108 protein-coding genes, 1 tRNA gene and 2 riboswitches are annotated in these 114317 nt (G+C 68.3%); of the genes, 68 read left to right on the top strand and 41 right to left on the bottom strand.

The features are described from left to right. The first annotated feature begins 34 nt into the window (after positions 1 to 34). From ACH413_RS13025 to ACH413_RS13010, 4 genes are all read left to right on the top strand, one after another. Positions 35 to 1297: an extracellular solute-binding protein gene (locus tag ACH413_RS13025; protein ID WP_360041446.1), complete on the top strand. Its 1263-nt coding sequence runs from the start codon at positions 35 to 37 to the stop codon at positions 1295 to 1297. A gap of 74 nt (positions 1298 to 1371) precedes the next feature. Then, positions 1372 to 2271 carry a sugar ABC transporter permease gene (locus tag ACH413_RS13020; RefSeq protein ID WP_360041757.1) on the top strand — a complete coding sequence of 300 codons (900 nt, stop codon included), beginning with the start codon at positions 1372 to 1374 and terminating at the stop codon, positions 2269 to 2271. Between the two features lie 4 nt (positions 2272 to 2275). After that, positions 2276 to 3100, top strand: coding sequence for a carbohydrate ABC transporter permease (locus ACH413_RS13015; RefSeq protein WP_360041443.1), 825 nt, complete (start codon positions 2276 to 2278; stop codon positions 3098 to 3100). 2 nt (positions 3101 to 3102) lie between these two features. Beyond that, on the top strand, positions 3103 to 4524 hold the full coding sequence (locus ACH413_RS13010; protein ID WP_360041441.1) for a GH1 family beta-glucosidase: 1422 nt from the start codon (positions 3103 to 3105) through the stop codon (positions 4522 to 4524). Between the two features lie 78 nt (positions 4525 to 4602). Here ACH413_RS13010 and ACH413_RS13005 read toward each other — a convergent pair whose 3' ends face one another. Further along, positions 4603 to 5802, bottom strand: coding sequence for an esterase-like activity of phytase family protein (locus tag ACH413_RS13005; protein ID WP_360041438.1), 1200 nt, complete (start codon positions 5800 to 5802; stop codon positions 4603 to 4605). Between the two features lie 72 nt (positions 5803 to 5874). Here ACH413_RS13005 and ACH413_RS13000 point away from each other — a divergent pair, with 72 nt between their 5' ends. The 4 genes from ACH413_RS13000 (at position 5875) to ACH413_RS12985 (ending at position 8512) form a co-directional block, all read left to right on the top strand. Next, on the top strand, positions 5875 to 6897 hold the full coding sequence (locus ACH413_RS13000) for a GNAT family N-acetyltransferase (protein ID WP_360041435.1): 1023 nt from the start codon (positions 5875 to 5877) through the stop codon (positions 6895 to 6897). Between the two features lie 75 nt (positions 6898 to 6972). After that, positions 6973 to 8001: a LacI family DNA-binding transcriptional regulator gene (locus ACH413_RS12995; RefSeq protein WP_396425007.1), complete on the top strand. Its 1029-nt coding sequence runs from the start codon at positions 6973 to 6975 to the stop codon at positions 7999 to 8001. Between the two features lie 70 nt (positions 8002 to 8071). Then, on the top strand, positions 8072 to 8215 hold the full coding sequence (locus ACH413_RS12990; RefSeq protein ID WP_360041429.1) for a hypothetical protein: 144 nt from the start codon (positions 8072 to 8074) through the stop codon (positions 8213 to 8215). Further along, positions 8216 to 8512: a hypothetical protein gene (locus ACH413_RS12985; protein WP_360041426.1), complete on the top strand. Its 297-nt coding sequence runs from the start codon at positions 8216 to 8218 to the stop codon at positions 8510 to 8512. A 70-nt stretch (positions 8513 to 8582) separates the two neighbouring features. On the opposite strand, the gene ACH413_RS12980 is transcribed toward ACH413_RS12985, so the two are convergent. Next, positions 8583 to 8933: a hypothetical protein gene (locus ACH413_RS12980; protein WP_319977219.1), complete on the bottom strand. Its 351-nt coding sequence runs from the start codon at positions 8931 to 8933 to the stop codon at positions 8583 to 8585. Between the two features lie 89 nt (positions 8934 to 9022). Here ACH413_RS12980 and ACH413_RS12975 point away from each other — a divergent pair, with 89 nt between their 5' ends. After that, entirely contained in the window at positions 9023 to 9532 is a 510-nt protein-coding gene (locus tag ACH413_RS12975; protein ID WP_360041422.1) for a DM13 domain-containing protein, read from the top strand. 217 nt (positions 9533 to 9749) lie between these two features. Then, positions 9750 to 10700: an AraC family transcriptional regulator gene (locus ACH413_RS12970; RefSeq protein WP_360041419.1), complete on the top strand. Its 951-nt coding sequence runs from the start codon at positions 9750 to 9752 to the stop codon at positions 10698 to 10700. 1 nt (position 10701) lies between these two features. On the opposite strand, the gene ACH413_RS12965 is transcribed toward ACH413_RS12970, so the two are convergent. The 4 genes from ACH413_RS12965 to ACH413_RS12950 all read right to left on the bottom strand — a co-directional run bounded on the left by ACH413_RS12965 (position 10702) and on the right by ACH413_RS12950 (position 14633). Then, complete coding sequence (locus ACH413_RS12965) at positions 10702 to 10833, bottom strand: hypothetical protein (RefSeq protein WP_360041416.1); 132 nt, start codon at positions 10831 to 10833, stop codon at positions 10702 to 10704. Between the two features lie 60 nt (positions 10834 to 10893). After that, positions 10894 to 12873, bottom strand: coding sequence for a 3-hydroxyacyl-CoA dehydrogenase NAD-binding domain-containing protein (locus ACH413_RS12960; protein ID WP_360041754.1), 1980 nt, complete (start codon positions 12871 to 12873; stop codon positions 10894 to 10896). A 67-nt stretch (positions 12874 to 12940) separates the two neighbouring features. Beyond that, on the bottom strand, positions 12941 to 14143 hold the full coding sequence (locus ACH413_RS12955; protein WP_319977214.1) for an acetyl-CoA C-acetyltransferase: 1203 nt from the start codon (positions 14141 to 14143) through the stop codon (positions 12941 to 12943). A 55-nt stretch (positions 14144 to 14198) separates the two neighbouring features. Then, a complete protein-coding gene (locus ACH413_RS12950; protein ID WP_360041413.1) occupies positions 14199 to 14633 on the bottom strand; it encodes a GNAT family N-acetyltransferase in 435 nt (144 codons plus the stop codon). A 106-nt stretch (positions 14634 to 14739) separates the two neighbouring features. On the opposite strand from ACH413_RS12950, the gene ACH413_RS12945 reads away from it, so the two are divergent. The 8 genes from ACH413_RS12945 to glyA all read left to right on the top strand — a co-directional run bounded on the left by ACH413_RS12945 (position 14740) and on the right by glyA (position 21725). Then, positions 14740 to 15876, top strand: coding sequence for an acyl-CoA dehydrogenase family protein (locus ACH413_RS12945; RefSeq protein ID WP_360041410.1), 1137 nt, complete (start codon positions 14740 to 14742; stop codon positions 15874 to 15876). Next, a complete protein-coding gene (locus ACH413_RS12940) occupies positions 15873 to 16997 on the top strand; it encodes a CaiB/BaiF CoA-transferase family protein (protein WP_360041407.1) in 1125 nt (374 codons plus the stop codon). Before ACH413_RS12945 ends, ACH413_RS12940 begins: the two co-directional genes overlap by 4 nt. A 336-nt stretch (positions 16998 to 17333) precedes the next feature. Continuing rightward, on the top strand, positions 17334 to 17513 hold the full coding sequence (locus ACH413_RS12935) for a hypothetical protein (RefSeq protein ID WP_030476968.1): 180 nt from the start codon (positions 17334 to 17336) through the stop codon (positions 17511 to 17513). Between the two features lie 164 nt (positions 17514 to 17677). Next, complete coding sequence (locus ACH413_RS12930; RefSeq protein WP_090012227.1) at positions 17678 to 18169, top strand: transcriptional regulator; 492 nt, start codon at positions 17678 to 17680, stop codon at positions 18167 to 18169. 172 nt (positions 18170 to 18341) lie between these two features. Next, positions 18342 to 18710 carry a hypothetical protein gene (locus ACH413_RS12925; protein ID WP_360041402.1) on the top strand — a complete coding sequence of 123 codons (369 nt, stop codon included), beginning with the start codon at positions 18342 to 18344 and terminating at the stop codon, positions 18708 to 18710. 14 nt (positions 18711 to 18724) lie between these two features. Next, on the top strand, positions 18725 to 19027 hold the full coding sequence (locus ACH413_RS12920) for a DUF3817 domain-containing protein (RefSeq protein WP_093597120.1): 303 nt from the start codon (positions 18725 to 18727) through the stop codon (positions 19025 to 19027). Positions 19028 to 19072: 45 nt separating this feature from the next. Continuing rightward, positions 19073 to 19163: riboswitch (glycine riboswitch) on the top strand. After that, positions 19164 to 19255: riboswitch (glycine riboswitch) on the top strand. It begins immediately after the preceding riboswitch. Between the two features lie 96 nt (positions 19256 to 19351). After that, positions 19352 to 20446 (top strand): glycine cleavage system aminomethyltransferase GcvT, encoded by a 1095-nt coding sequence (gcvT, locus tag ACH413_RS12915; protein ID WP_360041399.1) that lies wholly within the window; start codon positions 19352 to 19354, stop codon positions 20444 to 20446. Between the two features lie 13 nt (positions 20447 to 20459). Continuing rightward, positions 20460 to 21725 carry a serine hydroxymethyltransferase gene (gene glyA, locus ACH413_RS12910; RefSeq protein WP_360041396.1) on the top strand — a complete coding sequence of 422 codons (1266 nt, stop codon included), beginning with the start codon at positions 20460 to 20462 and terminating at the stop codon, positions 21723 to 21725. A 166-nt stretch (positions 21726 to 21891) separates the two neighbouring features. On the opposite strand, the gene ACH413_RS12905 is transcribed toward glyA, so the two are convergent. Then, positions 21892 to 22569, bottom strand: a complete 678-nt coding sequence (locus ACH413_RS12905; protein ID WP_360041393.1) for a hypothetical protein — start codon at positions 22567 to 22569, stop codon at positions 21892 to 21894. 154 nt (positions 22570 to 22723) lie between these two features. On the opposite strand from ACH413_RS12905, the gene ACH413_RS12900 reads away from it, so the two are divergent. From ACH413_RS12900 to ACH413_RS12885, 4 genes are all read left to right on the top strand, one after another. Continuing rightward, positions 22724 to 23950 carry a cyclopropane-fatty-acyl-phospholipid synthase family protein gene (locus ACH413_RS12900; RefSeq protein ID WP_360041751.1) on the top strand — a complete coding sequence of 409 codons (1227 nt, stop codon included), beginning with the start codon at positions 22724 to 22726 and terminating at the stop codon, positions 23948 to 23950. Further along, positions 23947 to 24717: a DUF1295 domain-containing protein gene (locus tag ACH413_RS12895; RefSeq protein WP_360041390.1), complete on the top strand. Its 771-nt coding sequence runs from the start codon at positions 23947 to 23949 to the stop codon at positions 24715 to 24717. Before ACH413_RS12900 ends, ACH413_RS12895 begins: the two co-directional genes overlap by 4 nt. A 316-nt stretch (positions 24718 to 25033) precedes the next feature. Further along, positions 25034 to 27082 carry a prolyl oligopeptidase family serine peptidase gene (locus tag ACH413_RS12890; protein ID WP_360041387.1) on the top strand — a complete coding sequence of 683 codons (2049 nt, stop codon included), beginning with the start codon at positions 25034 to 25036 and terminating at the stop codon, positions 27080 to 27082. Positions 27083 to 27153: 71 nt separating this feature from the next. Continuing rightward, complete coding sequence (locus ACH413_RS12885) at positions 27154 to 27393, top strand: hypothetical protein (RefSeq protein WP_360041384.1); 240 nt, start codon at positions 27154 to 27156, stop codon at positions 27391 to 27393. 76 nt (positions 27394 to 27469) lie between these two features. Here the strand turns inward: ACH413_RS12885 and ACH413_RS12880 are convergent, their stop codons facing one another. The 4 genes from ACH413_RS12880 to ACH413_RS12865 all read right to left on the bottom strand — a co-directional run bounded on the left by ACH413_RS12880 (position 27470) and on the right by ACH413_RS12865 (position 31198). Then, positions 27470 to 28285, bottom strand: a complete 816-nt coding sequence (locus ACH413_RS12880) for a spermidine synthase (protein WP_360041748.1) — start codon at positions 28283 to 28285, stop codon at positions 27470 to 27472. Between the two features lie 29 nt (positions 28286 to 28314). Then, positions 28315 to 28710: an adenosylmethionine decarboxylase gene (speD, locus tag ACH413_RS12875; protein WP_319977204.1), complete on the bottom strand. Its 396-nt coding sequence runs from the start codon at positions 28708 to 28710 to the stop codon at positions 28315 to 28317. A 34-nt stretch (positions 28711 to 28744) separates the two neighbouring features. After that, positions 28745 to 29911: a type III PLP-dependent enzyme gene (locus ACH413_RS12870; protein ID WP_360041380.1), complete on the bottom strand. Its 1167-nt coding sequence runs from the start codon at positions 29909 to 29911 to the stop codon at positions 28745 to 28747. A 108-nt stretch (positions 29912 to 30019) separates the two neighbouring features. Then, positions 30020 to 31198, bottom strand: coding sequence for a metallophosphoesterase (locus ACH413_RS12865; RefSeq protein ID WP_360041377.1), 1179 nt, complete (start codon positions 31196 to 31198; stop codon positions 30020 to 30022). A gap of 90 nt (positions 31199 to 31288) precedes the next feature. Between ACH413_RS12865 and ACH413_RS12860 the strand changes: the two genes are divergently transcribed. From ACH413_RS12860 to pabB, 3 genes are all read left to right on the top strand, one after another. Further along, positions 31289 to 31786: a SigE family RNA polymerase sigma factor gene (locus tag ACH413_RS12860; RefSeq protein ID WP_360041374.1), complete on the top strand. Its 498-nt coding sequence runs from the start codon at positions 31289 to 31291 to the stop codon at positions 31784 to 31786. Next, entirely contained in the window at positions 31783 to 32634 is an 852-nt protein-coding gene (locus ACH413_RS12855) for a hypothetical protein (protein WP_360041371.1), read from the top strand. Before ACH413_RS12860 ends, ACH413_RS12855 begins: the two co-directional genes overlap by 4 nt. Before the next feature lie 94 nt (positions 32635 to 32728). After that, a complete protein-coding gene (pabB, locus tag ACH413_RS12850; RefSeq protein ID WP_360041368.1) occupies positions 32729 to 34714 on the top strand; it encodes an aminodeoxychorismate synthase component I in 1986 nt (661 codons plus the stop codon). Positions 34715 to 34823: 109 nt separating this feature from the next. On the opposite strand, the gene ACH413_RS12845 is transcribed toward pabB, so the two are convergent. Next, positions 34824 to 35165, bottom strand: a complete 342-nt coding sequence (locus ACH413_RS12845) for an Lsr2 family protein (protein WP_030476951.1) — start codon at positions 35163 to 35165, stop codon at positions 34824 to 34826. A 324-nt stretch (positions 35166 to 35489) separates the two neighbouring features. On the opposite strand from ACH413_RS12845, the gene ACH413_RS12840 reads away from it, so the two are divergent. The 6 genes from ACH413_RS12840 (at position 35490) to ACH413_RS12815 (ending at position 39882) form a co-directional block, all read left to right on the top strand. Further along, positions 35490 to 35771, top strand: a complete 282-nt coding sequence (locus ACH413_RS12840; protein WP_319977198.1) for a metal-sensitive transcriptional regulator — start codon at positions 35490 to 35492, stop codon at positions 35769 to 35771. Between the two features lie 52 nt (positions 35772 to 35823). Continuing rightward, positions 35824 to 35900, top strand: a tRNA-Leu gene (locus tag ACH413_RS12835). Positions 35901 to 36100: 200 nt separating this feature from the next. After that, complete coding sequence (locus ACH413_RS12830; protein ID WP_360041365.1) at positions 36101 to 36577, top strand: PTS sugar transporter subunit IIB; 477 nt, start codon at positions 36101 to 36103, stop codon at positions 36575 to 36577. Between the two features lie 6 nt (positions 36578 to 36583). After that, on the top strand, positions 36584 to 38191 hold the full coding sequence (locus ACH413_RS12825) for a PTS system mannose/fructose/sorbose family transporter subunit IID (protein ID WP_360041362.1): 1608 nt from the start codon (positions 36584 to 36586) through the stop codon (positions 38189 to 38191). A 9-nt stretch (positions 38192 to 38200) separates the two neighbouring features. Continuing rightward, positions 38201 to 38587 carry a PTS sugar transporter subunit IIA gene (locus tag ACH413_RS12820; protein WP_360041359.1) on the top strand — a complete coding sequence of 129 codons (387 nt, stop codon included), beginning with the start codon at positions 38201 to 38203 and terminating at the stop codon, positions 38585 to 38587. Next, a complete protein-coding gene (locus ACH413_RS12815) occupies positions 38584 to 39882 on the top strand; it encodes a hypothetical protein (RefSeq protein ID WP_360041356.1) in 1299 nt (432 codons plus the stop codon). Before ACH413_RS12820 ends, ACH413_RS12815 begins: the two co-directional genes overlap by 4 nt. Here the strand turns inward: ACH413_RS12815 and ACH413_RS12810 are convergent. Beyond that, positions 39846 to 40628: a GntR family transcriptional regulator gene (locus ACH413_RS12810; protein WP_360041353.1), complete on the bottom strand. Its 783-nt coding sequence runs from the start codon at positions 40626 to 40628 to the stop codon at positions 39846 to 39848. The two genes, ACH413_RS12815 and ACH413_RS12810, sit on opposite strands and share 37 nt — an antisense overlap. Before the next feature lie 142 nt (positions 40629 to 40770). Between ACH413_RS12810 and ACH413_RS12805 the strand changes: the two genes are divergently transcribed. From ACH413_RS12805 to ACH413_RS12785, 5 genes are all read left to right on the top strand, one after another. Further along, complete coding sequence (locus ACH413_RS12805) at positions 40771 to 41673, top strand: cellulose-binding domain-containing protein (protein ID WP_360041350.1); 903 nt, start codon at positions 40771 to 40773, stop codon at positions 41671 to 41673. Positions 41674 to 41748: 75 nt separating this feature from the next. Then, complete coding sequence (locus ACH413_RS12800; protein WP_360041347.1) at positions 41749 to 42516, top strand: hypothetical protein; 768 nt, start codon at positions 41749 to 41751, stop codon at positions 42514 to 42516. After that, positions 42513 to 43418, top strand: a complete 906-nt coding sequence (locus tag ACH413_RS12795; RefSeq protein ID WP_360041344.1) for a sugar kinase — start codon at positions 42513 to 42515, stop codon at positions 43416 to 43418. Before ACH413_RS12800 ends, ACH413_RS12795 begins: the two co-directional genes overlap by 4 nt. Next, entirely contained in the window at positions 43415 to 44242 is an 828-nt protein-coding gene (locus tag ACH413_RS12790) for an SMP-30/gluconolactonase/LRE family protein (RefSeq protein ID WP_360041341.1), read from the top strand. Before ACH413_RS12795 ends, ACH413_RS12790 begins: the two co-directional genes overlap by 4 nt. Positions 44243 to 44460: 218 nt before the next feature. After that, on the top strand, positions 44461 to 46542 hold the full coding sequence (locus ACH413_RS12785; protein ID WP_360041338.1) for an NB-ARC domain-containing protein: 2082 nt from the start codon (positions 44461 to 44463) through the stop codon (positions 46540 to 46542). Here the strand turns inward: ACH413_RS12785 and ACH413_RS12780 are convergent. Beyond that, entirely contained in the window at positions 46539 to 48098 is a 1560-nt protein-coding gene (locus ACH413_RS12780) for a hypothetical protein (RefSeq protein ID WP_360041335.1), read from the bottom strand. The two genes, ACH413_RS12785 and ACH413_RS12780, sit on opposite strands and share 4 nt — an antisense overlap. Positions 48099 to 48433: 335 nt before the next feature. Then, complete coding sequence (locus ACH413_RS12775) at positions 48434 to 49645, bottom strand: ROK family transcriptional regulator (RefSeq protein WP_360041745.1); 1212 nt, start codon at positions 49643 to 49645, stop codon at positions 48434 to 48436. A 289-nt stretch (positions 49646 to 49934) separates the two neighbouring features. On the opposite strand from ACH413_RS12775, the gene ACH413_RS12770 reads away from it, so the two are divergent. The 5 genes from ACH413_RS12770 (at position 49935) to ACH413_RS12750 (ending at position 53775) form a co-directional block, all read left to right on the top strand. Further along, entirely contained in the window at positions 49935 to 50093 is a 159-nt protein-coding gene (locus ACH413_RS12770; protein ID WP_360041332.1) for a lasso RiPP family leader peptide-containing protein, read from the top strand. Continuing rightward, complete coding sequence (locus tag ACH413_RS12765; RefSeq protein ID WP_360041742.1) at positions 50090 to 51802, top strand: albusnodin/ikarugamycin family macrolactam cyclase; 1713 nt, start codon at positions 50090 to 50092, stop codon at positions 51800 to 51802. Before ACH413_RS12770 ends, ACH413_RS12765 begins: the two co-directional genes overlap by 4 nt. Continuing rightward, positions 51795 to 52499 (top strand): lasso peptide biosynthesis B2 protein, encoded by a 705-nt coding sequence (locus tag ACH413_RS12760; protein WP_360041329.1) that lies wholly within the window; start codon positions 51795 to 51797, stop codon positions 52497 to 52499. The genes ACH413_RS12765 and ACH413_RS12760 overlap by 8 nt, the downstream gene beginning before the upstream one ends. 74 nt (positions 52500 to 52573) lie before the next feature. Then, positions 52574 to 53188 (top strand): ATP-dependent Clp protease proteolytic subunit, encoded by a 615-nt coding sequence (locus ACH413_RS12755; protein ID WP_360041326.1) that lies wholly within the window; start codon positions 52574 to 52576, stop codon positions 53186 to 53188. After that, positions 53185 to 53775, top strand: a complete 591-nt coding sequence (locus ACH413_RS12750; protein ID WP_089917037.1) for a ClpP family protease — start codon at positions 53185 to 53187, stop codon at positions 53773 to 53775. The genes ACH413_RS12755 and ACH413_RS12750 overlap by 4 nt, the downstream gene beginning before the upstream one ends. Here the strand turns inward: ACH413_RS12750 and ACH413_RS12745 are convergent. Next, positions 53772 to 54128: a helix-turn-helix transcriptional regulator gene (locus tag ACH413_RS12745; protein WP_330273428.1), complete on the bottom strand. Its 357-nt coding sequence runs from the start codon at positions 54126 to 54128 to the stop codon at positions 53772 to 53774. The two genes, ACH413_RS12750 and ACH413_RS12745, sit on opposite strands and share 4 nt — an antisense overlap. Positions 54129 to 54270: 142 nt before the next feature. Here ACH413_RS12745 and ACH413_RS12740 point away from each other — a divergent pair, with 142 nt between their 5' ends. Further along, the gene (locus ACH413_RS12740; protein ID WP_360041322.1) at positions 54271 to 55074 is read left to right on the top strand and encodes a hypothetical protein; all 804 of its coding nucleotides are present in this window, start codon (positions 54271 to 54273) and stop codon (positions 55072 to 55074) included. 89 nt (positions 55075 to 55163) lie between these two features. After that, positions 55164 to 55895, top strand: a complete 732-nt coding sequence (locus ACH413_RS12735; RefSeq protein WP_360041319.1) for a hypothetical protein — start codon at positions 55164 to 55166, stop codon at positions 55893 to 55895. On the opposite strand, the gene ACH413_RS12730 is transcribed toward ACH413_RS12735, so the two are convergent. Next, on the bottom strand, positions 55867 to 58689 hold the full coding sequence (locus ACH413_RS12730; protein ID WP_360041316.1) for a BTAD domain-containing putative transcriptional regulator: 2823 nt from the start codon (positions 58687 to 58689) through the stop codon (positions 55867 to 55869). The genes ACH413_RS12735 and ACH413_RS12730 overlap by 29 nt on opposite strands. Positions 58690 to 58960: 271 nt before the next feature. Between ACH413_RS12730 and ACH413_RS12725 the strand changes: the two genes are divergently transcribed. Continuing rightward, entirely contained in the window at positions 58961 to 59752 is a 792-nt protein-coding gene (locus ACH413_RS12725; protein ID WP_360041313.1) for an SDR family oxidoreductase, read from the top strand. Between the two features lie 10 nt (positions 59753 to 59762). Next, positions 59763 to 60353, top strand: coding sequence for a TetR family transcriptional regulator (locus tag ACH413_RS12720; RefSeq protein ID WP_360041310.1), 591 nt, complete (start codon positions 59763 to 59765; stop codon positions 60351 to 60353). On the opposite strand, the gene ACH413_RS12715 is transcribed toward ACH413_RS12720, so the two are convergent. The 3 genes from ACH413_RS12715 to ACH413_RS12705 are packed head-to-tail and all read right to left on the bottom strand — an operon-like array spanning position 60350 to position 63277. Further along, complete coding sequence (locus tag ACH413_RS12715) at positions 60350 to 61846, bottom strand: tripartite tricarboxylate transporter permease (RefSeq protein WP_360041307.1); 1497 nt, start codon at positions 61844 to 61846, stop codon at positions 60350 to 60352. The genes ACH413_RS12720 and ACH413_RS12715 overlap by 4 nt on opposite strands. Beyond that, entirely contained in the window at positions 61839 to 62330 is a 492-nt protein-coding gene (locus ACH413_RS12710) for a tripartite tricarboxylate transporter TctB family protein (protein WP_360041305.1), read from the bottom strand. The genes ACH413_RS12715 and ACH413_RS12710 overlap by 8 nt, the downstream gene beginning before the upstream one ends. Beyond that, positions 62327 to 63277, bottom strand: a complete 951-nt coding sequence (locus ACH413_RS12705) for a tripartite tricarboxylate transporter substrate binding protein (RefSeq protein ID WP_360041303.1) — start codon at positions 63275 to 63277, stop codon at positions 62327 to 62329. Before ACH413_RS12705 ends, ACH413_RS12710 begins: the two co-directional genes overlap by 4 nt. A gap of 229 nt (positions 63278 to 63506) precedes the next feature. On the opposite strand from ACH413_RS12705, the gene ACH413_RS12700 reads away from it, so the two are divergent. Next, a complete protein-coding gene (locus ACH413_RS12700) occupies positions 63507 to 65015 on the top strand; it encodes a sensor histidine kinase (RefSeq protein WP_360041739.1) in 1509 nt (502 codons plus the stop codon). After that, the gene (locus tag ACH413_RS12695) at positions 65012 to 65683 is read left to right on the top strand and encodes a response regulator (protein WP_360041302.1); all 672 of its coding nucleotides are present in this window, start codon (positions 65012 to 65014) and stop codon (positions 65681 to 65683) included. The genes ACH413_RS12700 and ACH413_RS12695 overlap by 4 nt, the downstream gene beginning before the upstream one ends. Here ACH413_RS12695 and ACH413_RS12690 read toward each other — a convergent pair. Both ACH413_RS12690 and ACH413_RS12685 read right to left on the bottom strand, forming a co-directional pair. Then, positions 65668 to 66810, bottom strand: coding sequence for an NAD(P)/FAD-dependent oxidoreductase (locus ACH413_RS12690; protein ID WP_360041299.1), 1143 nt, complete (start codon positions 66808 to 66810; stop codon positions 65668 to 65670). The genes ACH413_RS12695 and ACH413_RS12690 overlap by 16 nt on opposite strands. Beyond that, entirely contained in the window at positions 66810 to 67397 is a 588-nt protein-coding gene (locus ACH413_RS12685) for a PadR family transcriptional regulator (RefSeq protein ID WP_360041296.1), read from the bottom strand. The genes ACH413_RS12690 and ACH413_RS12685 overlap by 1 nt, the downstream gene beginning before the upstream one ends. 146 nt (positions 67398 to 67543) lie before the next feature. Here ACH413_RS12685 and ACH413_RS12680 point away from each other — a divergent pair, with 146 nt between their 5' ends. The 5 genes from ACH413_RS12680 (at position 67544) to ACH413_RS12660 (ending at position 72277) form a co-directional block, all read left to right on the top strand. Then, positions 67544 to 69889, top strand: a complete 2346-nt coding sequence (locus ACH413_RS12680; protein WP_360041293.1) for a chitinase C-terminal domain-containing protein — start codon at positions 67544 to 67546, stop codon at positions 69887 to 69889. Between the two features lie 92 nt (positions 69890 to 69981). Continuing rightward, a complete protein-coding gene (locus ACH413_RS12675; RefSeq protein ID WP_360041290.1) occupies positions 69982 to 70512 on the top strand; it encodes a DUF4232 domain-containing protein in 531 nt (176 codons plus the stop codon). Continuing rightward, positions 70509 to 70982, top strand: coding sequence for a GNAT family N-acetyltransferase (locus tag ACH413_RS12670; RefSeq protein ID WP_360041287.1), 474 nt, complete (start codon positions 70509 to 70511; stop codon positions 70980 to 70982). Before ACH413_RS12675 ends, ACH413_RS12670 begins: the two co-directional genes overlap by 4 nt. A gap of 58 nt (positions 70983 to 71040) precedes the next feature. After that, entirely contained in the window at positions 71041 to 71649 is a 609-nt protein-coding gene (locus ACH413_RS12665; protein WP_360041284.1) for a LysE family translocator, read from the top strand. A gap of 19 nt (positions 71650 to 71668) precedes the next feature. Then, positions 71669 to 72277: a LysE family translocator gene (locus ACH413_RS12660; protein ID WP_360041281.1), complete on the top strand. Its 609-nt coding sequence runs from the start codon at positions 71669 to 71671 to the stop codon at positions 72275 to 72277. Here ACH413_RS12660 and ACH413_RS12655 read toward each other — a convergent pair. The 4 genes from ACH413_RS12655 to ACH413_RS12640 form a co-directional block, all read right to left on the bottom strand. After that, positions 72274 to 74439, bottom strand: coding sequence for a LuxR C-terminal-related transcriptional regulator (locus tag ACH413_RS12655; protein WP_360041278.1), 2166 nt, complete (start codon positions 74437 to 74439; stop codon positions 72274 to 72276). The two genes, ACH413_RS12660 and ACH413_RS12655, sit on opposite strands and share 4 nt — an antisense overlap. A 64-nt stretch (positions 74440 to 74503) precedes the next feature. Continuing rightward, a complete protein-coding gene (locus ACH413_RS12650) occupies positions 74504 to 76954 on the bottom strand; it encodes a DUF2156 domain-containing protein (RefSeq protein ID WP_360041275.1) in 2451 nt (816 codons plus the stop codon). Continuing rightward, a complete protein-coding gene (locus ACH413_RS12645) occupies positions 76951 to 78243 on the bottom strand; it encodes an alpha/beta hydrolase-fold protein (RefSeq protein ID WP_360041272.1) in 1293 nt (430 codons plus the stop codon). Before ACH413_RS12645 ends, ACH413_RS12650 begins: the two co-directional genes overlap by 4 nt. 91 nt (positions 78244 to 78334) lie before the next feature. Then, positions 78335 to 79273, bottom strand: a complete 939-nt coding sequence (locus tag ACH413_RS12640) for a maleylacetate reductase (protein WP_360041269.1) — start codon at positions 79271 to 79273, stop codon at positions 78335 to 78337. 101 nt (positions 79274 to 79374) lie between these two features. On the opposite strand from ACH413_RS12640, the gene ACH413_RS12635 reads away from it, so the two are divergent. Beyond that, positions 79375 to 81225: a Xaa-Pro dipeptidyl-peptidase gene (locus ACH413_RS12635; RefSeq protein ID WP_360041266.1), complete on the top strand. Its 1851-nt coding sequence runs from the start codon at positions 79375 to 79377 to the stop codon at positions 81223 to 81225. A 39-nt stretch (positions 81226 to 81264) separates the two neighbouring features. After that, positions 81265 to 83256 carry a DNA helicase RecQ gene (gene recQ / locus ACH413_RS12630; protein WP_360041263.1) on the top strand — a complete coding sequence of 664 codons (1992 nt, stop codon included), beginning with the start codon at positions 81265 to 81267 and terminating at the stop codon, positions 83254 to 83256. Between the two features lie 5 nt (positions 83257 to 83261). Here recQ and ACH413_RS12625 read toward each other — a convergent pair whose 3' ends face one another. The 5 genes from ACH413_RS12625 to ACH413_RS12605 form a co-directional block, all read right to left on the bottom strand. Continuing rightward, on the bottom strand, positions 83262 to 83960 hold the full coding sequence (locus tag ACH413_RS12625) for a hypothetical protein (RefSeq protein ID WP_360041260.1): 699 nt from the start codon (positions 83958 to 83960) through the stop codon (positions 83262 to 83264). A gap of 52 nt (positions 83961 to 84012) precedes the next feature. After that, positions 84013 to 86043: an NACHT domain-containing protein gene (locus ACH413_RS12620; protein ID WP_360041257.1), complete on the bottom strand. Its 2031-nt coding sequence runs from the start codon at positions 86041 to 86043 to the stop codon at positions 84013 to 84015. Positions 86044 to 86147: 104 nt separating this feature from the next. Further along, positions 86148 to 86348, bottom strand: coding sequence for an antitoxin (locus ACH413_RS12615; protein WP_093596979.1), 201 nt, complete (start codon positions 86346 to 86348; stop codon positions 86148 to 86150). Positions 86349 to 86402: 54 nt separating this feature from the next. Continuing rightward, the gene (locus ACH413_RS12610) at positions 86403 to 88178 is read right to left on the bottom strand and encodes an FtsX-like permease family protein (RefSeq protein WP_360041253.1); all 1776 of its coding nucleotides are present in this window, start codon (positions 88176 to 88178) and stop codon (positions 86403 to 86405) included. Continuing rightward, positions 88175 to 88858: an ABC transporter ATP-binding protein gene (locus ACH413_RS12605; RefSeq protein ID WP_360041250.1), complete on the bottom strand. Its 684-nt coding sequence runs from the start codon at positions 88856 to 88858 to the stop codon at positions 88175 to 88177. The genes ACH413_RS12610 and ACH413_RS12605 overlap by 4 nt, the downstream gene beginning before the upstream one ends. Positions 88859 to 88966: 108 nt before the next feature. On the opposite strand from ACH413_RS12605, the gene ACH413_RS12600 reads away from it, so the two are divergent. The 4 genes from ACH413_RS12600 to ACH413_RS12585 are packed head-to-tail and all read left to right on the top strand — an operon-like array spanning position 88967 to position 91811. Next, on the top strand, positions 88967 to 90040 hold the full coding sequence (locus ACH413_RS12600) for a histidine kinase (RefSeq protein WP_360041247.1): 1074 nt from the start codon (positions 88967 to 88969) through the stop codon (positions 90038 to 90040). Then, positions 90037 to 90663 carry a response regulator transcription factor gene (locus tag ACH413_RS12595; protein WP_360041244.1) on the top strand — a complete coding sequence of 209 codons (627 nt, stop codon included), beginning with the start codon at positions 90037 to 90039 and terminating at the stop codon, positions 90661 to 90663. The genes ACH413_RS12600 and ACH413_RS12595 overlap by 4 nt, the downstream gene beginning before the upstream one ends. A 60-nt stretch (positions 90664 to 90723) precedes the next feature. Then, on the top strand, positions 90724 to 91056 hold the full coding sequence (locus ACH413_RS12590; protein ID WP_360041240.1) for a lipoprotein: 333 nt from the start codon (positions 90724 to 90726) through the stop codon (positions 91054 to 91056). A gap of 59 nt (positions 91057 to 91115) precedes the next feature. Further along, on the top strand, positions 91116 to 91811 hold the full coding sequence (locus ACH413_RS12585) for a peptidylprolyl isomerase (RefSeq protein WP_360041237.1): 696 nt from the start codon (positions 91116 to 91118) through the stop codon (positions 91809 to 91811). Positions 91812 to 91970: 159 nt separating this feature from the next. Here the strand turns inward: ACH413_RS12585 and ACH413_RS12580 are convergent, their stop codons facing one another. From ACH413_RS12580 to ACH413_RS12555, 6 genes are all read right to left on the bottom strand, one after another. Next, positions 91971 to 92513 carry a helix-turn-helix domain-containing protein gene (locus ACH413_RS12580; RefSeq protein ID WP_360041234.1) on the bottom strand — a complete coding sequence of 181 codons (543 nt, stop codon included), beginning with the start codon at positions 92511 to 92513 and terminating at the stop codon, positions 91971 to 91973. A 103-nt stretch (positions 92514 to 92616) separates the two neighbouring features. Further along, a complete protein-coding gene (locus ACH413_RS12575; protein WP_360041231.1) occupies positions 92617 to 93777 on the bottom strand; it encodes an acyl-CoA dehydrogenase family protein in 1161 nt (386 codons plus the stop codon). A gap of 1 nt (position 93778) precedes the next feature. Next, complete coding sequence (locus ACH413_RS12570; RefSeq protein WP_360041228.1) at positions 93779 to 94864, bottom strand: CoA transferase; 1086 nt, start codon at positions 94862 to 94864, stop codon at positions 93779 to 93781. Continuing rightward, on the bottom strand, positions 94861 to 95979 hold the full coding sequence (locus ACH413_RS12565) for a Glu/Leu/Phe/Val dehydrogenase dimerization domain-containing protein (RefSeq protein WP_360041225.1): 1119 nt from the start codon (positions 95977 to 95979) through the stop codon (positions 94861 to 94863). Before ACH413_RS12565 ends, ACH413_RS12570 begins: the two co-directional genes overlap by 4 nt. An 8-nt stretch (positions 95980 to 95987) precedes the next feature. Next, positions 95988 to 97085, bottom strand: coding sequence for an NAD(P)/FAD-dependent oxidoreductase (locus ACH413_RS12560; protein WP_396425006.1), 1098 nt, complete (start codon positions 97083 to 97085; stop codon positions 95988 to 95990). Between the two features lie 43 nt (positions 97086 to 97128). Continuing rightward, complete coding sequence (locus tag ACH413_RS12555) at positions 97129 to 98613, bottom strand: aldehyde dehydrogenase family protein (protein ID WP_360041219.1); 1485 nt, start codon at positions 98611 to 98613, stop codon at positions 97129 to 97131. Between the two features lie 82 nt (positions 98614 to 98695). On the opposite strand from ACH413_RS12555, the gene ACH413_RS12550 reads away from it, so the two are divergent. Then, positions 98696 to 99613 (top strand): LysR family transcriptional regulator, encoded by a 918-nt coding sequence (locus ACH413_RS12550; RefSeq protein WP_360041216.1) that lies wholly within the window; start codon positions 98696 to 98698, stop codon positions 99611 to 99613. A 16-nt stretch (positions 99614 to 99629) separates the two neighbouring features. Here the strand turns inward: ACH413_RS12550 and ACH413_RS12545 are convergent, their stop codons facing one another. From ACH413_RS12545 to ACH413_RS12535, 3 genes are read right to left on the bottom strand one after another with little or no spacing between them, the layout of a single operon-like run. Then, positions 99630 to 100115: a DUF664 domain-containing protein gene (locus ACH413_RS12545; protein WP_360041213.1), complete on the bottom strand. Its 486-nt coding sequence runs from the start codon at positions 100113 to 100115 to the stop codon at positions 99630 to 99632. 17 nt (positions 100116 to 100132) lie between these two features. Next, entirely contained in the window at positions 100133 to 101512 is a 1380-nt protein-coding gene (locus ACH413_RS12540) for a glycosyltransferase family 39 protein (RefSeq protein ID WP_360041210.1), read from the bottom strand. Between the two features lie 29 nt (positions 101513 to 101541). After that, positions 101542 to 103128, bottom strand: coding sequence for a thiamine pyrophosphate-binding protein (locus tag ACH413_RS12535; protein ID WP_360041207.1), 1587 nt, complete (start codon positions 103126 to 103128; stop codon positions 101542 to 101544). Between the two features lie 484 nt (positions 103129 to 103612). Here ACH413_RS12535 and ACH413_RS12530 point away from each other — a divergent pair, with 484 nt between their 5' ends. The 4 genes from ACH413_RS12530 (at position 103613) to ACH413_RS12515 (ending at position 106248) form a co-directional block, all read left to right on the top strand. Then, positions 103613 to 103969, top strand: coding sequence for a PLDc N-terminal domain-containing protein (locus ACH413_RS12530; protein WP_360041736.1), 357 nt, complete (start codon positions 103613 to 103615; stop codon positions 103967 to 103969). A gap of 56 nt (positions 103970 to 104025) precedes the next feature. Next, positions 104026 to 104568, top strand: a complete 543-nt coding sequence (locus tag ACH413_RS12525) for a hypothetical protein (protein ID WP_360041204.1) — start codon at positions 104026 to 104028, stop codon at positions 104566 to 104568. A 204-nt stretch (positions 104569 to 104772) separates the two neighbouring features. Continuing rightward, positions 104773 to 105594, top strand: coding sequence for a hypothetical protein (locus ACH413_RS12520; protein WP_360041201.1), 822 nt, complete (start codon positions 104773 to 104775; stop codon positions 105592 to 105594). A 42-nt stretch (positions 105595 to 105636) separates the two neighbouring features. Next, complete coding sequence (locus tag ACH413_RS12515) at positions 105637 to 106248, top strand: ANTAR domain-containing response regulator (RefSeq protein ID WP_093596918.1); 612 nt, start codon at positions 105637 to 105639, stop codon at positions 106246 to 106248. Here ACH413_RS12515 and ACH413_RS12510 read toward each other — a convergent pair whose 3' ends face one another. After that, on the bottom strand, positions 106249 to 107880 hold the full coding sequence (locus ACH413_RS12510; protein WP_360041198.1) for a hypothetical protein: 1632 nt from the start codon (positions 107878 to 107880) through the stop codon (positions 106249 to 106251). Positions 107881 to 108105: 225 nt separating this feature from the next. Here ACH413_RS12510 and ACH413_RS12505 point away from each other — a divergent pair, with 225 nt between their 5' ends. The 5 genes from ACH413_RS12505 (at position 108106) to ACH413_RS12485 (ending at position 113564) form a co-directional block, all read left to right on the top strand. Then, the gene (locus tag ACH413_RS12505) at positions 108106 to 109332 is read left to right on the top strand and encodes a branched-chain amino acid ABC transporter substrate-binding protein (RefSeq protein WP_360041195.1); all 1227 of its coding nucleotides are present in this window, start codon (positions 108106 to 108108) and stop codon (positions 109330 to 109332) included. 77 nt (positions 109333 to 109409) lie between these two features. Beyond that, positions 109410 to 110324: a branched-chain amino acid ABC transporter permease gene (locus tag ACH413_RS12500; protein WP_360041192.1), complete on the top strand. Its 915-nt coding sequence runs from the start codon at positions 109410 to 109412 to the stop codon at positions 110322 to 110324. Then, positions 110321 to 112033 (top strand): hypothetical protein, encoded by a 1713-nt coding sequence (locus ACH413_RS12495; RefSeq protein ID WP_360041189.1) that lies wholly within the window; start codon positions 110321 to 110323, stop codon positions 112031 to 112033. Before ACH413_RS12500 ends, ACH413_RS12495 begins: the two co-directional genes overlap by 4 nt. Next, positions 112030 to 112851 (top strand): ABC transporter ATP-binding protein, encoded by an 822-nt coding sequence (locus ACH413_RS12490; RefSeq protein WP_360041186.1) that lies wholly within the window; start codon positions 112030 to 112032, stop codon positions 112849 to 112851. The genes ACH413_RS12495 and ACH413_RS12490 overlap by 4 nt, the downstream gene beginning before the upstream one ends. Further along, on the top strand, positions 112848 to 113564 hold the full coding sequence (locus ACH413_RS12485) for an ABC transporter ATP-binding protein (RefSeq protein WP_360041183.1): 717 nt from the start codon (positions 112848 to 112850) through the stop codon (positions 113562 to 113564). Before ACH413_RS12490 ends, ACH413_RS12485 begins: the two co-directional genes overlap by 4 nt. The last annotated feature ends 753 nt before the right edge of the window (positions 113565 to 114317 follow it).

Below are 114317 nucleotides of genomic sequence, written 5' to 3'. Positions count from 1 at the left end.
TAAGCGCCGCTCACGGCGTCGTCGAGGAGGACGGATGAGCACAAGACTGGTCGGCAGCGTCGCTGCGACCCTCGCGATGGTTCTGGTCGCAGGATGCGGCGGGAGTTCCGGGGCCGACGGCAAGATCGAGCTGTCGCTGGGTCTGTTCTCCGACTTCGGGTACGACAAGCTCATCGAGGAGTACCAGGCCTCGCACTCGAACATCAAGATCGAGCAGCGCAAGGTCAAGATGGAGCAGCACAACACGCAGCTCGCGACTCAGCTCGCGGGTGGCCGTGGTGCCGCGGACATCGTTGCCCTCGAGGAGGGCGTGGTCTCGCAGTTCCGCGCCTCCAAGGACAAGTTCGTGAACCTGGCGGAGTACGGGGCCAAGGATCTGAAGGACCAGTGGGCCGGGTGGAAGTGGAACCAGGGCACCGCTGACGGCGGTGAGTTCGTGCTGGGGCTGGGCACGGACATGGGCAGCCTGGGGCTTTGCTACCGCAGCGACCTGTTCGCGGCGGCCGGTCTGCCCACCGACAGGGCCGAGGTCGCCAAGTTGTGGCCGACGTGGGCCGACTACGCGAAGGCCGCGGACACGTTCACGGCCAAGACGCCGAACGTGAAGTTCGTCGACACCGGCCGCAACGTCTACAAGGCGATCCTCGACCAGACCGAGGAGGGCTACTTCGCGAAGGACGACTCGTACATCGCGGAGAAGAACGACAAGGTCAAGACGGCGTTCGACACGGCGGCGGCGCTCGGCACCAAGCAGCAGACCGGTGCCCTGGAGCCGTTCAGCCAGGACTGGAACGTCGCGCTGAAGCAGGGTTCGTTCGCCACGACCACGTGCCCGGCCTGGGCGCTCGCGCTGATCAAGGCGGGTGCCGGCGACGCGGCCGCCGGGAAGTGGGACGTGACGACGGCGCCCGGCGGTGGCGGCAACTGGGGTGGTTCGTTCCTCGCGATCCCGAAGCAGGGCAAGCACCCCAAGGAGGCCTACGAGCTGGCCAAGTGGCTGACGGCCCCCGAGCAGCAGAAGCGGATCTTCAAGGAGACCGGCAACCTGCCGAGCCAGCCGAAGGTCTACCAGGACGCCGAGGTGCAGGCGACGGTCAACGACTACTTCAACAAGGCTCCGGTCGGTCAGATCTTCGCGACCTCCGCCGAGTCGTTGAAGCCGACCTACCGCGGCACGAAGGACTCGAAGGTCGGACCGGTGTTCGGCACCGCGCTGACCCGCGTCGAGCAGGGCAAGCAGTCCGCGGCTGACGCGTGGACGCAGGCCTTGAAGGAAGCGACGGACGCCGCCAAGTGACGGTGACGCGTCAAGAGACCGAGACGGCCCCGGCCGTCTCGGTTTCGCCTTCCAAGGAGCCGAACCGCTTCCGGCTGAGCCACTGGGACGCCAGGTACACGCCGTACCTGATCATCGCACCGTTCTTCCTGGTGTTCGGGATCTTCGGGCTCTACCCGTTGATCTACACGGCGTGGGTGTCGCTGCACGACTGGCAGCTGATCGACGGCAACCAGGGATTCGTCGGTCTCGCCAACTACGTCGAGCTGTTCGGCGACTCCAAGTTCTGGAACGCGCTGTTCAACACGCTGAGCTTGTTCGTGCTCTCGACCGTGCCGCAGCTGCTGGCCGCGCTGGGGCTGGCCGCGCTGCTGGACCGGGGCCTGCGCGGCAGTGCGTTCTGGCGGGCGGGCGTGCTGCTGCCCAACGTCATCTCGGTCGCCGCGGTGGCGCTGGTGTTCGCGCAGTTCTTCGGCCGCGACTTCGGCATCGTGAACTTCCTGCTGGGCTTCGTCGGCATCGACCCGATCGACTGGCGCGCCGAGACGTGGGCCTCGCACCTCGCGGTGTCCACAATGGTCATGTGGCGCTGGACCGGCTACAACGCGCTGCTGTACCTGGCGGCGATGCAGTCGGTGCCCAAGGACATGTACGAGTCGGCCACTTTGGACGGTGCCGGGCGCTGGCGGATGTTCTGGTCGATCACCGTGCCGTCGATCCGGCCGACGATCCTGTTCACCGTCGTCACCTCGACGATCGGCGGTCTGCAGCTGTTCGCCGAGCCCGCTCTGTTCGACCCCGGGTTCGCCGCCAACAACTCCACCGGCGGTTCCGACCGGCAGTTCCAGACGCTGGTGCTCTACATGTACGAGAAGGGCTTCCGGTTGTTCGACGCGGGCTACGCGGCCACCATCGCGTGGATGCTGTTCGTGGTCGTCCTCCTGGTCGCGGTCGTCAACTTCACGCTGACGCGGCGCATCGCGGGCAAGGAGTGATCGCATGAAGAACGCCAAGGCAGGACCACTGCTCTACGGGTTCCTGGTCGCCGTGCTCGCGGCCTCGATCTTCCCGCTGTACTACTCGTTCATCGTCGCGTCGAAGGACAACTCCGTCCTCGGCGAGAAGGTCCCGCCGCTGATCCCGGGCGGCAACCTGGTCGAGAACATCACCCGCGTCTTCGACACCGTCGACTTCTGGCTCGCCATGCAGAACTCGTTCATCGTGGCGGCGACCGTGGCGATCTCGAACGTCGTGCTGGGCACGCTGGCCGGGTTCGCGTTCTCGCGGCTGCGGTTCAAGGGCCGCGACTCGCTGTTCCTCGTCGTGCTCGGCACCGCGATGGTGCCGACGCAGCTCGGCGTGATCCCGCTGTACATGCTGATGTCCGACCTCGACTGGTACGGGACGCTGCAGGCGGTCATCGTGCCGGTGCTGATCGGGTCGTTCGCCGTGTTCTGGATGCGCCAGGCGTGCGAGGAGACCGTGCCGTACGAGCTGATCGAGGCCGCGCGCGTCGACGGCTGCTCGGTGCTGCGGACGTTCTGGCACGTGGGGTTCCCCGCGGTGCGGCCACAGGCGGCGGTGCTGGGCATGTTCACGTTCATGACGGCGTGGAACGACTTCTTCTGGCCGTTGATCGTGCTGGACCCCAACGACAGCCCGACGGTGCAGGTCGCCCTGTCGACGCTGGCCAGCGGGTACTACACCGACTACTCGTTGATGCTCGCCGGCGCCTCCATCGCGGTGCTGCCGGTGATCGCGATCTTCGTCCTGCTGTCGCGCCAGATCGTCGGCGGAATCATGCAGGGCGCGGTGAAGGGATGAGAATGACGACCGACTCGGACGTCGAGGTCGGGCGGGAGGTGCTGACCTTCCCGCCGGACTTCCTCTGGGGAGCGGCGACCGCGGCGTTCCAGATCGAGGGCGCGACCACCGCAGACGGTCGCGGCGCCTCGATCTGGGACACGTTCGCCGCGACGCCCGGCAAGGTGCTGGCCGGCGACACGGGAGACCCGGCCTGCGATCACTACCACCGCTATCAGTCCGATGTGGACCTGATGGAGTCCCTCGGACTGGCCTCCTACCGGTTCTCCGTCGCGTGGCCGCGGATCCAGCCCAGCGGCAGCGGCAAGGTCGAGGAGCGCGGGCTCGCGTTCTACGACCGGCTGGTGGACTCGTTGCTGGAGAAGAACATCCAGCCGCTCGCGACGCTGTACCACTGGGACCTTCCTCAGGTCCTGGAGGACTTCGGCGGCTGGCGCAACCGCGACACCGCCTACCGCTTCGCCGAGTACGCGGCCATCGTGCACGAACGACTTGGCGACCGGGTGCAGGCCTGGACGACGCTGAACGAGCCGTGGGTCTCGGCGTTCCTGGGCTACGGCAACGGAATCCACGCGCCGGGCATCACCGACGCGACGGCGTCCCTGGAGGCGGCGCACCACCTGCTGCTGGCCCACGGGCTCGCCACGCAGGCGTTGCGCGCGCAGGCACCCGACTCGCACCGGCTCTCGATCGTGCTGAACTTCAGCACCATCTGGGGCGACAGCGACTCGGAGGCGTCGAAGGAGGCCGTGCGCAAGGTCGACGGCCTGCAGAACCGCATCCTGCTCGACCCGGTCCTCGGCCGCGGCTACCCGCTCGACGTCCTGCAGGACACGTCGTGGCTGGGCGACTGGACGAACGTGGTGCGCGACGGGGACATGGAGACCATCGCGACCCCGATCGACTGGATCGGCGTCAACTACTACAACCCCACCCGCGTCGCGCCCGCCGACCCGGACTTCGTGCCGGCCGGTCCGCACGCGGGACTGCGCGGCGTGGCGTTGCAGCCGCCGCAGGGCGAGCTCACGGGGTTCGGGTGGGAGCAGAACGCCGACGCGTTCACCGAGCTCCTGGTCCGGTTGTCGCGTGACACCGACGGAGTGCCGCTGGTGGTGACGGAGAACGGGTCCGCGTTCCCGGACGTCGTCGACCCCGCGGGCCGGGTGCACGACGTCCAGCGGACGAAGTACCTGGTGGACCACGTTCGCGCGGTGCACAGGGCGATCTCCGAGGGCGCCGACATCCGGGGCTACCTCGCGTGGTCGCTGCTCGACAACTTCGAGTGGGCGGCCGGATATTCGCAGCGGTTCGGCATCGTGCACGTCGACTTCGAGACGCAGCAGCGAACCGTGAAGGAGAGCGCGGCCGCGTTGTCCCGGATCATCGGGCAGAACGGGCTTCCCGCGCACGGCTACACCGTTTAGCCGACAGGACGGGCCGAGGGGGCCTTCAGCGCTCTCACCTGCGGATACTCGTGTCCGCAGGTGAGAGCGCTCTCTTGTTCAGCGCCTGCGCAGGACCCTGGGGTCGGCGTGCAGGTTCTCACCCAGCCTGATGGTGATGAACTCGTTGTCGTCCGGCTTGCCCGGCGTGCGACCCGACGACGACGGGAAGTTGTTGTCGTTGAGCACCGCGATCGTCCGGTCGTCGAGGATGGTGACGTCCTCGATCGTGACGAACGGGAACTTGAACGGGTCCGCCTGCCCGCCGACGTGCTTCGGGTTGGCGAGGTTCAGCAGGTCGGCGACCAAGGTCTTGTCCAGCTCGCCGTCCTTGTTCCGGTCGCGCTTGTCGGCGAGGTAGACGCGCTTGACGATCGCGTCGGCGCCCTGCGCGCTGTCCCGTTCGATGATCAGCAGCCGGTTGGCGTCGACCGCGATGGCGTCGCCGATGGCGAAGTTCGGGTCTTCCAGCTGGTACTTCCACGTCGTGCCGGTGAAGGCGCCGGACGCGAGGTCGAACTCGTTGAGGCGCAACGTGCCTGGCGTGTCACCGGCGACGGTGCCCTCCAGCAGCGCGTTGATCCTCTTGCCGTCCGGGGAGAGCGTGATGCCCTCGAATCCCTTGCTGCCGCCCAGGTTCGGGTTGCCGGCGGGGTTCTCCGGAGCCCGCACGCCCGGCAGCGGCGCCGGTGGGGCGAGCAGGCGGCCCGCGCGGTCGAAGTGCAGCAGGTACGGGCCGAACTCGTCGCCCATCCAGTAGCTGCCGTCGGCGCCCCTGGTGACCGACTCGATGTCGATGTCGGCGCCGGTGATCACCCGGTCGGGCCTGGTCAGCGGGAACGGGATGTGGCCTTCCGGGTCGGTCAGCGTGATGCCGCCGACGACGTCGACCCTGCCCGTCCTGAAGTCCGGCGCGATGCGGTTGATGCGCAGGAGCCAGTCCGCGCTGTTGGCCTTCGTGCCGTAGCCGTTGTCGGAAATGGCGTCGAACGTGCCGTCGCTGTTGCGGACGAGGCCGCTGAAGCCCTGGATCGGCTGGTCCGCGAACGGCGGCGTGACCCCGTTGATCGGGGCCGTCCCCAGCGCCGCGCCGCTCGGTTCGCTGCCGGGCAGGAAGGTCAGCGCCGGGAGGAACGCGAAGTTCGTCAGCGTGGCCTGCTTCGGGGCCTTCTGGCCGGCCGTCGCGGGAGCGGCGCTGATGGGCGTGGCCAGTGCCGTGACGGTGAGCAAAGTGAGGCCTACGGCCAGTGTTCTCCTCATGCGGCGACCCTATGAGAATCGTTTTACCCGTGGTTCGCCTCGCGGCAACAACTTCCATGAACTCTTGACGTCATGACGACGACCTGGCGCCTGCGCTTCGAACTCAGCGACAGCCCCGGCGCGCTCGCGCGTGTCACCGTCCGGCTGGCCGCCGCCGACTGCAACGTCCTCGCGCTGCACGTGATCCCCGTTCCCGGCGGAGTGCTGGACGAGATCGTCGTGCGGGCGGGGCAGGGCGTGCTCCCCGCGGACCTCATCGAGGCCGTGCGCAGCGAGGGCGCCAAGTGCGTCGGGATCACCAGTGCCGACATCCGCGATCTCGTCGACGAACCGACGGCCGTGCTGCGCGCGGCGCGGATGGCGTTGACCGACCCGGACCAGACCGGGGAGGCACTCCGCCAGGTGCTGGCCGCCGACTCCGTCACGGTCGGCGAGGCCGGTGACGGCCAGGTCCAGTTGGGAGAGTGGGCGGCCCGGCGCGGCTGGGCCCGGTTCACCCAGGTCGAACTCACGCGCGCCCAGGCGTTGCTCGACCTCGTGGACGCACCGGCGCCCTCGATGCGAGCACTGCTCACCGATGACGGCGCGGCGCTGGTGCTGCGGCCCGGTTCCGCCGCCGACGAGGACGCCGTCGCCGGCCTGCACTCCCGCAGTTCCATGCGGACGATGTTCAACCGCTACCACTCCGGCATGCGCACCGTGCCCCGCCGCTGGCTGCACCGCCTGCTCAGCCCGCCCCGCGGCACCACGATCGTCGGCCAGTGCGGCGACCAGGTCGTGGCGCTCGGTCAGCTCATCCACACCGGCACACCGGACTGCGCCGAGGTCTCGCTGTTGGTCGAGGACGCCTGGCAACGCCGGGGCGTGGGCGCGGCCCTGCTCGACGCCCTGGCGGCGGACGCCCGTGCCGCCGGATTTTCGGAGCTCGTCGCGTGGTGCCTGCCCTCGGAGACCGCCCTCGTCCGGACGGCCGCCCGCGCCGGTCTCGAGGCCACGACACGCCGGGAGGACGGTCTGCTGAGGGTGTCGATCACGCCACGCGCGCGTGCTCTGAAGACGCCGATCACGACGGACGTCCCCGAAAAAACACGTTGATCAGCGCGGAGACCCTCCTCGGAGATCGCTTGGGGCTAAGCTGCTTAGCGACTCAAAGGTTTTCATCGAGGAGTGGTGGTGCTCGTGTCCAACCACGCGCGTCCGACGTTGGAAGACGTTGCCGCGAGGGCAGGGGTTTCCCGCGCCACGGCGTCTCGAGTGCTGAACGCGTCGCCGCGGGTCAGCCCGGAAGCGCTGGAGGCGGTCAACGCGGCCGTGTCGGCACTGGGCTACCAGCCGAACCGCGCCGCGAGGGCGTTGGTCACCCGCCGCACCGGCGCCGTGGCCGTGCTGTTCTCCGAGCCCGAGCCCAAGATCTTCGATGACCCGCACTTCGCGCGCCTGATCCGCGCCGGCGCGCGTGCGCTGGCCGACGTCGACGTGCAGATGGTGCTGATGCTGGTGCACTCGCCGGACGATCAGGCCCGCGCGCACCGCTTCCTGGCCGGCGGTCACGTCGACGGTGCCCTGGTGTTCGCACCGCACCGCAACGACGAGGTCGTCTCCGTGGTGAAGAAGCTGCCGCTGCCGGTGGTGTACGCCGGCAAGCCCTGGGGGTCGTTGCGGGGGATGCACCTCGTCGACAACGACAACGAGGGCGGCGCAGTGCTCGCCACCGAGCACCTGAAGTCGCTGGGGCGCAAGAAGATCGTGCACGTCTCCGGGCCGCTGGACGAGCTGTCCGCCATAGACCGTCTGAACGGCTTCAAGTCCGCCATGTCGCTGGACGACAAGGGCGTCGCCCGGCTCACCGAGGACGGCGGGTTCACGCGCGAGGGTGGACGCAAGGCCATGTCCTCGTTGCTGGCCAGGGTTCCCGCGCTGGACGCCGTGTTCGTGGCCTCCGACCTCATGGCGGCCGGAGCGCTGGAGTCGTTGCACGAGGCCGGTAAGCGCGTTCCCGAGGACGTCGCCGTCGTCGGGTTCGACGATCACGTGGCCATCGCCGAGCACACCTCGCCGCCGCTGACCTCGGTGCGGCAGGACTCGGACGAGCAGGTCAAGCACATGGTCGAGCACCTGATGAAGCTGCTGCGGGACGAGACCGTGAAGCGCAAGCAGCAGATGCTGCCCACCGTGCTGGTGCGGCGCGAGTCCGCCTGAAGGTCCTGACTCCCCGTCGCGCACGATCGGTGTGCGCGACGGAGTGGGCGGCTAGCCCAGGTTCTTGCAGGTGGGCGGCGGCAGCGGGTTCAGCGGGCTGCACGGCCAGCCGGACGAGGACGGGGGCGCCGTCGTCGTCTGCGCGGGTGGGGGCGGGGCCTCTGCCGGGTTCGTCGCGGCCGGGGGTGGCGTGGTCTTCTTCGGCGTCTGCTGAGTGCTCGGGGTCGAGCTGCTCGGGCTCGATGACGCGCTGCTGCTGTTCGCGGTCGAGCTCTCCGTTGAGCTCGGCGGGGTGCCGGGGGTGGACGAGATCCAGGTGGACGCGGGCGTTCTGCTCGGCGGTTCTTCGCCGCCCGCCCCGTGGATCGCCATGCCTACCAGCACGCCGAGCAACGCTGACCCGAGCACAGCGGAACCACCTGCGGCCCACAGTGCGCGCACAGCAGTCCTCCTCGTCAATGCTCACGGTGTGAAGTCGGGCGATCACGCTCTTCGGCAGATTACCGGCTAGCCCGGTCGCAGGAGAACGCTCGCCTGGATGCCTTATCGGCTCCTTGATGGCCCCGGTTGAGTGATCGTCGTCACTGATCTGTGATCCGGGCGAGCACCAAACTGGCCCCGGCAAGGCCTGCCACCAGCACGGTTCCGGTCAGATGCCACGTTGGAGCGTCACCCGAGCAGGTGAACACCTCGGTGAAGCGTTCCGAGGAGCAGGTGACGAACGGGACCGACGAGAGGGCGATCGAAGAGGCAGCCACCCCGCCCAGCAGTGCGGAGCCAAACGTGCGCATCAACGGGAACGCGGCGTTGGCCGTGCCCACCGCCGCGATGGCGAAGAGGAGCGGTACGGGTCTCGGGAACAGGCCTGTCAGCGCGCAGCCGACCATCAGGACGCCGAGCACGGCCTGGCCGATCCTCGCCTGTGTCGCCACGGCTAGGGACCCTAACAACTCCGTAAGCTCTTTTCGGTCCGATTTGGGCCAGTATTTTCGGTATGCGTCATCGCCGATTCCTGATCCCCGTGTCAGTTTTGCTCGTCGTCGCGCTCGGGGTCGGGTTGTACCTGTTCCAGCCGTGGAGGCTGCTCACGGTTCGCGAAACGCACGACGCCTTGCTCGTGCCCGCCGCGCCGACTTCCGCGTCCGTCTCCGCGCCTGTCTCCACGTCCGTCCCGGTGCCCGCCGAAACGGCGAAAGAGGTCGCGGCGGGAGAGTGGCGCTCTCTTGAGCACGCTACGACGGGTAAGGCGAGCCTCATCAGGCTGCCGGGTGGTGGGCATTCGGTCCAGTTCGCCTCACTGGACACGAGCGATGGCCCTGACCTGTACGTTTACCTCTCTCCGCACGCGTCGAGCTCGTCGGAGAAGACGTTCGGCCAGGGATTCACGAGCCTCGGCAAGCTGAAGGGAAATCGTGGCGACCAGGTGTACGAAATTCCTTCCGGCGTGGATGTTTCCGGCATTCGGAGTGTCGTGATCTGGTGCCAGCGGTTCAGCGCGGGCTTCGCTGTCGCACCACTGGAACAAGCCTGAAACATCGGGCTTCCGGCTGCTCTCTTCGCACTATTGACTTTCTTGGTCTAGACCACATAGCGTTAACGTCAACGGACACAACAACGTCCCTTGCCGACGGGCGTGCGGAAGCCCCGTTGGCAAGGAGCACGGCTCACTGGGTGGGCCCACTGCGGCGGTGACGCGGCTCCAACTCTCCCCGGAGCCGCGTCGCCGCCGGTGGCGTTTACTGTGGTTCGTGCACACCAGGACCGTGGCGATCCACTACGTGCGTGCGGCGCTCCGCGCGTGCCCGGAGCCATCCGCCGTCCTGCACGGCGCGGGCATCCCCCCAAGCCTTCTCGCGGACGACCGTGCGCGCGTGACTCCCGCGCAGTACACGAAGTTCATCCAGACGCTCTGGGAAGTCCTCGACGACGAGTTCATGGGCTTCGGACCACGACCGTCCAAACGCGGCACGTTCGCCATGATGTGCCTGCTCGCCGTGCACTGCCCGGACCTCGAGTCGGCGCTGCGGCGCGGGCTCGCCTTCTACGCGCTCTTCGACGACCCGCTGGAGCTGTCCCTCGACGACGGCCGCTTCACGCTGCACATCCCCGGCGACCCCGACCACTTCCTGACCGAGTCGCTTCTCGTGCTGTGGCACCGCTTCTCGTCGTGGCTCATCGGCCGCCGCATCCCGTTGCAGAGCGCCGAGTTCGGTTATCCGGAACCCGCGCACGCCGCCGAGTACCACCTGATCTTCGGCTGCCCGCTGCGGTTCGACGCGAGCGCCACCACGATCGCGTTCGACCCGAAGTTCCTGCGCATGCCCGTCGTGCAGGACGAGGCGGCGCTGAGGCGGTTCCTGCGGCACTCGCCGGCGGAGTTGTTGTCGCGCCGGGACCACGGCGCCGACACGGCGGGGCACGTGCGGCGGCTGCTCGGGCGCGGTGTGACCGGGCTGGAGGCCGTGGCGGCGCAGCTCGGGGTGTCCGCGCCGACGTTGCGCAGGAGGCTGGCGGGTGAGGGGACGTCGTTCCGCGAGGTGCGCGAGCAGCTGCTGCGCGACCAGGCGGTGGCGTCGCTGGTGCGGGGCGGGGAGTCGGTGGAGGAACTGGCGCTGCGCCTCGGGTTCTCCGAGGCGAGCGCCTTCCACCGGGCCTTCAAACGCTGGACCGGCTCGTCGCCGGGCTCCTACCGGGCCTGAATCACCAGTCCCAGGCGTCTCCGACGGCCACCGTGTCGGAGGTGGCGGGCAGCAGCGTGTCGATCGACGCGGGGCCCGCCAGCGCGAGCATCGCGGCCGCGGCGGACATCATCGCAACGAAGAATTTTTTCATGTGAAAGAGAATGCGGCCGCCACGAGGACGGCCGCAAGCACTCCAAAACGTCCCAAAAGGTCAGAACCTGTCGCGCTCCCGCAGCGAGGCCGGCGGCCGGAACCGCTCCCCGTACGTGTCGGCGAGGTAGTCCGCGCGCTCCACGAACGCCTGCACGCCGTAGGAGTTGATGAACTGCAGCGTGCCACCGCTCCACGGCGCGAAGCCGAACCCGAAGATCGAGCCGATGTTCGCGTCCGCCACGGACGTCAGCACGCCCTCGTCCAGGCACCGCACGGTCTCCAGCGACTGCACGAACAGCAGCCGGTCGCGCACGTCCTGCTCGGACACCCCGGCGTCGGCCTTCGCGTACCGGGTCGTGAGCTCGGGCCAGAGGAACTTCTTCCCGCCCTCGGGGTACTCGTAGAAGCCCGCGCCGGTCGACTTCCCGCTGCGGCCCAACGACACCAGCTCGCGGATCAGGTCGTACGCCGGGCTCTCCGACACCAGCGACGGGTCGTCGGCGAGCGTCTGGTCGTGGATCTTCAGCTGCAACGACAGCGTCACCTCGTCCGACACCGCCAGCGGGCCGACGGCCATGCCGGACTTCTTCGCCACGTTCTCGATCAACGCCGGCGCCACGCCCTCGGCCAGCATCGAGATCGCCTCGATCACGTACGTGCCGAACGTCCGCGAGGTGTAGAAGCCGCGCGAGTCGTTGACCACGATCGGCGTCTTCCCGATCTGCCGCACGTAGTCCAGCGCGCGCTGGAGCGTCTCCTCGGACGTCTTCTCGCCGCGGATGATCTCCACGAGGCGCATCTTCGGCACCGGTGAGAAGAAGTGCAGGCCGATGAACCGCTCCGGCGCCGTGACCGCCGACGCGAGGCCGGTGATCGGCAGCGTCGAGGTGTTGGACGCGATCACCGCGTCCGGCAACGCCTTCGCCTCGGCGGCGGGCAGCACCTTGTTCTTGAGCTCGCGGTTCTCGAACACCGCCTCGATGATCAGGTCGCAGCCCGCGAGGTCGTCGTCGGAGTCGGTCGGCGTGATGCCTTCCAGGCCCTGAGCGCCCTTCTGGGCGCCTTCGAGGCTGACGTCCTTCAGCACCACCTGGATGCCGGCCTTCGCGGACACCTCGGCGATTCCGGCGCCCATCATGCCCGCGCCCAGCACGCCGAGCTTGGCCACGCGCTGGCCGGTGGCGGACGCGCGGCCGTTGACCTCGTTGAGGTTGAACCAGAACGCGGTGATCATGTTCTTGGAGACCTGACCGGAGGCCAGTTCCACGAAGTAGCGGCCCTCGATCTGCAACGCGGTGTCGAAGTCGACGTAGGCACCCTCGACGGCCGTCGCCATGATCTTCTCCGGCGCCGGGTACACGCCGTGCGACTTCTTGCTCAGCACCGCGGGAGCCGCGGCGAGAAGGCCGTAGCTGTTGGGATCGCCGAACTTCAGGTCCGGCACGCCCGCGCCCTGGACGTCCCACGGCTGCGTCGGCGCCGGGTTCGCCTTGATCCACGCGACGGCCTCGGAGATCAGTTCCTCGCGCGTCTCGACGACCTGGTGCACGATTCCGGCCTGCAGCGCGCGTTCCGGCCGCAGCTGCTTGCCCTCCATGAGCAACGGCAACGCCTTCTGCACGCCGAGCAGGCGCACCATGCGCGTGACGCCACCGCCGCCGGGCAGCAGGCCCAGCGTGGCCTCGGGCAGGCCGACGCGGATCTTGTCGTCGTTCACCACGATCCGGCGGTGCGAGGCGAGCGCGATCTCGAACCCGCCGCCGAGCGCGGTCCCGTTGATCGCGGCCACGACCGGCTTGCCGAGCTTCTCCAGCCGCCTCAGCTGGGACTTGAGCTCCTCGACGCCTTCCAGCGCCTGCGAGGCGTTCTCCGGCGTGATCGCGATCAGCACGTTGAGGTCGCCGCCGGCGAAGAACGTCTTCTTGGCGGACGTGATGATCACGCCGGTGATGTCGTCGCCCTCGAGCTTCGAGACCGCGTCACCCATCAGTTCGCGGTACTCGTCGTTCATCACGTTGGCGGAGCCGGACATGTCCATCGTCAGGGTGACGATGCCGTCCGCGTCCTTGTCGTAGTGGAACGTGCCAGAAGAATTCGACACCGGCTCAGACCCTCTCGATGATCGTCGCGATACCCATGCCGCCGCCCACGCACAACGTGGCGAGGCCGCGGCGCAGGTCCCGGCGCTCCAGCTCGTCCAGCAGCGTGCCCAGGATCATGCAGCCGGTGGCGCCCAGCGGGTGGCCCAGCGCGATCGCGCCGCCGTTCACGTTGACCTTGTCCTCGGGGATGTCCATGTCCCGCAGGAACTTCAGCACGACCGACGAGAACGCCTCGTTGACCTCGAACAGGTCGATGTCCTCGACCGAGAGCCCGGCCTTGTCCAGCGCCTTGCGCGCGGACGGTGCCGGCCCGGTGAGCATGATCGTCGGCTCGGTGCCCACGACGGCGACGGAGACGATCCGGGCGCGCGGGGTCAGGCCGAGGGCCTTGCCGGTCGCCGCGGAGCCGATCAGCATCGCCGCGGCGCCGTCGACGATCTGCGACGAGTTGCCCGGCGTGTGCACGTGGCTGATGCGCTCGACGGTGGGGTAGCGGTCGATCGCGACGGTGTCGTAGCCGAGGTCGCCGTGGAACTGGAAGCTGGGCTTGAGCCGCCCGAGCGACTCCACTGTGGACTCGGGACGGATCGTCTCGTCCTCCTTGAGCACCACCGTGCCGTTCTGGTCGACGACCGGCACCACGGACCGCTCGAACCGGCCGTCCTTCTGCGCCTCGAACGCGCGGGCGTGCGACCGGGCGGCCCACGCGTCGACGTCCGTGCGGGAGAAGCCCTCCAGCGTCGCGATCAGGTCGGCCGACACGCCCTGCGGCACGAACGACAGGTCGAAGTTCGTCGCGGGGTCGATCGCCCACGCGCCGCCGTCGGAGCCCATCGGCACGCGCGACATCGACTCGACGCCGCCCGCCACCACCAGGTCCTCGAACCCGGACGCGACCTTGGCCGCGGCGAGGTTCACCGACTCGAGGCCCGAGGCGCAGAACCGGTTGAGCTGCACCCCGGCCGGACGCTGGTCCCAGCCGGCGGCCAGCACGGCGGTGCGGGCGATGTCGCCGCCCTGCTCACCGAGGGGAGACACCACGCCGAACACGACGTCGTCCACCGCGGAGGTGTCGAGAGAGTTGCGTTCGGACAGCGCGCGCAGCACACCAGCGGCCAGATCGACGGGCTTCACGCTGTGCAGCGACCCGCGCTTCCCCTTGCCGCGCGGCGTGCGCACCGCGTCGAAGATCAAGGCTTCGCTCATGACACCACGCTAGGCCCGCGCGTTGGAGCTGGCCATGACCGTGAAGGGTGACCGATTAGCTCACCCGGAACTCCATGTGCTCCGGTTCTTCGGTGTCGACGAAGCCCAGGCGTTCGTAGAGGCGGCGAGCAGGCAGGTTGTGGTCGTACACCTGCAGTCGCACGATCTTCCAGCCCTCCTCGGCTGCCCACTTCTGCACCGTCCTGACCAGCGCCTCGCCCACGCCACGGCCTCGGTGGGAGTCGCGGACCCACATCGAGTAGAGGTAGAGCCCCTCCGGCTTCGCGGTGGCGGCGACCAGGGCGACGGGACGGCCGTCGAGCGCCACGAGCTTCAGGCCCTCGGCCGCGCGGTCACGCCACTCGTTCTCGGTGTACGCCTGCTCGCGCGCCAGGGTGGAGCCGAACTCCTCGGGGTCGCTGGCCAGCGCCTCCAGACGGGTGTCACGCCAGAGCTCCCACTCGTCCGGCATGACCTGGTGGATCTGCATACGAGGCAGTCTGGACGACCGGGGTGGGAATTTCGCTCAGTTTTTCGGGTCCGCGCAGGCGCGGCGGTCATGGCGTGGATCACCGCCCGGTGGTTTCGTGGACCGCATGGCAGAGCGTCGATCGCGGTGGATGGACAGCGACCTGGACCAGTTGCGCCAGCTCGCCCGCACGTTCATGGAGAAGGAGGTCGTGCCGCACCAGGAACGCTTCGCCGAGCAGAAGCAGGTCGACCGCGACCTGTGGCGCAAGGCCGGTGAGCTCGGGCTGCTGTGCCTCAGCATCCCCGAGGAGTACGGCGGCGGTGGCGGCACGTTCGCCCATGAGGCCGTGTTGCTGGAAGAGCAGGCACGGGCCGGTGACAGCTCGTGGGGCAACAGCGTGCACAGCGGCATCGTGGCGCACTACCTCAACTCCTACGGCTCCGAGGAGCAGAAGCAGCGCTGGCTGCCCAAGCTCGCGTCCGGTGAGTACGTCGGCGCGATCGCGATGACCGAACCCGGTGCGGGCTCCGACCTCCAGGGCATCCGGACGAAGGCCATCAGGGACGGCGACGAGTACGTCATCAACGGCTCGAAGACGTTCATCACCAACGGCCTGCAGGCCGACCTGGTCATCGTCGTCGCCAAGACCGACCCGGCCCAGGGCGCGCAGGGCATCTCGCTGCTCGTCGTGGAGAACGACATCCGGCGCGGCCGCGTGCTCGACAAGGTCGGCATGAAGGGCCAGGACACCGCCGAGCTGTTCTTCGACGACGTCCGCGTGCCCGCGACCAACCTCCTCGGTGAGCAGGAGGGCCTCGGGTTCATCCAGCTGATGCACCAGTTGCCGCAGGAACGCCTGATCATCGGCGTCTGCTGCATCGCGGGCATCGAGGCCGCCGTGGACGTCACGCTGAAGTACGTGAAGGACCGCAAGGCGTTCGGCAAGGAGCTGATCAAGTTCCAGAACACCCGGTTCAAGCTCGCCGAGTGCGCCACCGAGGCGGCCGTGACCAGGGCGTTCATCGACGAGTGCATCGAGAAGCACCTGAAGGGCGAACTGGACGTGCCGACCGCGGCGATGGCGAAGTGGTGGGCCAGCGACCGGTTGAGCAAGGTCGTCGACGAGTGCGTGCAGCTGTTCGGCGGCTACGGCTACATGAACGAGTACCCGATCGCACGCGCCTGGTCCGACGCACGCGTGCAGCGGATCTACGGCGGGACGAACGAGATCATGAAGGAAATCATCGCGAGGTCCTTGTGACCGGCCCTCTCGCAGGGCTGCGCGTCATCGAGCTCGCCGGCCTCGCGCCCGCGCCGTTCGGTGCGATGGTGCTGGCGGACCTCGGTGCCGACGTGATCCAGGTGCACAAGCCGGGGAGCGTGCAGACGATCCCCGGCGACTTCCTCGGCCGCAACCGGCGCTCGATCGCCGTCGACACGCGCAAGCCGGAGGGTGCCGAACTGGTTCTCGGACTGGTCGAGCGCTCGGACGTGCTGATCGAGGGCTTCCGGCCGGGCGTGACCGAACGGCTGGGCATCGGCCCCGCGCAGTGCCTGGCCCGCAACCCGCGCCTTGTATATGGACGCATGACCGGCTGGGGCCAGGACGGGCCGCTCGCCGACCGCGCCGGCCACGACATCAACTACATCGCCGTCGCGGGTGCGCTGGAGCCGCTGGGACGGGCAGGAGGGCCGCCGTCGTTCCCCATCAACCTCCTGGGCGACTTCGGCGGGGGAGGGCTGCTGCTGGCTCTGGGCGTGCTCGCCGCACTGTATGAACGGGAGCGCTCCGGACGCGGCCAGGTCGTGGACACCGCGATGGTCGACGGGGCGGCGCTGCTGACGACGTTCCTGCACGGGATGCGGTCCGCGGGCATGTGGTCGGGCGGGCGTGGCGAGAACATGCTCGACGGTGGAGTGCCGTTCTACGACGTCTACGAGGCCGCCGACGGGCGGTACGTGGCCATCGGCGCGCTGGAGGAGAAGTTCTACGCCGACCTGGTGCGCGTGCTGGGCCTGGAGGACGCGCCCTCGCGCAACGATCCGGCGAACTGGCCTGAGCTGCGGGAGCGCATCGCGGCGGCGGTGAAGACCCGGCCGCGGGACGAGTGGGCTGACCTGGCGCGGGACACGGACGCGTGCCTGGCTCCGGTGCTGACTCCTGCCGAGGCGGCGCATCACCCGTACAACGCAGCCCGCGACACTTTCGTGGACGTGTCGGGCTCGCCGCACCCGGCTCCGGCGCCCCGGTTCGACCGCACTCCCGCGGCGGTTCCCACGGCTCCTGTTTCGCCCGGAACGAACACCGGGGAAGTGCTTGCCGACATGGGTGTGGCGGCCGATCGAATTATGGAACTGCGGCGGTCTGGAGTAATTGGATAATGCTCGGACGCGCATTAATAGCGCCACGAAGGCGTGACGGTGCGTGATGGGGTGAGTTCGGCATCCGGGTGAGCCCCGGTGCAACAGTCTCTCTTCCAAGCTGTGGGATGCGAGGGAGTCCGTGTTCACCTCGTGCCCAGGACATCGGCGCTGTTGAGGCCCCTCTTTAGCCGCCATTCGGGTGACATTGGCCGTCACGCAGGCGTGCGTCCCAGGTAGATCCTGGGACGAGTTGGGCGTGGTCGTTGTTCATCGCAAGGGTGAATGAGGGACCATGACGGGTGACACGGGCGGTCCGCCGCCTGACCGGTGAACCACACGGACGGAGAGGTACCTGTGAACCTCAAGAAGGTGCTAGTGCTGGCGGGCGTCGCGCTGGTGCTGTTCCTCCTGATCACCCAGCCCGAGCAGTCCGCCTCGGCGGTGCAGCAGGTTCTCGGCTGGCTGCGTCAGGGCGCGGAGTCGATCATCACCTTCATCAGGAGCCTCTTCGGCACGGCCACCCCGCTCAGCTAGTGACGTTGGGTGATCTTCGGCCGTCTGCGTTGAGCCGGATGGGTGGAATGAGGCCAATCACGCACTGGTAACGGGTGTTCTGGGGATTCAGGGTCTGGCGATTGTCAGACCTACCGAATACCTTCCGCTGCAATGGCCGATCCCCGACCGACGAGGAGGCACATATGGTCGAGGACTCCGGGGTCCACGAGCTGTTGCAGCAGTGGGCGGCTGAACGGTCTGATGACGCAGAGATGCAGGAGGTGAACCGGATCAAGAACGCGTGGCTCGCGGAGGCTCCCCCCTCGGCGCCAGGCATCCCCGTGCAGCGGGGAGGCAGGAGTGGGTCGCGTGGCTTGGTCAAGGTCGACTCGGCGGATCCGGCCTACGTGGCCGCGATGCGCAAGCGGGCGCCGGAGGCACCCGAGGCACTGCTCGCCGCCGCGGCGAGCTACTGGCAGCTGGTGGGCGACGTCGCCGAGGCCGAGCAGTGGTGGGACGCGGGCATCAGCCCGTTGGACCAGCGCGCGCTCGACTACCGCGCGGCCGGCCTGTCTCCTGCCGATCTCGGGAGGCGCCTGGGACCGATGACGGTTCTCCAGCACCTTCGTCGTGGCTCCGCCGCGGCCTGGTGCGTTGCTCGTCTGCAGAGGCAGCGCCGGGACGGCGTGGCGTAGTGGACCGGGCTGTCGGAGGCGGCAGCCCTGTATCCATTCGTTGAACGGGCACGCGCGCTCGTGCGGGGCGCGCTCGCCAACGTTCGTTCGCCGTTTTTCCGCTGAGGGCCGAGGCCCTCACACCCCACGGGGCGGTCTCCTTCCGGAGACCCACCCAAGTAGTGTGGAGGTCGTGCGCGGCCTCCTTACTCCCCAACGTGTGCTGATCGCGTTCGCCTGTCTGGCGGCGCTGGTCGCCTGTTGCGGACTCGCCTGGTGGCAGTGGCAGCGCTTCGAGTCCGCCAGCGGCACGTTCCAGAACCTCGGGTACGTGCTCCAGTGGCCGCTCTTCGGCCTCTTCCCTCTCTTCATGGTGTGGCGGTTCCGTCGGCTGGCACGTCAGCGCCGTGACGAGGATCCGGTTGCGCCTGCTCTGGAGCCGATGGCTACCGTTGTCGCCGTCAAACCCGCGCCTGTCGAGCAGTTCGACGACGAAGAAGACGCGGAGCTCGCGGCCTACAACCGCATGCTCGCGAACCTCAACGCGCGGGACGGTCGTTGAGCGAAGGCGGGCAGATGAAGGGTGCGTTGACCCGGTTCAGGGTCATGGCTTACGTGGTCGGAGTCTTCCTGCTGCTCCTGGTCGTGGCCATGGTGCTCAAGTACGCCGCGGACATGGGCGGCGCGATGAAGGTCGTCGGCCCGATCCACGGCTTCCTCTACGCCATCTACCTGGTGATTTCCGTCGACCTGGCGCTGAAGCTGCGCTGGTCGATCAAGGGCACCCTGCTGGTGCTGCTCGCCGGCACGGTCCCGTTCCTGTCCTTCTGGGCGGAGCGCAAGGTGGTCGAGAAGACGGCGCAGGGCGTGCCGCTGTGACGTTTGGCCTGCTAGCGTCTGGGGCTACCAACTGAACACGGCCGTCGATGTCGCGCGGAAGAGACCCCTCCAGCAGGGGCGCCGAAGGAGCAATCCCTCCCCGGAATCTCTCAGGCACAGGTACCGCGCGACGAAGGCAACTCTGGAAAGCAGGCTGCTCGGCAGCCTCGCCCACGGTGCAAGCCACTTCGGTGGTGAAGCTCTCAGGCTCATGACAGAGGGGGAGGCTCGCTCTAGTGAGGAGTCTCCGATGGATCGTGTCATTCTTCTGATGCCTCAGCCGGCCGCGTCCGGCTCTTCGGCGCACCCTGGAGGAGCGTTCTGATGTCCCGCCTCACGCCTCTGAACGCCGAGCACGAGCAGCTCGGCGCGATGTTCACCGACTTCGCGGGCTGGCGGATGCCGCTGCGCTACTCGTCCGAACTCGCCGAGCACCACGCCGTGCGCACCACCGCTGGCCTGTTCGACCTCACGCACATGGGTGAGATCGTCCTGACCGGACCGCAGGCGGGCGAGGCCCTCGACTACGCGCTGGTCGGGCACATCTCCGCGCTGGCCGTCGGCAAGGCCCGCTACACGATGATCACCCAGGCCGACGGCGGCGTGCTCGACGACCTGATCGTGTACCGCCTGGGCGACCAGGAGTTCATGGTCGTCGCGAACGCCTCCAACGCCGCCGTCGTGGCTGAGGCCCTGGTCGAGCGCGCAGCCGGGTTCGACACCGTCGTCACCGACAAGTCGACCGACTACGCGTTGATCGCGATCCAGGGCCCGAAGTCCGTTGAGATCCTCTCCGGCCTGACCGAGACGGACCTGGCGTCAGTCAAGTACTACGCCTCGTACCCTTCCACCGTGGCCGGAGTCGACGCGTTGCTCGCGCGCACGGGTTACACGGGCGAGGAGGGCTTCGAGCTCTTCGTCGCACCCGCCGACGCGCCGGCCGTCTGGGCCGCGCTGCTGTCCGCGGGCGAGGCGCACGAGCTCAAGCCGTGCGGTCTCGGCTGCCGCGACACGTTGCGCCTCGAAGCCGGAATGCCCTTGTACGGCAACGAGCTCACGACGTCGCTGACGCCGTACAACGCGAACCTGGGCCGTGTCGTGAAGCTCGACAAGCCCGGCGACTTCGTGGGCCGCGACGCGCTGGCCAAGGTCGCCGAGTCCGGGGTGGACTCGGTCCTGGTCGGACTGAAGACGCCCGAACGCCGTGCCCCGCGCCACGGTTACGCGGTGCTCAACGGCGACGAGGTCGTGGGCGAGGTGACGTCGGGCGCGCTGTCCCCGACCCTCGGCTACTCCGTCGCCATGGCCTACGTGTCACGGGCCAGTGCCGAGCCCGGCACCCCACTGCTGGTCGACGTCCGCGGCAAGAAGCAGCCGGTCGAGGTCGTCGCACTTCCGTTCTACAAGCGCGCCAAGTAGGGAGATTCTCCAGATGTCCGACCAGTTCAACGCTTCCCTCGCGGAGTACGACCCCGAGGTCGCCGAAGCCGTTGCGGCCGAGTTGGCGCGCCAGCAGGGCACTCTCGAGATGATCGCCTCGGAGAACTTCACGCCCGTGTCGGTGTTGCAGGCCCAGGGCTCCGTCCTCACGAACAAGTACGCCGAGGGGTACCCCGGCCGCCGCTACTACGGCGGCTGCGAGCACGTGGACGTCGTCGAGCGGCTCGCCATCGAGCGCATCAAGTCGCTCTTCGGCGCGGGCTTCGCGAACGTCCAGCCGCACTCGGGCGCGCAGGCCAACGCGGCCGCGATGTTCGCGCTGCTCCAGCCCGGCGACACGATCCTGGGCCTGGACCTCGCGCACGGCGGCCACCTGACGCACGGCATGCGCATCAACTTCTCCGGCAAGCTCTACAACGTCGTGCCGTACCACGTCGCGGACTCCGACGGCCGCGTCGACATGGCCGAGGTCGAGCGCCTGGCGACCGAGCACCGCCCGAAGCTGATCGTGGCCGGCTGGTCCGCCTACCCGCGCCAGCTGGACTTCGCCGAGTTCCGCCGCATCGCGGACTCGGTCGAGGCCTACCTGATGGTCGACATGGCGCACTTCGCCGGCCTCGTCGCCGCCGACCTGCACCCGTCGCCCGTGCCGCACGCGCACGTCACGACGACCACGACGCACAAGACCCTCGGCGGTCCCCGTGGTGGCGTGATCCTGTCGAACGACGCCGACATCGCGAAGAAGATCAACTCGGCGGTGTTCCCCGGCCAGCAGGGCGGTCCGCTGGAGCACGTCATCGCGGCGAAGGCCGTGGCGTTCAAGCACGCCGCCTCGCCGGAGTTCGCCGACCGTCAGCGTCGCACGCTGGAGGGTTCGCGGATCCTGGCCGAGCGTCTGTCGCAGGCGGACGTCGCCGCGGCCGGCGTGAAGGTGCTGACCGGGGGCACCGACGTGCACCTGGTCCTCGTCGACCTGGTCAACTCCGAGCTCGACGGCAAGCAGGCCGAGGACGTGCTGCACCAGATCGGCATCACGGTCAACCGCAACGCCGTTCCGAACGACCCGCGTCCGCCGATGGTGACGTCCGGTCTGCGGATCGGTACGCCCGCGCTGGCCACCCGCGGGTTCGGCGAGGTGGACTTCACCGAGGTCGCCGACGTGATCGCGGAGGCACTGAAGCCGGGCGCGGCGATCGACGAACTGCGTGCGCGCGTCGAGGTGCTGGCGGCGAAGCACCCGCTGTACTCCACGCTCTGAGCTGAGAAACCGAAGGGGCGCCACCGGAGATCCGGTGGCGCCCCTTCGGCTTTCGTGACCCTGGAGCGAAACGACGGGAACCCCGGCCCCTTCCCCAGGGCCGGGGTTTCACCGTGTCAGGGTGATGTGTGTCTCAGATGGACCGTCCTAACGGGATGCTGTGGGGTTACGCAGCCGGAGCCGTCACACCAGGCGGGAGGCACTCGACGTTGCGCTTGCCGTTGGGCTGGATCACGAACCACGTGCCGCCGATGCCCTGGCCGGCCCACTTGCCCGGCGCCGGGTCCTTCGAGTACGTGTAGAGACCCCAGCCGTCGATGGCGACCTGCTTCTTGCCGTCAGCGCGGGTGATCAGCGAGACCAGCTTGGAGTCGACGCCTTCCAGCTGCGGGATCGTGTCCGCGAACAGCGGCGGCCACGTCACGGCGCACTGGTCGTTGCAGTTGGACTTGCCTTCCGGCTTCGGGACGTCCTTGTCGAAGCGGTAAAGGGTGCGGCCGTCGCCGTCCTGGACGACCTGACCCATCTTGTCCACGCTCTTGCCGACCAGCCTCAACGTGCTGACGGGGGCTGCTGCGGGGGGCTGTGCAGCCGGGGGCTGCGCGGCCGGAACTTCCGGGGCCTGCTGCTGAACTGGGGCTTCGGGGGCCTGCGCGGGCTCCTGGAGTACCGGGGGCTGACCCACGTCGCCGTAGTCACCGAGGACGCCCAGATCGGTTTCGGTTTGTGCCACCGGCTTGGAGTTCGTGCCACTGCCAGTGGCGCTCCAGACACCCAGACCCAGCACAACTGCCAGTCCCGCGGCGAGCCCGATGGCAATGCGGTTACGTCGGATCACACTCATGTCCTCCTCGTCCATCCGTTCGCTCTATCGAGGCCATACGGGCGGGGTTGCGTCTCGGTTCAGAAACGAACCGAACCTCGTCCTGTCTCGAACGTCGGGGGGAGTCAGGTCATGCAGGAGGTGCAGGGTGGTCGTCGCAGGTCAGCTGGCGGGAATGGCCGAACGGGTGCTGGGTGCGCCGTTGCCAATCGGATTTCGAGCCTGGGACGGAAGTGTGGCCGGGCCGCAGGACGGCACGGTGCTCGTGATCCGGTCCCGCGACGCGTTGCGGAGGCTCGTGTGGAGTCCGAACGAGCTGGGGCTCGCGCGCGCGTACGTGAGCGGGGAGCTCGATGTGGAGGGTGATCTCGCGACCGGTCTCTCGCAGATCTGGGGGCTCGTCCGGCGGGGAGTGACCCGGCGGCCGCGTCTTTCGGAGGTCGCGAAACTCGCATTGCAACTGAAAGTGCTGGGACGCAATCCGGATGCGCCGAAGGAGGAGGCACGGCTGCGGGGCGCGCTGCACACGAAGAGCCGTGACCGCGATGCCATTTCGCATCACTACGATCTGAGCAACGACTTCTACCAGCTCGTGCTCGATCCGAGCATGGCCTACTCGTGCGCGTACTTCACGTCCGAGGACGAGTCGGTCGCGCAGGCGCAGCACAACAAGCTGGACCTCGTGTGCCGCAAGCTCGACCTGCGGCCGGGCATGCGCCTGCTCGACGTCGGCTGCGGGTGGGGTTCGATGATCATCCACGCCGCGAAGCACTACGGCGTGCACGCGACCGGCGTGACGATCTCCGCGCAGCAACGCGCACACATCCTTGGTCGAATCGAGGCCGAGGGACTGACCGGTCGCGTCGAGGTGCGGTTGCAGGACTACCGCGAGGTGAGCGGCGAACCGTTCGACGCGATCTCCACGATCGAGATGGGCGAGCACGTCGGCGAGAGCAACTACCCCGAGTACGCCGCGACGCTGCACCGGTTGCTCAAGCCGGAGGGACGCCTGCTGCTGCAGCAGATGTCGCGCGGCCACAACGCGCCCGGCGGCGGGGCGTTCATCGAGTCGTACGTCGCGCCGGACATGCACATGCGCCCGGTCAGCGCGACCACCGGCTTCCTCGAGGGAGCCGGCCTGGAGATCCGAGATGTGCACGCGTTGCGCGAGCACTACGTTTGGACCGTGCGGGCGTGGGCGGAGACTCTCGAAGAGCGGTGGGACGAGGTCGTCGCGCTGGTCGGTGAAGGACAGGCGCGGGTCTGGCGGCTGTACCTCGCGGGCGGCGCGCTGACGTTCGAGGAGGGCCGGATGGGCGTGGACCAGATCCTGGCGGTGCGCAGGAGCGAGAACGGCCGCAGCGGCATGCCGCGCGTCCGTCGTGAGCTGGTGGCCCGATGAGCTTCCTGATCAGCTTCCTGGCCGTTCTGCTGCTGCTCAGCGGCCTGTTCCTGTACGCGGACTCCCGCAAGCGCTACGACCTGATCGACTCCGTGTGGGGCCCCGGGTTCGCCGTGATCGCGGTGATCACGCTCCTGTTCGCGGAGGGCGAACCAACTCGGCAGTGGGTGGTCGCCCTCCTCACCGTGGTGTGGGGCGTACGCCTGGGCGTGCACATCCACTCGCGCAACCGGGGCAAGGACGAGGACCCGCGTTACCAGGACATCTTGAGGCGTGCCAAGGGAAACCCGCGCCTGCGGATGTACCGCGTCTACCTGACCCAGGCCGTGCTGATGTGGATCGTCTCGCTGCCGATCCAGGCCGCACAGCACCTTTCGGCCCCTTTCGGAGTGCTAGATTGGCTGGGCACTGGCGTGTGGTTGGTCGGCTTCGTCTTCGAGGCCGTGGGTGACTGGCAGCTCTCCCGGTTCCGTGCGGACCCGGCTAACAAGGGCGCCGTGATGGACCGCGGATTGTGGCGCTACACAAGGCATCCGAACTACTTCGGTGACGCTGTCGTGTGGTGGGGCCTCTACCTGTTCGCACTGCATTCGTGGCTCGCCGCGCTCACGATCATCGGCCCGGTGATCATGACGCTGCTCCTGGCCAAGGGCACCGGCAAACCGTTGCTGGAGAAGGACATCGTGTCGCGCCGTCCCGGTTACGCCGAGTACGTGCGGCGCACCAGCGGCTTCGTTCCGTTGCCTCCCAAGAGCAAGGTGGGCTAGGCGCGTTTTCGCGGGCTCCGCGGTCGCGCGCTTGCGCCTGCGGAGCCCGCGGTTCGGCGGCTCGTTCGTGCCTTGCCTCGGGTTGTGTCGCGGTCTCGTGACCGGTCGGCAGGCTGGGCGCGGCGTTCGTCCGTGCTGTGCGCCCGCGTCGCGCGCCGCTGAGCCCGAGCGTCGCGTGCGCACTACCAACCTCGTGCCACCGGCCCGCAGCGCACGCCCAGCGGTGGCGCTCGCAACCCCCTCCCGGTCTGTATCGCGCCAGGCAGTGCACGTCACAGCACCCGTGCGGTACGCGTGCGCGGGTTAGTGTTGGCGGGTGGGCAACGACATCTCCTTCCCGCGCCAACAGGCGCGCACCCAGCGGTTCACCGTCGGCGCACCGAGGACCTTCGCGGTGTCGGCGGACGGCGGACGTGTCTTCTTCCTCCGCCCGGCCACGGCCACAAGCCGTGCGAACGGGCTCTGGGAGCTGAACACGTCCACCGGCGTCGAACGGCTGCTCGCCGACCCGGCGACGCTGCTGTCCGATCCGGAGGACCTGCCCGCCGAGGAGAAGGCACGCCGCGAGCGCACGCGTGAGTCCGGCGCGGGCATCGTCGGCTACGCCCTCTCCCGGGACGCCTCGGTGGCCTCGTTCGCGCTGTCCGGTCGCCTGTACGTGGCCGACCTGACGGACGGTGCCGTCCGTGAGCTGCCTACGCGGGGTGGCGTCATCGACCCGCGCGTGGACCCGACGGGGCGGCGCGTGGCGTACGTCACGCACGGCACCCTGCGGATGGTCGAGCTGTCCTCGGGCGAGGACTACGCCGTCGCCGAGCCGGACGGCGAGGACGTGACGTTCGGCCTGGCCGAGTTCATCGCGGCCGAGGAGATGTCGCGCTATCGCGGCTACTGGTGGGAGCCGAACGGCGACCGCCTCATCGTCGCGCGCGTGAACAACGCCGAGGTGCAGCGCTGGTACATCGCCGACCCGGCGAACCCCGCCACCGCGGCCACCGAGATCGCCTACCCGGCGGCCGGCACGACCAACGCCGCCGTGTCGCTGCACGTCGTGTCGCTGGACAGCACCTTCGTGCCGGTCCTGCTCGACTTCGACTACCTCAACGACGTGCACTGGTCGTCCGGCGGCGCCCCGCTGATCACCACGCAGACCCGTGACCAGCGCACCCGCACGATCTACACGCTGGCCCCCGACACCGGTGCCGTCACCGAGCTCGCGGTCGAGACCGACCCGACGTGGCTCGAGGTCACCGACGGCGCTCCGGCCTGGACGCCGGACGGTCGCCTCGTGCGGATCGTGGAGGAGGGCGACGAGTACGCGCTCCGAGTGGGCGACGACGTCCTGACCTCCGGCCTCCAGGTGCGCCGGGTGCTCGACATCGCCGACGACTCGATCCTGGTCACCGCCTCGGCGGACGACCCGACGCAGGTGCACGTCTACTCCGTCGGCGAGACCGTCGAGCAACTGTCCTCTGAGGACGGTGTGCACTCCGCGGTTCGGGGCGGTGACACGGTTGTCTTCGTTTCGGCCACTTTGGACACCTTCGGCGCACGGGTGCGCGTCGGCGACCACGTGATCGAGTCGTGGGCGGACACCCCGGTCCTCAAGGCGTCCCCGCGCATGCTGACCCTCGGCGAACGCGACCTCCGCGCCGCCCTGTTGCTGCCCACAGGCCACGTCCCCGGCACCAAGCTCCCGGTGCTGATGGACCCGTACGGTGGCCCGCACGCCCAGCGCGTCATCTCGGCCCAGAACGCCTTCCTGGCCTCGCAGTGGCTGGCGGACCAGGGCTTCGCGGTCATCGTCGCCGACGGCCGCGGCACCCCGGGCCGGGGCCTCGCCTGGGAACGCGCGATCGCGTTCGACTTCGCCGGCGCCACCCTCGAAGACCAGGTGGACGCCCTCCACGCGGCCGCCGCGATCGAACCGGACCTCGACCTCACGCGAGTGGCGATCCGAGGCTGGTCCTACGGCGGCTACCTGAGCGCCCTGGCGGTCCTGCGCCGCCCGGACGTCTTCCACGCGGGCATCGCCGGCGCCCCGGTGACCGACTGGCGCCTCTACGACACCCACTACACCGAGCGCTACCTGGGCCACCCGGACGACAAGCCGGAGATCTACGACGCGAACTCGCTCATCGCCGACGCGGACAAGCTCTCCCGCCCGCTGATGATCATCCACGGCCTGGCGGACGACAACGTGGTGGCGGCCCACACCCTGCGCCTGTCCAACGCCCTGCTGGCCGCCGGCCGTCCACACACCGTGCTGCCGCTCTCCGGCGTCACCCACATGACCCCGCAGGAACAGGTGGCGGAGAACCTGCTCCTCCTGCAGGTCGACTTCCTCAAGCAGTCACTCGCCTGAGACCACCGGGTCCTATCCTCCACAGGACGAACCGCCATCGGTGACGGCGGACTTCCGTGGGGGGAAGAAACGTGGCGAAGTTCAGGTGCAAGTGCGGCACGATCACTCGGGACGACGATCCCGACCATGGTCTGCTCATGTTCTCGCACGGCGAGTTCGACAACGACATCGTCGAAGAACTGTCGGACGTGGTGGGCGTCAGCAGGCAGGTGATCGACTGTCCTGGGTGTGGCCGACTGTGGGTCTGGTGGAACCGCGACTTCTCCAGCACGCCGGTCGAGTACGTCCGGCAGCCACCCGATCCTGACTAGGTGCCAGCCGCCTGACGAACAGCGAAAGGGGCGCCTCCCGCAACGGGAAGCGCCCCTCTCCGCAATCTGAAACCGATCAGGCCAGCGACTGCCGCACCCGGTAGGGCGGAATGCTGTTGCCCACCAGCGCCAGGTCGTCGATCGACTCCGGCTCGTACCCGGCCGTCTTCAACCGCTCGACCATCAGCGCGGTCGGGTCCTCGACGACGTCCGCGCGGCCGAACAGGTACGCCCACTCGTGCTCGTCGGAGCCGTAGTAGGCGACGGTGTCGAACACCTCGTTGAACCGCTGCCAGGAGCGGATCAGGGTGGTGTTGCGCCACATCGTCTGGCAGCCGGACTGGTTGACGACGACGCCGCCGGGACGCAGCAGCGCCTTGCACATGCGCAGGAAGTCCGCGCCGTACAGGCGGTTGTGCTGCGCCTCCTCCTCGCGCTCGTCGGGCAGGTCCACCAGCACGATGTCGTACTTCTCCGACGTCGTGCGGATGTACTCGAACCCGTCGATGTACTGCACGCGGATCGGGCCGTCACCCTTCTCCGCGGCGGCCAGCTCCGAAAGCGAGTACCCGTACGGCAGGTGCTCCGCGCACAGCTTCACGGCCTGCTCGTCGATGTCGATGTGGTCGACGACCGTCGCTCCGTGCTGCACGGCCATCTGGCACACGACACCCTCGGAGGAGCCGATGACCAGCACGCGCTCGACGGTGTCGGCCAGCAGCAGCGCCGGCACCATCAGGGCCTCGTGGTAGGTCAGCTGGCTGAACTCCGTCGACTGGCGGTCGTTGTCGCAGAACAGCGACAGACCCTGCGCCGTGCGGGCGATCACCAGGTGCTGGAAGTCGGTCTTGGTGTCGACCAGCACCTCGTCCACCTGCCAGTGGCGGGTCATGCCATCGGCGAGCGGCTCGTTGATCGTGTTCACGCGACATGCTCCTTGACGCCACGAGTGACGAGGTCCGTGCTCACATGAGCAGCGCCCAGAGCGTCAGCGAGTAGTTGGACGGCCAGCGCCGGTTTCGCACGGGTACCGCAGGTGAACACGTCGACGAACACCGAACCCACTTCGGGATAAGTGTGGATCGACGCATGGGATTCCGACAGCAGGGCCAGCACGGTGACTCCTTGAGGATCGAACTTCTTGGAGATCACCTCCAGCACGGTTGCGTCGGCCTGCGTGAGAACCTCACCAAGGGCGTGCCGCAGGAACTGCTCGTCGTCGAGCAGATCCGCGCTCACACCCGAGAGCTCTGCAAGTACGTGCTGTCCCGCGAACAAACCGACGGTCTCCTCGGTCTGACAGGGCGCTTCGGACATCAATCACTCCAAACTATGTGAATTGCGAACAGGCTTAGACGCAGTACGTGGCCAACGGCGGGAAGCCGTTGAAGCACACGGACGAGTAGGAGGAGGTGTAGGCGCCCGCGTGGAGGATGTCCACGTGGTCACCCGCCTTCAGATCGAGCGGCAGGTCGTAGCGGGTGTGCTGGTAGATGACGTCGTCCGCGTCGCACGTCGGGCCGGCCAGCACGATCGGGCCGGTCGGGCCGCCGTCGCGTGAAGTCCGCAACGCGTAGGCGATCGCCTCGCCCTCGGTCTCGGCGAGACCCTGGTAGCGGCCGATGTCGATGTACACCCAGCGGCGTTCGTCCGAATAGGACTTCCGCGACACCAGCACGACCGACGAACGGATCATCCCGGCCTCGGCGGAGATCGCGCGGCCGGGCTCGATCATCACCCTGGGACGCAAAGCGCCGAAGTGGCGAGCGATGGACGCCTCGATGGCGGCGCCGAAGTCGTCGAGAGAAGGCGTGGAAGCCTGGTACACGGCCGGAAGCCCGCCGCCCAGGTTCACCGTCGACGTCTCGATGCCTTCCGCACGCAGCTTCGCGGCGATCAGCGCGGCGTCGGCGATGCCGGAGTCCCAGCCCTCGACGGAGAGTTGCTGCGAGCCCGCGTGGAACGCGATGCCGAGAGGAACGAGTCCCAGCTGGTGCGCGAGCCGCAAGAGATCCGTCGCCATCTCCGGATCGCAACCGAACTTGTTGCCGAACGGGTAGGTGGAACCCTTGCTGTGGACAAGAATCCGCACCAGTACGGACGAACCGGGCGCGTGCTCGGCGACGAACCGCACGTCCTGCTCGCTGTCCGACACGAACATCCGCACGCCACGGGAGTGGGCGTACGCGATGTCAGCGGCCTTCTTGATGGGGTTGCTGTAGGAGATCGACGACGGTGCGGCGCCGCGCGCCAGGCACAGGTCGATCTCCGCGGGAGATGCCACGTCGAAGTGCGAACCCTCCGCGACCAGCGTGGCGACCACGTCGGACTCCGGGTTCGACTTGACCGCGTAGAAGATGTCGATGGACGGCAGCGCCGCGCGAATCGCCTGGTAGCGCGCGCGAATCGTCTCGAGGTCGATCACCAGACACGGTGTCGACGGGTTCTCCTGGTCCAGGAAACGCCGAATACGAGCCTCTGCCTCGTAACGCCGGTCGACGGCGAAGCTCTCGGTCATTTCCCCAGGGTTCCCCCTTCATCCGCCTCGCGGTCCGTACGCGGGCACGGCCGTCCACTCTACGGCCTTGACACCGCAATCGCGCAATCCAGTACAGCCGAGTGTGATTTAGCCAGCAGAACGCAGCTCGATCATCGTGATGTCCGGGGGCGCGCCCACGCGCACCGGCGGACCCCAGAAACCCGCGCCACGACTGGTGTAGAGCCAGGTGTCGTCCACCTTCGACAACCCGGCGGTGCTGGGTTGCTGCAGCGGCACAAGGAAGTTGAACGGCACCATCTGTCCACCGTGTGTATGACCGGACAACTGGAGGTCTACGCCGTGTGAAGAGGCGTCCGCGACCTGCACGGGCTGGTGTGACAACAGGACTACGGGGTTGTTTCGGTTTCGTCCCGCGAGAGCGCGGCCGAAGTCCGGGCCGTCGTCGTAGGACTTGCCGGTCACGTCGTTCACGCCCACGACCTCGATGCCGCCGGCGACGGTCAAACCCTCGTTGCGCAACGGGTTCACGCCGAGCTTGTCCAGCTCCGCGATCCACTGCTCGTGCCCGGAGAAGTACTCGTGGTTACCGGTCACGAAGAAGCTGCCGTGCTGGGAGACCAGGTCCCGCAACGGTGCCGCGGCCTCGCCCAGTTCGGCGACGGTGCCGTCCACCAGGTCGCCGACGATCGCGACCATGTCGGCCTGCTGCTCGTTGATCATCCGCACGATCCGTTCGGTGTGCGAACGCCCGAGCAGCGGCCCGAGGTGGATGTCGCTGACGACCGCGATCCGGAAGCCCGACAACGACGACTGCAGCTTGTTCAGCGTTACCGGCACGTTCAGCAACTGCGGGTCGCCCAGCGCCTGCGTCATGCCGTACCCGACGACGCCGCCCGCCGCGACGCCGGAACCGATCGCCACCGAGCGCGCGATGAACAGCCGCCGCGACGGGTCCGGCACGATCTCCACGGGTTCGGCGGGACCGGCGCCGGCGGCCACCGGCGTGAGCGCGGCCCGCTTCAGCAGGATCCGGCGCGGGATCTCCGCGACGCCGAGCGCGATCGCCAGGTAGAACAGCAGGGCCAGCCACACGAACCCCGGCCAGGCGAAGAACTTCCCGTACTCCGGCGGCACCCTGCGCGTGACGACCAGCGCGCTCATCAGCATCACGAACGCGCCGATGATCGCCACGGTGCCGATGCGGCGCCCGAGCGTGCGGGGGAGCGTCGTGTCCACGACCAGCCGCCGCCACAGGTACAAATGGCCCAGTGCTGCCGGGACACCGAGGAGCAAAAGGAAAATCACGACATCAGTATGCGTTTCCAGAACTTCGTGCAACCCGCCAGGCCCCACGTGGCGTGACTAACCCGGCACCGCAGATTAGGGGGAAACCTGATGAGTGATCGGGACGCCGCGTTCCAGGAGTACTTCGCGGCCCGTTCCGACGTCATGCGCGGCACGGCGTACCTGCTGTGCGGCGACTGGCATCGCGCGGAAGACCTCGTGCAGCAGGCCTTCACCAAGCTGTACCTGGCTTGGCGGCGGATCGAGCGGCACGAGGCGCTGGACGCCTACACCAGGCAGATCCTGGTGCGGACGTTCCTGTCCGAGCGACGGCGCGGGTGGTTCCGGTTCGAGTCGGCGAGTGACGACCTGACCGACTCGGCGGCTCCGCCGGGCGTCTACCCCGAGGAACGGATGGTGCTGCTGGAGGCGCTGGCGAAGGTGCCTCCGAAGCAGCGTGCGTGCCTCGTCCTGCGGTACTGGGAGGACATGTCCGTCGAACAGACGGCCACGGTTCTCAAGTGTTCGGAAGGAACCGTAAAGAGTCAGGCCGCGCGGGGGCTGCAGACGCTGCGCGGTCTGCTCGCACAGCAGGAGAGGGTTCGATGAACGAACAGGACCTCAAGCGAGCTTTTCAGGATGTGGTGGTGGCGAGCAGCCCGCCGCCGTCGATGGATCCGGGCATCGCGCTCGACAGGGCGCACAAGGCCCGTTCCAAGCGGCGGGCGTCCATCACCGGGGCCGCGGTCGCCGTGCTCGTGGTCGGTGTCGGGCTCGGGTCGGCGTTCGCGCTGAACCCGCAGGGCACGAAGGACTACCTGGTCGGCGCGGGGCAGAGCAGCAGCTCGAATCCCGCCGCGACGGGGTCGCAGTGGGGCGAGCAGTGGCCGGTCGGGCAGTCCGACCGGACGGCCACCAGCGGGCCGCAGGCCGACCGCGGCACGCAGTTGCTGAACCTGGCCAGGGCGTCCGTGCCGGCCGGGTACGAGGCGCCGGACCTGAAGTACAAGGATCCGGCCATGCACGGCGGCATGCTCCGCGCCCAGGCTCAGGTCTCGAGCAACAAGGGTGAGACGCCCGAAATCTGGGAGTACACGGCGTACGTGCCGGTGCGCAAGGACGACAAGGTCGGCCAGCTGACCGTGACCGTGACCACGCCGAATCCGAAGAACCTGACGGAGCCGTGTGCGGTGGCCAACCGCGCCCACGGCAGTGAGGGCGCCGACTGCAAGATCTACGAAGTCGCAGGAAACCAGGTCGGGGTCGCCTCTCCCGTGAACCCCGCACTGGGCAATGCGACGACGGCGTCCTACCGGGCGGCCAACGGCTGGACGGTGACGATCACGCAGGCGGAGGAGTACTCGTACAGCGGTTATCCGAAGCTGGACAGGCAGCCGTTCTTCGCGCCGGAAATGGCGGCGCTCACGGCGGATCCGAAGTTCCTGCTCGGTAGCTGAGTTCGCGTTCGAGTTCGGAGGGCGGTCACGATTTGTGGCCGCCCTCTCTCGCTGCTCCGATCGGGTGTTTTGCCAGGTAGAGTGCCGTCCTGGAATGCGTACCCTGCTCATCGACAACTACGACTCGTTCACGTTCAACCTCTTTCAGCACCTCGCTGAGGTGAACGGCGCCGAGCCCGTGGTCGTCCACAACGACGACCCGCGCTTCCGGCTTGCCTCGCTGCGGTCGTTCGACAACGTGGTGATCTCTCCCGGACCCGGCCGGCCGGGCAATCCCGCCGACTTCGGCATCTGCCGCGCGGTGATCGACCACGCCACCATTCCGTTGCTGGGCGTGTGTCTGGGTCATCAGGGCCTGTGTCAGTCGTACGGCGCCGTCGTGGGACCTGCGCCCGTGCCGCGTCATGGGATCGTTTCGCCGGTCACGCACACGGGCGTCGACGTGTTCGCGGGGCTGCCCTCGCCGTTCGACGTCGTGCGATACCACTCGCTGGCGGTCACGGATCTGCCTTCTTCTTTGGAAGCCATCGCGTGGAGCGACGACTCCGTGCTTATGGGAGTGCGCGCTCTCGACAGACCCGCGTGGGGTGTGCAGTTCCATCCCGAATCGATCTGCACCGAATTCGGCCGCGAGATGCTCGCGAACTTCGCCGCGCTGACCCCGACCCGGACGGCCGCGGTGCCGGAACCGGTGCTGGTTCGCTCAACGCCTCAGAAGCGCCCTGTGCACGTCCGCGAGCTGGGTGTGGCCGTGGACGCGGAAGAGGTGTTCGCGGCTCTGCACGGGGCATCTGAGGCCGCGTTCTGGCTGGACAGCGGGTCAGGCGGGCGGTTCTCGTTCATGGGGGACGCCTCCGGGCCCCTCGCCCGCGTCGCGCGGTACTCCGTGCAGGACCAGGTGCTCACCCTCGACGGAGCGCCGCGGCCTTGTCCTTCTTTCTTTTCCTGGTTGGACGACGACCTGGCGGCGTGGGGCGTCGAGCAGCCGGACGTTCCGTTCGACTTCGCCCTCGGGTGGGTGGGTTATCTCGGCTACGAACTGAAGGCGGAGTGCGGCGGCGACTTCACGCACCGCGCGGAGCAGCCTGACGCGTCGTTCGTCTTCGCGGACCGTGCCGTGGTCATCGACCATGTTGATGATTGCGTCTATTTGCTCTCGCTGACCGATGACACCTGGTTCGAGGAGGTTTCGGCGGTTCTGCGACAGCTCAGGCCATTGCCGGAGCCTTCCCGGCCGGTCGTGTCCGAGGTGACGTTGCGCCATCCGCGCGCGCACTACCTGAAGCTGATCAGCGCGTGCCAGGAAGCGATCACGGCGGGGGAGACCTACGAGGCGTGCCTGACGAACATGATGTCGTGGCGTGCGACGCTCGACCCGTGGGACACATATCGGCTGCTTCGCGCCGCTAATCCCGTTCCGTTCGGGGCGTTGCTGCGTTTCGGTGACCTCTCCGTGCTCAGCACGTCACCCGAACGATTTATGCGGGTGGGCCGAGATCGCGTCGTGGAGTCATCGCCGATCAAGGGGACGCGGCCGCGAGGTGTTGATGCCGCGGACGACGAGATGTTGCGCACAACGTTGGCGCGATCGGTCAAGGACCGCGCGGAGAACCTGATGATCGTGGACCTCGTCCGCAACGATCTCGGCACGTGCGCGGAAGTGGGTTCGGTCGAGGTGACGCGGTTGTTCGACGTCGAGACCTATGCGACCGTACACCAATTGGTGAGCACCGTGCGGGCCAGGCTTCGGCCGGACAGTTCTGCCGTCCGATGTGTTCGAGCCGCGTTTCCCGGTGGTTCCATGACCGGTGCGCCGAAGATCCGGACCATGCAGATCCTTGATGGGTTGGAAGCCGGTCCACGTGGGGTGTACTCGGGAGCGCTCGGTTACTTCTCGCTCAACGGAGCCGCCGACTTCAGCATCGTCATCCGAACGCTGGTCACGAACGGGGACCAGGTGAGTTTCGGAGTCGGTGGAGCAGTCATCTCACTGTCCGACCCTGACGAGGAATTCGAGGAGACAGCGGTCAAGGCCGCCGCGGTGTCGCGCCTGTTCGGGGCGCACTTTCCAGGTCGTTGATCCCGCGTTCCGGGGATAGTGTGAACGAACCGGGATGTGTTAGATCTTTGGGTTAACACGTCGGCCGGCCAGCCGGCCGACGTGTGGAAACCTCGCTTGTTCGCCCAGGTCAGGAGGCGTGCGCTTCCTGGAACTGCACGACCAGGTTCTGCGGAATACGACCGCGGTCCGAGATCTGGTGCCCCTGCGCGCGGGCCCAGTCACGAATGCGCTGCGCCTCAGCCTTGTCGGTGGCCTTGACCGTGGACTTGCCGGTGCCCTTGCGCTGCTTGCGGCCACCCGCACGACGGGCCTTGCCGACGAAGTCCGCCAGCGACTCGCGAAGCCGCTCCGCATTTCCCTTCGACAGGTCGATGGCGTACTCGACACCGTCAAGTGCGAAGGTCACGGTCTCGTCGGCTTCTCCGCCGTCGAGGTCGTCGATGAGTTGGACGACGGTCTGCTGTGCCACTGTTCCTCCGTTGGGTACTCACATAGCACGCGGATCCTCGACGTAACCACGTGCTTCGACAACACCATAGTCCACACGAGGAAAAACGGCGAACCTTTCGCCGCTAAAATGTGACCGCAACCGCCCGGTCGGGGCATTTACCCGGTAAACCACACGGGTGTTATGGGTCCAAAATGTGGTGCTACTCGTCTCACTTCGGGGCGTTGCTGGGCTTGCCGGACGCTTCCCCATTCCAGCCGACGGAGCAGCGTCGCACATAACGCACCCCCATCCGGTGCAGGTATCCTCGACATACCCGCCAGGGGTAGGGAAGGTCAGGAGCCGATGCACGGGTACACCGCGGACAAGGACGCATACCTCAAGCGACTGCGCCGCATCGAGGGACAGATCCGTGGTCTCCAGCGCATGGTCGAGAACGACGAATACTGCATCGACGTCCTCACCCAGATCTCCGCGGCCACGAAGGCCCTGCAGGCGGTGTCGCTGGGGTTGCTCGACGAGCACCTGAAGCATTGTGTGGCCCAGGCCGCCGCGGAAGGTGGTCCGGTGGCCGAGCAGAAGCTCGCGGAGGCGTCGGCGGCGATCGGCCGACTCGTTAAGTCGTAGGGGTCCCCACAAGAAACTCGGTTGGGTGATCCGCTACAGTTCACCCAGCTACGCCCCCGTAGCCCAATCGGCAGAGGCAGCGGACTCAAAATCCGTCCAGTGTGCGTTCGAGTCGCACCGGGGGCACCAACTCAGAAGTGCGCACAGGCCGTGAACCGCGAGAGTTTCGCAGGTTGCGGCCTGTTTTTGTTGCGTCCTTCGTCATGACCTTTCTTGTGCATCCACTGTGGAACCGAGGCCCTGTTGGGCCGGTTCAGTGCCGCCCGTTGACAGCGGATACTGGTTTGCACCAGTATCGGGGTCACGTCGGCTGACCAGGGGGAGTGGGCATGGCGGGAGTACATCTGCGGGTCGACAACCGGTTGATCCACGGCCAGGTGACCGTCGCGTGGACCGGGGGGTTACGCGTACGGAAGCTGGTCGTGTGCAACGACGAGGTCGCCGGTGACGAACTGCAGCGGATGTTGCTCCCGCAGGCAGCGAGGGGGCTGCCCACCGAAGTGCTCACGGTCGCCGAAGTGGTGGAACGCGTCTGGGGAGAGGACGTGATGCTGATAGCGAAGCATCCGGCCGATGCGTTCCGGCTCGTCGAGGGCGGGGTGCGGCCAGGGGTGGTGAACGTCGGGAACGTCGCACCCCGCCCCGGCGAGCAGTACACGATGGTGACGAGGTCGATCGCGGTGACCGCGCAGGACGCGGAGGGCTACCGCCGGCTCGCCGCCGAGGGGATTCCCGTTGTCGCGCAGCTGATGCCTCGGGACAAGGCCGCCGACTTCACCGCGTTGCTGGACAAGAAGGGGCTGTAGAAGCCGATGCTCGTGGCACTGGCTTTGACGCTGTGGGCCGTCGTCTGCACCTACGACGTGCTCGGACCCTTCCTCATCTTCGCGGGACGCCCGCTGGTGGCGGGGTCGGTGGCCGGTCTCATCACCGGTGACCCGCTGCTCGGCATGGCGATCGGTGCGACGCTCGAACTGGTGGCTCTGGGGGTCTACCAGTACGGCGGCGCGACGATTCCGGACTACCAGACCGGGGCCATCGTCGGCACCGCGCTCGCGGGGAGCGCGGCGGGACCGCTGAGCGCGCAGGTGGCGGTCGGCATCGCGGTGGCGCTGCCCGCGGCCGTGCTGCTGTCCACTTTGGACCCGGTCGGCAAGATGATCACGACGGGCATGGTGCACCGCGCCGACGGCTACGCGGCCGCGGGGGACGCGCGCGGGCTGGCCAGGATTCACTGGCTCGGCCTGGTGCCCTGGTGCGGAGTCCGGGCGATTCCGACGTTCCTGGCCGCGTTGACGGCGTCCAGCGGTGTGGTCGAGAACCTCACCAAGGGAATTCCCGCGGGCTTCGTGAACGGCATGACGCTCGCCGGGTCGTTGCTGCCCGCGGTGGGCTTCGCGTTGCTGCTGTCGATGATGCGGCTGTCGAAGTACTGGTACCTGTTGCTCATCGGGTTCGTGGCGTTCGCTTACATGAAGGTGCCGTTGCTGGGCATCGCGTTGCTGGGCGTCGCGATCGCGTTCCTGGTCGTCGGCCGGGGCGAGCAGGTACCGGTGCCCGCCGAACCGGCCGAGGAGTCCGATGTGGACCGTCGGCTCACGGAACAGGACCTCAAGAAGGCGTACCGGCGGTACTTCTGGTCCAGCCAGGTGTCGTGGAACTACGAGCGGATGCAGGGACTCGGGTTCGCGTACGCCATGGAACCCGTGCTGCGCAGGCTTTACCCGGACGCGCACGACTACGCGCTGGGGCTGCAGCGGCACATGCAGTTCTTCAACACCTCGGTGCTGGTGGGCGGGCCGTTGATCCTCGGCTCGGCGATCGCGATGGAGGAGGCGCGCTCGCCGGAGTCCGCGGAGAGCACGAAGGTCGCGTTGATGGGGCCGCTGGCCGGTATCGGCGACACCCTCGTCTTCGCGCTCTACAACAGCATCGTCTTCACCATCGGCGCCTCGCTCGCCCTGCAGGGCAACTGGCTCGGCCCGGCGTTCGCGATGGTCATGGTGCTGGTCCCGTACGCGCTGGTGCGCCGCTGGCAGTTCCGCCTCGCCTACCGCGAGGGCAAGAGGCTGGTCGCCCGCTTCGCCGTCGGCACGCTGGACCGCCTCTCCCGGGGCGCGACCGTGCTCGGGTTCGTCGTGCTCGGCGGGTTCATCCCGTTGATCGTCAAGGTCGTCACCACGCTGACGTACCGGCAGACCACGACGGTCGACGGCGAGCAGGTCACCCAGACCGTGCCGATCCAGGACCGGCTGGACGAACTGCTGCCCCACCTGCTGCCCGTGCTCGTCACCGCCGCGGCGTACCTGTTGCTGACCAAGGCCAGGCTGAAGCCCGTGCTGGTCATCGGCATCTTCGTCGTGGTCGGCGTGACGCTGGGCTGGCTCGGCTGGTTCGCGCCCGCCGCGCCCAAGAGTTAGGAACGACCGATGACCACACCCGTCCTGCTGGCCGGGCACGGCGCGCTGCCATCCGGTGTCGCCGACGCGGCCCAGCTCGTGGTCGGCCCGCAGTCCCGGCTCCTGGTTTGTGAGCTCGGCCCGGCGGAAAGCCCGGACTCGTACGGAGAACGGCTCGCGGACCTCGTCGGCGCCGCGCCGGAGGTGCTCGTGCTGGCCGACCTTCCCGGAGGCACGCCGGCCAACGCCGCGAAGCTGCTGGCGGCCCGCCGGGGTGGTGTGCGGATCGTGACCGGTCTCAACCTGCCGATGCTGCTGGAGGTTCTGGTGCGCGACGGTGACGTGGACGAACTGGCCGTGCTGGCGCAGACGGCCGGACGGGGCGGAGTCCTGACCGAGCCGGTGCTGACTCGATGACGCTCCTGCTCGCCGCCGGCCGCACGGTGATCACGCCGGGTTCCGGCCACCCGATGGGCGGCTACCTGTCCAGGGAGGGCGTCGCCACCGGCGTGCACGACGACCTGGAGGCCACGCTGGTCTGGTTGTCCTCCGACGACGATCCGGGCGTGGTGTGGGTGACGCTGGACGCGTTGGCCACCGACGTCTCGCTCACCCGCGCGCTGGCGGCGGTGGTCGCGCAGGAGACCGGGGTTCCCGCCAACCGCGTGCTGGTGTGCGCGTCGCACACGCATTCCGGGCCGGACGGGTGGACCGGGGCGATCCATCCGGGGATGCCGGCGCAGCGGGAACCCGAACTCGTCGAACGGCTGACCGAGCAGGTGGGGACGGTGGCCCGTGGCATCCGTCCACATCGGACACCGGTGAGCGCTCGCTGGCACGAGGGCGCGGCGGCGCGGGTCGGCGGCAACCGCAACCGGCAGGACGGGCCGCACGACGGATCGGTGGGCGTGCTGACGTTGCACCACCCGGACGGTGCTGTGGCGGCGTTGCTCTTCGACTACGCCAGCCATCCGACCGTGCTGGGCGCCGACAACCTCGACTGGTCGGCTGACTGGCCGGGCGCCACCCGCAGGGAACTGGCCGGGCTCGCCCCGGTGGTCGCGTTCCTGCAGGGCGCGGCGGGCGATGCCAGCTCGCGGTTCGTCCGCCAGGGACGCGGTCACGCCGAGGTGTCCGCACTCGGTGGCAGGCTCGCCGAGTCGATCACAGGACTGCTGTCGTCCGGTCGGCCCGTCGAGGAACCGATCCGGCTGACGCGGACGGTGCTGCGACTGCCCCACCGCTCGTTGCCGTCGCTCGCCGAGTGCCGCCAGCTGCGCGAGGGTGCCGAACGCGGATGGCGGAAGATGTTGCCCGCCAAGGAGAACGATCCTGCCGTCCGCATCGCGCAGACCAGGTACGAGGGAACGCTGATGCTCAGCACCCTGGCCGCCGCGGGGTTGCCCGGTGAGGCGGAGGTGCCGGTCACCGTCGTGTCGCTGGGGGAGGTCGCCTGGCTGCACACGCCGTTCGAGTTGTTCTCCTCGATCGCGTTGCGCATCAGGGCCGCCAGCCCGTACGCGCACACCAGGGTGATCGGCTACACCGACGGTTACGCCGGCTACCTGCCTGACCACGACGCCTACCGCGAGGGCCTCTACGAGTCCTACATCGCGCTGGTGGAACAGGGCGCGTCAGAGGTGCTGGTGGATCGCTGCGTCGAGCTTTTACGCGCTCACCGCGACCGGCGTGCGGTGGTGAACACGGTGTAGCGGTCGGCCCGGTAGAGCGAGCGCCCCGCCTCGATCACCCGGCCGTCCGCCGCGTGCAGCGTGCCCTTGAGCACGAGACAGGGCTGGCTCGGCTCAATCGCCAGCAGCGCCGCGTCCTGAGCCGGTGGCAACACGGCGCTGATCGCCGTGTCATTCCAGTCCGGAATCACACCGAACCGTTCGGTGAGCGTCCTGTGCAGTGAGTGCGTCGCCCAGTCGAATTCATCGATACCGGGGAAATGGTCGAGCGAGAGGTTTGTGCGCTCCAGTGCGAACGGTTCGCCGTCGACCGAACGGAGCCTTTCCAGCCGGAACACCGGCGCGCCGGGAGGAATGTTCAGACGTCCGGCGATCTCGGCACCCGCGGATTCCACGAGGGCCACCAGCACCTTCGCCCCCGGCGTCGAGCCACGCGCCTCGACGTCCTGCGTGAACGACGTCAGCATGTCGATCTGCGTGGGAGGACGCTCCGCGGTGAAGGTGGCGTTGCCGTGCTGGCGGTACAGCAGCCCGTCGGCCACGAGCCGGTTGATCACCAGCCGGACGGTGCTCCTGGAGATCTGATAATGCTCGGCCATGAATCGTTCCGACGGAATCAGCCTGCCCGGCCCCGCATCGGCCGCGACGGCCTCCAGAATCTCCCTGAGCTGGTCGCCTTTCGGGCGGTCCGGATCCAGCTCGGCGGGGAATTCCAGATCGTCCGCGGGAACATGCTTGGGGCGAGGCACATTGCCATTATGCCCCAATGATCGGTGAAATGGTCACAGGTGGCCGCTCGTCCAGGCGGCGCCGCCGCCGCGGTTGATCAAGGCCGAACGGTGGATGTGAGCAGGGCTCGGAGACCGCTACGGTCGTGCAGGTTTGCATGAACGTGCGCGGGAGTCCCTGGTGTTGCGGAAGTCCTTGTCCTTTCTCATGGTTCTTTTGACGTGCGCGTGCACGGTCGAGGGCCAGTCACGTCCCGTCGCCGCCCCGGTGCAGGTGCGTCAGCCGACGTTGGTCAACGAGGCGACCGGTGATCTGCCGGCCGTCGTGCGCGCGGTGATCGACGGCCGCACGGTCGAGCTCGACACCGGCCAGCGCGTCCAGGTCTCGCTGCTGGCGCCGCCCGCGGACTGCTGGGCGGCCGCCGCGCGCGCGTTCGCCGAGAAGTCGTTGCTGGCCAAGCCTGTTCGCGTCAGTTCGCTCACGCCCGGCGAGGTGAACCTCCGGCTGGAGGACGGCACCGACTACGCGCTGCTCGCCGTGCGGGAGGGTGTGCTGAGGGCTCAGGCCGCCGCCGGTGCGCTCGCCGACGCCGAACTCGGTGCGGCGCGCGCGGACCGCGGTCTGTGGGGAGCGCCCTGCAACGGCATGGACGCCGTGCCAACGACCACGACCACCGCTCCGCCTCTCGCGCAGCGCGTCGAGCCGCCGAAGTCCGTGCCCACGACCACTTCGCCGCCTCCCGTCGTGACGACCACTCCGCCGCCACCCTGCGCGGTCACCTATCGGCTCGACAGCCAGTGGCAGGACGGGTTCCAGGGGAAGATCACGATCAGGAACACCGGCGGTGCCGCGATCAACGGCTGGACGCTGAAGTGGACGTTCGCCGACGGGCAGACCGTGCGGCAGATGTGGAACGCGTCGGTGTCCCAGCGGGGTTCGGCCGTCACCGCGACCAGCGTCGAGTACACGAGGACGATCTCACCCCGCGGTGAGGTGGAGATCGGGTTCCTCGGCTCGGTCCGCGGCCGGAACACCGCGCCCGCGTCGTTCACGCTCAACGGGACGGCCTGCACGACGAGCTGACTGTTGGTCCTGGCGGCGACCCATGGCAAGATAAATTAGTAATTAACTGCTGATTGATCATGTCAGGGACGAACCGTGCAGGTCACCAGGGTTGTGCCGCTGTCCGTCGAGGTCGATCACGACCTCGGTGGGCGCTGGACCTCGCTGCGCGCAGCCGACCGCGAGTGGCTGTGGCACCGAGTCGATTCCGCGCGTGCCGGGGTGACGCCGGGTTCCGCGTTCGTCGACGCGGGCGGCCTGGAGGAGTGCGTTCCGACGGTGCGCGGCCTGCCCGATCACGGCGACGCGTGGAGCAGACCGTGGCGTGAGACCGGAGTGGACTGTCCCGACTTCACGCTCAGCCGCTCGATGTCGTCCACCGGTGGCGCGGTCGTCGCCGACTACGAGCTGATCGCCGAGCCCGGCTACCGGTTCGTGTGGGCGGCGCACGCCCTGCTCGACGTCAGTCCGAACGCCCGGTTGGACGCTCCTGGCGGCACTTCCGTGCTGATCACCGATCCGGTTCCGGAGTTGCGGGAGTGGCCCGCGGGCCTGGACTCGTTGGGGCCTGACGACGGCACGGCGCTGGGGGCGGTGCTCGACCGCGGCCAGATCCGCGTGATCGACGGAGATCAGCAGCTCGACCTGCACGTCGAGTGCGCGGGCCAGCCCGTCGCCATCGCGTTGTGGCGCAACCTGAAGGGCTGGCCGGAAGGCGACCCGTACCGCAGCGTCGGCGTGGAACCCATGCTGGGCCGCACCTTCGACCGTCACGACACCACCCGTCCGGTCGCGGTCGTGCCCGCCTCGGGTTCGGTGCGCTGGCGTCTGACGATCACCGCTCACGCAGGAGGAACGGCATGACCGACGTGCTCACCCTGGGCGAGACCATGGGTGCGTTCCGCGCCGCCGGCCCGTTCCGGCTGGGAGGAACCGCGGAGCTCACCGTCGCCGGTGCCGAGTCGAACGTGGCCATCGGTCTGGCCCGCCTCGGCCACGCGGTGCGCTGGACCGGCGTGACCGGCGCCGACGAGATCGGCTCACTCGTCCGCCGCACGCTGCTGGCCGAGCAGGTGGACATCGGTGCCGCCCGGATCACGTCGGACGCCGCCACCGGCCTGATCCTCTTCGAACCGCGAACCGCCGACATCACGCGCGTTCTCTACTACCGCAGCGGTTCTGCGGGGTCGCGCTTGTCCACAGAGGACGTTCGTCGCTCGTTCGCCGCCGGTGTGCCGCGGATCGTGCACGTCACCGGCATCACGCCGGCCCTGAGCGAGTCCGCGCTCGCCGCCGTCACCGAGGCGATCCACCTCGGCCACGAGGCGGGCAGCACGGTCAGCCTCGACATCAACTTCCGGTCGAAGCTGTGGTCGCCGGAGGAAGCGGGCAAGACGATCCAGCCGCTTCTCGCACGGGTGGACGTGCTGATCGCCTCCGACGACGAACTCCCGATCGCCGGCGACCACCAGGTACCCGAGGTCGTCCTGAAACACGGCGCGGACGGCGCCACCGTGCGCACTCCGGACGGGACCTGGTCCGCCGCCGCCCACCGCGTCACCGTCGCTGACACCACCGGCGCGGGCGACGCGTTCGTCGCGGGTTACCTCTCCGGCCACCTCGACGGTCTCGGTGTCGAAGCCCGGCTTCGGCGCGGCAACGCCGTGGCCGCGTTCGCCGTCGCCACCCCCGGCGACTGGCAGGGCCTGCCCACCCGGGCCGACCTGGAACTGCTGGACCTGCAAGCAGGGAGCACCGTCCGATGACGCTGACGCAGTGGAACTTCGAGCAACTCGAACTCGGCGAAGGCGCCCGCTGGATCAACGGCAGGCTGGTGGTCGTGGACCTGCTGGCCGGTCGCGTCCTGGAGACCCGAGGCGACGTTCCCGCGCCGTTCAAGGAGATCGCCACTCTTCCGGTCCCCGTGGGCGCCGTGGCACCAGTGCGGGACAGCGACGACCTGATGGCCGCGTTCGGCACCGGCGCGGGCCTGCTGACCGGCCCGCAACAAGAAACCTTCGCGGACGAGGGAATGCGGGTCAACGACGCGGTGGCTGACCCGGCAGGCCGTTTCTGGGTGACGACCATGGCCTACGACACCGAACCCGGCACCGGAGCCCTGCACCGCCTGGGATCGCCCTCACCCGTCCTCAAAGGACTGACGATCCCGAACGGCCCGGCCTTCTCCCACGACGGTAGGCACCTCTACCTGGCCGACAGCGCACGGGGCGTGGTCCACCGCTTCGACGTCGGCGACGGCGGCGAACTGGGCGCCCGCCGCGTCTTCCTGCACACCCCGCACCAGACCCCGGACGGCATGACCACCGACGTCGAGGGCAACGTCTGGATCGCCTTCTGGGGAGCGTCCGCGGTGCGCCGCTACCGCCAGGACGGCCGCCTGGACCGGGAGGTGTGCCTCCCCGCCCGCCAGCCCACGAGCGTCTGCCTCGGCGGCCCTGACCTGAGCCGCCTGTTCGTCACCACCGCGAAGTACGGCCTGCGCCGCCCTTCGCTGCACGACGGCGCGGTGTTCGCCATCGACGTCGACGTGCCGGGCAGGCCGGCGAACGAGTTCGTCTCCGGAAGCTGAAGTTACCGCGAGGTAGTGGACGAATCAGCCCCTTTCGTCTGTCAAGAACTGGCCCGATCCGGTGACTGGTTGGCCGGAAGAGGGACAACCGCAAGGTTGTTCGGGCCCGTTGTTGGTACGGTGACCGGGCCGGAAGCCGATGTCCTGGAGCTGCCATGGGCGAATCGCACCCCGACGAGCGAAGTACGCGGTCTTCCACGCGGAACACCGTGCGGGACGTGACCGGGAACTCGGTGCAGATCGGCGCGCTCACGGGAGATGTCGTGCTGAGCGGGCAGTTCGAGGGGGCCCCGAGCCAGCCGCGGCAGATCCCGCCGACGCCACGGGGATTCGTCGATCGTGAGGCGATTCTGTCCATTCTGGACGGCATGGTGCTGAGAAGTTCGGCAGCGCCCAGGCAGATCGTCGTGATCAGTGGCCTGGCAGGCGTCGGCAAGTCGGCGGTAGTCCGCCGGTGGGCGCACGAGTGGGGTGATCAGTTCCCAGGCGGGCAGCTCTACGTCGACTACGCGGCGATCCGCACGGATTCCGGCGCACCCGTGAACGACGCGCTCGCGGACTGCCTCGTCGCACTGGGCGTGCAGCACGAACACATCCCGGCCACGCTTTCGGCCCGTGCCAACCTGTTCCGCACGAGGACCGCGGCCGCTCCGGTGCTCGTCGTCCTCGACGACGTGACCGAACCCGCCCAGGTGCCTCCGTTCCTACCCAACTCGGACGGCAGTGTCGTGCTGGTCACGAGCAACGACCGGCTCGCCGAGTTGGCACTCGACGGAGCACACCTGCTCACCCTGGAACCACTGGACGACAGGAGCGGCCTGTCGTTGCTCCGCGAGCTCTGCGGTCCGGCGCGGGTGCTGGCCGAGGCTCACATGGCGAGGAAGCTCGTCGAGTTCTGCGCCGGACTGCCCGTCGCGCTGCGCATCGTCGCGGCCAGGCTGATGACGCGGCCCCACCTGACGATCGCGTGCCTCGCCGGCGAACTCGCGGACGAGGCCACCAGGCTCGCGGCCTTCTCATTGCGAGGTGAACCGCTCGTGTCTGCAGTGTTCGACAACGCTTATCGCAGCCTTCCGCCCGGTGCCGCGACCCTCTACCGAAGCCTTGGTCTCGCTCCAATCAGGAGGGTCAACGCCGAGAACGTCGCGGTGGTGCTCGACTGCCCGTTGGCCCGCGCCGTCGGGTTGCTGAACGTGCTCGTCGACGCCTCTCTCCTGGACGAGTTGCCTGGCAACGGATTCGCCCTGCACGAGCTCGTGAGGCTGCACGCGAGGCATCGCGCGCTGGAGGAGGACTCGGTCGAGCAGCGGGCGTTGGTGCTTGAACGCATCCGCGTTCACTACCTGACCAAGGCCGCCTTCGCTGACCGCGCGGTGATGGGGAAACGCATGCGCATCGGCGACCTTCAGCCGTTGCTCGAAGGACAGCCCGATCCTTTCGCCGGCGAGACGGGCAAAGCCGCGGCGCTGGACTGGCTGAGCGACGAACGAGCCAACCTGCTCGGTGTCCTGCACGCCATGGCCGAGCACGGGTGGGACGACTCGGCCTGGCAGCTGTGCGAGGCGTTGCACGCGCTGTACCTCAACCGCCGTTTCCTCGACGACTGGATCGAGGCCAGCGAGATCGGCGCGGCGGCGGCGGATCGTGCGGGCAACTTCGCGGCGCAGGCCCGGTTGCTCAGCGTCGTCTCACGGGCGTACACCGAACTGGGCGAGCTGGATCGTGCGCGGGAGTGCCTCGACCGGGCGTTGGTGCTGGCCGAAAGGTCGCAGCACACCGTCCTGATCGCCTCGGTGTGGGAATTCACCGGCCGTTATCGGGATCAGGTCGATCCGAGTCGCTCCACCGAGGCATATCAACGAGCGATCGAACGCAACACGGAGGCAGGCGAGCGACGAGGCGTGGCTTTGGCGACGTACTTCCTCGGACGTTCCACGAGTTCACACGGAGACCAAACGGCCGCTTTGGAAATCCTCCAACGCGCGCACCGGCTGTTGCTCGAAGTGAATGACGAACGCATGGCCGGCCGCGGCTCCATCAGCTTGGGCGTCGCCCATTTTCGCAGCGGTGACACGGCAGCGGCCAGACGCGAACTGGAGCACGCCGTCGGCGTCTTCACCAGATCGAAAGCCGCTCACTACGAGGCGGAGGCCAGAGAGGTGCTCGCCGAGGTCGCCGAACACGAGGGAGACCTGCACTCGGCACGGGAGAACCTGACGAGGGTGCTGCACATCCGCAGGGCCAGTGGCGCCCCGAACCTCGAAGGGCTCGTCGCACACCTGCGGCGGTTGACGGTCTAGAGCGGGGTGACGGTCATCTTGGTGTCACCAAGACTTGTGCGCACCACGAATTCGCCGCTCAATTCAGTCTGTGCGACCAGGATCTCATAGCAGGCGCCGGCGAGCACCCGGATCGGCGTCCCGCTGTCGTAGGTGACGCGGAACCGCCGCTCGTCCCGCACGAGGATCTCGAAGCCGCCACCGCTCGCCACCGCCACCATCCGGCAGCCGACGAACTTGTCGATCATCCCGGCCAGGCGGGTCTCCGCCAGGTCGGCCGCGACGGTCTTGGGATCCGCGATGATCGCGGCGTTGACGTACCTGCGGTGGTCTCGCTCGCCGATCTCGACCAGCAGCCTCTCCTCGGCGTGGCCGAGCTTCTCCCGGAAGTGAGCGGGGTAGATGTCGCCCACGACCGTCGTGTCCGCGTCGAACCGGAAGTGGAAGCGGAAGGAGTGCGCCGCGCTGGGCATCGGCACGGGGACTGGCGCTGTGCGTACCTCAAGCTCGTCGTTCGGCACAGGCTGCCCGACCTTGGAATAGCAGAGTTCGCGCAGCAGAACCCCGGACTCACCCGGCCGCGCGATCATCCGCGCCACGAGTTCGTCCGCTCTGGTGCTGTCGTGCTGCTCGATCTCGTCCTCGATCTGCTGTCGCAGGTCACCACAGAGATCGATGAAGGTGGCCCTCTGCCCCAGATCGGCCATCACCGTGCCCGGCACGACCTTTTCGCTGAACGTGGCGAGCAACAGCGGGATGTCCATCATCGCGCCGTGCAGGGTGACCGACCCGTTGTCGCTGATCAGTAGATCACCGGCCACCAGCGTCCCGTGCCAGCCCTCCGTGGTCGGAACGACCATCAGCCCGCCGGACTGGACGTGCCGGCTCAGGCGCCGCAGGATCTCGTCCTCGCCCTCGAACGACCACACCCCGGGATGAAGGAACGTCACGACCTTGTACAGCTCGAAAGGAAGCTCGGCGAGCAGCCGGTCGATCAGGTGGAACTGCTGGGCGAACAGCGACTCGGGCCCCCAGGTGGAACTGATCACCACGAGCCGTTGGTCGTCCGCGACCCCGAGCGCCTCGCGGTAGGCCGCACGCTCACCGCGGCTGTTTCTCAGGAGGTCGAAGTTGCTGCACCCGCCGAGCGCGGTCCTGCCAACGCTGTCATGGCACGCCGCCGCCAGCTGGCGTTCCTGATCCGGGTGCGTCACCACCTGCGTCACCTGCCCGGTGCGCAGACCTTCGGGCCGCGCAAGCCCTGCCAGCCGGTATTGCAGCGTGACGGGATCCTGCACGTACTTGTGAAATCCCAGGCCGTGGGGAATGACCACGACGGGCGTGGGCGCGAAGGGGATGGGATCGATCCACTCACTGGTCGTGATGATGAGGTCGCGGCGCCCCTTCGTCGCTTCCTCGTACGGAACCAGGTGGATCTTCTTGCTGAGCAACCAGTCGGCGAGCGGGTGCTCCAGCTTCGACCCCGGGCAGTGGACCCACACGAGCTTCACCCTGGTGTCGCCCCTGAAGACCCGCGTCTCCCGGTACAGCTGGATGGCGGAGACGAAGGTCCGCACGAAGCAATAGAAGATCAACTCGCTTCGGAAGGTCTCCCAGTAGCGAGCGTCGTGAGCGGCAGGCCCGAGGTCGGGCCGTTCAAGGGCCACAGTGTTCACCGGTGACGCGAGATGTCCGGCCGCACAGCATGGGCGAACGCCGGTGGGTGGTTCCTCGCGGTGCCGGTGGGAGCTCTCGCGCGACTCTGTCGACGAGAGCCCACAACCTCGGTCTTGCGGTGTTGGTCGTCAGCATGCTGCAGCCCGCCCTCATGGTCGCGTAGCCAGTCCCACGAGGGAGCGTACTTCAAATTGAAGGTCGATGGGGTTCGACTTGTGCGTTACTGCGGCGTAGATCAGCTCGGCTGCAGGTCGATCGTCAGTGCGAACCCAAGCGCACCTTTCGCGCCCGCCAGCATGCCCAGTTCAGACTGCTTGATCTCGGTGGGTTCGGGGTGGGTGAACATTCCCTCAAGAGCGTTCTTGCGGAACGTCGCGGTCGCGGGACCGAGCACCAGGTCGCCGGCTCTGCCGAGCTCGCCGCCGATGACGATCAGCTCGGGGTTGACGATGTTGCACACCCTGGCGAGCGCGAGGCCGATGTTGCTCGCGGCGTCCTCCAGTACGCGCCGACACACCCTGTCGTTCCTCTTCGCGCTCCCGATGAGGTTCTCCAGGTTCGTGGGCAGGTCGACCTGGTAGCCCGCGTACGCGAGTCGAACCTGCTCGATCAGGCGGGCGCCGCCGACGAGCGTCTCCAGGCAACCGCGGCTTCCGCAGCGGCAGACGACGCCGAGCGGGTCCATCGTGAGATGTCCGATCTCGCCCGCGAGGCCGTGGCGGCCACGGATGATGTTCCGGCCGATGATCAGACCCGCGCCGATACCGGCGGACGACTTCACGAAGAGCATCGTCTCCCGGTCTCGCCCCTGCCCGTACAGGTGTTCGCCGAACGCCGCGAAGTTGCACTCGTTGTCCGGGATGACCGGGACCTTGGGAAACTCCCTCTTGAACCACTCGGCGGGATGGCCTTCGAGATCCCAGTCGAGGGAGGAGGCGACCTGGGAGATCTCCACGGTGCGCGGGTCGATGGCCGCCGGCAAGCCGAGTCCGATGGACACGATGTGCTCGTCCCCGAGGCCGGTCTTGGCCACGAGAGTCTGGATCATCTGGACGCATTCGCGGCGCCACGCGTCCAGTCCCTGTGCCACGCCGAGGTTCACGACCTGGTGGTGTGTTTCCTCTGAGTCGACGCGCCGGACCGCGACGGTGAGGCGGTCGTGGCCGACCTCGATGCCTACCGCGACACCACGCACCGCGCCGATGCTGATCCGCTTGCCCCGCTCGCCGTCACTTCCGTCGATCCGGAAGACGCGTTCGGCTTCGAGTTCCTGCACGACCCCGGAGACGGTGCCCTGCGACAACTGGGTACGACGGGCGATCTGCACCTGAGTCGAAGGTTGTGCCATGACCGCGCGCAGGACTCGTCGCTTGTTGCTCTCGCGAATCGAATCGGATCGCGTGCTCAGCAACTTGCGTGCGTCGTGCATCTTGCCGTCAGAAGTCATCAGCACCCAATCGACTCTAGCTAGTGTACGCCCTTGCTTCAACTTGAAGATACTGAAGCGTCAAGATCATGCCAGACCTCTTGTCTGGATTTAGTGGAGCCCCCAACTCGAAGCTCGCGTGAATCCTCAAGCATGCTTGCCGGTCACGCAATTCGGACGTGCGGGTTCAGCTTGCTCCGTGCCTTGGTGGCGGCTTCCCCCAGTCGGGCCTTCAGGGACCGTCTCCAGCCCCGTAGGCTGTTGCTGAAAGTCATGTGATGCGGACTCTCTGAATTGTCGTAGGGGGCGAATGGCCATGACCAGCGATGATGATGGCTTCCCCGAGGTCGACGATCCGTGCATTTCGCACTATGAACCTCCAGCTGTCTTCGACGCCGGAAAAGTGGTCGTGGTGACTCGTGGAAGTTCCAGCGGCAGTGGCGACCCCGCTGGGCAGTCGTTCACCTGATCGGGTCGAGCGCGTCTGCGCCGGATTCGGCGGGCAGGCCGCGGCTCGCGCTCGACCACAGTTCGTGTCGTGAGGTCGAAGGACTCGGCGTCACAACTGTCCTCATCGGACAGTGCATTGCGAGCGACGCCGAAGTTCGTGCCGCCGAAGGCGATCTCCGTCGACTGATGTCGTTGCCTGGCGCCTTTTCGGCTGCGTTGGTCGAAGAACGGGACGTCGTGCTGGTGTCCGACGCCTCTGCCCAGTTCCCGCTGTATGTGGCGACCGCTGGAGAACGCGTGGTGTTCGGCTCGCGGGCTGGTGAAGTGACGGAACAGGTTGGTAGGCGGCCGGATCTGGTTCATCTCGCGGCGCAGATCGTCCTCCCTCAGGTGCCGGAGTTGCTGGTGAGCAGGACCGCGTTCAGCGGTGTTCGCCAGCTTGAACCGGGAACAGCATTTCGCGTCTCTGCCGGAGATACGACACGCGTGACACCTCTGATCGCCGACGAGAGCAGACGCTTCGACGACTGCGCGGAAGAGTTGCGGGAATGCCTTCGCGGAGCCATTTCCGCTCGTACCTCAACCGGGGCCGCATTGTCTTCGGACTTCAGCGGTGGCCTTGATTCCACGTCACTCGCCTTTCTCGCTGCGCGGGAGGTCGATGAGCTTTCCGTTGTGACGTACGCACAAGAAGGTGCGTCAGTCGACGACGACGTGCGGTACGCGGAGCTGTGCGGGCGCCTCGACCCGCGGTTCCGGCATCGCGTCGTCACGGCGGTCGGACAGCATCTTCCATACCAGGACTGGCCTGTCTCGGCCGATCTGCCGCATCCGAGCGGACTTGCGATGGGTCCTGTCCGGCTGCGTATGGCTGCCGCGAGCGGTACGACGCATCTGGTCGGCGAAGGCGGTGATCTGGTGCTGGGTGCGCCACTCGGCTACTTCGTTGATCTGGCCCGACGTGGGGATCTCACGACGCTGTGGAGGCACTGTTCAGCGTGGGCCAGGCTGCGGCACCGATCTTCGCTGGCTTTGTTCCGCAGGAGTGTGAGGCTTGCGGCGATGAACCGGCGACAGGGTTTGACAGCGTTTGCCCGAAGGCTGGAGCGGCCCCGCAGCGAACAGACCGTCCCCTTCTGGGAAGAGCGCGCCATCACGTCTTGGGGCTCGCCTTCGTGCGATTGGCTTGCGCCACAAGCTCGTGAAGCGCTGGCCGGGCACCTGATGGATCTGGCTGACGGTGATGACCACATGGACGCGTGCGATCGGGCGATGCTCGTGCAACTGGACTACATGGGTGCGACGCAACGGACCGTGCGGGAAACCGGTGCGCTGTACGGGATTGACGTGCATGCGCCGTTTCTCGACTCCGAGGTGGTGCGGGTATGCCTGAGTTTGCCTGCTTGGCGACGGTGCGATCCGGCTAGCCCGAAGCCGTTGCTGCGCAAGGCGTTGCAAGGTCTGGTGCCGCAGGTGGTCTTGAGCAGGCGAACCAAGGGGGACTACACCGGTACCGCGCACATGGGGATTCGGCGGAACCTGTCTGCGTTGCGGGAGTTGCTGGCAGAACCGGTCAGTGCGGATCTCGGGTTGATCGAGCCGCGGCGCGTCCGGACGGCGTTGGAGAGGGCGGCGCAGGGATTGGAGACGCCGTGGGCTCCGTTGAACCAGGTGCTGGCCATCGAGTTGTGGCTGCGCGAGTTGACCGGAGGTGTTGCCGATGCCTGACTTCGTGGTTCCGCCCACCGTGCACGTGAAGCTCGGTGAAGGTGGGGACATGGTGCTGCTCAACACGCACACCGGGCAGTGGCACCTGCTCAACACGACGGGGCGGGTGGTGTTCGACGAACTTCGGCGTTCGGGGGATCTCGGTAGCGCGGTGACGGCCCTGGAAGTGCGGTTTCCCTCTGTGGAGGCCGATGTCCTGCGCACCGACGTGGATCGGCTGGTCACCGACCTCGTGGAACGGGACCTCCTGCGGCTGGCGAGGCGGGCCGGAGGGGTGCCGATCGCGTTGCCGGAGCAGCGGGACGTGCCGATGTCGCTGGGCAGCCGGGTGCTGACGGTGGCCTGCCTGCTCACTTCCGTTCTGCTGCTGCGGTTTCCGCTTCGGGTGTCGATCGCCGTGGTGTTGCGGCTCAAGCGGCATCTGGCACGACGGCCGGCGACGGTGCCGGAAGGGCTTGCGGTGCTCAAGGTCGCGCACGCGGTGAGCTACTGGTTTCCCGGGCGGGTGGCGTGCATGGAGCTGTCGTTGACGACGGTGCTGATCGGGGTGGCGCAGCGGCGTGGGCTCGACTGGTGTTTCGGGCACTCGCGCGATCCGCTGACCTTCCACTCGTGGGTCGAGACTCAGGGGGTCGTTGTGCAGCACGGTGATGACGAGCCGGTGTCCGCCACCTACCAACGGGTGCTCGCCGTGTGAGGGCTGCTGTGAGCTGATCTGCCCACAGCAGAGAAAGAAGCGGGCCGGCCGCGCCGCCCGGCATCGTCGGTGCCATGACGAACAGCGAGAAGCTCTTCAGCCCAGGGCTGCGGGAACGGTTCTTCGGTCAGCGGGTGCTGATTCTCGACGGCGCGCTCGACGACGACAACGGCACGGTGCTGGCCACGCAGATGTTGTCGCTGGCCAGTGAGGATCCGCGGCAGGACATCGCGTTGTGGATCAACTCGCCGGGTGGTTCGGTGCCGTCGATGCTGGCCATTCGTGACGTGATGCGGTTGGTGCCGTGCGATGTGGCGACGCTGGCGCTGGGGTTGGCCTGCAGCGCTGGGCAGTTCCTGTTGTCGGCGGGGGCGCCCGGCAAGCGGTTCGCGTTGCCGCACGCCCGGATCCTGATGCACCAGGGGAGTGCGGGCATCGGCGGGTCCGCCGTGGAGGTGGAGGTGCAGGCGGACGACCTGCGGCACACCCGTGACACGGTGCTCGGACTGATCGCGGAGGACACCGGGCAGCCGTTCGACCGGATCTTCACCGACTCGCTGCACGACCGGTGGTTCACCACGACGCAGGCGCTGGAGTACGGGTTCATCGATCACATCGTCAGCGACCTGGGTCAGGTCGTCCCCGTCCGCATGCACAAGCTGGGACTGCACTCGGGAGCCGTCGCATGAGCACCTACACCATTCCCAACGTCATCACGCGGGACGCTCGCGGCGAGCGCGTCATGGACGTCTACTCGCACCTGCTGTCCGAGCGGATCGTGTACCTGGGCACCGGGATCGACTCCGGTGTCGCCAACGCGTTGATCGCGCAGCTGTTCCACCTCGAAGCCGACAACCCCGACCTGGAGATCAACCTCTACATCAACTGCGAGGGCGGCGACCCGTCGGCGATGCTCGCGCTCTACGACACCATGCGCTACATCAAGGCACCGGTCGCCACCACCTGTGTGGGGCAGGCGGTCGCGGCGGGCGCGGTGCTGCTGGCCGCGGGGGCGGAAGGGCGGCGGTCGGTGCTGCCGCACTCCAGGGTCGTGCTGCACCAGCCGGCGGCGCAGGGGCGGGGCACGATCCCGGACCTCATCCTCGCGGCGGACGAGGTGGTGCGGGTGCGGACGCAGTTGGAGGCGATCCTGGCCCGGCACACCGGGCGGACCGTGGCCGAACTGCGTCACGACACCGACCGGGACCGCGTGTTCGACGCGGCGGGCGCCGTCGAGTACGGGCTGGTCGATCGGGTGCTGGACCAGCGGGCCTAGGCGGCGAAGGCCATCGCCACGGGACCGGAGGGGCGGCCCGTCGGGCGTGAGGTGTGGAAGTGGCTCCCGGGACGGAAACCGGGGGCGCGGAGGTTGCGGACCTGGCCGGCGATGCCGATCAGCAGATCGGCCAGGTCGATGCCGAGCGCTCCGGCGACCGCCGCGATCATCTCGCTCGACGGCTCCTTGCGGCCGCGTTCGATCTCGGACAGGTACTGCACCGAGATGCCCGCCCGGTCGGCCACGTCGACCAGCCGGTCGCCGCGTTCCTCCCTGGTCTCGCGAAGCTTCCGGCCCAGGGCTTCCCGCCACAGGGGCTCCGGGGTGCGCTTGAAGTCCAGGATCTCCGCCATGTCGTCATGGTGACAGCATCGGGACGGCCGCAAAGGGCCGTTCTGCTACGAGCAGAAAGACGGCCCTAAAACGACCCGAAGGTGACCGAAAGAGCGCTGAGCAGGCTGTTCCCCGCAAGGCAACGACCACCAAGGGGAGAACATGAGACTGCTCATCGGACTCGGCGCCGCGGCCCTCGCCGCGATCGCGATGCCCGCCGTCGCGCACGCCGCACCGCACACGACCGTCTACGTGCAGAACAACGTGCTGATCGTCGAGGCGGAGCCCGGCAAGACGAACAACATCACGGTCGGCCTGGACACCGCGTTGCACCGCCTCACCATCACCGACTCCGGTGACCTGCTGGCCGTCGGCGCCGGCTGCACGCTCAGCGGTGCCAACGTGAACTGCGTCTACGAGTCCGGTGCCACGAAGCTGATCACGTCGATCCAGATCCGGGCGAACGACCTCAACGACCGCGTCAACGTCGCCTACGACAACACCAACGCCGACGCGATGCCGGCCCACGTGTACGGCGAGGCGGGCAACGACGTCATCGAGACCCGCGCCAGGGGCACGATCAGCGGCGGCGACGGCGTCGACCAGCTTCGGCCCAAGCGCGGTGGCGTGAACGTCTACGGCGGCACCGGCATCGACCGCGTCGACTACAGCATCGGCAGCTCGCTGCACCCGAACTCCGGCGTCTCGGTCACCATCGGCTCCGGCACGGACGACGGCTACGACACGCTGGCGCTCAAGGACTACGTCGCGAGCGACGTGGAGAACCTGACCGGCACCAACTTCGTCGACCACCTGGTCGGCAACGCGCTCGCGAACAGCATCACGGCGTTGAACGGCAACGACCTCATCTGGGGCGCGGCCGGCAACGACACGCTCAACGGCGGCCTCGGCGTGGACACCTGCCTCGACGCCGCTGACGGCGACGTCCTGGTCAGCTGCCCCTGACCTTAATGCGGCTTTAAGCGAGCGCGGCATCCTTCGGGTCCGCGGGCTGACCAGGCCCGCGGACCCGAAGGGGGATGAACGTGAAGGTGATGAGCACGGCCCTGCTCGTGCTGACTCTGACGAGTCCGGGCGTGGCGCGGGCGAGCACGGACGTCGTGACGGTGCAGGCCACCAGCGCGGCGACGTCGGCGGGCAAGACGGTCTCGGTCAGCTGCCCCAACGGCACGAAGGTCGTCGGCACGGGAGGCGCGGTGACCGGCGACCGGACGACGATCACGCGCGTGCGCCCGAGTGACGACCTCACGAGCGCCGAGGTGACAGCGGTCGAGCACGGCGTGGGGACCGTGCTGCCGTGGACGGTGACGGTGCGGGCGACCTGTGCGCCAGGTGAGTTCACGCTGGTGTCCAAGAGCGGCACGAAGAACGCCGAGGCGACCTGCCCCAGCGCTCAGAAGGCGCTCGGCGTCGGGGGCGAGACCACCGGCGGGCACTTCACGAAGATGGCGCCCAAGTCCAACCTCAAGAGCGGCCTGGTCGAGACGTCCGACGGCGACGTTACGGCGCACGCGATCTGCGGTACCCGGCCAGGACTGGTGCTGCGCGGCGGCACCCCGACGGTCGTGGTCACCAAGACCGCCTCGAAGTCCGTTGCCTGCCAAGGCGACGAGCAGGTCGTGAGCGCCGGCGGTGCGGTCGGCGGCGGGATCATCGAGGACGTCACCCCGGCCGGCGCCGGCGCGACCGTCACCGGTGAGGGAACGGACGCGCAGGGCCAGGCCATCCGCTGGTCGATCACGCCCTACGTCGTGTGCTCCCAATGAAGACGCCAGGGTATGGATGCGGGTCGACCTCGATCTCCCGCATCCGCGTGACGTAGGTCTGGTAGCTCCTCCGAGCCTCGCCATGACTCCCTGCCGCGGCGAGGACGCGCACCAGCATCAGGTGCGCCGGCTCGTCGTACGGGTCGCGTTCGAGCACGCGAAGGCAATACCTGCTTGCCAGTGCGTGCTCCCCACCGGATTCGGCCCGTGCGGCGAGCACCGCCACCACCTGGAGGTAGATCAGCCGGGCCTCCTCGTGCAGCCGGGCCGCCCAGTCCTCGTACGGATCTTCTTCCAGGAAGTCGCCGTGGTACGCGGACTCGGCGGCCGCGAGCAGTGACTGCGCCTCAGACGAGTTCCGTTGTGCCGCAGCGAGTCCGGCTCTCGCGTCGGCCAGGAACGCGACCACGTCGACGGGCAGCACGTCCGGGTCGAGCCGGATCGCGTCCCCCTCGGCCACGATCCCCGTGCCCGCGCGCAACACGCTGCGGGCCGTGGACAACGCCACCGCCAGCCGGTTCGCGACCTTCTCCGGTTCCTCGTCGGGCCACAGCAGGTTTCCCAGCGCCTCACGGGTGATCGGCCGCCCGCGCCGGGCGATGAGGATCTTCACCAGGTCCCTGGCCTTGCGCGACTGCCACGCGGCGGGCGGCAGCGGTTCGCCGTCGCGCAGCACCCGGAAACCGCCCAGCGTCTGGATGAACAACGCCGGCCTGGCCGCCTTCCGGCATGTCTCGGCAACAGCCGCGGCGGCTTCGACGAGCACACGAGCACCCAGATCCGCGGCCTGCTGCCGTGCCTCCAGAGCCAGCTGTTCTCCCGCCGCGCCACCGATCAACGCCGCTTGAGCCGTGCGCACCCGGACCTCGCCGAGCGGGTTGCCGATCTCACGCCACAACGTCAGCGCCTGGTCGAGCAGCACCGGATCGCGTTCCAGCACTCCCCGCAGCCGCAACGACCGCGCGAACCCCGCCCGGTCGCCACGCCGGGTCGCGATCTCCGCCGCCTCCTGGCACAGGCCCTTGTCGTGGTCGAGCCACCCCAGCACGAGCAGCGCCGCCACGCTTTCCCCCAGCTCCAACGCCTTGCGGGCGTGCTCCCGCGCCAGGTCGGGGTCGTCGTCGGAGAACAACTCGGCCAGTCCGACATGAGCGAGAACCAGGTGCGGCACGGTGTTCTTGGCCGCCGCGAGCCGAAGCGCCTCGTGCAACGCGAACGCCGCCAGCGCGCGGTCGCCGCGCAACCGGTGCACCTCGCCCAGGTAGACCAGCGGTGCCGCCGCGAGCCAGCTCCCGGCCTGGTCGAAAACCTTCTGCGCGGCGTGGAAATCGGCCGCGGCCTCGTCCAGCCTGCCGAGCCCGAGCAACGCCTCGCCGCGGTTGTGCAGCCCGATCGCCCGGTAGGTGGCGAACCCGGTGACATCTGCGAGCGGCAGCATCTCCTCGATCTCCCGCAACGCCGCCCCGTGCTCACCCGCCTCGACGTGGTGCGACGCGCGGTTCGAGCGGATGCGGATGACACCGAGCACGTCGCCGGCCTTCTGTGCATGATCCAAAGCGAGGTCGTAGTGCTCGGTCAGTTCGTCGCGTTTTCCCTGCGCCGCGGCCACCATTGCGAGAACGGTGTGCGCGGTGCCCATTCCGCCGTCACCGGTGGCGATCTCCAACGCGGCAACGGCCTTCCCCGCCGCCGACTCCAGATCTCCCAACGCCCAGTGCGCACTCGCGGCGGTGCTCAGCAGCATCGACTCCGCCGCGGGATCGGCGCCGTCCGGCACGTACTCGTCGCAGATCTTGAGCGCGTCCTGCGGCCCGCCGCGCAGGTGCTGGATCCACGCCATCCGCCAGGCCAGTTCGGCGGTGAGGCCGTCCGCGGTGGCCTGGGTGAACCGGTCGGCCGCGGGCAACCATTCGCCGCGCAACTGGTGCGCGACGCCTTCGAGCTGCCAGACCTCGGCCGTGCGTTCTTCCTCTGGCACAAGGCTTGTCGCGGTCAGCACGGCGTCCGCACCACGCGTTCGCAACACGTCGCCGAGCAACGCCGTGACACCGGGCCAGTCTTCCAGCGTCGCAAGGGAATCCACCGCGCGGACGTACTCGCCTCGTGAGGTGAACCACCGCGCTGCGGCCGCGTGCACACCCACTGCCGGTTCCAGGAACTCCCGCGCCAGCGGCACGAGCGCGAACCACCCCGGTTCGGCCCGGACGTGTTCGACGAACAGCCCGCGCCGGGCCAGATCGGGCAGGATCACCGCGGCCTTCGGGTGTCCCAGCGACGTCAGCAGATCGATGGTGAACCGATCGAACGCGGCCGCGGTCCTGAGCAGTTCACGAGTCTGGAGTGGTTCTCTGCCAACGACTTCGTCCACCAGGTCGCCGAGCTCCTCGACGGTTCCCGTCTCCGCCACCAGCCGCACCGCGATCGGCCATCCGCCGGTGACGTCGTGCACGTCGTGCCCGGCGACCACAGCCGTCTCCTCCGTCGTGAACGCGAGCTGTGCCGCGGTGATCTCGGTCAGCTCGCCGTCGACCTTCAGGCGCCGCAACGAGAACGGCGCGGGCGTCCGTCCGGACAGCACCAGCCGGGCACTCGGCGGAAGCTGAAGGCACAGCGCCTCCAGCAGCTGAACGGCCGAATCCTCTTGTCTCAGCACATGAATGTCGTCCAGGACGATCAGCACGTCCTCCGGCCAGGCGTCGGCCAGCAGTCCGGCGAGGGCGTGTGCGCGACCGGACTCGTCCTCTCCGGACACCGACGGCACGCCGGCCCACCCGGCTGCCAGGGCGGACGCCATCGGTTGCACCAGCCGATGGCCTTCCTGGCAGGTGTGCCACACGACCGGGCGGTCGGTGTGCGCTTGGGTCAGAAGTGTCGTTTTGCCGTACCCGGCGGGGCGACGAGCGTCGTGAGCCTCGTCGCGCAGAGCAGCCCTTCGAGCCGGGGCCGCCGGATCACCGTTGTCCTCCCACGCCCCAAGATCGTCGCTCCTCCGGCAACGTTACGGATGAATTCGGGCAGATAAGGACAGGTTGGCAGTGACTGCCAGACAGGCGTACGGTGTCGGCATGGGAGTCGACTTCAGGAAGCAGACGGTGCTGGTCACCGGGGCGAGTTCGGGCATCGGCGCGGAGTTCGCGCGGCGGTTGGCGGCACGGGGATCGAGCCTCGTGCTGGTCGCGCGCCGCAAGGACAGGCTGGAGGAACTGGCCGAGCAGCTGCGGGCGGCGCACGGCGTGACCGTGCACGTCGTGGCCGCGGACCTCGCCCAGCCGGGCATCGGCGAGCGGCTGGCGGCGGAGGTCGCCGGGTTCGGCGTCACCAGCGTCATCAACAACGCCGGGTTCGGGAACTTCGGGGCGTTCCACGAGGAGGAGCCCGAGCGGTTGCGGCAGGAGGTCGCGGTCGACGTCAACGCCGTCGTCGAGATCAGCAGGGCGTTCATCGAGTCGTTGCGCGCCAACGGTCACGGTTTCCTCGTGAACGTGGCGAGCATGGCGGCCTACCAGGCGACGCCCTGGTCGTCGGTCTACGGCGCGACGAAGGCGTTCGTGGTGAGCTTCACCGAGGGCCTGTGGGTCGAGTCGCGCGGCACGGGCCTGCGCGTCATGGTGCTGTCACCTGGAGCCACCCGCACCGAGTTCTTCGAGGTCTCCGGCAGTGAGGACATGACGGGCGGCCTGCGGATGCAGACCTCCGGCGAGGTGGTCGAGACCGCGATGCGCGCGCTGGACCGCCGGGTCACGCCGGTCGGGGTCATCTCGGGCCGGATGAACCGCGTGCTGGCGTTCGCCGGACGCCACCTGGCCTCCCGCGCGATGGGCGCCAGGATGATCGGGCGGATGGTGCAGCGCGGTTAGAGTGGGGCTCATGGAGAAGCCGTCGACGCTGTGGGACCGGTCGCGTCAGGCCGTGGTCGCGGAGATCGTCGACACGGCCCTCACCCTGTTCGCGGAACAGGGGTACGAGGCGACCACGATGGCCCAGGTCGCCACGAGGGCGGGCGTCTCGCAACGCTCGTTGTTCCGCTACTTCGGCACCAAGGAAGACCTGGTCTGCGGTGAGCAGGACGCGCTGGGCGACCTGCTGGTCGCGACCGTCGAGGCCCAAGACCCCGGGATGTCCACCTGGGACGCTCTGCGGGCCGGGTTCACCACGCTGCTCACCGCGGGCAACCACACCCCGCAGCGGGTGCTGGAGATCTCCGGGCTGATCTTCACCAACCCGTCGCTGCACTCCAGGTACCTGGAGAAGCGGCTGAGGTGGCAGCGCTCGCTCGTGCCCGCGATCGAGAAGCGGATGGGCATCGAGTCCGGCGAGATCCCGGACGCCCGCGCGGTGGGTGTCATCGCGACGGTGTTCGCGTGCGTCGACGCCGCGTCGGAACTGTGGGTCCGCCACGGCGGCAAGGCTGATGCGTTCGAGCTGTACGAACAAGCGCTTGCCGCCGTGCGCGGTTAGACCGTCACTTCAGACTTCTTGCGGCGCAACCGAAGCACCACCGCGACCACCAGCAGCACGACCAGGATGGTGTAGGCGACCGCCGCGAACGGGCTGCTCACCAACGCGCCGAGATTACCTTCGCTGATCTGCAGGGTGCGCCGGACCTGTTCCTCCGCCATCGGCCCGAGGATCAGGCCGACGACCAGCGGCGCGACCGGATAACCGTGACGCCGCATGAAGAAGCCGATCACACCGATGATCAGCAGCACGATCAGGTCGTCCACGACGAAGTTCACCGCGTAGGTGCCCAGCGCCGCGAACAGCAGGATGCCCGCGTAGAGGTACGGCCGCGGGATCTGCAGCACCTTCACCCAGATCTTCACCAGCGGCAGGTTCAGCACCAGCAGCATCACGTTGCCGATGTACAGCGACGCGATCAGCGCCCAGACCATCGGGCCGTTGTTGGTGAACAGCAACGGCCCCGGCTGGATGCCGTAGCTCTGGAACGCCGCCACGATCACCGCGGCCGTCGCGGTCGTGGGAAGGCCGAGAGTCAGCAACGGCACCAGAACGCCTGCCGCGGCGGCGTTGTTGGCCGCCTCCGGACCCGCCACGCCCTCGATCGCGCCCTTGCCGAACTCCTCCGGCCGTTTCGCGAGCTTCTTCTCCGCCGCGTACGACAGGAACGTCGAGACGTCCGCGCCACCGGCCGGCACGGTGCCGATCGGGAACCCGATGAACGTGCCGCGCAGCCACGGTTTCCACGAGCGCGACCAGAACTCGCGCGTCATCCACTTGCCGCCGATCGGCACGACCTCGATCGGCCCGTGCCGCAGCCGCGACGCCACGTACAGCGCCTCGCCGACCGCGAACACTCCGACCGCCACCACGACCACGTCGATGCCGTCGGCCAGCGTCGCCACCCCGAGGGTGAAGCGCTGCTGCCCGGACAACGTGTCGGTGCCGACGAGACCGATGAACAGGCCGAGTCCCAACGACGCCAGGCCGCGCACGGGGGAGGACCCGAGCAGTGCCGCCACGGTCGTGAACGCCACGACCATCAACGCCACGTAGTCCGCCGGGCCGAGCTGCACCGCGACGTCCGCGATGGTCGGTGCCAGCAGGGTGAGCAACACCGTGGCGATCGTGCCCGCCACGAACGACCCGATCGCCGCCGTCGCCAGAGCCGCCGCGCCCCGGCCGGCCTTGGCCATCTTGTTGCCCTCTAAGGCAGTGACGATGGACGCCGACTCGCCCGGGGTGTTGAGCAGGATCGACGTGGTCGAGCCGCCGTACATGCCGCCGTAGTAGATGCCCGCGAAGATGATCAGAGCGGCGGTGGGTTCCAGCGTGTAGGTCAACGGCAGCAGCAACGCCACCGTCATCGCCGGTCCGATGCCCGGCAGCACGCCGACGGCGGTGCCGAGCGTGACGCCCAGCAACGCGTACAGCAGGTACTCGGGCTGCGCGGCGGTCGCGAAACCCTCCAGCAGCATGGTGATGCTATCCATCGAGGAACGGCACCCCTTCGAAGATCCCGGCCGGCAGCGAGAGGCCCAGGCCGTACGCGAACACGACCTGCACGACGAGCGCCAGCACGATCGCGATGGGCAGTGCCTTCCACCAGATCGCGCCCAGCGACCAGGCGGCGCCGAAGAACAGCAGCGCCGCCGCGACCGGCCAGCCGACCAGGTCGATCAGCACCAGGTGCGCGATCAGCACGGCCACCAGCTTGCCCACGGTGACCCAGTCGGTGCGGACGTTCTCGTCGACGTCCTCACCCTCCTCGGCCTGGCCGAGCTTTCCGCGGGCGGTCGCGATGATGGCCGCGATGCCCGTCACGACGAGCAGAATTCCCACGGCGTAAGGGAACGCGCGTGGTCCTACGGCGTTGTCGTCGCGCGCGGCGATCGTGCCCGCGTCGATCAGGGTGAAGACCCCGATCGACGCGACCAGACCGCCGAACGCGTACTCCTCGATTTTTGCGGCAATCACTTCACGAGCCCGATGTCCTGCAGTGCGGGCTTCACACGCCCGATCTCCTTGGCCATGAACGTGGAGAACTCGGAGCCGGTCAGGAACGTGTCCGTCCAGCCCTTCTTGGACAGCTCGTCCTTCCACTGCTGGCTCGCGTGCATGTCGGTGACGAGCTTGGTGAGGCGGGTCTTGGCCTCGGCCGTGATCGACGCGGGCGCCACGACGCCACGCCAGTTGATCAGCTCGACGCCCAGGTCCTTGAACGTCGGCACGTTCAACTCGGGGACCGGGTTCGGGCCGGACGTGCCCAGCGCGCGCAGCTTGCCCGCCTTGATCTGCTCCTTGTACTCGCCGATGCCGGAGATGCCCGCGTCGACCTTCTTGCCCAGCAACGCCGCCAGCGACTCGCCACCGCCGGAGTACGGCACGTAGTTCAGCTTGGCCGGCTCGATGTTCTTCGCCTTGAGCAGCATCCCGGCGAGGATGTGGTCGGTGCCGCCGGCCGAACCGCCGGTGATCGAGACGCCCTTGCCCTTCTCGTTGACCGCAGCGAGAAGGTCGTCGATCGTCTTGTGCGGCGAGTCCGCGGGCACCACGACGACCTCGTCCTCGGCCGTCAGCCGCGCGATCGGCGTGGTCTCCTCCAGCCGGGCCTGCGACGCGTTGGTCTCCACCGCGCCGACCATGACCAGGCCGGTGATCATCAGGAACGACTCGGAACGCTCGTTGAGGAGCTTCTGCAGGCCGACCGTGCCGCCGGCGCCGCCGACGTTCGTGACCTGCACGGAGTTCGCGAGCTTGGCCCCGCTCACCGCGGACTGCATGGCCCGCGCCGTCTGGTCCCAGCCACCACCGGGGTCGGCGGGCGCCATGATCTCCAGCTTCGCGATGGAGTCACCGCCGCTCGCGCTCTTCGCCCCCTGACCGCACCCCGCGAGCACCAGTCCGGCGGCAGCGACCGCCACCGCTCGTCTCCATGCCGTACCCATCGAGTTACTCCTCGCTTCGTTGCGAACTGTGGGCGGGGACGCTAGGTAACTGGTGGGCGCCTCGTAAGGGTTAGGTCGTAAGTTCCGTATTGGTCGTTTAGTTCGTGACCTGTTTCACAGCTGATGCGTCAGAATTCCATCCATGTTCCGTCGGTCTGTTTCGTTTGGAGCCTTGCTACTGGCATTGCAGGTGGTCATCGTGCTGATGACGACCTGTGCCGCCGGTCTGCTCGCCGCCAAACTGCAGAGCGACCGGATCCGCGACTCCTACAAGGACCGGATGCTGTCGGTCGCGGAGAGCGTGGCGCGGCTACCCACGGTCATCGAGGCCTTCGACTCCGTTGACCCGTCCGCGACGATCCAGCCGTTGGCCGAGGTGATCCGCAAGGCGTCCAACGTGACGTACGTGGTGGTCACCGACCACAACGGCGTCCGCTACGCCCACCCCGACCCGAGGCGCATCGGCGAGCGCGTGTCGACCGACCCGAGCACGGCGTTGTCCGGTGAGGTCTTCGTCGGCACGGAGACGGGCACGCTCGGCACGTCGTTGCGCGCCAAGGTTCCGGTGCGCGCGGTGAACGGCCGGATCATCGGCATGGCCTCGGTCGGCATCCTGGAGAGCCAGCTGTCCGCCGACCTCGCCGAGGACCTGCCGGAGCTGATCGGCTGGCTCGCCGCCGCCGCGCTGGTCGGCGTGCTCGGCGCCGCGTTGATCACGCAGCACGTGCGCCGGCGGACGTTCCGGCTCGAACCCGCCGAGATCGAGCAGCTGCTGAAGACCAGGGACGCGATGCTGCACGGCATCCGCGAAGGCGTGGTCGCCGTGGACGACCAGGAGAAGCTGGCTCTGGTCAACGACGAGGCCATGCGGCTGCTGGGCCTGGCGGAGAACCCGAGCGGGCGGCCTGCTTCTGAGGTCCTCGACGACGGCCTGCTCGACCTGGCGCGCGGGGACGACGACGTCGCGGACCGGTTGGTGCTGGCGGGCGAACGGGTTCTGGTCGCGAACCGGATGACGGCCAAGACGGACGACCGCGCGGTCGGCGTCGTGCTGACGTTGCGCGATCGGACCGAGTTGCACGACGCGTTGCGCGAGCTCGACGGCCAGCGCACCGTCACCGAGGTGCTGCGGGCACAGGCCCACGAGTTCTCGAACCACCTGCACGTCATCGGCGGTCTGCTGGATCTCGATCGCGGTCCCGACGCCGTCGCCTACATCGAACGGGTCGGCGGGGCCGGCTCCGTCACGGCTGACATCATCGACGGAGCGAACGCGGATCCTGCGCTGGCGGCCCTTTTGCTGGCAAAATCCTCCACCGCGCACGAACGAGGTGTGGAGCTCCGGCTCGATCCCGGCAGCTCCGTCGACATTCGTGCGGGCGATGACGCGTTGACCGTGCTGGGAAACCTGGTCGACAACGCGGTCGACGCCGTGGAGACCGGTGGAACCGTGCGGGTGCTGGTGCGCTCGTCGGTGAGCGGAGTGCGGGTGGTCGTGGACGACGACGGGCCGGGCGTGGCCGAGTCGCAACGCGGCCGCATCTTCGACCTGGGCGTGAGTTCGAAGGACGTCCAGGGCGCGCACGGCAGAGGAATAGGTCTTGCATTGGTGTCGAGGGTGGTGACCCGGCGCAGCGGCCGGGTCGCGATCACCGACTCGGAACTCGGTGGCGCGTCGTTCGACGTGTGGCTGCCGGAAACGGGGAACCGATGAGCGTGCGAACGCTCGTGGTCGATGACGACTTCGCCGTGGCGGCGATCCACCGCGGGTTCCTGGAGGCGATGCCCGAGTTCGAGGTCGTCGGCGAGGCGCATCGCGGTGGAGAGGCGTTGCGGGCCGTGGAGGCGCTGCGGCCCGACCTGGTGCTGCTCGACATCCACCTGCCCGACATGTCCGGGCTGGACGTGCTGTCGAGGCTGCGTGCTCGCAGCGGGCCGCCGGTCGACGTCATCGCCGTGACGGCGGCGCGCGAACGGGAGACCGTGCGGCAGGCCATGTCCCGCGGCGTGGACAACTACCTGGTGAAGCCGTTCACGCGCACGGCGTTCCTCGACCGGATGCGGGAGTACCTCGCCCAGCGCACCGAGGTCCAGCGGCTGGGGCAGGTGCTGGACCAGGACGAGGTCGACTCGCTGATGCACCACCGGCCGCGCACCCCGGCCATGCCCAAGGGCTTGTCCGCCGTGACGCTGCGGCTGGTGACGGAAGCGTTGCGGGACAGCCAGAACGATCTCTCGGCCCAGGAGGTCGGGGATCGGGCGGGACTGTCCCGCGTGAGCGCGCGCCGCTATCTGGAGCACCTGGTGACCATGGGCAAGGCGGAGGTGCAGCCGCGGTACGGCATGGCGAACCGCCCGGCGCACGGCTACCGGCTGACCTGAGCGTTCCAGTCGATGCGGTAGTTCTGGTCCTTCGTGAACGCCTTGGCGCCGAAGGTCTTCATCACGAGCGGCATGAGCAGCCGGGTGATCGGGCCGATGCCGCGCTTGTTGCTGTTGGTGCGGGCCGCGCGTGCCGCGATCGCCTCGACGCGTGGACGCCGGAGCCGTTCGTAGGTCGCGAAAGCCTCTGTCAGGTCAGGGATGTCGCGCAGGCAGCGGGCCAGTTGCACCGCCGACTCGGCCGCCAGTGACGCGCCCTGACCGGAACTGGCGCTCGGCGCGTGGGCGGAGTCGCCGACCAGCACCATGCGGTCGCGGTGCCAGCGCGGGACGCTCGGCATGATCTCCAGCGGGCCGCCGCCGATGATGGTGCTGCTGTGCGCGAGGAGTTGCTTCGCCGGCATGTCGTCCCCGTAGGCCACCCGCAGCCGGTCCAGCCAGGTGGCTGCGGGGACCGCGTCCATCTCGGCCGTCGTCAGCGGCTCGGGGACCGCGAGGTTGTTGAACCACGCGATGGTGCCGTCCGGTTGTTCCCAGTAGCCGAGGAACGAGCTGCCGAACACGAAGTACATCGTCTCCGGATCGCCGTGCACGCCGCTGTTCTCCGCGTACGAGCCGAATCCCAGCAGGCCGACGTACTCGGGTTCCGGGGCGGCCGGATCGATGATCTTGCGGACCTCGGAACGGATGCCGTCGGCACCGATCAGCACGTCACCCGACTCGCTGGAGCCGTCCGAGAACGTTGCCGTGACACCGCTTTCGTGGGTCTCCACATCGACCAGGCGCTTGCCGTACTCCACCTTGACCCGCTGGGCGACCGTCAGCTCGCGCAGTCGTTGGTACAGCTCGGCCCGCGTCACGACCCGGCTGGTGCCGCCGGTGATGCGCCCGAGCGTTCTGCCCTGCGAGTCGGCCATCACCATGTGGCGCAAGGGATCGCCGAAGTCCGATTCCAGTCCCACGATCTTCAGCGCCGCGAGGCCGTTGGGTGCCACGGTCAACATGCCGCCCACGCCGTCCGCGGTCGTGTCGTACGCCTCGAAGACCACGGCGTCCATGCCTGCCTTCTGCAGGGCCAGCGCGGTGACCGGGCCCGCGATGCCGCCCCCGATGACTAATGCCTTCATCATTCCCTCCCGAAGATTTCCCGCCACAAGTGCTGGTACTCGGCTTTCGCCAGTTCCCCCGTGAGCTTCTCGACCAGCCGCAGTTCGGCCTCCAGCAACGACATCCGGTACTCCTCCTCGACGAGGAAGATCCACTGGACGCCGTCGGCGGTCGCCTTGCCGACCATCGCGCGCGTCTCGTCGAGGTCCTTCGTCAGCGCGTCGGCACGTGCCTTCAGCAGCTCGACGGACTCCACCGGGTCCAGCACCGAGATGAGCGACAACGCCACACCGAACTGCGGGTACTCGTGCGCCGGGTCGCGGACGAGCTCGCGCATCCAGTCGTGCAGCTCGTCGCGTCCGGTGTCGGTCAGCGCGTAGATCGTGCGTTCGGGCCGTTGGGTGTCCTTGACGGTCTCCTGCTCGGCGACGAACCCGGCCTTCCGCAGCTGCTCGACGACCATGTAGAGCGAGCCGCGGTTGAACTTGATGTTGCGGTCCTTGCCGGTGTCCTTGAGTTGTTTGCCCAGCTCGTAGGGGTGCATGGGGCCCATCACGAGATGTGCCAGCACCGCCAGCGCCAGCGGGTTCGACACCTTGCGCCGCATGCGTCCTCCTTGGTTGATGTCAACTATCCGACTCTGACTAGTCGATGTCAACTATTTCTCCGATTGGTCTATACCTCGTATTGACCGGTCCGTTTCCCGGTCCCAGACTGAGTGGCACAGGCCGCCTCCCTGCAAGGAGGTTCGGCATGTGCCTCTCCAGAAAGATCCTCCCGCTCCTCGCGGCCCTGGTGACCCTCGCGGGTCTCGTCGTGGTCGCCCTCGTCAGCCCGGCACCGTCGCAGGCCGCGGGACACGAGGACTGCCGCCCGGACGGCCTGTACCGCACGCCCGGCGTCGACACCCCGTACTGCACGGTCTACGACATCGCCGGCCGTGAGCTGATGGGGGACAAGTCCCGTCGCGTGATCGGGTACTTCACCAGCTGGCGCACCGGGAAGAACGGCGCACCCGCGTACCTGGCGAACAACATCCCGTGGACCAAGATCACGCACATCAACTACGCGTTCGCGGGCATCGGCACGGACAACAGGATCTCGGTCGGCCCGGCGGGCGCCGGCAACGCGTCGACCGGCATGGAGTGGCCAGGGGTTCCCGGTGCCGAGATGGATCCCGCGCTGTCCTACAAGGGCCACTTCAACCTGCTGACCAAGTACAAGAAGCAGTACCCGAACGTGAAGACGCTGATCTCGATCGGCGGCTGGGCGGAGTCGGGCGGGATCCTGAACCCGGACGGCACCCGCAACGCCACCGGTGGCTTCTACAAGCTCGCGCAGTCGCAGGCGTCGATCAACACGTTCGCCGACTCGGTCGTGACCTTCCTGCGCACCTACGGCTTCAACGGCGCGGACATCGACTACGAGTACGCCACGTCCAACAGCTACGCCGGAAACCCCGACGACTTCTGGATCTCCAACGCCAACCGCGGCACGTTGTGGGCGGGCTACGAGAACCTGATGCGGACGTTGCGCGACAAGCTCGACCGTGCCGGAGCGGCCGACGGCAAGCACTACCTGCTGACCGCAGCGGTTCCGGCGTCCGGCTGGTTGTTGCGCGGCCAGGAGACCTACGGCGTCACGCGGTACCTCGACTACCTCAACATGATGAGCTACGACCTGCACGGCGCGTGGAACCACTTCGTGGGCCCGAACGCGGCGCTGTACGACAACGGCCAGGACGCCGAACTGGCCCACTGGCAGGTGTACACGACACCGCAGTACGACGGGCAGGGCTATCTCAACACCGACTGGGCCTATCACTACTTCCGCGGCGCGATGCAGGCCGGCCGCATCAACATCGGCGTCGGCTTCTACACCCGCGGCTGGAGAGGCGTCACCGGTGGCACGAACGGCATGTGGGGCCGCGCAGCCTTGCCCAACCAGGCGCAGTGTCCACCCGGCACCGGCGGAACCGTCGGGTCGACCGTCCCCTGCGGCAACGGCGCCGTCGGCATCGACAACCTCTGGCACGACGACCTCAACGGCATGGAGGTGCCCTCGGGCGTGAACCCCATGTGGCACGCCATGAACCTCCAGAACGGCATCACGCCGGACTACCTCACGAAGTACGGCCTCGACCCGGTCAACGACCCCGACGACCGCGTTACCGGCACCTACTCCCGCAACTACAACAGCACGATGGTGACGCCATGGTTGTGGAACAGCACCAAGAGCGTCGTCCTGTCCACTGAGGACGACGTCTCCATCGCCGCCAAGACCAGCTACGTCACCAGCAAGGGCCTCGGCGGCATCATGATCTGGGAACTGGCCGGCGACTACGCCTACGACAGCGCCAAGTCCCAGTACTACATCGGCGACACGCTCATCTCGAAGATCGACGAAGGCCTGCGCGGCGCCGCTCCCTACGGCGCGTCGAAGGCCGGCCGCACCATGCCCTCGTCCGTGCTGAACGTCAACGTGGGCGTGTCCGGATTCGCCCTGGGTGACGCCAACTACCCGATCAACCCGACCATGCGGATCACCAACAACTCCACCACGACGATCCCCGGCGGCACCCGCGTCGAGTTCGACTACGGCACCAGCGCCCCCGGCAGCATGACCGACCAGTCCGGCTTCGGCCTCTCCGTCGCGACCCGAGGCCACAGCGGCCCGAACGTCGGCGGCCTGCGCGGCGACTTCCAGCACGTAGTCGTGACACTGCCGAGCTGGCAGACCATCGCACCGGGCGCCTCGGTCGACGTCCGGCTGAACTACTACATGCCGATCGCGTCGCCGTCGAACTTCACGTTCACCTTCGGTGGCACCAGTTACGCCATCGCCGGTGACCTGCCGCGCGGTTCCGGCACCCCGCCGACGTCGACCACCACCACCTCGACCACGACGTCCACAACCACCACGACCACAACCACCACCACTACTACGAACCCAGGTGGTTCCGCCTGGGCGCCGTACGTCACCTACGCGACCGGGGCGCTGGTGACGCACGGCGGTTCGAACTACCGCTGCCGCCAGGGCCACACCTCGTTGCCCGGCTGGGAACCACCGAACGTCCCGGCGTTGTGGGAACGCGCGTAGCCGAATCCACAGTGGAGGACCGGCTCTCGTGCCGGTCCTCCGTTTGTGAAGGTTTCGGCGGACCCTCTCCGTTCTGTGGCAGCATCGGTCGCATGAGATCTGGGGGCAGAATTCTGGTCGTGTTCGCCGCGCTCGTCGGCCTGGTCGCGTGCGGAACGGGTGCGCAGGCGACGGAGGTTCCGTCGTGCGAGACCGGACTGCGGTTCACCACGAACGTCACGAGCGCGGCCATGGGTCTGCGGGTGATGTCCGTCGAGGTGGCCAACTGCGGTGCGGAACCGGTGCAGCTCAACGGGTATCCGCAGGTCAGGTTGTTCGGTGAGGAGCGGGAGCCGTTGGACGTCGAGATTCTCGACGGGTCGGGCGGCATCGCGTCGCTCGACGGCTTCGACGACGCGCCGCAACCGATCACGGTGCCGCCCGGTGAGAGTGCGAAGAGCGCGTTCGTCTGGCGGAACACGCACGCGTCGGTCGACCCGCCGCTGGTCGGCAAGTACGTCGACATGGCGGCCGCGCCGGGTGGCACGTGGCAGCCGCTGGTCGCGACGACGCCGGAGGGACGCATCCTCGTCGACCTGGGCAGCACCGGGCGCCTGGGCGTTCGGGCCTGGTACCGCCAGTGACGGAGATAAGGCGCGCGACCTCGGACGACGCCGCCGCGGTGGCCCGGATCTGGTATCCGGGCTGGTGCGACGCGCACCTCGGCAACGTGCCGCAGCGGCTCGTCGACGCGCGTCCGGAGGAGACCTTCGAGCCACGCGCGTTGGAGCACGTCGAACACACCACGGTCGCGACGGTGAACGGCGAGGTCGCCGGGTTCGTGATGGTGATCGGGGACGAGGTCGAGCAGGTCTACGTCTCCGCCGATCATCGCGGATCCGGTGTCGCGAAGGCACTTCTGGCCGCTGCCGAGAGCGAGGTGGCGGCGAACGGGCACTCGCACGCGTGGCTCGCCGTCGTCGCCGGGAACGCGCGGGCGCGCCGGTTCTACGAACGGCAGGGTTGGACGGACGAAGGCCTGTTCGACCACCAGGCACCGCATGCGGACGGGCCGATCCCGGTTCCGGCGCACCGCTACACCAAGCCCGTGTGATCGTGTCGGGTGTGTTAAATCTTCTGGTGGCGCTGGACTTCCGTGTTCTCATGGCGGCATGTCGACCACCGCGCTCCTGAGCTTCACCTTCGTCGCGCTGCTGACCGTCATCACACCGGGCCTGGAGACCCTGCTGGTGCTGCGGACGGCGTTGCTGGTCGGCCGCCGCGCCGCGATGGCCGTCGTGGTGGGCAGCACGCTGGGATGCCTGGTGTGGGCGACAGCCGGACTGGTCGGCCTGACGGCGTTGTTGCAGGCGTCCGAACTGGCCTACGACATCGTGCGCTGGCTCGGCGCCGGGTACCTGATCTACCTGGGTGTCAAGGCGTTGTGGAACTCCAGGCGCGCGGTCGAGATCGACGAACCCGCACCGGTGCCGTCGGTGCGCGCGGCCATCCGGGTGGGGCTGCTGACGAACCTGCTCAACCCGAAGCCGGGCGTCTTCTACATCTCGTTGCTGCCCCAGTTCCTGCCCGTCGGCCAGCCCGCGTGGGGCGGCGTGCTCGTGGCCATCCACCTCGGCATCGGGCTGGTGTGGTTCCCGATCCTGATCACGGCGGCCGGCCGGGCCCGTGCTTTCCTGCTGCGGCAACGGCTTCTGCTGGACCGCCTGTCCGCTTCAGCGCTGATCGCGTTCGGCTTGAAAACCGCCGTGGACGCGCGCTGACGTGTGATCTGATGTCCTCATGACGACCGCCGCACTCCTGAGCTTCTCGCTCGTCGCGCTGCTCACCGTCCTCACGCCCGGCCTGGACACGGTGATGGTGTTGCGCACGGCGTTGCTGAGCGGCAAACGCGCGGCGATGGGCGTGGTCCTCGGCATCACGTTCGGGTGCCTGGTCTGGGGCGTGGCGAGCCTGGCGGGCTTGACGGCGTTGCTGCAGGCGTCTGAACTGGCCTACGACGTCGTGCGCTGGCTTGGCGCCGGTTACCTGATCTACCTGGGTGCCAAGGCTTTGTGGAACTCAAGCAAGGCCATGGAGCTGAAGGACTCGCGTCCGGTGCCGGGCGCAGGGGCGTCGCTGCGGGTCGGGCTGCTGACGAACCTGCTCAACCCCAAGGTCGGCGTGTTCTACCTGTCGTTGCTGCCGCAGTTCATGCCCGCCGGTCAACCGGCGTGGGGTGCGGCGCTCGTCGCGATCCACCTCGGACTGGGCCTGGTGTGGCTGCCGATCCTGATCGCGGTGGCCGGTCGCGCCCGTGCTTTCCTGCTGCGTCAGCAGGTTCTGCTGGACCGGTTGACGGCGTCGGTGTTCGTCGCGCTGGGACTGAAGCTGGCGTTCGAGGCGCGTTAACGCTCGCCGCTGGCCGAACGGTGCCAGGCCGCGAGCGCCATCCTGTTCGGCAGCCCCAGCTTCACGCGGATGTTGACCACCTGCCGGTCCGCCGTCCGCGGCGAGATGTACAGCCGTGCCGCGATCTGCTTCGACGTGAACCCGTCCGCGACCAGACCGGCGATCGTGAACTCCTGCCTGGTCAGGCCGCCGGGCAGCAGCGGCTTCACCGGCCGGCGTTCGGAGTCCGGCACCGGTTCGAGCGCGAACGCCATCACCTGCTCGGGCCTCAGGTCGGCGCCGAGCGTCGTGATCACCTGGTAGTCGTCGCCGAGCGACCGGCGGACGGTGCGGTCGGCGCGGTCCAGCAGCCGGTGGAACGGGCTCATGCCGCTGAACGAGATCCGCGCGACCCGTTCCTGCGACCGCAGCGCGCCGAGCAGCCGTGCCGCGCGGTCGTTCGCTCCGAGCTCGGCGCACGTGCAGGCGAGCAGCCACAGGCTGAACGGGGCGCTCCAGGTGTCGCCGAGCGTCAGCTGGATCCGCAACGCCTGGATCACCAGCGGATGCACCTGCGCAGGGTCGCCGTGCAGCAGTTCGTAGAGGCCGCGATGCCACAGACCCCAGGCGTGCGCCCAGCTCACGCCGTTGCTCTCCGCCTGCCTCGCCAACGCCGTGGTGGCCTTGTCCGCGGCCTCGGCGTCCAGCAGGAAGCACGCGGCCATCGCGTGCATCAGTTCGGTGATGTAGGTGTCGCCCGGCGACGAGTGCTCCCGGCACAGCTCCACGACGTGCGCGTACAACGGCACGCAGTCCGGTGAGCCCTCCACGAAGAAGAGATGCGTCGCTTCGGCGAGAACCAGGTGCACGTCGGTGATCGGTAACCGCGGTAACGCGCGTGCCTCGCTCATCAACGGGAACGCTGCCGCCGAGTCGCCCCGCACCTGAGCCATGTACGCGCAGTGCGCCAGCAGCGACGTCCGCAGCGGGGCGTCGGTGATCACCTCGCGGGCGGTCGTGAGCAGGTCCCACGCCTGGCCGAGCATGCCCGCGAACGACGTGAAACGCGCCCGCTGCACGTTCATCGCCACGGCCGCACCGGCAGCGGCCAGATCCGGGGTCCGCAGCGCGTGCCCGACCGCCGCACGGATGTTCGGCCACTCCTCCCAGAGCCTGCCCATCCACCGCGCTTCGCCGGGGGAGAACCACGAGCGGGCGGCCTCATCCACGAACTCGCTGTAGTGCATCGCATAGCGACGCAACGGCTCGTCCGTGTTCGTCAGCAGACGCGCACCGAACTGCGCCACGGTGTCCAGCAACCGATAGCGGGTCTCCCCGGTGACCGGGCTCGCCGCCGTCGTCACGATCGATCTGAGCACCAACGCGGACAACGGTTTCAGCACGTCCGCGCCTGCCACCGCCTCGGCCGCGGCGAGGTCGAAGTCCGCGGGGAACACCGACAACCGCGCCCACAACCGGCGTTCCTCGTCCGTGCACTGCCTCGCCGACCATTCGAGCACCTGCTCCAGCGTCGCGGGTTCGGGGTGCTGTAGTACTTCGGACAGCACCACATCGCCCGGCCGCGCGGCCAGGAGTTCGATCGCGAGCGGCAGCCCGTCCACCGCCTGGCACAACGCGGTGACGTCGGCCAGGTCCGGCGCCACCTCCGCCCGTTCCTGGAACAGCAGCACCGCGTCGTCCACGCTCAGCGGCGGAACCCGCAGCAGATGTTCGCCGTAGACGCCGAGCGGCTCCCGCGAGGTCGCGAGGATCGTCAGCCCCTCGCAGTCGCGCAACAGGTGGTGCACGAGATGCCGGACCGCCTCCAGCAGGTGCTCGCAGTTGTCCAGGACGAGCAGCAAGTGCTTGTCGTACAACGACTCCACGAGCCGGCCGAGCCCGGCCTCGGGTGCGTTGTCGACGATTCGCAGCTCGGTCGCCACCGTGCGGGCCAGCGCCGCCGGGTCCCTGAGGTCCCCGAGCCGCACCCGCCAGGCCCCGTGCTGGAACGCCTGCGCCAGCGCGCGCCCGGTCTCCACGGCGATCCGGGTCTTGCCGACCCCACCCGGTCCCGCCAGCGTGACCAGCCGTGCCCGGCCGAGGTGCGCCTCGGTTTCGGCGAGCACGGCCCGGCGGCCGATGAACGTCGTGGTCTGGGCAGGCAGATTGCCCCGCACGGTCATCGGCGCATCTTCGCCTAGCAGCGCGGAAGTGTGCCGAAGAGGATCTCCTCACCACCCTTTCGGACTAGCGAGTTCGACCAGGCGTGGTCACGCGCTCGCGGGTCCGGATGATCATCTTGCTCGCGAGCCGAAGTCCCTGCCGTGCGTTGAGGTGCGGGAGGTACGCGCGGCTCACCGCGTTCGCGATGCGCGGCAGTGCGGCCGAGTCCGGATACGCCATGAACATCGGCTGATAGGTCGGCTGGAACTTCGCCTTGAACGCGAACAGCGAGCGGAACCCGTACACCGGCTCCAGCACCTGCCCGGTGAAGTCCAGGACGCGCTGCAACGCCCGCGGTCGCTCGCCCCGGTCCAGCCGGGCGAGCGGTGCCCCGGACAGGCTCAGGAACCGCGCTCCCTCGGCCTGGAGCTGTTGTGCCGCCGAGGCGATCAGGAACTCCATCGAGCCGCGGAAGCCGTGCGTGCGGCGGCGCATGAAGTCGAGCGTCCACCCGACGACCTCGCCGTCCGCGTACACCGGCAGCCAGCTCGTGATGCCGTGCACGGTGCGGTCGCCGTCCACCGCCAGCAGGCAGCGCACGCCGTCGCCGGCCAGCTCTTCCAGGCCGCCCAGCGTGAAGCCCATCTCCGGCAGGCCCTTGTCCGCCACCCACTCCGCCGAGATCGAGCGGATCTGGTCCGTGATCGCGTACGGCGCGTCGGCGTACGTGCACCACTCGGCGGTGATGCCGGCCTTGGCGGCCTTGTTCAACGCCGTGCGCACGTCCTGCCACTTCTTGCCGGTGAAGCTCAGCTGGTCCAGCTCGATCATCGTGTCCTCGGCGACCTGCACCGCGGACCACCCGAGGTTCTCCACAGCGGCGCGCGTTTCGGCGCCCACGCTGTAGAGACACGGCGTCCAGCCGTTCTGCGCGCAGAACTCCGCGAACCCGCGCACGGCGTCCACCCGCGCCGGACCGATCGGATCGCCGACCGTCAGCGCGATGGTCGCCACCACGCGGTACGCGATGGCCGTCTCACCGTCCGGCGTGAACCAGTACTGGTTGCCGCGCCACGTCGTCATGTACGACAACGACGAACCGCCGTGCCGCTGCATCAGTTCGCGAGCGTGCGTCGCCGCTTCCTCGCACGACGACGGCCACGTCCGCCACGACGCCATCAGCAGACCGGCCAGCACGATCAGCCAGAACACCACGCCCGTGTACTCGAACAGCAGCGCGCCGACGAACCCGTCTGCGGAGAACTGCAGCGGCACCAGGTCGAGGTAGCCGGGCGGCAGGAACCGCGTCGGCAGGTCCGCGAGCAGCGCGCCGAACCCCGGCTCCGGCGTGAACTGGTCGCGGACCAGGTACCCGCCGAAGACGTACAGCGCCGACAGCAACGCCACGCTGATCGCCGTGAACCGCCAGAACTTCACCACGGCATGCCGAGGTAGACGCACGTCGAAGTGCTTGCGCGTCAACAACAACACCACGATGATCGCGAGCGGTGCCAGCATCGGCACACCGAACGAGACCGACAGCTCCAGCAGACTGGCGTCCGGGTACTGCGCGACGTACACGACGTACGAACCGATGAACGCCGCGAACGCCACGTTGAACACGAGCGCCGCCCGCCACGCGAACCGCCGTCCGCGCCGCAGCCCTTCCGCCAGCACGAGCAGCAGCAACGCCGGCAGCAGCGACATCACGAGCGCGGGGAACCGGCCGTACGACAGCTGAACCACCATCGTCCGGCACAGCTCGACCATGTCGGACGAGCACACCGCGTCGACGTCCTCCTGCGACGGCTGAGCGACCGCCACGACGTCCGCGAACCACCAGAGCGGTCCGTTCGGGTACGGCGACATCATCGACACCACCGGCCCGAGCGCCGACGCCGCGAGCAGCAACGCCACCAGCACCCGCGTCTCCTGCAGCGAACGCGCCTTCTGCACCGGCCCGTTCTTCAGGAACAACGCCCCGATCAGCAACCCGGCCACGCCACCGGACAGTCGGAGCAGGTCTTCAAGCCAACCTGACCACAGTGTGAGGACCAGCACCGACAAGATCATCATCAGCCGGACGCGGCGCCTCCACAGCGGCGGCATCCGGAACGTCAGCGCGAGCACGAGCCCGACCCCGCCGATCGACGGCCCGGCCGCGACCTCGCCCACGAGCGATTCGAGCCAGCCGAAGTGCAGGTCGCGTCCGATCAGCACCAGCCCGAGCCCCAGGAACGAGCCGAGCACGTGCGTGGCCAGGAAGATCGCCGCGGTCCGCGCCGCGCCGAACGAGCGCTCGGCCAGCGGTCCGGCGACGAGCAGCAGCACGGTGGTGGCGACGTAACCCAGCAGGTCCATCGACCACAGCGCCGAGCTGAGAACGGTCCACCACGGACTTCCGGTGCCGAACCCGGTGCGCGCGAGCAGGTCGTCGCTCGCGCCGGTGATCGCACCGGTCAGCGCGCCGACCGTCCAGAAGACGATGAGGAACGCGCAGGTCAGCGGAGCGGTGCGGAACAGTCTGGCGATCATCTGACCAGTCCTGTTCGCTGCGCGAGCCACGGCAGAGTGGTGTAGAGGCCCGGCCGCCAGACGTTCCAGTCGTGTCCCCCCGGTAGTTCCTTCCACTGCACGTCCATTCCGGCCCTGCGACAGGCCTCGAACACTTCAAGTCCCGCCGGGCGGTACTGGCCGTCGTCCTTGCCGGCCACGATCACGCCCGAGGTCTGCGGGAACTGCTGCTTGGCGAGGACGTCCAGCGGGTTGACGCGGACGAACGCCGCCTCGTCACCGCCGAACGCGGCTTTGACCGTCTCGGCGCGCGTGCCGAGCGTGGGCTCGCGCTGGCCGGACAGGTCGATGAAGTTGCCGTACACGTCAGGCGCGCGCACTGCGAGCTGCAGCGAGCACGTGCCGCCGTGTGAAAGGCCCGCGACCGTCCACGCTTCACGGCGTTCGTCGACCGTGAGGCGTTCTTTGATCCACTTGGGCACGTCGCGGGTCAGGTACGTCTCCGCCTGGCCCAGCTTCGAGTCGAGGCACAGCGGGTTCGCCGTGAGGGAGCCGATGGAGTCGGGCATGACGACGATCGGCGCGAGGCCTTTGTGGGCGCGCGCGAACTCGTCCATGTTGTCGGAGATCCGGCCGGCGTCGTACCAGTCGCGCGGGGAGCCCGGCTGGCCCGCCAGCAGGACCAGCACCGGCAGCCGCGGACGGGGTTTCGCGGCGTACGCGGGCGGCAGGTAGATCCACGCCGGGCGCGTCTTCATCGCGCCGGGGATCTCGATCTCGGACAGCGTCCCCTTGTCCGGCACGCCGGCGCCGGTCCAGACGTCGGCCAGCTTCTTGCCGGCGGGCAGGTCGAGCACGTCCGCGACCGGAACGCTGTCCGGCAGGTCGACGCTCGGGTTGTTGAACACCTCCAGCGCGGCCCGCGAGGTCGGGTACAGCCCGTAGTGCGCGTTCGTGGCCGTCAGTGCGCTTGAGATGACGACTACGGCGGCGATGACGGTGAACACACGTCCGTACCACCGCGACGGCCGTAGCCTCGCCACGGCGAGACTGATGGCCACGAGTGCCGCGCCCAGCCAGACCATCAGGATGATCGGCATCGGCTCCGGCCACGGTTTCCACACGTTGTTGATCACGAGCGTCAGCCCGGTCACCACGAGCGCGCACGCCAGCACGACGATCGGCACCACTCGGACCCACCAGGTCCGGTTCTTCCGAATTGCCAGGTACGTGAGGGCGAGCGCGGCCGCGACCGTGGCGGCCTTGGGGATCGGTCCATTTATCAGGGACAGATCCAACGGGCTGAGCATGCTCCCCATACTTCAGGAAGTCTTCAGGAAGCACATCGGAGGTTCGTCTGAGTTCAGAGCTGTGAACATCAGCCTTAAGAATGACAACCCGTCAGTCGGATGATGCGTCGCGCCAGGCGTTCGTCAGGACCCGCAGGGCGTCCGGATGCCCGGCGATCTCCGCGGCGCGGGACAAATCGGACTCCGCCATCCCCAGTTCGCGCAACGATGTTGCCGCACCGAACCGTGTGGCCGTGTGATGGATGCGACTGGCCAGATCGGACGGTGCCGTGTGCGGAAGTAGCGCCGTGTGCGTCGCAGCATGCGGCAATCCGAACGAACCACCTAAAACGTGCGCGAGCTTGTGGTGCAGTCCCATGGGGACGGACGCGAGGCACGTGCCCGCGAGCCACGCCGAGGACAGCAGCTCGGTCCGTGCATCCACAGTGGACGGGTTTCCGCTCAAAGCGTGCAAAACACCCTCGATCGCCCTGGTCGCGATGGCGTCGATCAACGGGTTCTCGTTGCCTCGGGCGGCGACGGCGTGCGCGAGAGAGTTGAGTGCGCTCGTCACCGTGACATCGAGCGGCAGGTCCAGCGTGAGGTCGACGTCGTAGATGACGGTGCCGGGCTGGATCGCCGCGTCCCGCCGCGTCTTCTTCAGCCCCTCCGCCGTCTCACCGAGCACCTGCGTGACCTCGGAACCCGCGTAGGTCGTCGGGATGATGATCTGCGGCACGCCCGCGCGCACCGAGAGCGCCTTCGACAGCCCCGTACTCGATCCGCCGCCGACCGACACGATGCAGTCCGCGCCGTGCTCGCGCATCGACACGAGCGCGCGCTCCGTGACCTCGACCGGCGTGTGCATGGCCGCGCCCGTGAACCGGGTGACGAGCAACGGGCCGAGTTCGGCCGCCACCTTGTCGCCGCCGTGCCGGGCGATCAGCAGCACCCGCGTGGCGCCGAGCCGTTCGACCTCGGCGCGCACGGTGGAGACAGTGCCGCGGCCGAAGACGACGCGGGTGCGGCCGGGTTCGAAGGTGAAGCTCACGAGGAACGAATATTCGTGAGCGGAGTGCCGGGCGCAACAGCAGAGGGTCAAGCCTTTCGGCTCTGACGGGGCGACTTCGTCACTCCTTAGCGTGAATCTTCATGAAGCGTGTTCGTGTTGTAGTGGCGTTAGCAGGGGCCCTGACCCTGACGCCAATCCCTGCCACAGCGGCGACACCAGCGTTCAGCCTGTCCGGCGGCGTGTCCGCGCCGATCCACTCGATGGCCGACGCGGTCCGGGAGACGGTCTACGTCGACTCCGGGCTCGATCTCGACGGCGACGGCACCCGCGACCGGGTGGCCGCCGACATCATCAGGCCGTCCACGACCGGGCGCGTGCCCGTGATCATGGACGCCAGTCCCTACTACCAGAGCGCCGGGCGCGGCAACGAGAGCGAGGTCAAGACCTACGACTCCGCCGGGGTGCCGGTGAAGTTCCCGCTCTTCTACGACAACTACTTCGTGCCGCGCGGCTACGCCGTCGTGCTCGTCGACTTCCTCGGCACGAACCGGTCGCGCGGCTGCGTCGACGTCGGCGGTCAGTCGGAGATCACCTCCGGCACGGCCGTGATCGACTGGCTCAACGGCCGGCGCACCGGCTACTCGACCCTGACCGGCACCACCACGAAGACCGCCTCCTGGTCGACCGGTGCCGTCGGCATGATCGGCAAGTCGTGGGACGGCTCGATCGCGAACGGCGTCGCGTCGACCGGGATCGACGGGCTGAAGACCATCGTGCCGATCGCGGGCATCAGCTCCTGGTACGACTGGTTCCGCTCGGACGGCGTCGCGTACCCCGGTTACAGCTCGCCGACGGGCCTGGGTTCGCAGTTCGAGAACTCCAACGCGCGCTCGCGGTGTGGTGCGGTGCGCACGCAGATGACGAACGGTTCTCCAGCCAACGGCGACTACACGGCGATGTGGCAGACACGAGACTTCGTGCGCAACGCGTCGAACGTGAAGGCGTCCATCTTCGCGATCCACGGCCTGAACGACCTCAACGTGAAGACGTTGCAGTACGGCCAGTTCTGGGACGCGGTGCCCGCCTCGGTGCCGAAGAAGCTCTGGTTCTCGCAGACCGCGCACGTCGACCCGTTCGACTTCCGGCGCAGCGAGTGGGTTCCGACGCTGCACCGGTGGTTCGACCGCTGGCTGCTGAACGTGCAGAACGGGATCGAGAACGAACCGCAGGTCTCCTCGGAACGCGCGCCCAATCAGTGGGTGGACGACCAGACGTGGCCGCCTTCGGGCACCGTCAGCACCGTGTTGCGTCCTTCTTCTTCGGGACTCGGCACGGCGCCCGGCACCGGCACGGCCGCGTTCACCGACAACGGCAACGCGACGCCGTCGACGTGGCTCTCCGGTTCGAACACCGGCCGGGTGCTCTACTCGACGGCCGCGCTGACCTCTGACCTGCGCGTGGCGGGCACGTCGTCGATCACGGTGGGGGTGTCGTCGTCGACGTCGACCGCGCACCTCACGGCGTACCTCGTCGACTACGGACCGGCGACGGTGCGTACGGGCGAGGGCATCCGGACCCTGAGCACGGAGTCGTGCTGGGGCGAGAGCCGTACGGGCGATGACGCCTGTTACCGCAACACGGAGGCCACGACGGGCAACGTCGACGCGCAGATCATCGCGCGCGGCTGGGCAGACCTCGCCAACTACCAGTCGCTCTCGACTCCGCGCACGATCACGCCGGGAACCAGGTACAGCATGACCTTCCGACTGTCCACAACGGACCATCTGATCCCGGCGGGGCACCGGCTGGGCCTGCTGATCGGCGGCACCGACTCGAGCGCGATCGTGCGCCCGAGTCAGCTGCCGAGGCTGACCGTCGACCTGGCGGCCACCTCGGTGCGGATCCCGTTGAAGGGCTCGGTGCCGGCCGCCTCCGCGGCTCCGCTGATCGCCTCCAGTGTTTCCGCTGGTACGAAGAGCGAGCTGGGCTAGCACACCGGACTGTCGGTGCTGCTCGCTAGCATCGGCGCCATGGGTTCAACCGACGGTGTCGTTCTCGAAGACGCGCTACAGGTCCTGCAGCGCGTCTTCGGGTACCCCGAGTTCCGCGGCGATCAGGCCGCCATCGTCGAGCACGTGGTCGCGGGTGGCGACGCGCTCGTGCTCATGCCGACCGGCGGCGGCAAGTCCCTGTGCTATCAGGTGCCCGCCCTGGTGCGGCCCGGCACGGGCGTGGTGATCTCCCCGCTCATCGCGCTGATGCAGGACCAGGTGGACGCGTTGCGTGCGCTCGGCGTGCGCGCGGGCTTCCTGAACTCCTCGCTGTCCTGGGACGAACGGCGGATGGTCGAGGCGGAGTTCGTCAACGGCGAGCTCGACCTGCTCTACCTGGCGCCGGAGCGGCTGACGTCCGAGGCGACCCTGCGCCTGCTCGACCAGGGCGAGATCGCGCTCTTCGCGATCGACGAGGCGCACTGCGTCTCCCAGTGGGGCCACGACTTCCGGCCCGACTACCTCTCGCTCACGCACCTGCACGAACGCTGGCCGAAGGTGCCGCGGATCGCGCTCACCGCCACCGCGACGGAGGCGACGCGCAAGGAGATCCTCACGCGCCTGGAGCTGAACGAGGGGCGTCAGTTCGTCTCCAGCTTCGACCGGCCGAACATCCAGTACCGCATCGTCGGCAAGAAGGAGCCGAAGAAGCAGCTGCTGGACCTGCTGCGCGCCGAGCATCCGGGCGACGCCGGCATCGTCTACTGCCTCTCCCGCTCGTCGGTGGAGAAGACGGCCGAGTTCCTGGTGGCCAACGGCATTCCCGCGCTGCCGTACCACGCGGGCCTCGACTCGTCGGTCCGTCAACGCAACCAGGCCCGGTTCCTGCGCGAGGACGGCCTGGTCATGGTCGCGACGATCGCGTTCGGCATGGGCATCGACAAACCGGACGTCCGCTTCGTGGCCCATCTCGACCTCCCGAAGTCGGTCGAGGGCTACTACCAGGAGACGGGTCGCGCCGGCCGCGACGGTCTCCCGTCCACCGCGTGGCTCGCCTACGGCCTTCAGGACGTGGTGCAGCAGCGCAAGATGATCGAGTCCTCGGAAGGCGATCTGGCGTTCCGACGCCGCTCGCAGGCACACCTCGACGCGATGCTCGCCCTCTGCGAGACCATCACGTGCCGCCGCAGCAGGCTCCTCGAGTACTTCAACGAACCCGGCGGCGCGCCCTGCGGCAACTGCGACACCTGCCTGACGCCGCCCGAGGCGTGGGACGGCACGGTCGCCGCGCAGAAGGTCCTCTCCACGGTCTTCCGGCTGCGCAAGGAGCGCAACCAGAAGTTCGGTGCCGGTCAGGCCATCGACATCCTGCTGGGCCGCAAGACCGCCAAGGTCATCCAGTTCGACCACGACCAGCTCAGCACGTTCGGCATCGGCGAGGACCTGAACGAGAACGAGTGGCGAGGCGTGGTCCGCCAGCTTCTCGCCCAAGGCCTGCTGGCCGTGGAGGGCGAGTACTCGACGCTGGTGCTCACCGAGGCGAGCACCGACGTCCTGGGCCGCAAGCGCGAAGTCAAGATGCGCAAGGACCCGACGCCTGCCCGCTCGACGACGCGCACGGCGTCCTCGTCCGGCGCGGCCAAGGTGAAGGTGGATCTCCCTGCCGACGCGGGCCCGCTCTTCGAGGCACTGCGCGAGTGGCGGGCCCAGCAGGCCCGCGAGCAGAGCGTCCCGGCCTACGTGATCTTCCACGACGCCACGCTGAAGTCCATCGCGGCGTCACGTCCCGGCTCGCTCGCCTCGCTGGGCGCGGTGAGCGGGGTCGGGCAGGCCAAGCTCACGAAGTACGGCGAGCAGATCCTGGAGGTCGTCGCGGCCGGTGGTCCCGCACCCGCCGCCGCGGCCGCGCCTGCCCCGGCCCCCAAGGCCAAGCCGAAGACCACGACCACCGGCGGCGCCGCGTGGGGCTCGGGCGACGCCGTGGACGAGTGGCCGGAACCGGAGGAGCCCGACGAGCCGATGGACTGGTGACCGGGTCAGGTCACCCTTTCGATCTGGGCGCGCTTGATCACGCTCTTCCCCGATTCCCCGACCAGGTCGAAGGCCGCGCTGTTCAGCACGACGCAGCCCGTTCCGACGCCGACGATCGGCACGGTCGTCTGCTTGCCGTTGTCCAGATTGGTCACCCGCACCGAAGTCCCCACGGGAAGCTGCGACGAGAACGCCCCAGGCACCCCGCCGACGGACGACAACCCGACGGTCGCGCCGTCGCAGACGACCTGTCCCACGGTTCCGGAAGCCCGTACGCGGGAAGTGGAGGGCCGGGTGGTGGGTGTCGGAGCCGGCGCGTTTCCGACGATCTCCACCCGAATGCGCCGGAGAACGCTGTCCACTCCGTTCTGACCTGTTTCGGCGGACCAGAGTGAATCGAGCGCCGCGGTGTTCAGCACCGCGCACCCGGTCGACGTCCCGGTGACCGACACGGTGATCGCCCGCCCGTTGGCGGGATTCGAGAGCCGCAACAACGTCCCGACCGGGAACTGGTCCGACAGCACACCCGCAGGTCCCTTCGAGTTCGCCGTCTTCACCTGCTGCCCGGAACACACCTCTTTGCCCGCCACCCCCGACTGCGACGTGGAGCCGCCGGATCCGGCAAGGGCGAAGGCCGTACCCCCGATGGCCGCGACGACCGAGAAGACCCCGGCACCCGCGATCCAGCCCTTCGACCAGCGCATGCGCAACACCCGACCTTTCTTTCAGGCCGTACGGCCCGCAGATCGGGAAGGTTCAACGGCGCGTGGCCCGAAGCAGCGCCGTCGGGTCGCATGACGCCAAATGGTCGCGCAGGGCGACGTGGGCGAAGCGGTACTCCCCGTCGACGCGGGTGAGCAGCAGCCGGTCCTGTGCGAGGTGGAGCAAAGCCTTGCGGCGGAAGGACAACTCGCCCAGCGACAGGGGTCGCGTGACACCCTCCGCGGCGACCTCGGCGAGCGCGTCGAACGGCCAGACGTAGTCGCGGGCGGCGGTCGGGGTCACCAGCAATCCCAGTGCTACTCCCAGTGCTGTTCCCCACGATCCCATCGCGCCGATCCCACCCAGCAGACCGACCGTGCCGAGAACCGGGACAGCAGGCTGTACCCACCACGGGCGCCCCAGACGCATGCGTTGCTGTTGCACCGGGCGCACCGTGCGCCACACACGTCCCACGGCTGCGGCGAAAACTCCGCCCGCCACGCCTGCGGAGAAGCCGACTCCCATGCCCGCCAGCACCACGTACGGACCGGTCCAGATCATCGACACGCCCGGTGCGGCGGCGATCAGCACCGCCCACGGCACAGGAGCGGAACCCGGTATGAAACCCAACGCCAAGAAGAAAGACGCCACCACCACGAACACGTACGCGACGAAGTACGGCCACGACGTACCGATTCCACCCAGCCACAAACCGGCGAGCCCGACCAGCAATCCCGCGAACACCCCGGCCAGGAATCCCAGCGCGGCAGTCAGAATGCCGTGCGCTCGTCCCGGCGGGTGAAAGACGTGCGGCAGTCTGTTGACCAACACGAGCAACGAAGACGCGGCAACCACGAACACCAATGCGGGCCACAATCCGAGGCGTAGTCCCGTCATGAACGCAACGGCGCACACACCACCGGCATATGCAGCCGGCACGGCGCGCACGAACAGCAACCACAACGGACGCGTCGGCAGCAGCGGAAGCCACGCACGGCGGTGAGGCATGTGCACGGGCGCACCGAGGTCCGGCCGCCCCAACCGTGCGAGGAGTTTCAACGCGCGAATGGTGGGGCCCGCACCGCGTTGGCTGGAAAGCCTTTCCACGACGAACGAACCCACGAAGTCGGTGCCGATCGTGTCGACCTGCTTGTCCAGGTGCGTCAGCGCCAGCAGGTTCAGCGCGAGCGGCGAGTCCAGCCGCTCCCAGATCACCGGCGTGAGCGCGGCTTCCAAGCTGTCGAGCCGAGGGCTGACCGACGCGATGTACTCGAGGACCTGACCGCGCGACAACGGCTCGACGAACACCGAGGGCAGGTTCTCGATCGGCTCCGTCGACGTCACGACCGAGGCGAACGGCGCGAGTTCGGACTCGCAATGCGCCCGGTCGACGCGCGGGACCTCGTCCAGGCCGTCGATGAGCACGGCCACCCGCTCGCGGCGCAGCCAGATCGTGCCCGCCGAGCGGCTGATGCCGTAACGGCGGTTCAACTCCCGCAGCAGCCACGCCGTGAACTCCGTCGGCTTGCGCGTTCCGTACGCACGCCACGTCGCCAAGTCCACGATCACGGGAATCGGCGCCTCGGGGTCGTTGCGCGCTCGCTCGACCAACGCCAGGCACAGTTCGCGCAACAACGTCGACCGGCCGCTGCCGACCGGACCGATCAGAACCATGCTGTGGCCGAGGCGGTCGTAGACGGCTTCCACGTCCGGCGACGAGATCTCCTCGCCGTCGACCCGCACGGAGAGCTTGGGCTGCTGCAGGACGCCGAGCTTGATCTGCGTCTGGGCGGCCAGCGAGGCGCCGAGCAGCGACTTCACCCGCGACTCGACCCGGTCTAGCGCGGCGGCGCGGTTGCTGGTCTCGTGACCGCGGACACGTTCCCAGACAGCGAGACCGATCGCGACGAGCACCATCGCGCCGACCGCGGGCCACAACCACCGGCCGAATTCGCCGAAGAACCCCGGAACAGGCCCGCCGGTGCTCACGCTGATGGCCGCCGGGAGCAGAAAAACGACGGTGACCAGGCACAACGCGGCCAACGCCGTCAGTCGTGCCGCCCTCGTCACCCCGCTCGGATCCACCTTCACCTCCGCGATCCCGGCGAACGACGGTAACCGGGTCGCCGGGATCGGGGAAGTGATTCCACTTCGGTGTAACTCACACGCGAATCACGCTGCTCGCGTGACTACTGCTGTTGCTGCTGCTCGCCGCCGAAGTTGCGGAGGCCTTCCTTGAGCTTGTCCTCGCCCTTGTCGATGTGCTCGCTGTGCTTGCCGCCGGTCTTCTCGTCGGCGAACTGGCCGGCGCGCTCGACACCCTGGTCGACCTTGTCACCGTGCTGGCCGATGAGGTCCTTGGCCTTGTTCTTCAACTCGTCGAATCCCATGACTGCATTACCTCCCTATGCAGTTCGGGTACCCGGTCTTGGATCCGGTACACGTCACTGGATCGAGTGAAGTGCGGCCACCGGGCTCACCCGCGCCGCACGGCGGGCAGGCAACAGCCCCGCACCTGCGGTGAGTGCGGCCAGGACAAGCACCACCACGCCGACCGGGACGACGGGCACCTGCAGAGGCCACTCGATGCCGAGCGAGATGATCGCGAGCCACGCGTAGGGAATCCCGATGACGAGCCCCGCCACCGCGCCGACGACCCCGTACAGACCGGACTCGGTCGTGACCAGGCGGCCGAGTTCCCTGCGGGTCAGGCCGATCGCGCGCAACAGCCCGGACTCACGAGTCCGTTCGAGCACCGACAACGCCGTGGTCGACCCCACGCCCACCACAGCGATCAACATGGTGAGGAACAGCAGTCCGACCGCGATCGCCACCAACGAGGTGAACCAGTTCTCCTGCGCGAGCCGGTGGTCGGTGAGCGACTCGACCTCGAACCCCGCCGGCACCAGATCTTTCGCGCCGTTGGCGAGCGCGCCGACCGGCTCACCCTCCACATCGGACGAGTGCAGCAGCGCGCTGCCAAGCGGCACTCCGCCGAACAACGTCGCCGCCACGGTCATCCGCACGCCATTGACGTCTGCTGCTGACCCCGCCGTCAGACCGAGCCTGCTCGCGGTGGCGGTCGACAGGATGATCTTGTGTGGTCCCATGTCCGCGAGAGCGCCGGAATCGACGCGGAAGTCCGTGAGGTCGCGGAGTTTGGTCATGTCGAGGTCGGTGCCGCGCATGGTCAGCCGGCCGTCGACGGTGATCTCGGTGCGCCGGTAGGGGAGCACGTCCGTGAGTCCGGAGGCCTTCAGCGTCCCGGCGTCGACCGGTCCGGTGATCTCCAGATCCGCGGGGTAGGCGCTCGCCATCTCGGCCTTCCCCAGTCCCTGCAACGTGTTCGCGCCCGTCAGCGTCGCGATGATGAGGCTGACCCCCAGCGCCACCACGGCCGTGACCGAGGCGGCCCGGCGTGGCGCACCGCCGACGCCGCTCACCGCCAGCGACCCGATGGTGCTGCGCCGCAACGGAATGCCGATCAGCCGCAGCAACGGTGAGATCAACGCAGGTCCGAGAGTGATCAACGCGCCGAACGCCAGCGCACCGCTGATGGTGGTGCGCAGCAGCAGGTCTTCGGTCATCCCGCTCGGCCGTTGCTTGGTGGCGAGGCCGTCGATCGCGACCTGGACCAGCAGCACGCCCGCACCTGATGCCATCAGGATCCCGAGCACCCAGCGCGCCGCTCCGATCCGGCTCTGGGCGTCCTGCACGGCCGAGGTGCGCAGTGCCTCCAACGGCGAGACCTTGGCCGCGGACCACGCGGGAGCCAGCACGGCGAGCGTCGTCAGCACGAACGATCCGAAGACCACGATCAGCGCGGGCGTGAGCGGGAACCCCGGCGCCACCAGGCCCGCCAGCGGCACGAGTTGCCCGGCACCGACCGCCAGCGCGACCCCGGCGACCGACGCCAGCAACCCGGTCAGTGCCCCCTCGGCGATCAACCCCCGCGCCAGCCGTGCCCGCGAAGCTCCGACGGCCCGCAGCAACGCGAGCTCCCGCATCCGTTGCGCGAACACGATCCGGAACGTTGACGTGGAGACCAGCGCGGCCACGATCATGGCGACCGTGACGAACGCGCCGAGCAGCGCGAACACCTCGACCAGCCGCGCGGCCTGGACGGCCAGGGAGCGTTCGGTGATGTCCTTGGCGAGCACGGTCGAGTAGGCGAAGAACGCCGCGATCATGATCGACAGGACGGGCAGGAACTTCCTCATGCGGCGACCGCCTGAACGACCCGTCCGTCGGCCATCCGCACCACGGCGTCGGCGTAGGAAGCGGCCCTGTCGTCGTGCGTGACCATCACGATCGTCTGGCCGAACTCCCGCACGGCCTGACGCAGCAGGTTCAGCACGTCCGCCGACGACCGCGAGTCCAGGTTCCCGGTCGGTTCATCGGCGAAAATCACCTCAGGCCGTGTGACCAGCGCACGCGCCAACGCCACTCGCTGCTGCTGCCCGCCGGACATCTCCGAGGGCCGGTGCGACAGCCGTGACGACAGCCCCAGCACCTCCACGAGCTGCGAGAACCACGCGCGGTCCGGCTTTCGCCCGGCGAGGTTCAGGGGCAGCAGGACGTTCTGCTCGGCGGTCAGCGCCGGCAGCAGGTTGAACGCCTGGAACACGAACCCGATGCGATCCCGGCGCACCTTCGTCAGCACGTTGTCCGAGAGCCGGGTCAGGTCTTTCCCGCCGAGCAGAGCCGCGCCGGACGTGGCCGTGTCGAGGCCCGCCAGGCAGTGCATGAGCGTCGACTTGCCGGAGCCGGACGGCCCCATGATCGCGCTGAAGGCGGTGGGCCGGAACCCGACGGTCACCCCGTCGAGTGCTCGAACCGCGGTGTCGCCGGAGCCGTACACCTTCACGAGGTCGACCGCGGCGGAAGCGAAGTTGTTCACATGGCCAGCAAAGTCCGGAACGGAGGCGAAAACCTCAGTCCTGCGCCCGGTCCACCTCTGTCTTTCGGCCGATCTGCGGACCGCGCACAAGTGCATAAGGTCGTGGCCATGCTCTGGAGGTTCGGCGCGATCGCCGCTCTGCTCGCCGCGGCGTTCGTGGACTTCTACTACGGCCTGTTCCGGTCGCCGGGCCTCTACCCGTGGACCGGCTGGGCCGCGTTCGGCTGCATCGTGCTGGCCGCGCTCGCCTGGGTGCGCCCTCATCGGGCCCTGGCCGCTCTCGCCGCCACCGCGAGCATCGCGTTCACCCTGGTCAACCCGCTCGACAAGGAGTTCGGCCTGGCCGAGACGCTGGCGCTGACCGGGGTCCTGGCCGTCACCGCCCATCGGGCCAGGTCGGGCCGGGACGCGCCGCTGATCGGCTGGGTCGTGATCGCGCTGGTCACCCAGCCGCTGCGGTACCCGCTCGGCCCCACCGAACTGACCCTGGCGATGGCCCTGGTGGTCGTCGCGACGGGGGTGCTCGCGCTCGTCGGCTACCTGCGGTTGCTGGCCAACGCGCGGGAGAAGCAGGTCACGGCCGTCAAAGCCGAGCAGAAGGCCGAGTTCGCGCGGGACCTGCACGACTTCGTGGGCCACCACATCACCGGCATGGTGGTGCTCGCCCAGGGCGCGAGCCGAATCGTGGAACGCAACCCGGCGAAGGCCAAGCAGGCACTCGACCGCATCGAGGAGGCCGGCGGCGAGGCCATGACCGCGATGCGCCGCATGATCGGCATGCTCCGCGACGACGCCCCCGTGGCACCGGTCGCGGGCATCGTCGACATCGAGCCGTTGATCGCCGCCGAACCGCGAGCCACCCTCGAGATCCACGGCGACACCGGGACCTTGCCGCTCGAGGTGGCCAGCTCGGTCCACCGCGTCGTCATGGAGTCGTTGACCAACATCAGGAAACACGCCCAGGAAGCGACCACAGTGGACGTCCAGATCCATACGACGCCCGACTGGGTGACGGTCAAGGTCTCCAACGACGGCAGGGCCGCGAGACAGGGCAACGGTTTCGGGCTCATCGGACTCACCGAACGCGTGCAGGCGCTCGGTGGCAGGATCAAGGCGGGGCCGGGCATCGACGGCGGATGGGTCGTCGACGCCGCGCTCCCGACCGGAAAGGCGACCGCGTGATCAGGGTTCTCGTCGCGGACGACCAGGCGATGGTGCGCACGGGCTTCGGCATGATTCTGGAGGCCGAGTCCGACATCGAGGTCGTGGCGGAAGCGCGGGACGGTGTCGAGGCTGTCGCCGAAGCTCGCCGTACTAAACCGGACGTCGCGTTGATGGACATCCGCATGCCCCGCATGGACGGACTGGAAGCACTCAAACAGATCGCGAACGACGTCCACGTCGTGGTGTGCACGACGTTCGACCACGACGAGTACGTGCACACAGCGCTGAAGAACGGCGCGTGCGGGTTCTTGTTGAAGGACGCCGGTCCGAACCTGCTCGTCGAAGCGGTCCGCGCGGCGGTCACGGGTGATGCGCTCATCAGTCCGTCGATCACGGTCAGGCTGTTGCAGCACATGAACTCGCCTGCGCCGCAACAGCCGCACAGTCTGTCCGCACGTGAGCTGGACGTCGTGAAGCTGGCCGCCATCGGCCGTACGAACGCCGAGATCGCCCAGGAGCTGTTCATCTCGATCGGCACGGTGAAGACGCACCTGGCGAGCGTTCAGGCCAAACTGGACGCCCGCAACCGCGTCGAGATCGCCGCCTGGGCGTGGGAATCCCGGCTGGTCGGCCAAAAGTAGGACCCACAACCGGTCTGCGGACAGAAGCCCCGGCCCGCACTCATCACCAGAATTCGAGCCATGAAGAAACTCCTCCTGCTGATTCCCGTGCTGGCGCTCGCGGCGTGCGGCCAGAAGAGCTACACCTACGAGGCCTTCTACGACATCGAGGGCACCGGCAAGGCCGAGATGACGCTCAGCGTCCCCGGTGGCGCGTCGCAGTCCGAGACCGTGGACCTGCCGGTGAAGGACCGCGCCATGCTCGCCAACGCGCTCGGCAGGATCACGCTCACGGTGAAGCCGCAGACCGGCCAGGCGACGTGCAAGCTCCGCGTCGAGAAGGAAAAGGAGATCACGAACGCCGGCGCGGAAGCGAAGTGCGAGTACGAGATCACCGAGTCCACGGACAACTGAGCGGCCCGTGTGATCCGTTAAAACTTGCCCGGCCACCAATGCTGCACTAGGAAACGCGCATGAGGCGAATCGCAGCTGGACTGGCAGTGGCGGCGCTGGCCGTGGGTTTCATCACGACGGGCACCGCGTCCGCCGAGGTTCAGACGGCCCGGCCCGACTGCGGCTACACCGCGACACCGGAGGAGCCCGCGGCTCGCCCGGTGTCGATCCCGCACGACCCGTGGTTCACCAAGGGCAAGGTCCTGGTGAAGGTGAAGACCAACCAGGGCGACATCCCGCTGGTGCTCGACCGCGCCAAGGCGGCGTGCACCGCGCACAGCTTCATCCACCTGGCACACCGCGGTTTCTACAACCAGACCGAGTGCCACCGGCTCACCGCGTACCCGACGCTCAAGGTGCTGCAGTGCGGCGACCCGTCCAGCACGGGGGAGGGCGGCCCCGGCTACAAGTACAAGGACGAGCTGCCGACCGACCTGCAGCCCGCGCCGAACGACCCGACCGGCCTGCGCCGCATCTACCCGCGCGGCACGCTCGCGATGGCGAACGCCGGCCCGGACACGAACGGCTCGCAGTTCTTCCTGGTGCAGTCGGACTCGATCTTGCGTCCGAACTACACGGTGTTCGGCCAGATCCTGCCCGAGGGCCTGAAGACCCTGGACAAGATCGCGGCCGGTGGCATCGCCGGTGAGGACCCGCTCGACGGGCGTCCGAACGTCAAGTCCGAGCTGAAGTGGGTGCTCCCGCTCGGGATCTAGTGGTGTGGCTCGGAACGTTACCGGGGGAATTCGCGGTCAGACGGGTGCATCGTGGTGTCGCCCCCACGTCCTCGTACTGGTTGTACGGGGGCGTGGGGGCGCCGCCGCGAGGTGCCCTGCTGAGCGTGGAATACCTCGCCAACGTTCCGAGCCACACCACTAGTTCGACGCCCAGCCCGTGAGCGCGCCGTAGAACGCGTCGGAGAGCCGCCGGACCACCTGCTCGTCAGGTAGTCCGGCGGTTTTCGTCAGGTCGAGGATCTCCCGCGGGGCGAACAACGCGTTGTGCAGAAACCGTGCCACGTTCAACAAAGCGTCCGGCAGCGCCAGGTCGATCAGCACACCGCGCAACGCCTGGTCCCACGCGCTGCACGACAACGCCGCCGTGGCCTCGCCGCACTGCAGCCGTTCCAGAAACCCGCGCTGTGACGTGAAGCGCGCTATCACCGGGCCGTGCACGTTCTGCAGCTTCACCCAGCGCGCGGCCTGGTGTTCGAACAGTTCCTTGCCGGTCTTGCGAGACCGTTCACCGTGCTCGATCAACGACGCCATGACGTCTTCGTGATAGGCCACCACGAGCGCCTCCACGGACGGAAAGTGCCGATACGCCGTCGCCTGTGAAAGCGCTGCCTTGCGCGCGATCGACTGCATCGTCGCCGTTGCTGGTTCAGCCCGCAGGACGTGCGTCGCGGCATCCAGCAATCGCTTGCGGTTGCGACGCGCGTCACTGCGGCTGTTTGTCTCCTCCGGCAGAACGTCCTCCCACCCGCGAACCCCGTTGCGGAGTGCAGGATAGGGCGAACGATCAACGAAATGATGCGATTCCGGTCAACGCGTGGCCGATGGATAGCAGGTGGATGTCGGAAGTGCCCTCGTAAGTAAGTACGGATTCCAGGTTGTTCGCGTGACGCAAGGGCGAGTACTCGAGCGAGATGCCGTTCGCGCCGAGGATGGTCCGGCTTTCCCGTGCGATCGCGATGGCCGACTCGACGTTGTTGTACTTGCCGACGCTGATCTGCTCGGGCTTGAGCGTGCCGGCCTCCTTGAGCCTCGCCAGGTGCAACGCCAGCAGCATCGAGTTGCTGACCTGCACCGTCATGCTCGCGAGCTTGCGCTGGGTGAGCTGGAACGCGGCGATCGGCTGGTCGAACTGGATGCGCGTGCCGGCGTAGCGCAGCGCCGCCTGCAACGAATCCCGCGCGGCACCGACAGCGCCGAACACGATCCCGAACCGCGCCTCGTTCAGACACGTGAGCGGCGCGCGCAAGGAAGTCGCGAGCGGCAGCCGTGCGCTTTCCGGCAGCCGCACGTCCTCCAGGATCAACTCGGAAGTGACGGATGCTCGCATTGACAGCTTCTGCTTGATGTCCCGCGTCGAGAATCCCGGCGTGCCGCGAGGAACGAGGAATCCTCGAATTCCCTCCTCGGTCCGCGCCCACACCGTCGCCACGTCCGCGAGACCACCGTTGGTGATCCACATCTTGGTGCCGTCGAGCACCCAGTCCGCACCGTCGCGCACGGCCCGCGTGCGCATGCCGGACGGGTTCGAGCCGAAGTCCGGTTCGGTCAGCCCGAAGCACCCGATCGCCTCACCGGCGGCCAGGCGGGGCAGCCACTCCTGCTTCTGCTCCTCCGACCCGTACTTCCAGATCGAGTACATCGACAGCGAGCCCTGCACGGACACGAAGCTGCGGATGCCGCTGTCGACGGCCTCCAGTTCCAGGCACGCGAGCCCGTACGCGAGCGCCGACGTGCCCGCGCACCCGTAGCCCTCGAGGTGCATGCCCAGCACACCGAGCTTGCCGAGCTCCTGCGCGAGCTCGCGCGGCAGGACGCCCTCCTCGAACCACGAGGCGATGTGCGGCCGGACGTGGTCGGTCAGGTACTGCGCGACGGTGGCCTGGATGTCGCGCTCCTCGTCGCCCAGCAACGACGGGATGTCCAGCAACTGCAACGGGTCCTGCACGTCACTGCTCCAGCTTCGGCGGGCGCAGCCGGTAGGTCACCGGCGTGCGCGACAGGCGGATGGGGTTCGCGACGAGCGTCATGTCGTCGATCGTCGCGGTCGGGCTGAGGTCCAGCGACTCCGCCAGCGCGAACGCGCGCGCGACATCGTTGACGGGACCGCACGGAACGCCCAGCGGTGTCAGCGTCTCGAACCAGTGCTGCGCCGGGCGCGCCCGCAGCCGTGCCGCGAGCAGGTCGAACAGCTCGTCCACGTGCTCCACCCGATCGGAGTTCGTGACGAACCGCGAGTCCGTGGCCAGTTCCGGCACGTCCAGCACCGAGCACAGCCGGCGGAACTGCCGGTCGTTGCCCACCGCGAGCACGATCGGCTGGTCGGCCGTCGGGAACACCTCGTACGGCGCGATCGACGGATGCCGGTTGCCCATCGGCTTCGGCACCGAGCCGGCCAGCGTGAAGCCCGCGCTCTGGTTCACCATGCTCGACAGCAGCACCGTCAGCAGGTCCAGCTCGACGAGCTGGCCCAGCCCCGTCGCCTCCCGGTGCCGCAGCGCCGCCAGGATCCCGACGCACGCGTGCAACCCGGTCAGCACGTCGACCAGTGCCACCCCGGTCTTCACCGGTTCGTACGGACCGGGCCCGGTCACGCTCATCAACCCGCCCACGGCCTGCACGAGCAGGTCGTAGCCGGGCAGGTCCGCGCCCTTGCCCGCGCCGAACCCCGAGATCGAGCAGTAGACGAGGTCGTCCCGCCCGAGCGACTCGTAGTCCAGCCCGAACTTCTTCATCGTGCCCGGCTTGAAGTTCTCGACCACGACGTCCGCCCGCGCGATCAGCTCGCGCGCCTTCTCCCGGCCCGCCTCCGTCGACAGGTCGATCTGCACCGAAGTCTTGTTCCTGTTGACGGACAGGAAGTACGTCGCCTCGTCCTGGTAGTGCGGTGGACCCCACGTGCGGGTCTCGTCGCCCCTGCCGGGCCGCTCGACCTTGACCACCTCGGCACCGAGGTCGCCCAGCATCATCGTCGCGTACGGCGCCGCCAGCACCCGGCTGAAGTCCGCGATCACCACGCCTTCGAGCGAGCTCATGCGACCCGCCCGCGCAGCCTCATCGCGGTCAGCACGCGTTCCTGCGCCAGCTCACGTGCCGCCACATGTGTTGTGGTGCCACGACTTCTCGCCTCGACGAGGACGTTCGCCGCGTTCGCCCTCAGCTTCGAGGACACGGCCTCCAGCACCGTCGCCGGGTTCACCGGGAACGGCGAGTACCGCGCGTCCATCGCGAACGCCGCCGCGACCACGCCGCCGGCGTTCGCGATGAAGTCCGGCACGACCGCGATCCCGCGCTTCGCGAGAACCTCCTGCGCCGCAATGGAAGTCGGCAGGTTCGCGCCCTCGACCACCAGGGTGGTGTCGAGCTCGCCCGCGAGTTCCGCGTCGATCACGTCCTGCAGCGCCGCCGGCACCAGCACGTCGCACGGCACCCGGAGCTCGGCACCGAGCGCGCGGACACCGCCGTACTCCTCGACCGCGCGATCACCGAACTCGTCCCGCAGCTTCAGCAGTCGTGCGACGTCCAGACCGCCGGCGTCGACCAGTGCCCCGTGCACTGAGGACACGGCGACGACGACAGCGCCGAGTTCGGCGAACCGCTTCGCCGCCGCGGCGCCGACCGCGCCGAAACCCTGTACCGCCACGCGTTTGCCGCGCAGCTCCATCAGTTCGTCCGCCACCTCGGCCACGCCGTACCCGGTGACGCCCAGCTCGTCGTACGGGAGACCGCCGAGTTGAGCCGGTGCGCCCATCATAGCGCCGCGGTCCGACAGTTCGTCCTGGACGATCGCGGCGTCCCGTTCGGTGAGGCCCATGTCGAGCCCGAGCACGTACTCGCGCGGCACCTCGTTGGAGAGCTTGCGCGCGAACGCCCGCAGCGCTGCCTCCTTGTCGGGAGAGGAAGGATCGAACACGATCCCCGCCTTCGCGCCGCCGAAGAACAGGTCGACCCCGGCCCACTTCCACGTCATCACGCGCGCGAGACGGGCGATCTCCGCGACCGTCACGTGCGGGCTCATCCGCGTGCCGCCCTTGCCCATGCCACGCGCGGTGTTGTCGATGACGAGCACACCTTTCATGCCGGTGCGCCGGTCGGACACGCAGACGACCTTCTCCGGCCCCCACTCGTCCATGAGCTCGAGTACGTCCATCACAGTCCTCACACGCAGTTGAGTTCCGGCCGTGCCTGGTCGGCGGCGAATCTGGAGGCGTCCAAACTGGACACGTCGACGAAGGGCTCGCGGCCGAGCACGAGGTCGCGCACGACCTCGCCCACCGCGGGGCCCTGCAGGAAACCGTGCCCGGAAAAGCCCGTGGCGTAGAAGAACCGGCCGGCCGAGCCGATCAGCGCGTTGTGGTCCGGCGTCACCTCGTACAGCCCGGCCCACCCGTCGCGCACACCCACGTCCAGCAGCCTCGGCGCGCGCCTGCCGATCGCCTCGGTGAGCCTGGGCAGCCACGCGTCGGACATGTCCAGCTTGAAACCCGGTGTCTCGTCCGGGTCGGACATGCCGAACAGCAGGCCCTGGCCCTCGCGGTGGAAGTAGAAGGTGCTGCCGAAGTCGATGGTGAACGGCGTCACCCGATCGTGTAGCTCCGGCATGGCCCCGGTGAACATGATCTGCCGCCGCAGCGGGGAAACCGGCAGGTCAACGCCCACCATCGCGCCGATCTCCCGCGACCACGCGCCGGCCGCGCAGACCAGATTCGGCGTCGAAACGGCGCCGCGGTCGGTTTCGACGCGAAAAGTGTCGGACCCCGTTCCTACGATCGATCTCACGGTGGTTCTGGTGTGCAGGCGGGCACCGAATCGGCGGGCCGCGGTGGCGTAACCGAGGACGACGGATTCAGGCGTGCAGTGCCCGTCGTCCGGGGAGAAGGTCGCCGCGAGCAGGCCGTCCGTCTCGATCAGCGGAGACATCCGCCGGGCTTCCTCGACAGTCAGCATTCGACTGCGCACGCCGAGGGAGTTCTGGAGGTCGACGTTGCGCTCGAACGCCGTTACATCGTCGTCGGAAGAGAGGAGGAACAGATAGCCGACCTGGTGCAGGTCGATCTCCTGCCCGGGGCGCTGCGGAAAGCGCTGGAACAGTTCGATGGATCGAGCTCCGAGCCTGATGTTCAGTTCGTCGGAGAACTGGGCGCGCACTCCACCCGCCGCCTTGCAGGTGGAGCCGGACCCCAGGTCATCCCGCTCCACGAGCACCACATCCCGGACTCCTGCCTCGGCGAGGTGAAAAGCGATGGATGTGCCCATCACCCCGCCGCCGATGACGACGACCTCCGCTTGAGCAGGCAGCTCAGGCGAGGCGGAAGTCAAGGTTCGCCTCGATCGCGAGAGTGTCCATCTGCGCCTTCTGCAGCTTCCCGGAGTAGTCCCAGTTCATGGACTGCCAGCGGGTGAACTGATCGAGCACCCACACGCCCGACTGCCGGGAGCCGTTGCCGCTCTTGCCGTTACCGCCGAACGGCAGGTGCGCCTCGGCCCCGGACGTCGAGTTGTTGACGCTCACCATTCCGGCGGAGATGCCGGCGCGGAACCGGAAGGCCTTGTTCGGGTCCGTGGTGTAGATCGAGCACGACAGGCCGTAGCCCGGCTTGTTGCCGAGCTCGATCGCCTCGTCGAGGTCCGAGTACTTCATGACGCCGACGAGCGGTCCGAACGTCTCCTGCAGGAACAGTTCGTCGTCGTCACGCACACCGGAAACGATTGCGGGGTGGTAGAAGAAGCCGTTCTCACCAGTGAAGCCGTAGCGCGGGCTGGCAGCGGAGACGCGGCCGGTCGGGCCGTGCACCGTGTGGTGCTCGCCGATCCAGCCGAGGTACTTCTCGTACGCCAGTGCGAACTTCTCGTCCAGCAACGGTCCATAGAGGACGTCACCGGTGGGGTCGCCCACGGCGGCGCCGGCGACGGCCTCGACGAACCGGGTCAGGAACTCGTCGTACACCGACTCGTGCACGATCGCCGTGCCGAGCGAGGTGCAGCGCTGGCCCGCGGAACCGAAGCCGGCGAACAGTGCGCCCTGCACGGCCAGGTCGAGGTCCGCGTCCTCGGTGACGACCATCGGGTTCTTGCCGCCCAGTTCCAGGCACGGCGTCTGGAGGTGGCGTCCGCACAGTTCGCCGATGCGCACACCGACCTCGCTGGACCCGGTGAAGCCGACCTTGTCGACGAGGCCCTGCCGCAGCGACTGCTCCAGTCCGTCGAACGTCTCCGAGCCCTCGGCGAAGACGATCTCGAACACGCCGGCCGGAATGCCGGCGGCCTGGAACACGTCGTAGAAGGCCTGGGCCGACGCGGCGGAGTACTCGGCGGGTTTCCACACGACCGAGTTGCCGCACAGCAACGCCGGGATGATGTACCAGGACGGCACGGCGACCGGGAAGTTGCCGGCGGTGATGATCGCCGCGACGCCGACCGGGTTGCGGAACGTGAAGAGCTGCTTGTCCGGCATCTCCGAGGGGACCGTCTGCCCGTAGAGGCGCCGGCCCTCGCCGACGAAGAAGTTGGCGGTGTCGACGATCTCCTGCACCTCGCCGCGGGCCTCCGCGATCGGCTTGCCGATCTCGCGGGTCACGAGCTGGGCGAGGGGTTCGAAGTTCGCTTCGACCAGGCGGCCGATGTTGCCGATGACCTGGCCTCGCACGGGTGCGGGCACGCGTGCCCAGGCGCGTTGTGCGGCCTTGGCGCGTTGTGCGGCGGCCACGAAGTCGCGGCTGGTCCCGAGCTCGATCTCGGTGACCACGTCGGAGGTGTTCGACGGGTTCGTGGAGACGTAGGGCATGCCCTCCACCCTGGTAGCTGCCCGCCGAATCCGCCAGAGGTTGCAGGATGAGACCTCGCGACGTCGAGCGTAAGCTGTGCTGGTGCTCAATCCGGTTCATCTGCGCACGCTCGTCGAGGTCGTGAAGACGGGTTCCTTCGCGGAGGCCGCGCGCAGTCTCGGTTATACGTCGTCGGCCGTGTCCCAGCAGATCTCGGCGTTCGAGCGGGCGGTCGGCGTGACGCTCTTCGAACGCGAGGCGCATTCGATTAGGCCTGCCAGCACCGCGCTGCTGATCGCGGACCGCGGCGGTGAGCTGCTCGCCGCGTTCGACGGGTTCGAGCACGAGGTGAAGGCGATGGTGCAGGGCCTGCGCGGGCGCCTGCGGATCGGCACTTTCCCCACGGCGAGTTCGCGGGTGATGCCGAAGGTGCTGGCGAGACTGCAGGCGGACCTGCCGGGAGCGGAGCTCCGCCTCGACGAGGCGGAGCCGGACGACGTGCTGCCGCTCGTGCTGGCCGGCGAGCTCGACCTCGCGCTGGTGTACGTGTACGACCTCGTGCCGCGAACGTGGCCGGAAGAGCTGACCGTGCTGCCGTTGCTGGACGAATCCCTCCTGGTGATGGTTCCGGCGGACCATCCGGCCGCGAAGAACAACGTCAGACTCGAAGATCTCAAGGACGAACGCTGGATCGCCTCGCGCGACGGGACCTCGGGCGCGGTCTGTCTCACGCGCCTCTGCGCTGCGGCGGGGTTCGGGCCGAAGATCGCTTTCCGGAGCAACGACTACGAGGTCGTGCAATCGCTCGTGGCGGCCGGGGTCGGCGTCGCGCTCGTGCCCGCGCTCGGCTACCGGGAGCTGGCAGGCACGCACGTGATGCCGTTGCGCCACAAGCCTGTGCGCAGGCATGTGCACGTGGTGCACCGCACCGCGAACACCAACCCGCTGCTGCGCGACGCGGTGACTGCGCTGCGGGAGGTCTGCCAGAACACCGTGGGCGGCTACACAAGTCAGCCCTGATGACGAGAACGTCCAGCTATTCGCCGGTCTGCCCGTCCGCGAGTTCGCGGAGCAGATCCAGATGGCCCACGTGGCGCGCGGTTTCCTGCGCCACGTGGGCCAGGATCCACCGCACGGTGCGCTCGCCGTCCGCCGCCGTCGCGTCCGGGCCCAGCTTCTTGAGCGCCTCGGCGTTCGCCCATTCCTGTTGGTAGGCCTGGATGAGCGACGCCGGGGTGTCCTCGCCCTCGAGGTTCCAGGACGGGTCGGGGCTGCCCTTCCACAACGACGGCAGGTCGAGGCCCGCGCCCGCGATGCACAGCCAGTACCGCTCGACGGCGATGAGGTGCTTGAGCACGCCGAGCGCCGTCAGCTTCGGGGACGTCCGGATCGGCGCCGCCGCGGCCTGGTCGCGGGTCAGGCCCTCGACCTTCAGCACGGCTGTCTTGCGGAGGAAGTCCAGGAACTCCCAGGCGAGCACACCTTCGTCGGTGGCGAGGTTCTCGGGCCAGGTTCGGGTCACCGGGCGAGTTTGTCAGCTCAGTAGTAGCGGCGGAGCTTCGGCCAGAAGGTGTCCCATGGTTCGGTTGGGGCCGTGCACAGCTTTATCTCTGTGCCGTCTTCTTCGTTCTCCACGGGGTTGTGGTGCTGGGCGACGACCTTGCAGTCGTCGAACGGCGGCCGGCTGAAGCCGACCAGCAGGACCTTGGTGCTGGTGGGCTGCGGTGGTCCCCAGTCGTAGAAGGACATGTGGCCGGAATAGGTGTGGATCTCGGTGTAGGCCTCGATCGCGCCCGCTTGGCCGTAGTTGCCGGTGATGACGACGGGGCGGTCGTTCTCGAACCACGCGTCCTGGACGGTCAGAGCCAGTTCGCGCCAGCCGACCTGTTCGCCCTGCTCGGGGTTGATGGCGATGACCGGGCCCAGCGCGCTGGGCGGCAGGATCGGCAGCGAGCCCACCACCGCGGGGATGACGCTCAGGGCCACCAGGACGCTGCCGATCGCCTTGCGGCGCAACAGCCATTCCTGTGCTTGGCGTGCGCCCGCCGCGACCAGCACCAGCAGCAACGGGACCGCGTAGTAGGGCTTGCCGCCGGTGATGAGACACAGTGCGCAGAGGATCGGGTAGGCGAGTGCGATCGAGCGGAAGGTCCTGTCGCGCCAAAGGTTCCGGAAGCCGACGAGCCACACCGGGACCAGGAGCGGTGACAGCATCAGCAGTTGCATCGGGACGAACATGATCCGGTTCTCGGTGCCGTCGTCCTCGCTGATGCCGCGGGCGACGGTGAGCAGCGGGAAGTCGTGCAGCGCCTGCCAGATCACGACGGGAGCGGCGATCACCGCGCACGCGGCCACGCCGGCGGCGAGCCACCAGGTGCGCAGGACGGTGCGCGGGCCGACGGCGAGCAGTGCGATCGCCAGGGCTGCCAACAGCAAGAGCAGCAACCACTTGTTGGCCAGGCCCACACCGGCGGTCGCGCCCAGGGCGAGCCACCAGCGGCCGTCGCCGGTTTTCAGGAGTCTGATCGCGAAGTAGCCGATGAGCGTCCAGACCAGCAGGTCGACGGTGGCGGTGGAGAGCATGTGGCTCACGGCCAGGACGAACGTCGACGTCGCCGAGGCGGCGGCCGCGAACGTGGACCCGCCGCCGAGTTCCTTTGCCATCAAGGCGACCACGACCGTGATGGCCAACGCCAGGAGGGTCGCGGCCACGCGGAGGCCGACCGGGGTCTCGCCGAACGCCGCTGTCGACAGGCGGGCCAGGATGGGAGTGATCGGGGGCTGGTCGACGTAGCCCCAGGCGGGGTGTTTGCCCGCCGCGATGAAGTAGAGCTCGTCGCGGTGGAAGCCGTAGCGGCCCGACAACGCGGTCAGCACCACTGCCTGCACGGCGAGCACGATCCCCAGACCACGTCCCATGAACGGGAAGGTACCCAGGAGATGCCTGATCAGGTGGCGTTTTTGCGGTACCAGCGCGGGGACGTGGTGATCGGCGGCTTGAGACTCGCGTTGACCACGATCATGGACGGGCCGGAAGCCTCGTCCAGGGCGGACTTCAGGTCGTCGAAGCCGTTCAGGGTGACCGCGGGGATGCCGAAGCTCTCGGCGAGCTTGGCGAAGTCCGGGCGGGTCAGGTCGACGCCGCTGATGGTGTGGTTCGCGATCTGCTGGTCGTAGCGGAGCATGCCGTAGCCGCCGTCGTCCACGAGCACGATGGTGAGCGGCAGGCCTTCCTGCTTGAGCGTGGCGAGGTCGCCGCACGCGAAGAGGAAGCCGCCGTCGCCGACCACCGCGATCGTGCGATGGTCGACCGCTGCGCCGATGGCCGCCGGGAAACCGAAGCCGAGCGTGCCCCAGCCGACCGGGTAGGCGAGGCCGCGGGGCTTCGTGACGTGGTGGAAGCCGCCGATCCAGTAGCCGGGGATGCACATGTCGGCGACGATCGTGGCGTCGGTGCCTTCCAACGCCCGCAACAGTTTCATGGCTTCGGGGGAGTCGGCTTCGGCCAGTGCGCGCACTTCGGCGTTGACCGCTTCGACGTCGACGGTGGCTTGCCTGGCGGTCACGTTGGCCACCAGTGCGGCGGTGACGGTGGCCGCGTCACCTTCGATCGTGACGTCCGCCGGGTAGTTCTTGCCGGCCTCCGCCTTGTCGATGTTGACGGCCAGCAGGGCGGGCGGCTTCGGCTGCAACCAGTTCTGGGTCATCATGCCGTCGAAGTCGGTGCCGATCGCGATCACGAGGTCGGCGTCGTCCCACAGCTTTCCGACGGGCGGTGCGTGCACCGGACCTCGTACGACGTGAGGGCCGTCCGTCAGGCCGCGCGCGCCGTACGTCGTGATGATCGGTGCCTGGAGCTTGGCGGCCAACGCGCCGATCGCGGGTCCGGCGCCGGACCGTGCCGCACCGCCACCGGCCCAGATCAGAGGCCTCGCGGAACCGGCGATGAGCTTCTCGGCCTCGGTGAGGTCGGCTGCCTCGTGCGAGGGCCCGACCTTCGTGACGGTGTGGTGCGGGACCTCGGCGGACAGGAAGTCCGTGGGGACACCCAGGTAAACCGGTCCGTGCGGGCTTTGGGTTGCCTGCTGGACGGCCTTGTCGGTGTACGCGGCGATCTCGTGTGCGGAAGGCACGTTGAACGACGCCTTGGTGACCGGTGTGAACATGGCCTTCTGGTCACGCGTCTCGTGCAGCACGCCGCGATGGACGCCGGGCCGCCGGAGCGTCGACGGGATGTCCGTCGCGATCACCAGCACCGGGCTGCCCGACGCCCACGCCTCGCCGGTGGCGCCCAGGGTGTTCGCCGCGCCGGGGCCGGTTGTCACGACCGCCACGCCGAGCTTGCCCGTGGTGCGTGCGTAGCCGTCTGCCGCGTAGACCGCCGTCTGTTCGTGGCGCACGCCGATCATGCGGATGCCGGGGTGCTTCCCCAGCGCCTCCCAGATGGCGAGGTTGTGGACACCGGGCAGGCCGAACACCACTTCGACGTCGTGCGCGGCCAGGACGGTCAGCAAGCTCTCGGCACCCTTGGGCATGCGCTCGACGCTAAGGCCCGCTTACCGCTCGGACAACGGGTGCGCAGCAGGTCTGGTGCTCAGGGTCAGGCGCGGGACGGCTCGAAGGCGGGTTCCGTCACGTTGTCCAGTCCACCTGGGACAGTGTGAACGTTCCGGCCCGCGAAACCTCGTTCGAATCGTGCGAAACGCAATTCGGGCCGGTGCGGCCGGGCGTCGAATTCAGCGTCGCCACCGCGTCTTTTCCTCCCGCGGGAGGAATTGGTTGCGCGGGTCGGCAGACAGCGGCGGTGGACCTGACGGCCGAACGGGACGTGCTGCGCCCGAGGTTCCGTCTGGTACGGCTCGTCCGCCGCCGGGCGGCATTTCCGTCCTCCGTGCGGCTTTTGTTTCGAAGGATTCACGGCTTCGTGAATTGGTCCCAAGATGATTGACGTGTGAACTGTGTTCAGGGAGTGGCCCCTTGTGTCAATATGTGCGGCGACCGCACGACCTGGGGGTGGAGATGCTGTACTTCGGTGGGCTGTTCGGAGTGCTGATGACAGGACTGATGATCTTCGCTGTCGTGGACGTCATCACGACCGACGAGGGCTCGGTTCGCAATCTGCCGAAGATGATGTGGCTTCTTCTGGTCCTGCTGTTCCCGTTGGTGGGGGCGATCGCGTGGCTTGTTGCTGGCCGTCCGGTGGTGGGGACCGGACGTGCGCGTTTCGCGGCCTACGAGCGCGGTGCTCCTGCTTTTCCCGAGTACGACCGGCCGGGACGGTTCGCGGCCACCGATGCTGACGACGATCAGGAGTTCCTGCGCCGCTGCCGTGAGCGCGCGGAGGAACAACGACGCAAGGGACGCGAGAACCAGTGAGGATTGTCCTGCTGTTCTTGGTTGTTCTGCTCGCCGGTTGCGGCGGAAACGCGCAAATGGCGGCACAACCCCCCACAACACAAACGTCCACTTCGGACAAACTGGCGCCGGCCGATTTCCAGGCGCGCTGGTGGACCTGGGCCTCCCAGCCCTCGAACAGCAACCCGGTGTCCGACACCTCCGGGCGCTACTGCATGCGTGACCAGCCCGTCGAGGTCTGGCTGCTCGCCGGGTCGCTCGGTGAGGGCCCGGTCGAGCGGCAGTGCCGCGTCCCCGCCTCCAAACCCCTGCTCGCGCCCGTCGTGAACCTCGCGACCGATGTCGCGGGCTGCGAGACGTTCATGAAGAACGCGCAGGGCGAGGTGCTCTTGGACGGCTCGACGCAGGCGTTGACGAGGGTGTCCGCCACGCCGTTCACCTACGAGGCGCGCGCGGGCAACCCGTACGGCACGTCGGCGGGCCGGATCAACTCGGTCGGCTGCGGTCTGTACGCGTGGATCGCTCCTCCCGCCTCCGGTGAGCACGAGCTGGTGATCCGCGGCTCCGCGAACAACAAGGAAGTCGACGTGAAGTACAAGCTGATCGTGGGCGCCGACTAGCGCGGAAAACCAGGTGCGCCGGTCCGGTAACGTGGTTCGTGGCGTCCGAGCAGACGTGAGGCTGGAGCCGCTCCCCGGCAGTGAGCGGCACTCTCCGCCGCAGTGTTCAGCAACTCCTGCTCACCGAAGCGAACTGACCACGTAGACGCGTGACACATGCGTCCTTGTCGGCCGAGCCGGGCGGCGGAAACGAGGACTGCTGTCATGGCACGTCTGTCCACCACGGACCAGCTCGCCGATCTGCGGCGCACCTACACGGGCGAGAACCTGTCCCAGGCGGTCCCGGCCGTTCGCGACGGGGACTCGGTGCTCCCGGAAGCCGCCACCGATGCCCAGCGCCGGCTCGAAGCCAAGGTGCTGGTCGCCGGGTGCGCCGCCGCGAGCATGCTCCAGCTGATGCCGCCCGCGAGCATCATCAGGCCCGCCCACGCGTTCCGGACCGTGGAACCGGGGGAGCCCCTGAAGCTGCACCTGAGCGACAGGGCTCTCGGCCCGCTCCTGTTCGAACTGCTCCCGCGCACCGAGAGCGGGTTCGGCATGGGCGTCGCCGGTCTCGAGCACCGGCAGTACCGGCGGTCGGCCGAGCTGACCACGGGAGACGCCGGCGTCGTGTTGGCCGGGGTCGACGAGCAGGCGTGGGAACTCGGCATGCGTTACATGCGCTGGATGCACGAGCACCGCGGTGTCGAGTACACCGACGGTGGCGGCAACGACGACGAGATCGCCGAAGCGGCCACTGGGAGCGCTCTCCTGCGCCGGGTACACCTGTGGCATGACGCGAGCTGGTTGCGAGCACTCCCCATGGGCGGGGCCTGGTTCGTCGAGTGGGCGGGTGGCCCGTCCGAGGACGAGATCAGGCAGAAGCTCGGCCACCCGGACTTCGGGACCACCCGCGAGATCACGCCGCGCCGCATCGACGCGCCGTCCGAGGACGTCGAGGAGGGACTGCGGACCTATCCGTGGCCTGAGGAGTTCGTGTCTGCCGTCACGGCTGGTGAGCCTGATCAGCGACCGGACCGCCGGTAGACTGCGCTTTCGCCCGCAGGAACGATCGTCAGGAGGACCCCGGTGACCCAGCAGGCTGCCGAGGCCCAAGCCGAAGCCACGCGCAAGGCCCCTCGCGTGCTCGTCGCCGAAGACGAGGCGCTGATCCGTCTCGACCTCGTCGAGATGCTGCGCGAAGAGGGTTACGACGTGGCGGGCGAGGCCGCAGATGGTGAAGAGGCCATCAAGCTCGCGACCGAGCTCAATCCCGACCTGGTCATCCTGGACGTCAAGATGCCCAAGGTCGACGGGATCGAGGCGGCGCAGCACATCGCCGGCAACAGGATCGCGCCGGTCGTGATCCTCACCGCGTTCAGCCAGCGCGACCTGGTCGAGCGCGCCCGCGACGCGGGTGCGATGGCCTACCTGGTCAAGCCGTTCGCCAAGCGGGACCTCGTGCCCGCGATCGAGCTGGCGATGAGCCGGTTCAACGAACTGGCCGCGCTGGAGCAGGAAGTCGCCGGGCTCACCGAGCGCCTGGAGACCCGCAAGGTCGTGGAACGGGCCAAGGGCATTCTCATGACCAAACAGGGTCTGAGCGAGCCGGAGGCGTTCAGGTGGGTGCAGCGCACCGCCATGGACCGCCGCACGACGATGAAGGCCGTCGCAGAGGCCGTCATCGAGAACTTCGGCTGATCAGCTTCGGCGCAGTTCCAGCCACACGGAGTCCGTCTGCCGTCCCGGATCCTCGGGACGCAGGCGGACTTCGACGTTGTGGCTGCCTTTCAGCGAGATCTGCAGCTCGTGCCGGCCACCTACGCCGCCGGGCATCGGCACGGTCGCCGCGAGAGAGGTGTCGACGTACACCTCGAAGCCCGCTATCGGCGCCACTGACCGTGCGTGGGCCGCGTCGAGGGTGATCACCAGGGCCGCGTCGTTCGGGCCCTTAGAGGTGATCTCAGCCGTCATGACGGGCAAAACGGGCGGTGGCTCGTCCGGGGCGTTCTCCAGCTTCACCGGAGACCGGCCGGGCACCTCGAGGTAGCTCTCCAGCACCTGGGCCTGCGACGCGCCGGGCATCCGCAGCACGAACGGGGTGAGCGCGTTCGGCCCGTCCGCGCCGAGCAGTTCGGCGGGCACGTCCCCGACCAGCGTCAACTCGCTGTCCTCAGCCGCGGACCAGCCGTTCACCGCCGGCCGCAGCGGTACCTTCGCCGATCCGAGCTGCGCGACCAGGCCGTTCGGGTCGCCGCCGTCGCCGAGCCGGACCGTTGCCCGCAACCGCGCCGAATCGACCCCACGCAACGGTGCGCGCGCCACGCCGATGCCTGGTGCTTCTTCTTCGGGTTCGAGCACGCGCAGCGTCCCCGCCACGAGCGGTGTCTCGATCACCTCGTCCACGGGGCCACGAGAGCCGGAGATGCCGATCGCGTCGATTTCCACGCGTCCCGGATAGCTGACCGGAGGCGTCACGCCGATCAGCACGCTCGCCTGACGCCACTGCGGCACCACGGATGAAGCCGCGATCTCGGTGCCGTCCTGGAGGACCCGCACGCCGTTATCTGTCAGCACTACTTCGAATCGATGCAGAACGCCCGCACCGCGCGTTCCGGGGGCCACGGAGTCGTCCACCACCACGCGAACCGCATCAGCAGGAGGTATGGGTCCGAGTCGATCAGGCGTTCCGGGCGCCAGATCGACCACGAGTTTTCCGCGCGGTCCTGCCGCGTCCGTCACGACGACCACGCGACCGAGTTCCGGCGACTCCTGCAGCAGCAGCGGTGTCCGTGCGCGCAGCACGGCCGTGTCGTTTCCACACGGCATGTCGATCACGAGGCGGCCGCCGGAGCCCGAACCGGGGTTCACGCACCCGCGCCGGCCGCTCAGGTGGTAGCGGCGATCGAGGAACGTGTCGTCGAAGTCGTCCAGCCAGCCGCTGACCGCCCGCCGCCAGTTGTCGTCCCTCGGGCGCTCCTCGGCCCTGACCGGCGAAGATCGTTGGCCGAAGGCGTCCACCGCGCGCACGTCCGGCCGTCCTGAGCCCGCGATCTCGGGCGACGCGACGAGTTTTCCGAAGACCTCGTACCCGGCCGCGCCCGGCACAGGTGCCCATTGGACCCGTCCGTCGCTGCTCCATACGGAGGACGGCGGGCCGGGCCGGGGTGGCGTCTCCGAAACCCTGACGAAATCCGCTGTGTACTTAGTTAAGCGAACGGCCTCTGAACTGGGCTTCTTCAGGGCATCATCGGACTCACGCAGAACCAGCACCGCCGCGACGATGATCGCGACGATGCCCACCGCGGTGATCACTCGACGACGCGGAGTCATACGTCCACGTTATGGCAGCCGTCCAAAGAGTGAACGAAGGTTACCGTCTGTGACATTGCTTAAGTGAAACATAACGCCGCGTTGCGTTATGGTCACGAGCCCATTGGCTTTGATGACTGCGGTCACAGTCATCGCCTAGGTTCCGGCCATCCCTCAGGAGAGGGTGATGGAGCGGTGCGCGGAGATCTCGCGTAGCCGGGAGCAGGGATATAGGAGGGACATCACGTGCGTAAGCACTCTGTGAAGTCCGCAGCGATCGTCGGCGCCTCGCTGCTTGTTCTTGCAGCCTGTGGCTCGAACAAGACCGAGGGCGGCGGCACCACCGGGGGCAGCTGCGACACGTCGAAGGGCACTCTGACCGTCGGTGTTGTCGCCCCGTTGTCCGGGAACCTGTCCGCTCTCGGCGTCGGCATCAAGCAGTCCGCCGAGCTCGCCGTGGACGAGGCGAACAAGAAGTGCACGGTCAAGGGCTACAAGCTGACCGTGTCCGCCCAGGACGACGAGGCCAACCCCGCCAAGGGTGCCCAGGCCGCCACGAAGCTGTCGACCGACCCGAACGTTGTCGGTGTCGTCGGCACGCTGAACTCGTCTGTGGCCCAGACCGTGCAGCCGATCCTGCGGGACAAGAAGATCCCCCAGGTGTCGCCCGCCAACACGAACCCGTCGCTGACCAGGGGTAACGACTTCCTGACGGCCCCGAAGCGGCAGTTCGACAACTACTTCCGCGTCTGCACCACCGACGACCTGCAGGGCCCGTACGCGGCCAACTACCTCGTCGAGAAGGCCGGCAAGAAGAAGATCGCCATCATCACCGACGGCAAGACCTACGGTGAGGGCCTAGCGGCCGAGCTGTCGAAGCAGGTCACCAAGAAGGGTGGCACGATCGTCGGCTCCGAGAAGGTCGGCGAGAAGGACACCGACTTCTCCGGCGTCATCGCCAAGATCAAGGCCCTCGGCCCGGAGGCCGTCTACTACGGCGGTGAGTACCCGGTCGCCGGCCCGCTGTCCAAGCAGATGAAGGACAACGGTCTCGACGTTCCGCTGATGGGCGGCGACGGCATCTTCGACGGCAAGTACATCGAGCTCGGCGGCAAGGAGGGCGACCTCGCCACCTCCGTCGGTGCCCCGACCGAGTCCCTGGCCACGGCCAAGGCCTTCGTCGACGCGTACAAGGCGAAGTTCGGCAAGGAGGACTACGCCGCCTACGGTGCGTTCTCCTACGACGCCGCGAACGCGATCATCGGTGCCCTGGCCAAGACCGTCGACGGCGCTGCCTGGGACGAGTCGAAGCGTGACGCCATGCTGACCAACGTCGGTGCCTACGCCGGTTCCGGTGCCACTGGTGAGGTCAAGTTCGACCAGTACGGCGACAGCACGAACAAGGTGCTGACCGTCTACCAGGTCACCTCGGCCAAGTGGAAGGACGTTCAGACCGGCACCTACACCGGCTGACGACTACCTAATTACTGATTGAAGCCACGGCGGGGGCGGGCGTTGTTTGCTCGCCCCCGTTGTTTACGGAGGTAGTCGTGTCAGTCCTGCTTCAACAGCTGGCCAACGGGGTCATTCAGGGTGCGTTGATCGCCCTGATCGCCCTGGGGTACACGATGGTGTACGGCATCATCCAGCTGATCAACTTCGCCCACGGCGAGGTTTTCATGGTGGCCTCGTACGGAGGCCTCGCCACGTTCACGCTTCTTCCTGACGACCTCAAGAAGTCGCCCGCCGTGGCACTGCCGCTCATGTTCGTCGGCGGCATCGTGGTGGCGGTCCTCGTCGCCGTGATCATGGAACGGTTCGCCTACCGGCCGCTGCGCAACGCGCCCCGGCTGGCACCGCTCATCACAGCGCTCGGCGTGTCCGTGTTCCTGCAGGAGGCCGTGCGCGTCTTCTACCCGAACGCGAAGTCCAACCTGCCGTACCCGAAGGTCTTCCCCGAGGGCAACCTGAAGCTCGGCCCGGTCCTCATCTCCTGGACCGGCGTCCTGCTCGTCGTGCTCTCCGTCGGTCTCGCGGTCATCCTGCAGACCTACATCAACCGCTCGCGCATGGGCCGCGCGATGCGTGCGACCGCGCAGGACCCCGACACCGCGAAGCTCATGGGCGTCAACCCCGACCGCGTGATCGTGCTGACGTTCATCATCGGCGCCGTGCTCGCCGGTGTCGCCGGCATCATGTTCGGCGGCTACCTCAACAACATCAACATCGACATGGGCTTCCAGAACGGCATCTTCGCCTTCACGGCGGCCGTCCTGGGCGGCGTCGGCAGCATCCGCGGCGCGGTCATCGGCGCGTTCATCATCGGTCTGATCAAGACCATCGCCGGTCAGTACATGCCGGGCGGTACCCAGTACGACTACGTGTGGATCTTCGTCGTGCTGATCCTCGTGCTCGTCTTCCGCCCGCAGGGTCTGTTCGGCGAGCCGGAAAGGGTGCGCGCATGAGTACGGTCGACACTTCTGCGAAGCGTTCCGCGCTCGCACCGCTCGGCAAGCCGTTCGCGGCCGCCGGTGGCGTTCTCGGCATCGTCGCGGCGCTCCTGCCCTGGGTCACGTTCACCCTCAACGACGGCAACTGGCCGGACAAGTCGACGCTGCAGTTCTTCGACGCGCCGTTCCTCGTCACCGGGTTCCGCTGGCACGTCCTGGTGCTGGGCGTCCTCGTCCTGGCCGCGGCGTTCGCGCCGGTCCCGTCCAAGGGCCGGGTCGTCCGGGCTCTCGGCTGGGGCCTCACCATCGTGTCGTTCGTCAACGCCGCGTACATCACGGTCAAGGGCGGTGGCCTCGGTGCCATCACGGCCCTCGACGGTGCCAGCGCGTTCGGTGGCGTCGTCGGCCTGGTCGCCGGCGTGCTGACGATCCTCGCGGGCTACGGCATCGGCATCGGCCCGGTCGGCGAGTGGAAGTTCAAGGTCTCCACCCCGGTCGCGTACCTGGTGCTGCTGGTGTCGTTCGGCGCGGTGCTCTACGCCGTCGCCGCGATGCTGACCACCGGTGGCGTCGGTTCCGCCAACCCGTACGCGGGCGCGATCTTCCTGTCGTTCCTCGGGTTCGCCGGCGGTCTGCTCGGCGCGCTGAGCGGCGTCGGGTTCGTGCGCTGGCTCTCGGCACTGTCCGAGCAGCACCGCGTGTTCAGCGTGATCGTGCTGGCGGCGTGCGCGCTGCTGCTGCCGTTCACCGAGGCGGGCAACGAGTACTGGATGACGGTCGCGGCGAACATCGGCATCTACGCCGCCACCGCGATCGGCCTGAACATCGTCGTCGGTCTCGCGGGTCTGCTCGACCTCGGGTACGTGGCGTTCATGGGCATCGGTGCCCTCGTGGCGGCGAACTTCTCCGGTGCCGCGACCGCGCACTTCGGCATCACGCTGCCGTTCCCGGTCGCCGCGGTCATCGCGGCCATCGTGGCCGGCATCTTCGGCGCCATCGTCGGTTCGCCGACGCTGCGGGTCCGCGGTGACTACCTCGCGATCGTGACGCTGGCGTTCGGTGAGATCTTCACCCGCTCCGCGCAGAACGACATCGGTGGCATCACCAACGGCTCCAACGCGATTCCCGGTGTTCCGGCGCTGTCGCTGTTCGGCGCGGAGTTCAACAAGTCGATCTCGATCGGCGCCGTGAAGCTCCCCGCAGGTGTCCTCTACTACGTCCTCATCGTGCTGCTCGTCGCGGCGACGATGGCGGTGTTCGCGAACCTCAAGTTCAGCCGCATCGGCCGTGCCTGGATCGCGATCCGCGAGGACGAGGACGCCGCCCGCGCGATGGGCATCCGCACCGGCAAGATGAAGATCCTCGCGTTCCTCATCGGTGCCATGCTCGCGGGTCTCGCGGGCGCGGTGTTCGCGCACAAGAACGGCACCGTGTCCTACGAGTCGTTCAAGTTCCTCGAGTCGGTCACGCTGCTCGCGGCGGTCATCCTCGGCGGCATGGGCTCGATCCCGGGTGCCGTTCTCGGCGCCGCGCTGCTGTTCGTGCTGCCCGAGAAGCTCCGCGACTTCGAGGACTACCGCCTCATGATCTTCGGCCTCGCGCTGATCCTGATCATGCGGTTCCGGCCGGTCGGCCTGATCCCCGATGCGCACAGGCGCGCTGAGATGATCGAGCGCGCTGATGAGAACGCCGAAGAGGCGCATGTGGAGGCGAAGAAGGCATGAGCACGCCTGTACTGGAAGCGCGTGACGTCTCGATGGTCTTCGGTGGCCTCAAGGCGTTGAAGGGTGTCACTCTGACGCTCGAAGAAGGCAAGATCGTCGGCCTGATCGGTCCGAACGGCGCGGGGAAGACCACGTTCTTCAACTGCCTGACGGGTCTGTACACGCCGACCACGGGTGAGGTGCTGCTCAAGGGCAACGTCCTGCCCGGCGACCCGGCGAAGGTGACGGACGCGGGCGTGGCCCGCACGTTCCAGAACATCCGCCTGTTCCCCAGCATGACCGTGCTGGAGAACGTCATGGTCGGCCGCCACGTGCGGATGAAGCAGGGCCCGCTGGCCTCGCTGTTCCACGGCCCCGCCTACCAGCGCGGTGAGAAGGCGGCACGCGAGCGTTCGCGGGAGCTGCTCGCGTTCGTCGGCCTGAACAACCTGGACGACGAGCTCTCGCGCAACCTCCCGTACGGCGACCAGCGCCGTCTGGAGATCGCGCGCGCGTTGGCGACGGACCCGGCGGTGCTGCTGCTGGACGAGCCCACCGCGGGTATGAACCCGCAGGAGACGGAAGCGACGCAGCAGCTGATCTTCCGCATCCGCGAGACGGGTGTGTCCGTCGTGGTCATCGAGCACGACATCAAGTTCATCTTCGGGCTGTGCGACTCGGTTTCCGTGCTCGTGCAGGGCGAACTGCTCGTCGAGGGCAGCCCCGAGGTCGTGCGGGCGGACCCGCGGGTCGTCGAGGCCTACCTCGGCAAGCCGCCGGAGGAAGTCGCGCACGAAGTCGAGGCCGCCGCTGCTTCTGCTGAGGAGGAGCAGGCATGACCGCGCTGCTCGAAGTCCGCAACCTCTCGGTCGCCTACGGCGCCATCGAGGCCGTCCGCGACATCTCGTTCACCGTCGAGGCCGGCCAGATCGTGTCGCTGATCGGCTCGAACGGTGCGGGCAAGACCACGACCCTGCGCACCATCTCGGGTCTGCTGCGTCCGGCGTCCGGCGAGATCCTGTTCCAGGGCAAGCCGATCCACAACGACCCGGCGCACGCGATCCTCGGTGAGGGCATCGCGCACTGCCCCGAGGGCCGCCGGCTCTTCCCGCGGATGACCGTGGAGGAGAACCTGCAGCTCGGCGCCTACGTCCGCAAGGACGACGGCGTCGACGCCGACATGCAGCGCGTGTACGACCTCTTCCCCGTGCTGGGGGAGCGCCGGCACAACAAGGCCGGGCTCTTCTCCGGTGGTGAGCAGCAGATGCTGGCCATCGGCCGCGCCATGATGTCGAAGCCCCGCCTGCTGATGCTCGACGAGCCCTCGATGGGTCTCTCGCCGATCATGACGCAGAAGATCTTCGACACCATCAAGGAGCTCCAGTCGCTCGGCACCACCATCCTTCTGGTGGAGCAGAACGCCCTGGCGGCGCTGGCGTTGTCGGACCACGGGTACGTGATCGACCTCGGCAGGACCACTTTGGACGGTCCGGGGCACTCGCTCCTGGCCGACCAGCGGGTGCGCGACGCGTACCTGGGTGAGGCTCACTGAGGTTTCGGTTGTGGGAGCGGGGCGGAGGGCTTGTCCTCCGCCCCGCTTTCGTTTGCCCGCCTGGAGGTTCGGCAGGTGGGAGGTGGGAGCGCCCGCGCGAGTGGGAGCGGCTGCGTGGGTGGGAACGCTGGCGCGGGTGGGAAAGCGGCTGTGAGTGGGAACGGGCAAGGAGATAGGACTGCGGGCTCTGGGCGCGGCCGCGGGTAGGAACGGCTGCGGGGATGAGAGCGGCTGTGCGGGGTGCGAACGGCGGCGCGGAGTGGAACGGCTGCGCGGGTGGGAGTGGCGGCGCGAGTGGGAACGCGGCAGTGGGTGGGAACGGGGCAGTGGGGTAGGACTGCGGGTTCTGGCCCTCGGCCGCGGGTGGGAATGGGGGCAAAGGGGCGGGATTGCGGGTTTTGGGGGCGCGGCCGCGGGTGGACCGCTGTGAGTGGAGCGGAGCCACGTGCAGCTCCCGGCTTGTGCGTGGCTCCGCCAAGTCCGGAGCCGGACTGACGGCAGGCCGCCGAGTGCGGAGCCGAGCTGGCGACGGCTGCCGAGTGCGGAGCCGGGCTGGCGATGGCCGCCGAGTGTGGAGCCGGGCAGACGGCGGGGCGCCGAGACCGGAGCGGAGCTGGCGATGGCCGCCGAGTGCGGAGCCGGGCAGACGGCGGGGCGCCGAGTGCGGAGCCGGGCTGGCGATGGCCGCCGAGTGTGGAGCCGGGCAGACGGCGGGGCGCCGAGACCGGAGCGGAGCTGGCGATGGCCGCCGAG

Origin of the sequence: Lentzea sp. NPDC020367, from assembly GCF_044387305.1 — a bacterium.
GTDB lineage: Bacteria > Actinomycetota > Actinomycetes > Mycobacteriales > Pseudonocardiaceae > Lentzea.
This window is presented reverse-complemented; position numbering and strand designations above follow the sequence as displayed.

Coding starts and splice junctions, on each gene's coding strand:
- ACH413_RS12900 (WP_360041751.1), top strand. CDS start 22,724: ATGGCCGAACGGGTGCTGGGTGCGCCGTTGCCAATCGGATTTCGAGCC.
- ACH413_RS12930 (WP_090012227.1), top strand. CDS start 17,678: ATGGTCGAGGACTCCGGGGTCCACGAGCTGTTGCAGCAGTGGGCGGCT.
- glyA (WP_360041396.1), top strand. CDS start 20,460: ATGTCCGACCAGTTCAACGCTTCCCTCGCGGAGTACGACCCCGAGGTC.
- ACH413_RS12760 (WP_360041329.1), top strand. CDS start 51,795: ATGCCTGACTTCGTGGTTCCGCCCACCGTGCACGTGAAGCTCGGTGAA.
- ACH413_RS12555 (WP_360041219.1), bottom strand. CDS start 98,613: ATGCCCTACGTCTCCACGAACCCGTCGAACACCTCCGACGTGGTCACC.
- ACH413_RS12960 (WP_360041754.1), bottom strand. CDS start 12,873: ATGGACATGTCCGGCTCCGCCAACGTGATGAACGACGAGTACCGCGAA.
- ACH413_RS12540 (WP_360041210.1), bottom strand. CDS start 101,512: ATGGGACGTGGTCTGGGGATCGTGCTCGCCGTGCAGGCAGTGGTGCTG.
- ACH413_RS12820 (WP_360041359.1), top strand. CDS start 38,201: ATGACCACACCCGTCCTGCTGGCCGGGCACGGCGCGCTGCCATCCGGT.
- ACH413_RS13025 (WP_360041446.1), top strand. CDS start 35: ATGAGCACAAGACTGGTCGGCAGCGTCGCTGCGACCCTCGCGATGGTT.
- ACH413_RS12510 (WP_360041198.1), bottom strand. CDS start 107,880: ATGACTCCGCGTCGTCGAGTGATCACCGCGGTGGGCATCGTCGCGATC.
- ACH413_RS12955 (WP_319977214.1), bottom strand. CDS start 14,143: ATGAGCGAAGCCTTGATCTTCGACGCGGTGCGCACGCCGCGCGGCAAG.
- ACH413_RS12750 (WP_089917037.1), top strand. CDS start 53,185: ATGAGCACCTACACCATTCCCAACGTCATCACGCGGGACGCTCGCGGC.
- ACH413_RS12840 (WP_319977198.1), top strand. CDS start 35,490: ATGCACGGGTACACCGCGGACAAGGACGCATACCTCAAGCGACTGCGC.
- ACH413_RS12860 (WP_360041374.1), top strand. CDS start 31,289: ATGAGTGATCGGGACGCCGCGTTCCAGGAGTACTTCGCGGCCCGTTCC.
- gcvT (WP_360041399.1), top strand. CDS start 19,352: ATGTCCCGCCTCACGCCTCTGAACGCCGAGCACGAGCAGCTCGGCGCG.
- ACH413_RS12635 (WP_360041266.1), top strand. CDS start 79,375: ATGAAGCGTGTTCGTGTTGTAGTGGCGTTAGCAGGGGCCCTGACCCTG.
- ACH413_RS12495 (WP_360041189.1), top strand. CDS start 110,321: ATGAGTACGGTCGACACTTCTGCGAAGCGTTCCGCGCTCGCACCGCTC.
- ACH413_RS12650 (WP_360041275.1), bottom strand. CDS start 76,954: ATGATCGCCAGACTGTTCCGCACCGCTCCGCTGACCTGCGCGTTCCTC.
- ACH413_RS12690 (WP_360041299.1), bottom strand. CDS start 66,810: ATGAAGGCATTAGTCATCGGGGGCGGCATCGCGGGCCCGGTCACCGCG.
- ACH413_RS12520 (WP_360041201.1), top strand. CDS start 104,773: ATGGCACGTCTGTCCACCACGGACCAGCTCGCCGATCTGCGGCGCACC.
- ACH413_RS12715 (WP_360041307.1), bottom strand. CDS start 61,846: ATGGATAGCATCACCATGCTGCTGGAGGGTTTCGCGACCGCCGCGCAG.
- ACH413_RS13010 (WP_360041441.1), top strand. CDS start 3,103: ATGACGACCGACTCGGACGTCGAGGTCGGGCGGGAGGTGCTGACCTTC.
- ACH413_RS12610 (WP_360041253.1), bottom strand. CDS start 88,178: ATGAGGAAGTTCCTGCCCGTCCTGTCGATCATGATCGCGGCGTTCTTC.
- ACH413_RS12880 (WP_360041748.1), bottom strand. CDS start 28,285: ATGACCCGCCACTGGCAGGTGGACGAGGTGCTGGTCGACACCAAGACC.
- ACH413_RS12585 (WP_360041237.1), top strand. CDS start 91,116: ATGAGGCGAATCGCAGCTGGACTGGCAGTGGCGGCGCTGGCCGTGGGT.
- ACH413_RS12660 (WP_360041281.1), top strand. CDS start 71,669: ATGACGACCGCCGCACTCCTGAGCTTCTCGCTCGTCGCGCTGCTCACC.
- ACH413_RS12600 (WP_360041247.1), top strand. CDS start 88,967: ATGCTCTGGAGGTTCGGCGCGATCGCCGCTCTGCTCGCCGCGGCGTTC.
- pabB (WP_360041368.1), top strand. CDS start 32,729: ATGCGTACCCTGCTCATCGACAACTACGACTCGTTCACGTTCAACCTC.
- ACH413_RS12895 (WP_360041390.1), top strand. CDS start 23,947: ATGAGCTTCCTGATCAGCTTCCTGGCCGTTCTGCTGCTGCTCAGCGGC.
- ACH413_RS12565 (WP_360041225.1), bottom strand. CDS start 95,979: ATGGACGTACTCGAGCTCATGGACGAGTGGGGGCCGGAGAAGGTCGTC.
- ACH413_RS12535 (WP_360041207.1), bottom strand. CDS start 103,128: ATGCCCAAGGGTGCCGAGAGCTTGCTGACCGTCCTGGCCGCGCACGAC.
- ACH413_RS12755 (WP_360041326.1), top strand. CDS start 52,574: ATGACGAACAGCGAGAAGCTCTTCAGCCCAGGGCTGCGGGAACGGTTC.
- ACH413_RS12745 (WP_330273428.1), bottom strand. CDS start 54,128: ATGGCGGAGATCCTGGACTTCAAGCGCACCCCGGAGCCCCTGTGGCGG.
- ACH413_RS12490 (WP_360041186.1), top strand. CDS start 112,030: ATGAGCACGCCTGTACTGGAAGCGCGTGACGTCTCGATGGTCTTCGGT.
- ACH413_RS12730 (WP_360041316.1), bottom strand. CDS start 58,689: ATGGCGTCCGCCCTGGCAGCCGGGTGGGCCGGCGTGCCGTCGGTGTCC.
- ACH413_RS12570 (WP_360041228.1), bottom strand. CDS start 94,864: ATGAGCTCGCTCGAAGGCGTGGTGATCGCGGACTTCAGCCGGGTGCTG.
- ACH413_RS12485 (WP_360041183.1), top strand. CDS start 112,848: ATGACCGCGCTGCTCGAAGTCCGCAACCTCTCGGTCGCCTACGGCGCC.
- ACH413_RS12560 (WP_396425006.1), bottom strand. CDS start 97,085: ATGGGCACATCCATCGCTTTTCACCTCGCCGAGGCAGGAGTCCGGGAT.
- ACH413_RS12725 (WP_360041313.1), top strand. CDS start 58,961: ATGGGAGTCGACTTCAGGAAGCAGACGGTGCTGGTCACCGGGGCGAGT.
- ACH413_RS12615 (WP_093596979.1), bottom strand. CDS start 86,348: ATGGGATTCGACGAGTTGAAGAACAAGGCCAAGGACCTCATCGGCCAG.
- ACH413_RS12815 (WP_360041356.1), top strand. CDS start 38,584: ATGACGCTCCTGCTCGCCGCCGGCCGCACGGTGATCACGCCGGGTTCC.
- speD (WP_319977204.1), bottom strand. CDS start 28,710: ATGTCCGAAGCGCCCTGTCAGACCGAGGAGACCGTCGGTTTGTTCGCG.
- ACH413_RS12775 (WP_360041745.1), bottom strand. CDS start 49,645: ATGACTTCTGACGGCAAGATGCACGACGCACGCAAGTTGCTGAGCACG.
- ACH413_RS12525 (WP_360041204.1), top strand. CDS start 104,026: ATGGCGGCACAACCCCCCACAACACAAACGTCCACTTCGGACAAACTG.
- ACH413_RS13015 (WP_360041443.1), top strand. CDS start 2,276: ATGAAGAACGCCAAGGCAGGACCACTGCTCTACGGGTTCCTGGTCGCC.
- recQ (WP_360041263.1), top strand. CDS start 81,265: ATGGGTTCAACCGACGGTGTCGTTCTCGAAGACGCGCTACAGGTCCTG.
- ACH413_RS12675 (WP_360041290.1), top strand. CDS start 69,982: ATGAGATCTGGGGGCAGAATTCTGGTCGTGTTCGCCGCGCTCGTCGGC.
- ACH413_RS12920 (WP_093597120.1), top strand. CDS start 18,725: ATGAAGGGTGCGTTGACCCGGTTCAGGGTCATGGCTTACGTGGTCGGA.
- ACH413_RS12870 (WP_360041380.1), bottom strand. CDS start 29,911: ATGACCGAGAGCTTCGCCGTCGACCGGCGTTACGAGGCAGAGGCTCGT.
- ACH413_RS12825 (WP_360041362.1), top strand. CDS start 36,584: ATGCTCGTGGCACTGGCTTTGACGCTGTGGGCCGTCGTCTGCACCTAC.
- ACH413_RS13000 (WP_360041435.1), top strand. CDS start 5,875: ATGACGACGACCTGGCGCCTGCGCTTCGAACTCAGCGACAGCCCCGGC.
- ACH413_RS12740 (WP_360041322.1), top strand. CDS start 54,271: ATGAGACTGCTCATCGGACTCGGCGCCGCGGCCCTCGCCGCGATCGCG.
- ACH413_RS12720 (WP_360041310.1), top strand. CDS start 59,763: ATGGAGAAGCCGTCGACGCTGTGGGACCGGTCGCGTCAGGCCGTGGTC.
- ACH413_RS12790 (WP_360041341.1), top strand. CDS start 43,415: ATGACGCTGACGCAGTGGAACTTCGAGCAACTCGAACTCGGCGAAGGC.
- ACH413_RS12625 (WP_360041260.1), bottom strand. CDS start 83,960: ATGCGCTGGTCGAAGGGCTGGATCGCGGGTGCCGGGGTCTTCTCGGTC.
- ACH413_RS12855 (WP_360041371.1), top strand. CDS start 31,783: ATGAACGAACAGGACCTCAAGCGAGCTTTTCAGGATGTGGTGGTGGCG.
- ACH413_RS12680 (WP_360041293.1), top strand. CDS start 67,544: ATGTGCCTCTCCAGAAAGATCCTCCCGCTCCTCGCGGCCCTGGTGACC.
- ACH413_RS12645 (WP_360041272.1), bottom strand. CDS start 78,243: ATGCTCAGCCCGTTGGATCTGTCCCTGATAAATGGACCGATCCCCAAG.
- ACH413_RS12950 (WP_360041413.1), bottom strand. CDS start 14,633: ATGCAGATCCACCAGGTCATGCCGGACGAGTGGGAGCTCTGGCGTGAC.
- ACH413_RS12905 (WP_360041393.1), bottom strand. CDS start 22,569: ATGAGTGTGATCCGACGTAACCGCATTGCCATCGGGCTCGCCGCGGGA.
- ACH413_RS12735 (WP_360041319.1), top strand. CDS start 55,164: ATGAGCACGGCCCTGCTCGTGCTGACTCTGACGAGTCCGGGCGTGGCG.
- ACH413_RS12770 (WP_360041332.1), top strand. CDS start 49,935: ATGGCCATGACCAGCGATGATGATGGCTTCCCCGAGGTCGACGATCCG.
- ACH413_RS12695 (WP_360041302.1), top strand. CDS start 65,012: ATGAGCGTGCGAACGCTCGTGGTCGATGACGACTTCGCCGTGGCGGCG.
- ACH413_RS12590 (WP_360041240.1), top strand. CDS start 90,724: ATGAAGAAACTCCTCCTGCTGATTCCCGTGCTGGCGCTCGCGGCGTGC.
- ACH413_RS12655 (WP_360041278.1), bottom strand. CDS start 74,439: ATGACCGTGCGGGGCAATCTGCCTGCCCAGACCACGACGTTCATCGGC.
- ACH413_RS12530 (WP_360041736.1), top strand. CDS start 103,613: ATGCTGTACTTCGGTGGGCTGTTCGGAGTGCTGATGACAGGACTGATG.
- ACH413_RS12830 (WP_360041365.1), top strand. CDS start 36,101: ATGGCGGGAGTACATCTGCGGGTCGACAACCGGTTGATCCACGGCCAG.
- ACH413_RS13005 (WP_360041438.1), bottom strand. CDS start 5,802: ATGAGGAGAACACTGGCCGTAGGCCTCACTTTGCTCACCGTCACGGCA.
- ACH413_RS12965 (WP_360041416.1), bottom strand. CDS start 10,833: ATGAAAAAATTCTTCGTTGCGATGATGTCCGCCGCGGCCGCGATGCTC.
- ACH413_RS12945 (WP_360041410.1), top strand. CDS start 14,740: ATGGCAGAGCGTCGATCGCGGTGGATGGACAGCGACCTGGACCAGTTG.
- ACH413_RS12700 (WP_360041739.1), top strand. CDS start 63,507: ATGACGACCTGTGCCGCCGGTCTGCTCGCCGCCAAACTGCAGAGCGAC.
- ACH413_RS12795 (WP_360041344.1), top strand. CDS start 42,513: ATGACCGACGTGCTCACCCTGGGCGAGACCATGGGTGCGTTCCGCGCC.
- ACH413_RS12685 (WP_360041296.1), bottom strand. CDS start 67,397: ATGCGGCGCAAGGTGTCGAACCCGCTGGCGCTGGCGGTGCTGGCACAT.
- ACH413_RS12665 (WP_360041284.1), top strand. CDS start 71,041: ATGTCGACCACCGCGCTCCTGAGCTTCACCTTCGTCGCGCTGCTGACC.